The sequence below is a fragment of the Affinirhizobium capsici genome (genome assembly GCF_977018625.1).
In genome coordinates, this window is sequence record NZ_CDRNXD010000004.1 from 514,259 (window position 1) to 627,925 (window position 113,667).

General features: G+C 56.2%; 103 protein-coding genes and 1 pseudogene (2 of these 104 only partly in view). 55 read left to right on the top strand and 49 right to left on the bottom strand.

Going from position 1 to position 113,667, the window contains the following annotated elements:
• A protein-coding gene (locus tag AC0JZ1_RS05865) for a methyl-accepting chemotaxis protein (protein ID WP_471881480.1) crosses the window boundary here: on the top strand, positions 1 to 55 show its 3' portion. The gene continues 1,787 nt to the left of window position 1, outside the view; the window shows 55 of its 1,842 coding nt (coding positions 1,788-1,842); the start codon falls outside the window, past its left edge; the stop codon is at positions 53 to 55.
• 83 nt (positions 56 to 138) lie between these two features.
• Here AC0JZ1_RS05865 and AC0JZ1_RS05870 read toward each other — a convergent pair whose 3' ends face one another.
• Positions 139 to 1,824 (bottom strand): DEAD/DEAH box helicase, encoded by a 1,686-nt coding sequence (locus tag AC0JZ1_RS05870; RefSeq protein WP_471883370.1) that lies wholly within the window; start codon positions 1,822 to 1,824, stop codon positions 139 to 141.
• Positions 1,825 to 2,085: 261 nt separating this feature from the next.
• Positions 2,086 to 2,424: a hypothetical protein gene (locus AC0JZ1_RS05875; protein ID WP_471881481.1), complete on the bottom strand. Its 339-nt coding sequence runs from the start codon at positions 2,422 to 2,424 to the stop codon at positions 2,086 to 2,088.
• A 342-nt stretch (positions 2,425 to 2,766) separates the two neighbouring features.
• Here AC0JZ1_RS05875 and AC0JZ1_RS05880 point away from each other — a divergent pair, with 342 nt between their 5' ends.
• On the top strand, positions 2,767 to 6,372 hold the full coding sequence (locus AC0JZ1_RS05880) for a response regulator (protein ID WP_471881482.1): 3,606 nt from the start codon (positions 2,767 to 2,769) through the stop codon (positions 6,370 to 6,372).
• 65 nt (positions 6,373 to 6,437) lie between these two features.
• Here AC0JZ1_RS05880 and mnmC2 read toward each other — a convergent pair whose 3' ends face one another.
• Positions 6,438 to 7,154 (bottom strand): tRNA (5-methylaminomethyl-2-thiouridine)(34)-methyltransferase MnmC2, encoded by a 717-nt coding sequence (mnmC2, locus tag AC0JZ1_RS05885; protein ID WP_471881483.1) that lies wholly within the window; start codon positions 7,152 to 7,154, stop codon positions 6,438 to 6,440.
• Between mnmC2 and AC0JZ1_RS05890 the strand changes: the two genes are divergently transcribed.
• The 9 genes from AC0JZ1_RS05890 (at position 7,153) to AC0JZ1_RS05930 (ending at position 12,987) form a co-directional block, all read left to right on the top strand.
• A complete protein-coding gene (locus tag AC0JZ1_RS05890) occupies positions 7,153 to 8,355 on the top strand; it encodes an NAD(P)/FAD-dependent oxidoreductase (RefSeq protein WP_471881484.1) in 1,203 nt (400 codons plus the stop codon). The two genes, mnmC2 and AC0JZ1_RS05890, sit on opposite strands and share 2 nt — an antisense overlap.
• 84 nt (positions 8,356 to 8,439) lie before the next feature.
• Entirely contained in the window at positions 8,440 to 9,147 is a 708-nt protein-coding gene (locus AC0JZ1_RS05895) for a DUF1045 domain-containing protein (protein ID WP_471881485.1), read from the top strand.
• Positions 9,148 to 9,245: 98 nt separating this feature from the next.
• Positions 9,246 to 10,169, top strand: a complete 924-nt coding sequence (gene puuE / locus AC0JZ1_RS05900; RefSeq protein WP_471881486.1) for an allantoinase PuuE — start codon at positions 9,246 to 9,248, stop codon at positions 10,167 to 10,169.
• Between the two features lie 21 nt (positions 10,170 to 10,190).
• A complete protein-coding gene (uraD, locus tag AC0JZ1_RS05905; RefSeq protein ID WP_471881487.1) occupies positions 10,191 to 10,688 on the top strand; it encodes a 2-oxo-4-hydroxy-4-carboxy-5-ureidoimidazoline decarboxylase in 498 nt (165 codons plus the stop codon).
• A 33-nt stretch (positions 10,689 to 10,721) separates the two neighbouring features.
• Positions 10,722 to 11,012, top strand: coding sequence for a nucleotidyltransferase family protein (locus AC0JZ1_RS05910; RefSeq protein ID WP_471881488.1), 291 nt, complete (start codon positions 10,722 to 10,724; stop codon positions 11,010 to 11,012).
• Positions 11,009 to 11,416, top strand: coding sequence for a HepT-like ribonuclease domain-containing protein (locus AC0JZ1_RS05915; protein WP_471881489.1), 408 nt, complete (start codon positions 11,009 to 11,011; stop codon positions 11,414 to 11,416). The genes AC0JZ1_RS05910 and AC0JZ1_RS05915 overlap by 4 nt, the downstream gene beginning before the upstream one ends.
• On the top strand, positions 11,386 to 11,886 hold the full coding sequence (locus tag AC0JZ1_RS05920) for an ureidoglycolate lyase (RefSeq protein ID WP_471881490.1): 501 nt from the start codon (positions 11,386 to 11,388) through the stop codon (positions 11,884 to 11,886). The genes AC0JZ1_RS05915 and AC0JZ1_RS05920 overlap by 31 nt, the downstream gene beginning before the upstream one ends.
• A complete protein-coding gene (gene uraH, locus AC0JZ1_RS05925) occupies positions 11,883 to 12,239 on the top strand; it encodes a hydroxyisourate hydrolase (protein WP_471881491.1) in 357 nt (118 codons plus the stop codon). The genes AC0JZ1_RS05920 and uraH overlap by 4 nt, the downstream gene beginning before the upstream one ends.
• Before the next feature lies 1 nt (position 12,240).
• The gene (locus tag AC0JZ1_RS05930) at positions 12,241 to 12,987 is read left to right on the top strand and encodes a metallophosphoesterase family protein (protein WP_471881492.1); all 747 of its coding nucleotides are present in this window, start codon (positions 12,241 to 12,243) and stop codon (positions 12,985 to 12,987) included.
• Position 12,988: 1 nt separating this feature from the next.
• Here AC0JZ1_RS05930 and AC0JZ1_RS05935 read toward each other — a convergent pair whose 3' ends face one another.
• The 4 genes from AC0JZ1_RS05935 to AC0JZ1_RS05950 form a co-directional block, all read right to left on the bottom strand.
• Complete coding sequence (locus AC0JZ1_RS05935; RefSeq protein ID WP_471881493.1) at positions 12,989 to 14,134, bottom strand: alpha-hydroxy acid oxidase; 1,146 nt, start codon at positions 14,132 to 14,134, stop codon at positions 12,989 to 12,991.
• Between the two features lie 121 nt (positions 14,135 to 14,255).
• Positions 14,256 to 15,563 carry a guanine deaminase gene (gene guaD, locus AC0JZ1_RS05940; RefSeq protein WP_471881494.1) on the bottom strand — a complete coding sequence of 436 codons (1,308 nt, stop codon included), beginning with the start codon at positions 15,561 to 15,563 and terminating at the stop codon, positions 14,256 to 14,258.
• Positions 15,564 to 16,811, bottom strand: coding sequence for a urate hydroxylase PuuD (gene puuD, locus AC0JZ1_RS05945; RefSeq protein ID WP_471881495.1), 1,248 nt, complete (start codon positions 16,809 to 16,811; stop codon positions 15,564 to 15,566). It lies immediately after the preceding gene.
• A 110-nt stretch (positions 16,812 to 16,921) separates the two neighbouring features.
• Positions 16,922 to 17,827, bottom strand: coding sequence for a LysR substrate-binding domain-containing protein (locus AC0JZ1_RS05950; protein WP_471881496.1), 906 nt, complete (start codon positions 17,825 to 17,827; stop codon positions 16,922 to 16,924).
• 100 nt (positions 17,828 to 17,927) lie between these two features.
• Here AC0JZ1_RS05950 and AC0JZ1_RS05955 point away from each other — a divergent pair, with 100 nt between their 5' ends.
• Positions 17,928 to 18,173, top strand: a complete 246-nt coding sequence (locus AC0JZ1_RS05955; RefSeq protein WP_471881497.1) for a hypothetical protein — start codon at positions 17,928 to 17,930, stop codon at positions 18,171 to 18,173.
• Here AC0JZ1_RS05955 and xdhC read toward each other — a convergent pair.
• The 6 genes from xdhC to AC0JZ1_RS05985 all read right to left on the bottom strand — a co-directional run bounded on the left by xdhC (position 18,154) and on the right by AC0JZ1_RS05985 (position 24,500).
• Complete coding sequence (gene xdhC, locus AC0JZ1_RS05960) at positions 18,154 to 18,954, bottom strand: xanthine dehydrogenase accessory protein XdhC (RefSeq protein ID WP_471881498.1); 801 nt, start codon at positions 18,952 to 18,954, stop codon at positions 18,154 to 18,156. The two genes, AC0JZ1_RS05955 and xdhC, sit on opposite strands and share 20 nt — an antisense overlap.
• A 3-nt stretch (positions 18,955 to 18,957) precedes the next feature.
• On the bottom strand, positions 18,958 to 21,294 hold the full coding sequence (xdhB, locus tag AC0JZ1_RS05965; protein WP_471881499.1) for a xanthine dehydrogenase molybdopterin binding subunit: 2,337 nt from the start codon (positions 21,292 to 21,294) through the stop codon (positions 18,958 to 18,960).
• Positions 21,295 to 21,297: 3 nt separating this feature from the next.
• Positions 21,298 to 22,770: a xanthine dehydrogenase small subunit gene (gene xdhA / locus AC0JZ1_RS05970; RefSeq protein WP_471881500.1), complete on the bottom strand. Its 1,473-nt coding sequence runs from the start codon at positions 22,768 to 22,770 to the stop codon at positions 21,298 to 21,300.
• A gap of 21 nt (positions 22,771 to 22,791) precedes the next feature.
• Positions 22,792 to 23,568, bottom strand: coding sequence for a 3-hydroxybutyrate dehydrogenase (locus AC0JZ1_RS05975; protein ID WP_471881501.1), 777 nt, complete (start codon positions 23,566 to 23,568; stop codon positions 22,792 to 22,794).
• 94 nt (positions 23,569 to 23,662) lie between these two features.
• Positions 23,663 to 24,160 carry an invasion associated locus B family protein gene (locus AC0JZ1_RS05980; RefSeq protein ID WP_471881502.1) on the bottom strand — a complete coding sequence of 166 codons (498 nt, stop codon included), beginning with the start codon at positions 24,158 to 24,160 and terminating at the stop codon, positions 23,663 to 23,665.
• An 88-nt stretch (positions 24,161 to 24,248) separates the two neighbouring features.
• Positions 24,249 to 24,500: a hypothetical protein gene (locus AC0JZ1_RS05985; protein ID WP_471881503.1), complete on the bottom strand. Its 252-nt coding sequence runs from the start codon at positions 24,498 to 24,500 to the stop codon at positions 24,249 to 24,251.
• A gap of 40 nt (positions 24,501 to 24,540) precedes the next feature.
• On the opposite strand from AC0JZ1_RS05985, the gene AC0JZ1_RS05990 reads away from it, so the two are divergent.
• From AC0JZ1_RS05990 to sbmA, 4 genes are all read left to right on the top strand, one after another.
• Positions 24,541 to 25,605 (top strand): LLM class flavin-dependent oxidoreductase, encoded by a 1,065-nt coding sequence (locus AC0JZ1_RS05990; RefSeq protein WP_471881504.1) that lies wholly within the window; start codon positions 24,541 to 24,543, stop codon positions 25,603 to 25,605.
• Between the two features lie 19 nt (positions 25,606 to 25,624).
• The gene (gene map / locus AC0JZ1_RS05995; protein WP_471881505.1) at positions 25,625 to 26,380 is read left to right on the top strand and encodes a type I methionyl aminopeptidase; all 756 of its coding nucleotides are present in this window, start codon (positions 25,625 to 25,627) and stop codon (positions 26,378 to 26,380) included.
• Between the two features lie 142 nt (positions 26,381 to 26,522).
• Positions 26,523 to 27,635, top strand: a complete 1,113-nt coding sequence (locus AC0JZ1_RS06000) for a YbfB/YjiJ family MFS transporter (RefSeq protein ID WP_471881506.1) — start codon at positions 26,523 to 26,525, stop codon at positions 27,633 to 27,635.
• A gap of 138 nt (positions 27,636 to 27,773) precedes the next feature.
• Positions 27,774 to 29,051 (top strand): peptide antibiotic transporter SbmA, encoded by a 1,278-nt coding sequence (sbmA, locus tag AC0JZ1_RS06005; RefSeq protein ID WP_471881507.1) that lies wholly within the window; start codon positions 27,774 to 27,776, stop codon positions 29,049 to 29,051.
• A 52-nt stretch (positions 29,052 to 29,103) separates the two neighbouring features.
• Here the strand turns inward: sbmA and AC0JZ1_RS06010 are convergent, their stop codons facing one another.
• Positions 29,104 to 30,072 (bottom strand): polysaccharide deacetylase family protein, encoded by a 969-nt coding sequence (locus AC0JZ1_RS06010; RefSeq protein WP_471881508.1) that lies wholly within the window; start codon positions 30,070 to 30,072, stop codon positions 29,104 to 29,106.
• Positions 30,073 to 30,275: 203 nt separating this feature from the next.
• Between AC0JZ1_RS06010 and AC0JZ1_RS06015 the strand changes: the two genes are divergently transcribed.
• The 3 genes from AC0JZ1_RS06015 to der all read left to right on the top strand — a co-directional run bounded on the left by AC0JZ1_RS06015 (position 30,276) and on the right by der (position 33,296).
• Positions 30,276 to 30,689, top strand: a complete 414-nt coding sequence (locus AC0JZ1_RS06015; protein WP_471881509.1) for a type II toxin-antitoxin system PemK/MazF family toxin — start codon at positions 30,276 to 30,278, stop codon at positions 30,687 to 30,689.
• A gap of 461 nt (positions 30,690 to 31,150) precedes the next feature.
• Positions 31,151 to 31,831: a tetratricopeptide repeat protein gene (locus tag AC0JZ1_RS06020; protein WP_471881510.1), complete on the top strand. Its 681-nt coding sequence runs from the start codon at positions 31,151 to 31,153 to the stop codon at positions 31,829 to 31,831.
• Positions 31,832 to 31,862: 31 nt separating this feature from the next.
• Positions 31,863 to 33,296 (top strand): ribosome biogenesis GTPase Der, encoded by a 1,434-nt coding sequence (der, locus tag AC0JZ1_RS06025; RefSeq protein ID WP_471881511.1) that lies wholly within the window; start codon positions 31,863 to 31,865, stop codon positions 33,294 to 33,296.
• A gap of 56 nt (positions 33,297 to 33,352) precedes the next feature.
• Here the strand turns inward: der and AC0JZ1_RS06030 are convergent, their stop codons facing one another.
• The 3 genes from AC0JZ1_RS06030 to AC0JZ1_RS06040 form a co-directional block, all read right to left on the bottom strand.
• Positions 33,353 to 34,615 carry an APC family permease gene (locus AC0JZ1_RS06030; protein WP_471881512.1) on the bottom strand — a complete coding sequence of 421 codons (1,263 nt, stop codon included), beginning with the start codon at positions 34,613 to 34,615 and terminating at the stop codon, positions 33,353 to 33,355.
• Positions 34,616 to 34,866: 251 nt separating this feature from the next.
• Positions 34,867 to 35,913 carry a glycosyltransferase family 4 protein gene (locus AC0JZ1_RS06035; RefSeq protein ID WP_471881513.1) on the bottom strand — a complete coding sequence of 349 codons (1,047 nt, stop codon included), beginning with the start codon at positions 35,911 to 35,913 and terminating at the stop codon, positions 34,867 to 34,869.
• A 111-nt stretch (positions 35,914 to 36,024) separates the two neighbouring features.
• Positions 36,025 to 36,936, bottom strand: a complete 912-nt coding sequence (locus AC0JZ1_RS06040) for a sugar kinase (protein ID WP_471881514.1) — start codon at positions 36,934 to 36,936, stop codon at positions 36,025 to 36,027.
• 204 nt (positions 36,937 to 37,140) lie between these two features.
• Between AC0JZ1_RS06040 and bglA the strand changes: the two genes are divergently transcribed.
• Complete coding sequence (bglA, locus tag AC0JZ1_RS06045; RefSeq protein ID WP_471881515.1) at positions 37,141 to 38,790, top strand: beta-galactosidase BglA; 1,650 nt, start codon at positions 37,141 to 37,143, stop codon at positions 38,788 to 38,790.
• Positions 38,791 to 38,832: 42 nt separating this feature from the next.
• On the opposite strand, the gene AC0JZ1_RS06050 is transcribed toward bglA, so the two are convergent.
• Positions 38,833 to 39,750, bottom strand: coding sequence for an AraC family transcriptional regulator (locus tag AC0JZ1_RS06050; protein ID WP_471881516.1), 918 nt, complete (start codon positions 39,748 to 39,750; stop codon positions 38,833 to 38,835).
• Positions 39,751 to 39,966: 216 nt separating this feature from the next.
• Here AC0JZ1_RS06050 and AC0JZ1_RS06055 point away from each other — a divergent pair, with 216 nt between their 5' ends.
• From AC0JZ1_RS06055 to AC0JZ1_RS06065, 3 genes and pseudogenes are all read left to right on the top strand, one after another.
• On the top strand, positions 39,967 to 40,104 hold the full coding sequence (locus AC0JZ1_RS06055) for a hypothetical protein (protein WP_471881517.1): 138 nt from the start codon (positions 39,967 to 39,969) through the stop codon (positions 40,102 to 40,104).
• Between the two features lie 25 nt (positions 40,105 to 40,129).
• Positions 40,130 to 40,360: pseudogene (locus tag AC0JZ1_RS06060) on the top strand (Atu4866 domain-containing protein); the annotation flags it as partial.
• Between the two features lie 117 nt (positions 40,361 to 40,477).
• A complete protein-coding gene (locus AC0JZ1_RS06065; protein WP_471881518.1) occupies positions 40,478 to 42,277 on the top strand; it encodes a M23 family metallopeptidase in 1,800 nt (599 codons plus the stop codon).
• 11 nt (positions 42,278 to 42,288) lie between these two features.
• On the opposite strand, the gene ade is transcribed toward AC0JZ1_RS06065, so the two are convergent.
• The gene (gene ade / locus AC0JZ1_RS06070; RefSeq protein ID WP_471881519.1) at positions 42,289 to 43,986 is read right to left on the bottom strand and encodes an adenine deaminase; all 1,698 of its coding nucleotides are present in this window, start codon (positions 43,984 to 43,986) and stop codon (positions 42,289 to 42,291) included.
• Between the two features lie 105 nt (positions 43,987 to 44,091).
• On the bottom strand, positions 44,092 to 45,198 hold the full coding sequence (locus AC0JZ1_RS06075) for a branched-chain amino acid ABC transporter substrate-binding protein (RefSeq protein WP_471881520.1): 1,107 nt from the start codon (positions 45,196 to 45,198) through the stop codon (positions 44,092 to 44,094).
• A gap of 860 nt (positions 45,199 to 46,058) precedes the next feature.
• On the opposite strand from AC0JZ1_RS06075, the gene AC0JZ1_RS06080 reads away from it, so the two are divergent.
• Positions 46,059 to 47,051: a magnesium transporter CorA family protein gene (locus tag AC0JZ1_RS06080; RefSeq protein WP_471881521.1), complete on the top strand. Its 993-nt coding sequence runs from the start codon at positions 46,059 to 46,061 to the stop codon at positions 47,049 to 47,051.
• Positions 47,052 to 47,182: 131 nt separating this feature from the next.
• Here the strand turns inward: AC0JZ1_RS06080 and AC0JZ1_RS06085 are convergent, their stop codons facing one another.
• The 5 genes from AC0JZ1_RS06085 to AC0JZ1_RS06105 form a co-directional block, all read right to left on the bottom strand.
• Positions 47,183 to 47,494, bottom strand: coding sequence for an ArsR/SmtB family transcription factor (locus AC0JZ1_RS06085; protein ID WP_471881522.1), 312 nt, complete (start codon positions 47,492 to 47,494; stop codon positions 47,183 to 47,185).
• 368 nt (positions 47,495 to 47,862) lie between these two features.
• Positions 47,863 to 48,360 carry a HugZ family pyridoxamine 5'-phosphate oxidase gene (locus AC0JZ1_RS06090; RefSeq protein ID WP_471881523.1) on the bottom strand — a complete coding sequence of 166 codons (498 nt, stop codon included), beginning with the start codon at positions 48,358 to 48,360 and terminating at the stop codon, positions 47,863 to 47,865.
• Positions 48,353 to 49,417, bottom strand: coding sequence for a choline ABC transporter ATP-binding protein (gene choV, locus AC0JZ1_RS06095; protein ID WP_471881524.1), 1,065 nt, complete (start codon positions 49,415 to 49,417; stop codon positions 48,353 to 48,355). Before choV ends, AC0JZ1_RS06090 begins: the two co-directional genes overlap by 8 nt.
• Positions 49,417 to 50,259 (bottom strand): choline ABC transporter permease subunit, encoded by an 843-nt coding sequence (choW, locus tag AC0JZ1_RS06100; protein ID WP_471881525.1) that lies wholly within the window; start codon positions 50,257 to 50,259, stop codon positions 49,417 to 49,419. The genes choV and choW overlap by 1 nt, the downstream gene beginning before the upstream one ends.
• A gap of 222 nt (positions 50,260 to 50,481) precedes the next feature.
• Complete coding sequence (locus AC0JZ1_RS06105; RefSeq protein ID WP_471881526.1) at positions 50,482 to 51,432, bottom strand: choline ABC transporter substrate-binding protein; 951 nt, start codon at positions 51,430 to 51,432, stop codon at positions 50,482 to 50,484.
• A 214-nt stretch (positions 51,433 to 51,646) separates the two neighbouring features.
• Between AC0JZ1_RS06105 and AC0JZ1_RS06110 the strand changes: the two genes are divergently transcribed.
• The gene (locus tag AC0JZ1_RS06110; RefSeq protein ID WP_471881527.1) at positions 51,647 to 52,102 is read left to right on the top strand and encodes a pseudoazurin; all 456 of its coding nucleotides are present in this window, start codon (positions 51,647 to 51,649) and stop codon (positions 52,100 to 52,102) included.
• Positions 52,103 to 52,506: 404 nt separating this feature from the next.
• On the opposite strand, the gene AC0JZ1_RS06115 is transcribed toward AC0JZ1_RS06110, so the two are convergent.
• Complete coding sequence (locus AC0JZ1_RS06115; protein ID WP_471881528.1) at positions 52,507 to 53,523, bottom strand: helix-turn-helix domain-containing protein; 1,017 nt, start codon at positions 53,521 to 53,523, stop codon at positions 52,507 to 52,509.
• Between the two features lie 207 nt (positions 53,524 to 53,730).
• Here AC0JZ1_RS06115 and AC0JZ1_RS06120 point away from each other — a divergent pair, with 207 nt between their 5' ends.
• The 3 genes from AC0JZ1_RS06120 (at position 53,731) to AC0JZ1_RS06130 (ending at position 56,872) form a co-directional block, all read left to right on the top strand.
• The gene (locus tag AC0JZ1_RS06120) at positions 53,731 to 54,534 is read left to right on the top strand and encodes an SDR family oxidoreductase (protein WP_471881529.1); all 804 of its coding nucleotides are present in this window, start codon (positions 53,731 to 53,733) and stop codon (positions 54,532 to 54,534) included.
• 249 nt (positions 54,535 to 54,783) lie between these two features.
• Positions 54,784 to 55,623, top strand: coding sequence for a hypothetical protein (locus AC0JZ1_RS06125; protein ID WP_471881530.1), 840 nt, complete (start codon positions 54,784 to 54,786; stop codon positions 55,621 to 55,623).
• Positions 55,624 to 55,711: 88 nt separating this feature from the next.
• Complete coding sequence (locus AC0JZ1_RS06130; protein ID WP_471881531.1) at positions 55,712 to 56,872, top strand: DUF2333 family protein; 1,161 nt, start codon at positions 55,712 to 55,714, stop codon at positions 56,870 to 56,872.
• A gap of 40 nt (positions 56,873 to 56,912) precedes the next feature.
• Here AC0JZ1_RS06130 and AC0JZ1_RS06135 read toward each other — a convergent pair whose 3' ends face one another.
• Together AC0JZ1_RS06135 and AC0JZ1_RS06140 are read right to left on the bottom strand one after the other, a co-directional pair.
• On the bottom strand, positions 56,913 to 57,374 hold the full coding sequence (locus AC0JZ1_RS06135; protein WP_471881532.1) for a PAS domain-containing protein: 462 nt from the start codon (positions 57,372 to 57,374) through the stop codon (positions 56,913 to 56,915).
• A 42-nt stretch (positions 57,375 to 57,416) separates the two neighbouring features.
• Entirely contained in the window at positions 57,417 to 58,142 is a 726-nt protein-coding gene (locus tag AC0JZ1_RS06140; RefSeq protein ID WP_471881533.1) for a helix-turn-helix transcriptional regulator, read from the bottom strand.
• 510 nt (positions 58,143 to 58,652) lie between these two features.
• Between AC0JZ1_RS06140 and AC0JZ1_RS06145 the strand changes: the two genes are divergently transcribed.
• Both AC0JZ1_RS06145 and AC0JZ1_RS06150 read left to right on the top strand, forming a co-directional pair.
• The gene (locus AC0JZ1_RS06145) at positions 58,653 to 60,329 is read left to right on the top strand and encodes a formate--tetrahydrofolate ligase (protein ID WP_471881534.1); all 1,677 of its coding nucleotides are present in this window, start codon (positions 58,653 to 58,655) and stop codon (positions 60,327 to 60,329) included.
• Positions 60,330 to 60,587: 258 nt separating this feature from the next.
• Complete coding sequence (locus tag AC0JZ1_RS06150) at positions 60,588 to 61,727, top strand: GGDEF domain-containing protein (RefSeq protein ID WP_471881535.1); 1,140 nt, start codon at positions 60,588 to 60,590, stop codon at positions 61,725 to 61,727.
• Between the two features lie 74 nt (positions 61,728 to 61,801).
• On the opposite strand, the gene AC0JZ1_RS06155 is transcribed toward AC0JZ1_RS06150, so the two are convergent.
• Complete coding sequence (locus AC0JZ1_RS06155) at positions 61,802 to 62,698, bottom strand: extensin-like domain-containing protein (protein WP_471881536.1); 897 nt, start codon at positions 62,696 to 62,698, stop codon at positions 61,802 to 61,804.
• Between the two features lie 335 nt (positions 62,699 to 63,033).
• Here AC0JZ1_RS06155 and AC0JZ1_RS06160 point away from each other — a divergent pair, with 335 nt between their 5' ends.
• Positions 63,034 to 65,223: an anthranilate synthase gene (locus AC0JZ1_RS06160; protein ID WP_471881537.1), complete on the top strand. Its 2,190-nt coding sequence runs from the start codon at positions 63,034 to 63,036 to the stop codon at positions 65,221 to 65,223.
• Between the two features lie 60 nt (positions 65,224 to 65,283).
• Here the strand turns inward: AC0JZ1_RS06160 and AC0JZ1_RS06165 are convergent, their stop codons facing one another.
• Positions 65,284 to 65,937 carry a tyrosine-protein phosphatase gene (locus tag AC0JZ1_RS06165; RefSeq protein ID WP_471881538.1) on the bottom strand — a complete coding sequence of 218 codons (654 nt, stop codon included), beginning with the start codon at positions 65,935 to 65,937 and terminating at the stop codon, positions 65,284 to 65,286.
• A 140-nt stretch (positions 65,938 to 66,077) separates the two neighbouring features.
• On the opposite strand from AC0JZ1_RS06165, the gene AC0JZ1_RS06170 reads away from it, so the two are divergent.
• Both AC0JZ1_RS06170 and queF read left to right on the top strand, forming a co-directional pair.
• Positions 66,078 to 66,995 (top strand): cation diffusion facilitator family transporter, encoded by a 918-nt coding sequence (locus AC0JZ1_RS06170; protein ID WP_471881539.1) that lies wholly within the window; start codon positions 66,078 to 66,080, stop codon positions 66,993 to 66,995.
• Positions 66,992 to 67,456 carry a preQ(1) synthase gene (gene queF, locus AC0JZ1_RS06175; protein ID WP_471881540.1) on the top strand — a complete coding sequence of 155 codons (465 nt, stop codon included), beginning with the start codon at positions 66,992 to 66,994 and terminating at the stop codon, positions 67,454 to 67,456. Before AC0JZ1_RS06170 ends, queF begins: the two co-directional genes overlap by 4 nt.
• Before the next feature lie 397 nt (positions 67,457 to 67,853).
• On the opposite strand, the gene AC0JZ1_RS06180 is transcribed toward queF, so the two are convergent.
• Together AC0JZ1_RS06180 and AC0JZ1_RS06185 are read right to left on the bottom strand one after the other, a co-directional pair.
• Positions 67,854 to 68,654 (bottom strand): DUF2076 domain-containing protein, encoded by an 801-nt coding sequence (locus AC0JZ1_RS06180; RefSeq protein ID WP_471881541.1) that lies wholly within the window; start codon positions 68,652 to 68,654, stop codon positions 67,854 to 67,856.
• A 138-nt stretch (positions 68,655 to 68,792) separates the two neighbouring features.
• The gene (locus AC0JZ1_RS06185) at positions 68,793 to 69,383 is read right to left on the bottom strand and encodes a HupE/UreJ family protein (protein ID WP_471881542.1); all 591 of its coding nucleotides are present in this window, start codon (positions 69,381 to 69,383) and stop codon (positions 68,793 to 68,795) included.
• A gap of 196 nt (positions 69,384 to 69,579) precedes the next feature.
• Here AC0JZ1_RS06185 and AC0JZ1_RS06190 point away from each other — a divergent pair, with 196 nt between their 5' ends.
• From AC0JZ1_RS06190 to AC0JZ1_RS06200, 3 genes are all read left to right on the top strand, one after another.
• On the top strand, positions 69,580 to 70,167 hold the full coding sequence (locus AC0JZ1_RS06190) for an ATP-dependent Clp protease proteolytic subunit (protein ID WP_471881543.1): 588 nt from the start codon (positions 69,580 to 69,582) through the stop codon (positions 70,165 to 70,167).
• 162 nt (positions 70,168 to 70,329) lie between these two features.
• On the top strand, positions 70,330 to 71,196 hold the full coding sequence (locus AC0JZ1_RS06195) for a MerR family transcriptional regulator (protein ID WP_471881544.1): 867 nt from the start codon (positions 70,330 to 70,332) through the stop codon (positions 71,194 to 71,196).
• A gap of 184 nt (positions 71,197 to 71,380) precedes the next feature.
• A complete protein-coding gene (locus AC0JZ1_RS06200) occupies positions 71,381 to 73,075 on the top strand; it encodes a methyl-accepting chemotaxis protein (protein ID WP_471881545.1) in 1,695 nt (564 codons plus the stop codon).
• Positions 73,076 to 73,143: 68 nt separating this feature from the next.
• On the opposite strand, the gene AC0JZ1_RS06205 is transcribed toward AC0JZ1_RS06200, so the two are convergent.
• A complete protein-coding gene (locus tag AC0JZ1_RS06205; RefSeq protein WP_471881546.1) occupies positions 73,144 to 74,382 on the bottom strand; it encodes a saccharopine dehydrogenase family protein in 1,239 nt (412 codons plus the stop codon).
• 51 nt (positions 74,383 to 74,433) lie between these two features.
• Positions 74,434 to 75,531 (bottom strand): carboxynorspermidine decarboxylase, encoded by a 1,098-nt coding sequence (locus AC0JZ1_RS06210; RefSeq protein ID WP_471881547.1) that lies wholly within the window; start codon positions 75,529 to 75,531, stop codon positions 74,434 to 74,436.
• 387 nt (positions 75,532 to 75,918) lie between these two features.
• On the opposite strand from AC0JZ1_RS06210, the gene AC0JZ1_RS06215 reads away from it, so the two are divergent.
• From AC0JZ1_RS06215 to leuA, 3 genes are all read left to right on the top strand, one after another.
• Positions 75,919 to 76,989, top strand: coding sequence for a GGDEF domain-containing protein (locus AC0JZ1_RS06215; RefSeq protein WP_471881548.1), 1,071 nt, complete (start codon positions 75,919 to 75,921; stop codon positions 76,987 to 76,989).
• A 98-nt stretch (positions 76,990 to 77,087) separates the two neighbouring features.
• Positions 77,088 to 78,278 carry a benzoate/H(+) symporter BenE family transporter gene (locus tag AC0JZ1_RS06220; protein ID WP_471881549.1) on the top strand — a complete coding sequence of 397 codons (1,191 nt, stop codon included), beginning with the start codon at positions 77,088 to 77,090 and terminating at the stop codon, positions 78,276 to 78,278.
• Between the two features lie 322 nt (positions 78,279 to 78,600).
• Positions 78,601 to 80,322, top strand: a complete 1,722-nt coding sequence (gene leuA / locus AC0JZ1_RS06225; protein WP_471881550.1) for a 2-isopropylmalate synthase — start codon at positions 78,601 to 78,603, stop codon at positions 80,320 to 80,322.
• Between the two features lie 62 nt (positions 80,323 to 80,384).
• On the opposite strand, the gene AC0JZ1_RS06230 is transcribed toward leuA, so the two are convergent.
• The gene (locus AC0JZ1_RS06230) at positions 80,385 to 81,782 is read right to left on the bottom strand and encodes an aminotransferase-like domain-containing protein (protein ID WP_471881551.1); all 1,398 of its coding nucleotides are present in this window, start codon (positions 81,780 to 81,782) and stop codon (positions 80,385 to 80,387) included.
• A gap of 102 nt (positions 81,783 to 81,884) precedes the next feature.
• Here AC0JZ1_RS06230 and AC0JZ1_RS06235 point away from each other — a divergent pair, with 102 nt between their 5' ends.
• Positions 81,885 to 82,748: a DMT family transporter gene (locus AC0JZ1_RS06235; protein WP_471883371.1), complete on the top strand. Its 864-nt coding sequence runs from the start codon at positions 81,885 to 81,887 to the stop codon at positions 82,746 to 82,748.
• Between the two features lie 108 nt (positions 82,749 to 82,856).
• On the opposite strand, the gene AC0JZ1_RS06240 is transcribed toward AC0JZ1_RS06235, so the two are convergent.
• The 3 genes from AC0JZ1_RS06240 to AC0JZ1_RS06250 all read right to left on the bottom strand — a co-directional run bounded on the left by AC0JZ1_RS06240 (position 82,857) and on the right by AC0JZ1_RS06250 (position 85,209).
• Complete coding sequence (locus AC0JZ1_RS06240; RefSeq protein WP_471881552.1) at positions 82,857 to 83,693, bottom strand: anti-sigma factor family protein; 837 nt, start codon at positions 83,691 to 83,693, stop codon at positions 82,857 to 82,859.
• Positions 83,690 to 84,175 (bottom strand): sigma factor-like helix-turn-helix DNA-binding protein, encoded by a 486-nt coding sequence (locus tag AC0JZ1_RS06245; RefSeq protein ID WP_471881553.1) that lies wholly within the window; start codon positions 84,173 to 84,175, stop codon positions 83,690 to 83,692. The genes AC0JZ1_RS06240 and AC0JZ1_RS06245 overlap by 4 nt, the downstream gene beginning before the upstream one ends.
• Before the next feature lie 80 nt (positions 84,176 to 84,255).
• Positions 84,256 to 85,209, bottom strand: coding sequence for a metallophosphoesterase family protein (locus AC0JZ1_RS06250; protein WP_471883372.1), 954 nt, complete (start codon positions 85,207 to 85,209; stop codon positions 84,256 to 84,258).
• Positions 85,210 to 85,250: 41 nt separating this feature from the next.
• On the opposite strand from AC0JZ1_RS06250, the gene AC0JZ1_RS06255 reads away from it, so the two are divergent.
• The gene (locus tag AC0JZ1_RS06255; protein WP_471881554.1) at positions 85,251 to 85,739 is read left to right on the top strand and encodes an NUDIX domain-containing protein; all 489 of its coding nucleotides are present in this window, start codon (positions 85,251 to 85,253) and stop codon (positions 85,737 to 85,739) included.
• Positions 85,740 to 85,742: 3 nt separating this feature from the next.
• Here the strand turns inward: AC0JZ1_RS06255 and AC0JZ1_RS06260 are convergent, their stop codons facing one another.
• On the bottom strand, positions 85,743 to 86,720 hold the full coding sequence (locus tag AC0JZ1_RS06260) for a glutathione S-transferase family protein (protein ID WP_471881555.1): 978 nt from the start codon (positions 86,718 to 86,720) through the stop codon (positions 85,743 to 85,745).
• 249 nt (positions 86,721 to 86,969) lie between these two features.
• Here AC0JZ1_RS06260 and AC0JZ1_RS06265 point away from each other — a divergent pair, with 249 nt between their 5' ends.
• Positions 86,970 to 87,506: a GNAT family N-acetyltransferase gene (locus AC0JZ1_RS06265; RefSeq protein ID WP_471881556.1), complete on the top strand. Its 537-nt coding sequence runs from the start codon at positions 86,970 to 86,972 to the stop codon at positions 87,504 to 87,506.
• Between the two features lie 17 nt (positions 87,507 to 87,523).
• Here the strand turns inward: AC0JZ1_RS06265 and AC0JZ1_RS06270 are convergent, their stop codons facing one another.
• Genes AC0JZ1_RS06270 through AC0JZ1_RS06290 form a run of 5 tightly spaced genes read right to left on the bottom strand, consistent with a single transcriptional unit; the run spans position 87,524 to position 94,774 of the window.
• The gene (locus AC0JZ1_RS06270; protein WP_471881557.1) at positions 87,524 to 87,943 is read right to left on the bottom strand and encodes a GNAT family N-acetyltransferase; all 420 of its coding nucleotides are present in this window, start codon (positions 87,941 to 87,943) and stop codon (positions 87,524 to 87,526) included.
• Positions 87,943 to 90,015: a hypothetical protein gene (locus AC0JZ1_RS06275; RefSeq protein ID WP_471881558.1), complete on the bottom strand. Its 2,073-nt coding sequence runs from the start codon at positions 90,013 to 90,015 to the stop codon at positions 87,943 to 87,945. Before AC0JZ1_RS06275 ends, AC0JZ1_RS06270 begins: the two co-directional genes overlap by 1 nt.
• 13 nt (positions 90,016 to 90,028) lie before the next feature.
• Positions 90,029 to 92,836, bottom strand: coding sequence for a DUF4159 domain-containing protein (locus AC0JZ1_RS06280; protein ID WP_471881559.1), 2,808 nt, complete (start codon positions 92,834 to 92,836; stop codon positions 90,029 to 90,031).
• Complete coding sequence (locus tag AC0JZ1_RS06285; protein WP_471881560.1) at positions 92,833 to 93,750, bottom strand: DUF58 domain-containing protein; 918 nt, start codon at positions 93,748 to 93,750, stop codon at positions 92,833 to 92,835. Before AC0JZ1_RS06285 ends, AC0JZ1_RS06280 begins: the two co-directional genes overlap by 4 nt.
• A gap of 10 nt (positions 93,751 to 93,760) precedes the next feature.
• Positions 93,761 to 94,774: an AAA family ATPase gene (locus AC0JZ1_RS06290; protein ID WP_471883373.1), complete on the bottom strand. Its 1,014-nt coding sequence runs from the start codon at positions 94,772 to 94,774 to the stop codon at positions 93,761 to 93,763.
• A gap of 174 nt (positions 94,775 to 94,948) precedes the next feature.
• Here AC0JZ1_RS06290 and AC0JZ1_RS06295 point away from each other — a divergent pair, with 174 nt between their 5' ends.
• Genes AC0JZ1_RS06295 through AC0JZ1_RS06305 form a run of 3 tightly spaced genes read left to right on the top strand, consistent with a single transcriptional unit; the run spans position 94,949 to position 97,489 of the window.
• Complete coding sequence (locus AC0JZ1_RS06295; RefSeq protein ID WP_471881561.1) at positions 94,949 to 95,572, top strand: DUF1285 domain-containing protein; 624 nt, start codon at positions 94,949 to 94,951, stop codon at positions 95,570 to 95,572.
• 10 nt (positions 95,573 to 95,582) lie between these two features.
• Entirely contained in the window at positions 95,583 to 96,230 is a 648-nt protein-coding gene (locus AC0JZ1_RS06300) for a CoA pyrophosphatase (protein ID WP_471881562.1), read from the top strand.
• Entirely contained in the window at positions 96,227 to 97,489 is a 1,263-nt protein-coding gene (locus AC0JZ1_RS06305; protein WP_471881563.1) for a CCA tRNA nucleotidyltransferase, read from the top strand. The genes AC0JZ1_RS06300 and AC0JZ1_RS06305 overlap by 4 nt, the downstream gene beginning before the upstream one ends.
• Here the strand turns inward: AC0JZ1_RS06305 and AC0JZ1_RS06310 are convergent, their stop codons facing one another.
• From AC0JZ1_RS06310 to hemF, 3 genes are all read right to left on the bottom strand, one after another.
• Positions 97,490 to 97,690: a DUF1059 domain-containing protein gene (locus AC0JZ1_RS06310; protein ID WP_471881564.1), complete on the bottom strand. Its 201-nt coding sequence runs from the start codon at positions 97,688 to 97,690 to the stop codon at positions 97,490 to 97,492.
• 98 nt (positions 97,691 to 97,788) lie between these two features.
• Positions 97,789 to 98,040: a hypothetical protein gene (locus AC0JZ1_RS06315; protein WP_471881565.1), complete on the bottom strand. Its 252-nt coding sequence runs from the start codon at positions 98,038 to 98,040 to the stop codon at positions 97,789 to 97,791.
• Between the two features lie 106 nt (positions 98,041 to 98,146).
• Positions 98,147 to 99,061 (bottom strand): oxygen-dependent coproporphyrinogen oxidase, encoded by a 915-nt coding sequence (hemF, locus tag AC0JZ1_RS06320; RefSeq protein ID WP_471881566.1) that lies wholly within the window; start codon positions 99,059 to 99,061, stop codon positions 98,147 to 98,149.
• 139 nt (positions 99,062 to 99,200) lie between these two features.
• Here hemF and AC0JZ1_RS06325 point away from each other — a divergent pair, with 139 nt between their 5' ends.
• Positions 99,201 to 99,458 carry a hypothetical protein gene (locus AC0JZ1_RS06325; RefSeq protein ID WP_471881567.1) on the top strand — a complete coding sequence of 86 codons (258 nt, stop codon included), beginning with the start codon at positions 99,201 to 99,203 and terminating at the stop codon, positions 99,456 to 99,458.
• A 116-nt stretch (positions 99,459 to 99,574) separates the two neighbouring features.
• Complete coding sequence (locus AC0JZ1_RS06330) at positions 99,575 to 100,534, top strand: flagellin N-terminal helical domain-containing protein (RefSeq protein ID WP_471881568.1); 960 nt, start codon at positions 99,575 to 99,577, stop codon at positions 100,532 to 100,534.
• 206 nt (positions 100,535 to 100,740) lie between these two features.
• Here the strand turns inward: AC0JZ1_RS06330 and AC0JZ1_RS06335 are convergent, their stop codons facing one another.
• Both AC0JZ1_RS06335 and AC0JZ1_RS06340 read right to left on the bottom strand, forming a co-directional pair.
• On the bottom strand, positions 100,741 to 101,985 hold the full coding sequence (locus AC0JZ1_RS06335; RefSeq protein ID WP_471881569.1) for a hypothetical protein: 1,245 nt from the start codon (positions 101,983 to 101,985) through the stop codon (positions 100,741 to 100,743).
• Between the two features lie 94 nt (positions 101,986 to 102,079).
• Entirely contained in the window at positions 102,080 to 102,544 is a 465-nt protein-coding gene (locus tag AC0JZ1_RS06340; RefSeq protein WP_471881570.1) for a tRNA (cytidine(34)-2'-O)-methyltransferase, read from the bottom strand.
• Positions 102,545 to 102,919: 375 nt separating this feature from the next.
• Between AC0JZ1_RS06340 and AC0JZ1_RS06345 the strand changes: the two genes are divergently transcribed.
• The 8 genes from AC0JZ1_RS06345 to AC0JZ1_RS06380 form a co-directional block, all read left to right on the top strand.
• Entirely contained in the window at positions 102,920 to 104,773 is a 1,854-nt protein-coding gene (locus tag AC0JZ1_RS06345) for an ABC transporter ATP-binding protein (RefSeq protein ID WP_471881571.1), read from the top strand.
• Positions 104,774 to 104,962: 189 nt separating this feature from the next.
• Positions 104,963 to 105,970 carry an iron ABC transporter substrate-binding protein gene (locus AC0JZ1_RS06350; protein ID WP_471881572.1) on the top strand — a complete coding sequence of 336 codons (1,008 nt, stop codon included), beginning with the start codon at positions 104,963 to 104,965 and terminating at the stop codon, positions 105,968 to 105,970.
• A gap of 181 nt (positions 105,971 to 106,151) precedes the next feature.
• A complete protein-coding gene (locus AC0JZ1_RS06355; protein WP_471881573.1) occupies positions 106,152 to 107,735 on the top strand; it encodes an ABC transporter permease in 1,584 nt (527 codons plus the stop codon).
• Positions 107,732 to 108,769, top strand: a complete 1,038-nt coding sequence (locus AC0JZ1_RS06360) for an ABC transporter ATP-binding protein (RefSeq protein WP_471881574.1) — start codon at positions 107,732 to 107,734, stop codon at positions 108,767 to 108,769. The genes AC0JZ1_RS06355 and AC0JZ1_RS06360 overlap by 4 nt, the downstream gene beginning before the upstream one ends.
• A 71-nt stretch (positions 108,770 to 108,840) precedes the next feature.
• Complete coding sequence (locus tag AC0JZ1_RS06365; protein WP_471881575.1) at positions 108,841 to 110,700, top strand: ABC transporter ATP-binding protein; 1,860 nt, start codon at positions 108,841 to 108,843, stop codon at positions 110,698 to 110,700.
• A 455-nt stretch (positions 110,701 to 111,155) separates the two neighbouring features.
• On the top strand, positions 111,156 to 111,734 hold the full coding sequence (gene petA, locus AC0JZ1_RS06370; RefSeq protein ID WP_471881576.1) for a ubiquinol-cytochrome c reductase iron-sulfur subunit: 579 nt from the start codon (positions 111,156 to 111,158) through the stop codon (positions 111,732 to 111,734).
• An 11-nt stretch (positions 111,735 to 111,745) separates the two neighbouring features.
• Complete coding sequence (locus AC0JZ1_RS06375) at positions 111,746 to 113,020, top strand: cytochrome b (RefSeq protein ID WP_471881577.1); 1,275 nt, start codon at positions 111,746 to 111,748, stop codon at positions 113,018 to 113,020.
• A gap of 23 nt (positions 113,021 to 113,043) precedes the next feature.
• Positions 113,044 to 113,667, top strand: partial view of a cytochrome c1 gene (locus tag AC0JZ1_RS06380; RefSeq protein WP_471881578.1) — the 5' portion only. Its footprint extends 255 nt past the window's final position; the window shows 624 of its 879 coding nt (coding positions 1-624); it begins with the start codon at positions 113,044 to 113,046; its stop codon lies off the right edge, out of view.

Sequence of the window (113,667 nt, forward strand, 5' to 3'; positions counted from 1 at the left end):
GGAAAATGCAGCAGGTCGTGTCGGATCTTATGCATCAGATCGCCGAGCTGCCTGAACTTTATCCTGGCACTGCCTAAATAAAACGGCCCGCCTGAGATGTCAGGCGGGCCGTTCTGTAATTGGCTGCTCGATAATGTGTCAGGCTCGGTCGCGACGGCGGGGCTGACCACGCTCTTCGCCGCCGAATTTCACCGGACCACCGTTGCCCTTAGGCTTGCGTGCCGGCTGGCCGTTCCGTGCCTGGCGCTGTTGAGCCGGCGCATGACGGTTTTCGCCGCCATTGCCGCGCTTGCGCTGATCAGCGGAAGCTGGCTTCGCGCCAAACTGCTTCTTTTGTGGCTGACCAAAATCAGACGTCGCTACCAGATCATTATCACGTTCGAAAGCCGGGGCTTCTTCGTTGCGACGCTGGCCGCGGAAGTCTTCATTGCGGCGCTGACCACCCTGACGGCGCTCGCCACGCGGTGCACCTTCATCACCTTCCGCGAGGAAGGGACGACGTGCCGGTCTACCCTCAGGACGACCGCGTCCACCATCACGATTGCCGCCTTCACGCTTGCCGCCATCACGCTGACCGCCGCCGTTCTGGCCACGCCCACCGCCATTGCGCGCCTTGGTCGGGCGGGCAGGGCTGCGCATTTCAGCCGGACGCTCACCGGACGCAACCGAAATTTCGATGCCCATCAGGCGCTCGATATCGCGCAGCAGGCGCGTTTCATCCGGAGCGCAAAATGCAATTGCAACCCCATCGCGGCCTGCACGAGCCGTTCTGCCGATGCGGTGAACATAGGCATCCGGCACTTCCGGCAGGTCATAGTTGAAAACGTGCGTGACGCCCGGAATATCGATTCCGCGTGCTGCAACATCCGTTGCCACGAGAACGCGGATGTCACCATCGCGGAACGCCTTCAAGGCGCGCTCGCGCTGACCCTGGCTCTTGTTGCCGTGAATGGATGCAACCTTGAAGCCGATATGCTCCAGATGCTTGAACAGCTTTTCGGCGCCGTGCTTGGTGCGCAGAAACACCATGGCGCGGCCATCGGGATTCTTTTCAAGCGCATCTTTCAACAAAACGGTCTTGTCGTTCTTGCCAGCAACGAAGTGGACATGCTGCTCGATCTTGTCGGCGGCCTTGCCCGGAGGCGTGACTTCAACCTTGACCGGGTTGTTGAGATAATCGCCAGCCAGATCGGCAATAGCCTTCGGCATGGTAGCTGAGAACAGCAGTGTCTGGCGGCGGGCCGGAACCATCTTGGCGATCTTGCGCAGGTCGTGAACGAAGCCCAGGTCGAGCATCTGATCCGCTTCATCGAGCACCAGGTAGCGCACGGTGGTGAGGCCAATGGCGCGACGGCTGACCAGATCCAGCAGACGGCCCGGCGTGGCAACCAGAATGTCTGTGCCCTTTTCCAGCTGCTGCTGCTGTTTGTTGATCGATGCACCGCCAACGACGGAGTTGATCTTCAGCGGTGTATTGCGCACGTAGCTTTTGAGGTTGGTGGCGATCTGGTTCACCAGTTCGCGGGTCGGTGCGAGGATCAGCGTGCGTGTGGTGCGATTGTCCGGACGCTTCTGTTCCTTGAGCAGCATTTCAACAAGCGGCAGACCAAAGGCTGCGGTTTTGCCGGTGCCGGTCTGGGCGAGGCCGATCATATCGCGGCCTTCAAGGAGAAGAGGAATAGCCTGCGCCTGAATAGGCGTCGGGGTTTCGTAGCCAAGCTGGGTAAGGGTGGCAACGATCTGCTTGGACAGGCCAAGCTCTTGGAAATTCGTCAAGTCGAATACCTTTCGGGGCGCCAGACATGAACGCCCTGGCAGCACCATGCTGGCCCGGGTCATTCTGGCGTCAAGAACCCCGCGTGAATTGGGAACTTGTGGTTGGAAAATGCTTTCCAGCGCTGGCCGCTATGCGACCTCGTTCTTCCGCGCTTACCTTCTTCGCGATCCAATTTCGTCGCAGGGCCAACTCACGCGGCGGCCGGAAGGTGAAAGCTATGCTGCATGTGCTTCTTTGCACGTTAAAAGTCAAGGGCCCAAGGCGAGATCACCTTGGGCCCTTCGGTTTCGATGCGGCTTTCGCAGCAATCAATCGGCGCAAACACGCACGCGGTAAGCATCACCCCAATCATTTTCGCGCCATTCGAAATGGCAGCGAACAGGTGGGGGCGCGCGGTAATAGCTGCGCTCGTAATAGACGCGGCGTGGCGGCGGCGGTGGCGGCGGATCGATATAGACCGGCCCTTCGTAGACAGGGCCGCGCGGCTGGGAGGCAATCACGCCGCCAAGCAAGCCGCCGACAAGACCCCCGGCCACGCCAGCCGCAAAATCATCGCGCGCCAATGCTGCGGGTGCAGTGGCAACAAGTGCGCTTGTCAGCGAAACCGCAACAAGACCCGCAGTGATTGTTTTTCTCAGTACGGTCATCGTTCTATTCCTTTCACCCATCAGGGTACGACAAGGATGTTCGTCTTCAATGAGGGCAGATTAATGGAAAATTCCTGAGAGAAGTCTGAACAGATATTCAGCTGCCTAAAGCCGGTAGTTGCTATTTTGATGGGTTTTCCGCAGTACGGGTGACATTGTGGCGGCTTTGCGGTGAAAATACGGCAAAAAGAAGGGGCCACAGAATCGTGTATTGTGATAGATATTCGTAATAGGTTTTATCAGTCTTCAAGATACAGATTTTGGTTGAATATAGCCTTATTTAAGAAAACTAGGATAGCCATCGAATATTGAAGAGGAATTGCGGGCGGAGTATTGGCGGGGATGGATTCGACGAGCGACGGCGCACTTTTACAGAGAGCCTGCCAACGCATTGGCGATTTGGCTGTTCCTGCCTTCATAAAAGATGGTGCCCTACGCTATGTTGCTGTCAACCACGCCTATGCTCGTCTCAAGGGGCTTGACCTTGATGATTTCATTAACAGGCGTGTCGAAGAAATCGAGGGTCTCACCGAGAGCGCACTTCTAAGGGACCGTCAAAATCGCTCGATTATTTTCGGCACCGATGAGAGCGTTGAAGACCGTGACCAGCACGGACGCCTACTGCATGACATCCGCATAGAACGCTTCATTTCGCACGAGGATGAACCTTACCTGTTCGTTCTTTTCGAACCGCATTCCGTGAATATGACGGAGCCTCCAGCGCAGTCCTTCGATTTCAAGTCGCTGGGTCCCGCTCTCGATCTTCTTGAAACCGGGATCGGCGTTTTTGACGAAAACAACCGGCTCATCCACTACAATGAGCGACTGAAGGATCACTATGGTGCATTCGGAGCCACGCTTCATCCCGGAAAATCCCTCTATGACCTTGTAAAGCAGGCCTTCGGCAATGCGCCCGCCGATATGCCTATGCCAAGCACGCCAGACGGCGTCTGGGTGGATGCCGCCGAAGAGCGAATGAAAATCTTCCAAGAGCCGATTTGGCATGCAGTCGAGCCCATGCCGGACGGCCGTTGGGTGCACAGCGTCAACAAGCGTTTGGAAAACGGCTGTCTGGTGATCCTGCGCCAGGACGTGACCAACGAGAAGATTCAGGAAATGCGGATAGGCAAAGAGGTTGAGGAGGCGCAAATTTTCCGTGCTGCCTTCGATGAGCTTCCCGTCGCCATCTTCCTGCGTGACAGCCAGTTGCGCTTGAAATACGCCAATGCCGCTTATGCATCCATGCATTCGACGCCGCTTGAACAGTGTGTGGGGCGCACTGCACTGGATATGTTCCCAGATCAGGGTGAATGCTACAGCAAGCAGAGCCAGCAACTGCTCGAACACGGCGGACACATCGAGGCCAATGACGATATCAGTATGCCGGATGGCAGTACGATGTCTGGCATTGTGCGCATCAAACGGATTTCTTCTCCGGCTGGAGAGCCTTATCTGGTTGGCTCTGTTACAGATGTTTCGCTGGTGCGTGCGGCTCAGCGGGAAGCAGAACGCCTGCATGAGGAATTGAAGGAAATCCTGCAAGCTTTGCCCGTGGGCGTTGCCATTCTCGACCGCAATCTGAAGCTTGAATATGTAAATTGGACGCTGAATGAATTCTGGCGCGCGGACGGCGAAGATCATCGGGATTGGACTGGTGAGCAGTATCAAGATTTCCTGAAGTTCAATCTGAGCCGAGGCGTCTATGGAGATGTCGATCTCGATGATCTTCTGAAGGAGCGTATAGCGCTACTGCGGCAACCGGGACCGATCCCGCAATATGAGCTATCCAATCTGGGTGGCCGGCGCATTCTGGTGGACCGTTCCCATGTGGGCAACGGTAAAATCCTGTTCACCTGCGTCGATATTACCGGCATTCGCAAGCGCGAGCAGGAAGTGCAGGAGGCTCGCAAGGCATTGGAGCGGCATGCGCATTTGATGCAGACCGCCACGAGCGCGATGTCTCAAGGCTTGATGATCGTGCAGGGCGAGGAAATCGCTTTCTGCAATGATGCCGTGGCAGACCTCCTGAATGTGCCGCCGGAGCTGGCGCTGCCGGGCAGTTCATGGCGGGCTCTTCTCAACATCATGATTGAACGGGGTGACATTCTCGATCCTGAAAAGATGCTGGCAGAAAGCGAGAGCTGGCGCGTCAACCCAACACAGGAAACGGCCTATTTCACAGCCTGTATCGATGGCAAAAAGTTTATTGATATCGAGGTGAAGAAAAGCGGCAATCAGCAGCTGCTTACAGTATTTACCGACGTGACCGAGACCCGCCAGCGCGAACGGGATCTGGAGCGCCTGCTGGAGCGTGCCAAGGCTGCTGACAAGGCAAAGTCCGAATTTCTGGCCAATATGAGCCACGAAATCCGCACACCCATGAACGGTGTGCTGGGCATGGCCGAGCTTCTGTCAAAATCCAGCCTCGATACCAAGCAGAAGACTTTTACGGAGATCATCGTCAAATCGGGAAAGGCGTTGATGACGATCATCAACGACATTCTCGATTTCTCCAAGATCGATGCAGGTCAGATGACGTTGCGCAAGGTCGCCTTCGATCCGGGCGATGCCATTGAAGATGTGGCGACGCTTTTGTCATCCTCTGCCGCAGAAAAGGATATTGAGCTCATCGTTCGGGTTGCGGGGGCCAGCCCGCGCGTAGTGGGTGATGCGGGGCGATTCCGCCAGATTGTGACCAACCTTCTTGGGAATTCTATCAAGTTTACCGAAACCGGCCACATCCTTATCGAACTTTCCGCCGAGGAGCAGGCGGAGGGCAAGACTCAGGTAACCGTGCGGGTCACAGATACGGGCATCGGTATTCCAAACGATCAACTGGAAAGGATCTTCGACAAATTCTCCCAGGTGGACGGATCGTCTACCCGCCGCCATGAAGGTACAGGTCTTGGACTGGCCATTACGGCGGGCCTGGTGGACATATTCGGCGGCACCATCAATGTATCCAGCAAGGCGGGGAAGGGTTCTGTCTTCACCGTCGTTATTCCGTTCGATAAGGTTGCCGATCAGCATAAGGCTGTACCCGCGCCATCCGGCCTCCGCAACGCGAAGGTTCTGGTTATTGACGACAATTACGTCAACCGGCAGATCCTCTCTGAGCAATTGGCGCTTTGGGGCTTTGATGGCGTCGCTGCGAAGGACGGCCCGGAAGGGCTTGCTGTCTTGCGTACGGCGGCAGATCTTGGCGTGAAAGTGGATGCCGTCATTCTCGATTATCAGATGCCGAAGATGAACGGTCATGCGGTTGCCACCACCATCCGCAACGATCCGCAATTGCGAGATGTGCCCATCATCTTTCTGACGTCGATGGATACGACGGGAAGTGAAGGAAGTGCCGAACATCTGAACATCCAGGCGCATTTGATGAAGCCCGTTCGGGGCCAGTTGTTGCGGACGGCGCTGGTCGATGTCATTCGCAATGCGCGACGCGACCGGCGCGAGCTGGAGGCGGATGTTCAGGTTTCAAAAGCGCCTGCATCCGAACCAAAGGCGGCTATGAGCTCCTCGCAACCGTTCAATGACCCTCTTTCGACGCTGGATATTCTGGTTGCGGAGGATAATGAGGTGAACCAGATCGTGTTCACGCAGATCCTGCAATCGCTCAATGTCAGTTTCCGCATCGTGGAAAATGGTGCGGAAGCGGTGGCGGCCTGGCAGCAGGAGCGGCCCCGGCTGATCCTCATGGATGTGTCGATGCCGATCATGAACGGCCATAAGGCAACCCGCCGGATACGTGAGCTTGAAGGCAGCTTTGGTGGACACGTTCCTATCGTGGCCGTGACTGCCCATGCTTTGGACAGTGACCGCGATCTCTGCTTTGCAGCAGGCATGGATGATTATTTGTCAAAGCCCATAAGCCCGGAATTGCTGGCGGGCAAAATCCGGGATTGGCTGCCGACGATCAAATCCTCGGGCCAGTCGCGGCTGTAAGGGCTAGAGTCTGTCAGGGAAGAGTGGAAGGCGGTTTCCCTGACCGACAAACGGAAATAAACAATCTAAGGCGTCTGCTTCACGCCGCACAGCATTTCCCGTTTACCGGCAAAACCCGGACGGCGCTCGACTGGAAATCCTGCTGCCTGCAGGTTGCGACGCACGAAGCCCGCAGCGGCATAGGTGGCGAAACTGCCTTCGGGTTTGGTTTGGTTGTACACCGCCTGCATCAATTCCAGCGACCACATATCCGGATTACGCGATGGCGCAAAGCCATCGAGGAACCACGCGTCAAATGGCTCGGCAGCTTGCGGCACCAGTTCCTCGGCCTTGCCGCAGACCACAGTGAGCGTCACGCGGTCGGTCAGCTTGAGTGTAATTGTGCCGCTCCGCTCTGCCGGCCATTGCGTGACCAGCGCTTGACGCTGCTCGTCAATTTCCGGCCAATGGGAGAGGGCGCGGTCAATCTCTTGCGCAGTCATCGGATAGAGCTCGAAGGACGTGAAGTGGAGAGAGGCACCCTCTGGCGCGGTCTGCTGCCATTGCCGCCATGTTTCACAGAAGTTCAGGCCAGTGCCGAAACCCAACTCGCCTATGCGAAAAAGACCAGGTTTTTGCCAGCGAGGCGGCAGGCCATTGCCGTTCAGAAACACGTGCCCACATTCCAGTCGGCCATCGGTCTGACAATAAAAGTGGTCGCCAAACTGGCTGGAATAGGGCATATCGCCCTCGCGCCATTCCAAGGCGTTTTCATCACTCTGTGTCTTATCGGGGTCCGTCATGGCGCATCCTTTTTCGGAACATGCGGATAATGCCCCGGCAAGGTCTGGTCAATCCGTGGACCTTCCCGGCAGCATTGATCTTCTGGTCGTGGGTGCCGGTGTCATGGGGTTGTGGGCGGCTCTGAAGGCTGGCCGTCTGGGATTGAAGACGCTTCTCATCGACCAGTCGAAACCCGGTTCCGGCGCAAGCGGCGGCTTGTTGGGTGCGCTCATGCCGCATACGCCAGACCGCTGGAACCCGAAGAAGCAGTTTCAGTTCGATGCCCTGTGCGACCTTGAACACGAGGTGAAGCGGCTGGAGCTGGAAACGGGTTTGAGCTGCGGTTATGCCCGTTCCGGCCGTCTGATCCCGCTGCCAAAGCCGCATTTGCGGCCCATAGCGGAGCGCAACGGCGAAGACGCGACTTTGCGCTGGGTATCGGAAAAGGGCCGTTTTGCCTGGCAGGTGCTGGATACGTTTGCAGATGAACAATGGCTTTCGCCACAGGCTTGCGCATCCGGGGTTATCTACGATCAACTGGCCGCGCGGGTTTCGCCCCGGCATTTGACTGCGGCGCTGGTTGCCGCCTGCGATGGCATACCTGAAGTCCAGCGTCTGGACGGAACTTTCGTTTCAAGGCTGATGCCGGACCGGGTGAAGCTTGCTGACGGTGCCGAGATTGCCTTTGGCCAATGCATCATCGCATCGGGTGTCGGCTCGTTTCCGCTACTGGAACAATTGGGTCCAGCTTTGCCGCGTCCGCTCGGGCGTGCGGTAAAAGGGCAGGCGGCGCTACTGGCGGCAGACATCGATAGATCAAACCCCGTCTTGTTTCTCAACGGTATCTACGTGGTTCCGCATGAGGACGGTTTGGTCGCTGTTGGTAGTACCAGCGAGGAGGAATTCGAGCACCCTTTCGAGACGGATACCTTGCTGGACAGGGTGATCGATAAAGCTCGCGAGATCAGCCCGGAACTTGGCTCCAGCCCAGTGGTGGAACGGTGGGCGGGGCTGAGGCCCAAGGCTGTTGATCGTGATCCAATGATTGGGCCGCACCCGGATGCGCCGCGTGTGCTGGCTTCGACGGGCGGCTTTAAAGTATCGTTTGGGCTCGCGCATCGCCTGGCAGACGCAGTGCTCGCGCCCTTCAGTGGGGCAGAAATTACCGTGCCTGAAAACTACTGGCTTGAAAGCCATCTTAAGGTTGCAAAATCGACGTAGTAACTACATTGCCGCGTCGTTAAGCTGTCACAGGAATCGCGTAGATCGCTTGCCAAAGGGGGTCGGAACCTCTGGAGGTTACGCATGCGCTATGCCATCAATTTTACGCCTTCTGCTGCTGATCCTCTGACGATTGCGGCGTCTCAATGGCTTGGCCGTAATGCATTTTCCGGTGAGGCGATGGAGCTTCCCTTCATTCGCGAGCTTGGCTTGCATGAAATAGCGTTTAATACCGCAGTTCCCAGACGCTACGGTTTCCATGGCACGTTGAAGCCACCGTTTCGATTGGTCGAGGGTGTGTCCGAAGCCATGCTTCTGCGACAGATGATGCACTTCACCGGGCAATACCAGCCGATTTCCTTGCCACCGCTTGAAGTCGTGCGTCTGGGCAATCGTTTCGCACTCGCTCCCTCTATTCCCTGCGCTGAACTCACCCACCTGGCAGCAGCCGTTGTCATGCATTTTGACAGCTTTCGGGCGCCGATGTCGGAAGCTGAATTGGAGCGCGTGGATACTGAAAGGCTTTCAGTATCGCAATTTGCCAACCTGCACCGCTTTGGCCATCCGCACGTCATGGACGAGTTCCGATTTCACATGACACTGACGGGACCTGTTGGAGCGGCTGAAATTCCTCGTTTCGAGGCTGTCTTGAAGCGGTATTTTGAACCCATCCTCCAGCGTCGCCAGCATCTCGCCAATCTTGCGCTCTTCGTTGAGACCGAACCCGGCGCGCCCTTCCTTGTGCATTCCCTTCATCCACTGGGCAGCGTTTCTGCGCGTCGGATTGCGTGATTGCCAGTTAGAAAAATGCATTGTGCAATGCATTAGAAACACTCGACATTTGATGGCTGAATGCTACCGTCTAGTCCCTGTTTCAGAGGTGATTTTCGATGGTTGATGACGCTTATCCCCGAGATCTTGTCGGCTATGGCCGCAACATCCCAGATCCCAAATGGCCAGGCGGTGCACGCATCGCCGTGCAATTCGTCATCAACTACGAAGAAGGCGGGGAAAGTTGTATTCTGGATGGCGATCCAGCCTCTGAGAACCTGCTTTCGGAAATTGTCGGCGGACCCGCATGGCCCGGCCAGCGCAACCTCAACATGGAAAGCATCTATGAATACGGTTCTCGGGCTGGCTTCTGGCGCTTGCATCGCTTGTTCACCGAGCTTCAGGTTCCGTGTACGGTCTATGGCGTTACGCTTGCCATGATGCGCAACCCGGATGCCGTTGCCGCCATGAACGAGGCTGGCTGGGAAATCGCCAGCCACGGTTACCGCTGGCACGAATACAAGGATTACCCGGAAGAGCTGGAGCGTCAGCATATCCTTGATGCAGTTCGGCTGCATACCCAAGTTGCGGGTGAGCGTCCCTATGGGATGTACCAGGGCAAGCCTTCCATTAACACCTTGCGGCTGGTGCAGGAGGAAGGTGGTTTCCTTTATTCTTCCGATAGCTATGCCGATGATCTGCCCTATTGGGTCAAGGGTGTGAATGGCAAACCCTTCCTCATCATCCCCTATACGCTTGAAGCCAATGACATGCGTTTCGCCACGCCTCAGGGTTTCAATTCGGGAGACCAGTTCTATACTTACCTGAAGGACACGTTCGACACGCTTTACCAGGAAGGCAAGGAAGGTGCGCCGAAAATGATGTCCGTTGGCCTTCATTGCCGCCTTGTCGGGCGTCCGGGCCGTATCGCCGCGCTTCGGCGCTTCATGGAATATGTGCTTGAGCACAAGAAGGTTTGGATACCCCGGCGTATCGAGATTGCCCGCCACTGGCATGAGCATCACAAGCCGGACCCAACCTAACTTCAAGAAAACAGGCTGATCATGCAAAGACAGGAATTTATTGACCGTTTCGGCGGCGTTTTCGAGCATTCGCCGTTCGTTGCAGAGCGTGCCTATGACGACGACATGGTGCGCGGGGAGAAGCTGAATGTGCAGCGTGTGCATGCCGCTTTGGTTGCAGTCTTTCGCGTTGCCAGTGAAGAAGAGCGGTTGAGCGTGCTACGCTCGCATCCCGATCTCGCGGGCAAACTTGCCATTGCTGGCGGGTTGACGGAGGAAAGCCGCAAGGAGCAGGCAGGAGCGGGGCTCGACCGCCTGAGCCCCGAGGAGCACGCCCGCTTCACCGAACTGAATGATGCCTATACGCAAAAATTCGGCTTTCCCTTCATCATCGCCGTCAAGGGGCTGAACAAGGACGACATCCTCGGTGCCTTCGAAAAGCGCGTGAACAATAGCCGCGAAGATGAGTTCGCGACTGCCTGCGGGCAGGTGGAACGTATTGCTCTCCTGCGACTGGAAAACCTGCTGCCTTCCGCATGAGGATGGGTTAGAATTGTCCGACAGGAGTTCAACATGCGCCCATCGGAAGTGCTGGAAAAGAACAGAGAACTGATCCGTAGGCTGGTGGTTCAGCACCATGTCGCCAATCCGCGCGTGTTCGGCTCAGTTGCACGTGGCGATGACCGAGACGATAGCGACCTCGATATTTTAGTCGATACGCTGGAGGAAACGACCCTCTTTGATCTAGGCGGTCTTCAACATGATTTGGAGACGCTACTTCAGATGCGCGTCGATCTTGCAACCAGTAAAGGGTTGCGGCCCAAGGTGAAGGATCGTGTGCTTGCCGAGGCGATTGCCATATGAGCTTTGAGCGCAGCAAATTGCTGGAACTTCTCGAACAAATGCAAGAAGCGACTGGGCAGGCCATCAGTTTTCTGGACGGAATAGAAAAACCCCAATTTTTTCTGAGGGAAACCAGAACTCAGATGGCGGTTTCCATGGCTCTGGTCATCTTGGGTGAGGCGGTTACTCGCGCTATAAAATCAGACCCTCACATCACAGATGAGCATCCGAACATTCCCTGGATGAAAATCAAGGCGACGCGGAATCTCGTCGCAGATGACTACTTCGAACTAGAATTCGATGTAGTTTGGAAAACAGTGAAAGAGGATTTACCTCACCCCTCTCGCAACTTCACGCTCTGCGCCACATTCATGCCCAAGGTGAATAATCTAAAATGCCGAAAACCCTCTCTGTCCGTCCACTGACACAAGCCGCATTCGAGCCATTCGGTCAGGTTATTGAGGCAGATCGCGCCCGCATGAAGCTGATCAATGGCGGCAATACCGAGCGGTTTCATGCACTGGCCGAGGCCGAAGTTGTAGGTGAGGGCGCTCGCGTCATTCTCAATATCTTCCGCGGCCAGCCCCGCCCGTTTCCCTACGCGCTTGGCATGATGGAGCGCCACCCATTTGGCAGTCAGAGTTTTTCGCCATTGAGCGGGCGGCCTTATCTTGTCGTCGTATCCGAGGATGTGGATGGCAAACCCGCAGAGCCGCAGGTGTTTCTCGCACGCGGCGATCAGGGCGTGAATTATCGGCGCAATGTCTGGCACCATCCGCTGATGACGATAGGTGATCCAAGCGATTTTCTGATTGTCGATCGCGATGGACCAGGGAACAATCTCGAGGAATATTTCTTTTCTGAACCCTACAGCATCAGTGAGCCAACCATATGACCGGATTGACCACCCATGTTCTCGATACTGCCTCTGGCAAACCTGCCGAAGGATTGGTGATCGATCTTTACAAGTTGGATGGAGAAACACGATCTCATGTGAAAAGCGTCACAACCAATAGCGATGGCCGCGTGGATGGCGGGCCGATTCTGATTGGCGAAAGCTTTTGCAAGGGAACTTATGAGTTGGTGTTTCATGCAGGAGATTATCTGAGACAAAGCGGTGTGGCACTTGCCGATCCCGCCTTTCTCGATGTTATTCCCATTCGCTTCGGTATTGCTGATGAGAGCGGGCATTATCACGTGCCGCTCCTGATTTCGCCCTATGGCTATTCCACCTATCGCGGGAGCTGACATGCGTTTCGCCGCCATTGCCGACATTCACGGAAACTGTGCGGCATTGGAGGCCGTGCTTCTCGATATCGGGCAGCAGGGAATACCGACAAACTTCATCGTCAACCTGGGAGACTGTCTCTCCGGCCCTCTGGAGGCGGGACGCACGGCAGAGCTGCTTCTATCGCTCGACCTGCCCACCGTGCGCGGCAATCACGACCGCTATCTCGTGGAACATTCACTGGGTGAAATGCACAGCTGGGAAGCAGATGCTTATAGCCAACTGACGGATGAGCATCTGGACTGGCTCAAATCCCTTCCTCCATCCCTTGTCTGGCATGACGATGTTTTCGCCTGTCACGCCAACCCGCATGACGATCAGGCGTACTGGCTGGAAATTGTAAAGCCTGATGGTGCGGTGTGCCTGAAGCCGCGGGCGGACATTGAGCGGCTTGCGGAAGGGATCAAGCAGTCGCTGATGCTCTGCGGCCATAGCCATCTTCCAAGAGCGGTTCGGTTGCGTGATGGCCGCATCATCGTCAATCCCGGCAGTGTTGGCTGTCCGGTCTATGATGATGACATGCCTTATTATCACCAGGTGGAAACCGGAACACCTCACGCCTCCTATGCCATTTGCGAGACGAAGAACGGCATATGGGACATTACCTTCCGGCTGGTGCCATACGATCATATGAGCCAGTCACGCCTTGCTGAACAGAATGGCCGCCCCACCTGGGCAGCGGGGCTGGCAACGGGCTGGCTTGATTGATTCAGTATGGGCAGTGGGCGATAATATTCCGGTCCACGCTCTGAATATCCCGTTTGCCGCAGAGCGCCATGGTGATATCCATTTCCTTGCGAATGATGTTGAGCGCCAGCTCAACACCTTCCTTGCCCATGGCGCCAAGGCCATACAGGAAGGGGCGACCGATATAGGTGCCCTTTGCACCCAATGCGACGGCCTTCAGCACATCCTGCCCCGAACGTATGCCACTATCCAGATGTACCTCGATACGGTCGCCGACGGCCGAAACGATCTTCGGTAACATACTAATGGCAGAAGGCGCGCCATCCAGCTGACGACCGCCATGGTTGGAGACGATGATGGCGTCTGCCCCGGTATCGGCAGCGGCACGGGCATCTTCTTCATCCAGAATGCCCTTGATGATGAGCTTGCCGTTCCAGCGATCCTTGATCCATTCCACATCTTTCCAGGACAGGCGCGGATCGAACTGTTCCGCGGTCCAGGAGCTGAGCGAGGAGAGATCGGACACGTTTTTGGCATGTCCCACAATGTTGCCAAAACCGCGACGCTTCGTGCGCGCCATATCCAGGCACCATTGCGGACGCGTTGCCATTTGCCAGATGTGCTTTGGCGTGAACTTCGGCGGCGCGGATAAGCCGTTGCGCAAATCCTTGTGGCGCTGTCCAAGTATCTGAAGATCGGCAGTGATCACGAGCGCAGAGCAATTGGCGCGCTTGGCTCTCTCTATCAGGCTCTCGATAAAAGCCCTGTCCTTCATTACATACAGCTGGAACCAGAATGGTTTCGCCGTGACCGAAGCGACGTCCTCAATGGAGCAGATGCTCATTGTCGAGAGCGTAAATGGCACGCCAAATTCTTCCGCTGCCTTGGCCGCCAGCATCTCGCCATCCGCATGCTGCATTCCGGTCATGCCAGTTGGAGCAAGGGCAACGGGCATGGAAACCGGCTGGCCGATCATCTCGCTCTTGAGCGAGCGGTTGGTCATGTCCACCAGCACCCGCTGACGCAGCTTGATAGCAGCGAAATCTTCCTCGTTGGCGCGATAGGTTCCCTCAGTCCAGGAGCCGCTATCGGCATAATCGAAAAACATTTTCGGCACGCGACGGCGAGCCAGCGCCTTCAAATCAGCAATCGTCAATGGGGCAGTCATGAAACGTCTCGTCCTCCGAATAGTTGTTCAACAACTATCATAAGAGACCGCAAACGGAAGCGGAAAGTACCCGACAGGGGTTGCGTTCTTGTCGCGGCAGATGTCGTTTTCCGAATGAGGTTCAGGCCGTGGGCTTCCTAGGCTCTCCAGCCACATAGGTTTCCACCACGGAGCGATCATCGCCCAGTGTTTGCAGCAGGAAAAGCTCCTCGGCCAGTGTGTTGACCGTTCCCATGCGAAGGCGCATGGCAGGGGTTGCGCCAGCGTTCAGCACCACGATATCGGCATCCGTGCCTTCTTCAAGCGTTCCGATCCGATCTGCCAGCGAAAGCGCTTCCGCATTGCCACGCGTCATAAGGTAGAAGCTATCGAGCGGGTTGAGGCGCTCGCCCAGCAATTGCTGGATCTTGTAGGCCTCATCCAGCGTCTTGAACATGGAATAGCTGGAGCCGCCGCCGATATCGGTGGCAACGCCCACGCGGACCGGCTTTTCACGCCGGGTTATGGCTTTCAGCGGGAAGAGGCCGGAGCCGAGGAAAAGGTTGGATGTGGGGCAGTGAACTGCAACGGCACCCGTTTCGGAAAGCACATCCGCCTCGCGGTCAGACAGGTGGATGGCGTGGCCGAGCAGGGTCTTTGTGCCCAGAAGCCCATAGCGCGCATAGATATCGGTGTAATCCTTGGCTTCCGGGTAAAGCTCGCAGGTGAAGCGGATTTCCTCGTGGTTCTCCGAAAGATGCGTCTGGATATGCAGGTCTGGAAATTCCTGCGCCAGGGTTTGCGTTGCGCTCATCTGTTCCGGTGTGGAAGTGATGGCAAAGCGCGGCGTGATGGCGACGTGGTTTCGCCCCTTGCCATGCCATTGTTCGATGACCGCGCGCGTCTCATCATAGCCAAGCTGTGGCGTATCGAGCAGGCCCTGCGGGGCGTGGCGATCCATCATCACCTTGCCGCCGACCATCAGCATGTTCCGCTTCATGGCCTCGCCGAAGAATGCATCGGCAGAGGCCTTGTGAACGGAGCAGTAAGCGGCAACCGTCGTCGTGCCCTGCCGCAGGAACTCATCATAAAAGTGACCCGCGATGCGTTCCGCATGGGCCGTTTCCACAAAGCGGCATTCTTCCGGGAACGTATAGGTATTCAGCCATTCCAAGAGGTTGGCGGCGTAAGATGCAATCACCTGCATTTGCGGGAAATGCACATGGGTGTCGATAAGGCCCGGCAGGATGAGGTGCGGGCGATGATCGACTTCCGCGACGCCTTCCGGTGCAGCGGCCTTCACATCGGCGTAAGAGCCAGCCTTGGCAATGCGCCCATCCTGAACCAGAAGCCCGCCATCCTCTTCATAGAGATAGCTTGAGGTATCGGTGAGGCTTTCAGGCGCGCGATGGAAAGAGAGCAGCCGCCCGCGAAGGAGAAGAGAAGTCATTTATTGCATTGCTCCGGCGCCACGAACGGCGCTTTCATACCAGGCCGTCAGAAGCTTGCGCTCCTGCGGCGTGATCTCGGTGATGTTTCCAGGCGGCATGGCATGGCTGCGCCCGGCCTGTATGTAGATCTCATGGGCGTGACGTGCAATTTCTACATCGGTTTCAAATTTCACGCCTTTCGGCGCAAAGCTGATGCCATCCCAAACCGGTTCCGCCGCATGGCACATGGAACAGCGGCCTTGCACGATTTCCTTAGCCTGGCCGAAATGGGCATCCGCAACGAAGCGTTGTTGCGTGGGAGACAGTGCGGAAGCAGTTTCCGTCTCGCCCGTCAGCACCTTGGGCACGGTTGAAAGCCACATGATGAGAATGAAGATCAGCACCGTGACAAGCCATGTCCAGGTGGGTTTGCCTTTGCGGGCATGGGTGGTGTTGAACCAGTGACGGATGGTGACGCCCATCAGGAAAACCAGCGAAGCAATGACCCAGTTGAACTGGGTGCCGAAGGCCAGCGGATAGTGGTTCGACAGCATGAAGAAAATGACGGGCAGCGTCAGATAGTTGTTGTGTAGTGAGCGCTGCTTGGCGATGCGGCCATATTTCGGGTCCGGTGTGCGGCCTGCAATCAGATCGGCCACCACGATCTTCTGGTTTGGAATGATGATGAAGAACACGTTGGCGGACATGATCGTCGCGGTGAATGCGCCGAGATGCAGGAAGGCGGCGCGGCCGGTAAAAATCTGCGTATAGCCCCAGGCCATGGCAACCAGCACCACATAAAGCAGCGCCATCAGCCCCCAGGTGTTCTCCCCGATGGGTGATTTGCACAGCAGGTCGTAGATAATCCAGCCGATACAGAGTGAGGCGAGCGACAGGAGGATCGCCTGCCAGGCTGCCAGCGGCAGCACGCTGTGATCGATCAGGAAAAGGTCAGCCCCGCCGTAATAGACCACGCAGAGCATCAGGAAGCCGGAAAGCCATGTCATATAGCTTTCCCATTTGAACCATGTCAGGTGCTCCGGCATCTGGGCCGGTGCCACCAGATATTTCTGGATGTGGTAGAATCCGCCGCCATGAACCTGCCATTCCTCGCCATAGGCACCGACGGGCAGATGCGGGCGCTTCACGAGCCCGAGATCCAGCGCAATGAAATAAAAGGAGGAGCCGATCCAGGCAATGGCGGTAATCACGTGCAGCCAGCGCACGGCGAAGCTCAGCCATTCCCAGGCTATGGCGTATTCATACATATGCGGAATTCCCGATTCATTCCCCGACATCACAGTTTGCGAAAATTCGCGGATGAAGGAAAGCGGAAAGGGCCGGAAGAAACGGGCTTCGCTGAACTTTCCAGTGTTTCCTAAATAACCGGCTGATCGAACTCCGGCAGCGCCTCCCGCAGAAACTCGCGAAACGCTCTGATTTTAGCCGAATTTCGCCGGGCTTCGGGATAGACCAGCCAGTAATGCGAGCCATCTTCGCAGGTGAGATCGAAGGGCTGGATCAGGCGACCGAGCGCGACATCTTCCGCATAGAATTCTGGCCTCAGGATAGCAACACCTTGGCCCGCGATAGCCGCGGCAGCTTCAATGGCCTGGGCGCCCAGCCGGTTGCGGGGCTGATCCTGAAGCGAAACATCAGTATGACCCGCAGCGTTGAACCATATCATCCACCAAGGATCGCCCGCATCAATGATGCGCAGTTTCAGGAGATCGAGCGGGGAGTGAACACCGCCAATGCTTTCAGCAAGACGCGGGCTCAGCATGGGTGTGAAATGGTTGCGCATGAGGAAATGAACTTTCAATCCCGGCCAGTTGCCGCGACCGGAACGGATGGCAAGATCAGCTTCACTGCGGCTGAAATCGATCAGATCTTGCGAATGCTCCAGCCGCACTGCGAGGCCGGGATTTTTGACCTGAAAGCTGCCGAGATGCCGGGCCAGCCATTGGCTGGCAAAGGTGGAGCTGGAATTGATTGTCAACGTACCATCGGCGGCATTGCGCATGTCAGCCACGGCCTCTCGCAGCGTCTCAAATGCTTCAGAGACCTTGGGGGCGAGCCTTGATCCCGCATCGGTGAGCGCAATCTTGCGCGGGCGGCGCAGGAAGAGTTGTTCGCCAATCGTATCTTCCAGCAGTTTCACCTGATAGCTCACAGCCGTCTGGGTCAGGCCCAGTTCCTCGCCTGCTTTAGTGAAACTTCCATGCCTCGCTACTGCCTCAAACACGCGCAGCGCATTGAGCGGGAACTGTCGGGACATTTTCATGGATCAGTTCTCTTTATGCATGTAGCGTATAATTCGATTGGATTGTGCGGGCTATCAGTAGCACGATCATCCTCACAAACACAGATAAACGAGCCCAAAAATGTCCAGTTTTCAATTGAACTGGCGGATAAACCTGATCCGCCTGCCGCGCCGTCTTGCGTCTATTTTTTCTGTCAACCGTGCTAAAGCTGCGGCACCAGTCATCAACCAGCTTGATCCAGAAGGCATGAGCAAGCGCGATTTAAGCGATATCGGCATGATCGAAGGCCGTTACGAGCGCGCAAAGCCACGGCAGGAAACCGCTTTGGATGCGGCACGCAAAACCTTCATGGGGCGTGGGCTGTGAGGTTTGCGTAAGTGATCAGTAGCTCTGCGGCCACCAGAGCGGCAATCACTGCGGGGCGCTTATCTCGCACGGTGTTGCCACCAACCGGCAGCACAAGCCGTTCATCCGAAATTTGGCCGGATGTTTCCCGCGCCAGCCAGTTCTTGAACGTAGCGCGCTTCGTTTGCGAACCTATCATGCCGATATAGGCAAGATCATTGCGGGCAAGCGCTTCCTTCGCAATCAGGAAATCGAGCGCGTGATCGTGGGTGAGGATGAGAACAGCGCTCGTTCGTGGCAGGCCTTTCACCAGCGCTTCGGGCATGGCGATGTGCTTTGTCTCCACGCCGCTTGGCAGGCCTTCCAATTCCTCTCGCCGCGTTTCCACCACGGTGACGTGAAAGGGCAGGGGCAGAAGTGCTGCTGCCAAAGCTTTGCCCACATGGCCGGCACCAAACAGGGTGACTCTGGGAAGGGTGGCGGACTCAGCGGCAAGCCGTGACTCCAAGTCAGCGGCCACCTCCTGCGTCACTTGCTGGAAGGTGAGGATTGTTCGGCCACCGCAGCATTGGCCTATTTCCGGTCCGAGAGCCACATCCATTTGCGTCTGCCCGCTTCCCTTCAGCAGCGCTCGCGCATTGTCTATCGCCATGAATTCCAGCGCGCCGCCGCCGATGGTACCGAAGCATTCCGCTTCGGAAACCAACATGAACGCCCCCGCCTCACGCGGCGTCGAGCCTTTCACGCTCGCGACGGTGACGAGGATGGCGGCGGGGTTGCGGGTGAGGAAGGCGGTAATCAACCCTCACATCGCCTTCAGGCGCTCCACGGCCATCAGCACGCGTTCAGGCGTTGCGGGTGCATCAAGGCGTGGGCAGACGGTGTAATCGGCAATGGACGCAACAGCCATGGAGAGCGCTTCGAACACCGAGATGCCGAGCATGAATGGAGGCTCGCCAACAGCTTTGGAGCGGCCAATGGTTGCTTCCCGGTTCTCAGACCATTCCGCCAGTTTCACGTTGAAGATCTTTGGCCGGTCGGAGGCCAGCGGGATTTTGTAGGTGGAGGGAGCGTGCGTGCGAAGACGCCCCTTGGCATCCCACCACAATTCTTCGGTGGTGAGCCAGCCCATGCCCTGCACGAAGGCACCTTCCACCTGGCCGATATCGATGGCCGGATTCAAAGATTTGCCGACATCGTGCAGAATATCTGTGCGGTCCACCAGATATTCACCCGTCAGCGTATCGATGGAGACTTCAGAGCAAGCGGCACCATAAGCGAAATAAAAGAATGGCCTGCCTTTGCCTGCGGCACGATCCCAGTGAATCTTCGGCGTTTTGTAGAAGCCGGTGGCGGAAAGCTGCACACGGTCGTAATAGGCGGCGCGAACCAGCGTCTCAAAAGGTACAATATCCTCGCCCACCCGCACACGGTTGGGCAGGAACTCCACCTGATCTTTCTCCACCTTCCACTGGCGACAGGCAAAATCGATCAGCCGCTCCTTCAATTGGCGAGCCGCATCGAGCGCCGCCATACCGTTCAGATCGGAACCGGAAGAGGCCGCCGTGGCGGATGTATTCGGCACCTTGCCTGTGGTCGTGGCGGTAATCTTCACCCGCTCGATATCCACGTTGAAGGCATCGGCCACCACCTGCGCCACCTTGGTATAAAGGCCCTGGCCCATTTCCGTGCCGCCGTGGTTCAGATGGATCGAACCATCCTGATAGATATGCACGAGCGCGCCAGCCTGATTATAGGCAGTCATGGTGAAAGAGATGCCGAACTTCACCGGGGTCAGGGCGATGCCCTTGCGAATGACAGGGCTGTTCTCGTTAAACTCGACGATGGCCTGACGGCGCGCGCGGTAGTCACTGGAGGTTTCAAGCTCTTCCACCAGCTTGAGGATGATATTATCCTCAACCTCCTGATGATAGGGCGTCAGCGTGCGGCCGGAACCTTGCTGTCCGTAGAAATTCAGCTTGCGGACATCCAGTGGGTCCTTGCCCACGGCATAGGCGATCTCTTCTATGAAGCGTTCCGCGCCGAGCATCCCCTGTGGGCCGCCAAATCCGCGAAAGGCCGTGTTGGAGCAGGTGTGCGTTTTCAGCGGCTTCGAGGTCAAATGCACATGCGGATAGAAATAGCTGGAATCGGCATGGAAGAGGGCGCGATCCGTCACAGGGCCGGATAGATCTGCCGAGAAGCCGCAACGGGCGGCATAGGTGGCATCCACCGCATGGATGCGGCCTTCCTCGTCGAAGGCGAGGTCGTAATCGACGCGGAAGTCATGCCGCTTGCCCGTCACCATCATGTCTTCGTCGCGGTCCGGGCGGAATTTGACGGCGCGGTTCAGCTTCTTGGCGGCCACGGCAGCCAGGCAGGCGAAGTGGTTGCCCTGCGTTTCCTTGCCGCCAAAACCGCCGCCCATGCGCCGCGTGTTGATGGTCACCGCATGGTTTGCGCAGCCCAGAACATGGGCCACCATGTGCTGCACTTCGCTGGGATGCTGGGTAGAGGACCAGACGGTGATATCCTCATCCTCGCCGGGGATGGCGAGGGCAATCTGTCCTTCCAGATAGAAGTGCTCCTGCCCGCCGATATACATGTGGGCCTGGATGCGCAGCGGGGAATTTTCGATTTCCGTTTCCGGTTCCCCGCGCTTCAGCACCATGGGCTTCACCACCAGGGGTGAGCCGTTTTCCAGTGCGCCATCAATATCCGTCCAATGGGGCAGATCGCGATATTCTATCTTTGCCAGACGGGCAGCCCGCCGCGCCTGATCGCGCGTTTCGCCGATAACGACGAAAATCGGCTGGCCGTGGAACTCGACCTTCTCCGTCGCCAGCAGCGGCTCGTCGTGCTGGCCGGTGGAGCCGACATCATTAAGGCCCGGAATGTCGGCGGCTGTAATCACATCCACCACGCCCGGTGCTGCTTTCACAGCGCTCAGATCGATGGAGAGGATGTCCGCATGAGCACGATCTGCCATGCCAAGCGCTGCGTGCAGGGTGCCTGCGGGCTCCGGCATGTCATCAATATATTCGGCGGTGCCGGTGACATGCTTGTGGGCTGAATCGTGGCGAAGCGACACATGCATCGGGCCGTTGATCGTGTCCTTGGCTTCGAAGGTGGTGTTGTCCATGGCTTAAGCCTCCTCCGGCTCAAAGCGGGCAAGCTCTTGCGGCTGTCCGGCGGTTTCCAGGAAGAACCGTGTCAGCAGATTCTTGGCGGTAATTGAACGATACTCGGCTGTCGCCCGCCAGTCGGTCAGCGGTGTGTAATCTTCATCGAAGAGATCGCGAACGGAGGCGACCGTATTCCAACTCCAGGGCCGTCCGATCAGGGCTTGCTCGACCGTGCTTGCACGTTTTGGCGTAGCCGCCATGCCGCCAAAGGCGATGCGACAGGTTTCCACGCAGCCTTCTGCATCGATGGTCAGATAGAAAGCGCCACAGAGGGCTGAGATATCCTCATCCCGGCGTTTGGAGATCTTGTAGACGGCGTAGAAAGCTTCCTCATCCCCATGCGGAATCGTGATCTTCTCGACGAATTCGCCGGGTTGACGGTCCTGCTTGCCGTAGTCGATGAAATAGTGCTCCAGCGGCAGCGTCCGACTGCCGGATGCAGAGCGCAATGTCAGGTCAGCACCAAGTGCGATGAGGGCAGGCGGAGTATCGCCAATCGGTGAGCCATTGGCGATGTTGCCGCCAATCGTGCCCATATTGCGCACCTGCTGGCCTCCCAGCCGGTCGAACAGGCGACCCATGGCCGGATAACGCGCTTCCAGCACCTCAAAGCCTTGCGAATAGGTCACGCCCGCGCCAATCACGATGGCAGTTTCGTCTTCGGTGATTGTTTGCAGATCAGTTAGGTGGTTGATGAAAATCACGCCGCTGATAGGCCGCATCTGCTTGGTAACCCAAAGGCCAACGTCGGTTGAGCCAGCGACGATGATGGCGGATGGATTGGCTGCAAGCACATCCGCCAGCGCATCCAGCGTTCCGGGAATGATTGAGCGTGCTCCATCTTTTTCGATCTCGATGGTGTCGGATGAGGCGCGGATGGTCCACAGCTTTGCCATCACCTCGGCCCGGTCGCGCTCAATCGGATCGAAGAGGGCACTCGGGCGCTGTTCCGCCACCTGTTCTGCCGCTTTTACGATGGGTTCGTAGCCTGTGCAGCGACAGAGATTGCCTTGCAATGCCGTCTCGATTTCAGCGCGAGTGGGCTTTTCGCTTGCCATCCAGAGACCGTAAAGCGACATGACGAAGCCGGGTGTGCAGAAGCCGCACTGCGAACCGTGACAGTCCACCATTGCCTGCTGCACCGGATGCAGCTTGCCATCCTTGGCCGCCAAATGCTCCACTGTCACCACATGGGTGCCATGCAGGGAACCGAGGAAGCGAATGCAGGCGTTGACGCTTTCATAGCGAAGCGCCCCGCCAATCAGCCGCCCCACCAGCACGGTGCAGGCGCCGCAATCGCCCTCGGCACAGCCTTCCTTGGTGCCCGTCAGCCGCCGCCTCAACCTCAGATAATCCAGCAGGGTTTCCGTTGGAGTGAAATCCCCCAGCGAAACCTCCTCGCCGTTGAGAATGAAGCGGATGGCAGACGTCATGCGTGCATGTTCCCTATGGTCTTATTGAGCGGTCCAGCCGCCATCGATGGAAATATGGGTGCCGGTGATCTGTCGTGCTGCGTCGCTGGCGAGGAAGATCGCCGTTTGGGCGACTTCATCGATGGAGACGAAGTCCTTCGTCGCCTGCAAACGGAGCATGACGTCCGTCTTGACCGCCTCTTCCGAGATACCACGTTCGCGGGCCGTATCGGGGATTTGCTTTTCCACGAGCGGCGTCAGCACGTAGCCGGGGCAGATGGCGTTCACTGTTATGCCGAATTCGGCCAATTCCAGTGCGGCGGTTTTGGTTAAACCCAAAACGCCGTGCTTGGCTGCCACATAAGCAGATTTGAATGGGGATGCAACTAGTCCATGAGCAGAGGCTACATTGATGATGCGGCCCTTGCCCGCCTTCTTCATCAGCGGAATGGTGTGGCGCATGGTGTGGAAGGCTGAGGAAAGCAGAATGGCGATCAGCTGATCCCATTTTTCCGGCGGGAATTCCTCGATCTTCGCAACATGCTGGATGCCGGCATTGTTGACCAGAACATCCACCGTGCCGAAAGTTTTTTCTGCCGTGCGAATGAGATCTTCAATCTCATCTGGCTTGGTCATGTCAGCGGCGTGGTAAAGCGCGGTTACCCCCGACAGCTTTTCAAGCTCAGCGCGCGCCGCCTCTATCTCGTCTGCCTTGCCGAAGCCGTTGATCACCACGTTCGCGCCGTCGGCTGCGAAGGCACGGGCTATTCCAAGCCCGATGCCACTGGTAGATCCTGTTACGACGACGCTTCTGGCCATGCCTGTACTCCCTTTTCACGCCTCTATTGCAGTGCATGAAAAGGAAGGTATGCCCAAAGCAGGGTGGCTGGCAATCGCTAGTATAAATCGCCTTTTAGCGGCATTTGCCCACTGCACTCAGCGCCGCAGATATGCCTTTGAGTGAGTAGGTGTAGCTGGTGTTGGTTCCACGGGCGGAGGTTGCCTTGACGGTCATGTCGCTGCCGCCGCGCATGGCAGCCACCAGGGCGGGTTCACGCGCCGGATCACGCACCCAGGCGGCATTTTCCTTCGGAACCAGCGTGAAGCTGTCATTGCCAATGCTGACTGTGATATTTGAACCGGCCTTGACGCTATAGCCCATGATGGCCTGCGGCATCATGTTGGATTTGCCAGCTTGGGGAGCAACCAGGAAGAAGTTGTCGCCATGGCTGACCCCTGCCGGCATTTGCTTTACCGGAACCGAGAGAACATAGCAGCTTTTGCCACTACCGCTGCCATAAGAATACACCCCCCATGCATCGAACTGCTGTACCCGGCTTGGCTGGTTGGCCATGGCTGCGGTGGACAGCAAGGCGATGGAAATGGCTAGGGCGCATGTCTTTTTGGACATCGAACTCTCCTGGAAATGCAATTTGGAAAACAGCCCGAACGCGAGAAACGGTGCGGGCGCGACAGCGTGTGATTGAACGGCCCGAGAGTTAGCGAATGGTTAATGGTGGGATCAACCCTTGATCGTTCTGGCTCACAAAGGGTTGATGAGACGTGCTCATATTCCAGAGGGTGGCAGGCGAGGGAGGGGCGTGATCCGCTTCATGGAGCACTTTAACGCCTTGCCAAACTGATTCCGGAAGGCCGACTAAGGCATTGGCAAAAGATTCGATTTGCCTCAGGCCATCGAAAATCTTGGCGATGTCATTCCAGACTTTCGACTTTGCATTGTAGTTCAGCACCTCTATCTGAGGTGTAACAGAACATGACGGATGGAAGACCATGGAACTCGGGCTTTATACCTTTGCGGATGTCGATCCCGCCATTGCCAGCGGTCAACGCGGGCAGGATGCAGCAGTGCGGTTGAAGCACCTGTTGGAAGAAATCGAACTCGCCGATCAGGTCGGGCTGGATGTCTTCGGCCTTGGTGAACATCACCGGCCAGATTACGCCGTTTCCTCTCCGTCCACGGTGCTTGCCGCGGCGGCGGTGAAGACCAAGAATATTCGTCTGACGAGCGCTGTTTCGGTGTTGAGTTCTGATGATCCGATCCGGGTGTTCCAGCAGTTTTCCACGGTTGATCTTCTTTCCGGCGGGCGTGCGGAAATCATGGCGGGGCGCGGTTCGTTCATCGAATCCTACCCGCTGTTTGGCTATGACTTGAACGATTACGATCGCCTGTTTTCGGAAAAGCTCGATCTGCTTTTGACGCTTCGCGATAATGAGATCGTCAACTGGGAAGGCGAGTTGCGTGCACCCATCCAGAGCCGTGGCGTGTATCCGCGCCCGCTTCAGGAACGGCTGCCGGTATGGATCGCTGTTGGCGGCACTCCGCAAAGCGTCGCTCGCGCCGGTGCCATGGGCCTGCCACTGGCTGTTGCCATCATCGGTGGGGAATATGCCCGTTTCGCGCCCTTCTTCGAGCTTTATCGGGAGGCTGCACGCCGTTCCGGACAGGACCCGGCAAAACTGAAAACCAGCATCAATGTTCATGGCTTCATTGCCGATACGACCGATATTGCTGCCGATCAGTTCTATGGTCCGCAAGCATCCGTCATGGATCGCCTGGGCCGTGAACGCGGCTGGCCGCCAACAAACCGTGCGCAATATGATCGTGCCCGTTCGGCTGCCGGAAACCTCTTCGTTGGCGATCCGGAGTCGGTGGCGGAAAAGATCGTTGCTGCCCACAAAGTTTTCGGTAATGACCGCTTCCTGCTGCAAATGGCGATCGGTCTGATGCCACATGAGCAGATCATGCGGGGCATTGAATTGTTTGGCACAAAGGTTGCGCCTCTGGTGCGCAAAGCCTTGACGCCAGCGGCAGATGGGGCGAAACCCGCCGCTTGAGATAAGGGCGGATGAGAGAATGATCGTTTCCAGCGAAGATGAATTGGACAAGTTGAAGGCCGTGGGGCGCATTTGCGCCCGCGCGGTGGAGACCATGGCCAAGGCGCTGGAACCGGGCATCACCACGGCGGAACTCGACGCGATTGGGCGAAAAGTTCTGGAGGATGCGGATGCGCAATCCGCGCCGGAATTTTGCTACCAGTTTCCGGGCGCAACGTGCATCAGTGTTAATGAAGAGGTGGCGCACGGCATTCCGGGCCCGCGCGTCATTCAGGCCGGTGATCTGGTGAACATCGACGTTTCCGCCGTCAAGGACGGTTTTTTCGGTGATACCGGATCATCCTTCGCGGTGCCGCCGGTAAAGCGGGAAATCGAAAAACTGGTTCGCGATGGACGCCGCGCCTTGTGGACCGGCCTGCAACAGGTAAAAACCGGCAAGCCCATGGCCGATATCGGCAATTCCATCGGGGCCTTTGCCAAGAAGAACCGCTATACGCTGATTACCAATCTCGCGAGCCACGGCGTTGGCCGCTCGCTGCATGAGGAGCCGGGTGAACTGCCAACCTGGCCGGACCCGGATGAGACGCGCGTAATGGAGGAAGGGCTGGTTTTTACTGTAGAACCGTTCCTCTCCCTCGGGGCGACATGGGCGGAAGATGCAGGCAATGGCGACCCCTGGACGCTCTATGGCGATCCGCGTGCGCCGACGGTTCAGTTTGAGCACACCATTGTTGTGACACGAAATGGCCCGCTAATTTTGACCTTGTCGGAGTGACAGGCCGAAACATCACACAGATGCATGGCTTCCATACTCAATGCTGATTTGAAGCTTGATGAATTGGCTGCCATACAGGGCCATGTTTCAGCGAACGCAAATATCCAGTCCAGTAACCATCGCCTTTGCTGGTGCTCTGGCCATGGCCGCAGCCATGGGCTTTGGACGGTTTTTCTATACGCCTGTCTTGCCGGGGATGATGGCTGGTATTCCGCTTTCTGCTTCGCAAGCAGGCTTTATCGCAGCGGGTAATTTTGCGGGCTACCTGGCAGGAGCATTGCTGGCCTCGCAAGGCTGGGCGAGTGGTCGTGAGCGGATGCTGGCATTGAGTGGATTGGCATCGACTTCCCTTCTGCTGGCGGGCATGGCAGCAGTCAGCACTCTGCCTCTTTTCATCCTCATCCGTTTTCTGTCAGGGCTTGCCAGCGCCTTTGCCATGATCTTCACCTCATCTATCGTCCTGCCCTATGGGCATGGCCGACCCGCCGTGCAGGCTCTGCATTTCGGTGGTGTGGGAGCGGGCATTGCGCTCTCTTCGCTTCTGGCATTTACGATAAACCTGCTGGCCGGGGATGCTGCCCATGGTTGGCGTTGGAACTGGATCGCCGCCGCCATTCTGGTGGCATCGACCTTGCTGGTTATTGTGGTTTTGCTGCCTCGCCCATCAGCGGGACAAGCCGTAGCGCATGAGCCACCCGTGAGATGGACAAAGCCGCTCATTCTTTTAACGGCGTCCTACGGTCTTTTCGGCTTTGGTTATGTCGTCACGGCCACTTTCCTCGTTGCCATTGCACGGAATGCTGCAGCAGGAGCAGTCGTAGAGGCGAGTGCCTGGCTGGTTACCGGCATTGCGGCAGCCTTTTCCCTTTTCCTCTGGCAGCCTTTTGCGCGCAAGCTAGGCTTGGTGAAATGCTATCTGATCTGCCTCATCCTTGAAGCTGTGGGCGTTTTGGGGTCGGTTCTGCTGCCTGCTATTGCTGGCACGCTGATCGGTGGACTTCTTCTCGGTCTCACCTTCATGACGGTGACGGCCTATGGCCTGCAAATTGCCCGCAGCCTTGCGCATGAAAGCCCGCGCCGCGCGCTGGCGCTGATGACCGCTGCATTCGGAACCGGGCAGATCATCGGGCCTCTGGTGGCGGGCTGGGCAACCGAATGGTCTGGAAGCTTCAAGCTTGCCTCTCTCCTTGCCGCAATGGTTCTCTTTGTTTCTTTTTGCCTTGCTTTACCGGTGCTCAAGCACAAACAACCCTGAGGCGTAAGAGTTCAATGTCTATCTTAACTCTGCGTAAGGTGTTGCCTTCGGCATTGCCGCGACAGGAGGACTGGCATAGTTTCTGCCGAATCGCATCAACGCTGATGTCTGTGCAACATCACAAGGAAACTCGCCTCCGTGTTTCACTCATTCTTTCCTCGTCCCAAATTCTTCTTCATTTCCGCGATCGTCTGGTCTCTGATCTGCGTTCTTGGCTGGTATTTTGCGGTAGAGCGGCTGGGCATAAGCCTTGGCTTTACCGTCCCGGAAGGGACACCGGAGCCTTTTGACCTTAGCTATTTCGTCTTCCCGCCGAATGTTTGGTTTTATGCTTACTTCGCCGTCTGCCTTCTGGCTTTTGGCGGCACATGGACGGTGATTGCGAAAGATCATCCGTGGAAGCTGTGGTCGATCTGGGGCAGCTTGCTGATTATCGCCGTCACCTATTTTGGTGTTCAGGTCACGGTGGTCATCAACAACTTCCGCCGTCCCTTTGGTGATTTGCTGCAAAACGCGCTGTCACAAAAGCCCGGCATCGATGTCTGGGATTTTTACGATCTCCAGATCGTATTTGCGAAGATCGCCTTTCTCTCCATGGGCGTGTCGATCCTCACGGACTTCTTTACCAGCCACTATATCTTCCGCTGGCGCACGGCGATGAACAACTTCTACATGTCGCATTGGGAAAAGCTGCGCCACATCGAAGGCGCTTCCCAGCGTGTCCAGGAAGATACGATGCGTCTTTCAGCAACGCTGGAAGGCCTGGGCATTACGCTCATCAACTCCGTGATGACGCTGATCGTTTTCCTGCCGATCCTTTACAGCCTGTCCAGTTACGTTTCCGAACTGCCGATCATTGGTGAACTGCCGCACGCGCTAATGTGGCTTGCCATCATCTGGCCGCTGTTTGGCACGGTGCTTCTTGCCGTGGCCGGGATCAAGCTTCCAGGCCTCAACTTCCGCAACCAGCGTGTTGAAGCCGCCTATCGTAAGGAACTCGTTTACGGTGAGGATAATCCGGAACGGGCGCAGCCGCCAACCGTGAAGGAACTGTTCGGCAATGTGCGGAAAAACTATTTCCGCCTTTATTGGCATTACCTCTATTTCAACGTTTTCCGCTATTTCTACATTCAGGCGGATGGTATCTTCCTGCTGACCATGCTGGTGCCGACCATCGTGGCGGGCAAGATCACCTATGGTATCTACCAGCAGATCGCGACCGCGTTTGGCCAGGTTTCAAACTCGTTCCAGTATCTGGTCAATTCCTGGACCACGATCATCGAACTGCTTTCCATCCACAAGCGTCTGAAAGCCTTTGAGGCAGCTATCGATGGTGAACCGCTACCCGATATCGATCAGCGCTATCTGGCTCGGGAAGAGAGAGATGGGGAGATCGGGGCTGACAAGCCTTACTGATCCATCGCATTTCAGAGTTTGGAGGCCGCGCCTTGTGCGCGGCCTTTTCAGATCAGAGGGTGGAAGGGGTACCCTTGCCGCGCTCTGCTAGCTGGCGGATGGCCTCGCCGTAGGTAACGCAGGCCACATCTGGTTTGTTACAGACATCGCTTGCCAACCGATCCAAAGCCCGCCAATAGGCGCCGCCGTTCATTTCCACAAAGTGGAAACCGAGTTGCAGCGGAATACGCTCGCCGGAATATTGCCTGTCAAATGCAGCACGGAAGGCGGTGTAAGCGCGTTCTTCAAACTCTGCCGAGCGAGATGGATTTTCCACGCCCGCCGAATGCCGGATAAACAGATTATAGTCCATGGCGATGATATTGCGCCGCTCCGGTCCCTCGGGGATCAACGGCAGGCCGAACATCAGCACCTTGTTCTGTTTTTCCGGTAGCATCGGGCCTTTGCTCACGCCGCTGCCATCATAGGTGAAGCCTTCCGCATGTTCGGCTTCTTCCAAGGCGTCGCTGGTGGAAAGATAGGGCGCGCGAAAGCCTTTGATGTCGCTCTTCACAAAATCACGCCAGCCGGAGGGCTCTTTTTCCGGCGCACCAAGATCAGCCCAGGCCGAGGACAGTATGGAGCGGAAGCTGCGCATTTCCTGCTGCCAATCGGCCTTTGTCCATTCCCGCCCATCGAAATGGCCGCAGGTGTGGCTGGCAATTTCATGGCCTTCCTGTTTCGCCTGCCAGACGTGATCAAGACGGGTCAATGCCTCATCTTTCGTTTGTGCAAACCCTATATTGGATTTGCCGGGCTTCTGGCCGGGGCCTTGATAGGTTCTGGCGCGGGCGCGATCAATCACCAGCGTGCAGGACAGAAAATAAGTGAAATGCGCATTGGTTCTCTTGGCCAGAGCACGGCTCCGCTCCCACAGCGGGTTGCTGCCAGCCCCATCGAACGAAATCATCACCAATTGCTTCGGCTGTTCCTCAGCCACGCCAAGGCTGGAGGAAAGGAGGAGGGCGGCGATGGTGCTCAAGATAAAGCGCAAAAGAACTACCTGTATGTGGATTCGCGGACGCACCTTTTCTCGGGCGAATAAGGCAAAGTCGCGGTCAGTGCGGGAATGACGCTTCCTATCGTGAATTGATTGAGGAGTGGTTGCACGATTGAACTGACAAATGGTATCGCGTTAAAGGTGATTCCTGAATTTTCGTCATCCATTAGTTGAGTTTAATAATTGTGGCGCTAAAATTTCACCCTAAACTGGGTGCCGTTGTCATTTGCGATTACACAACAGGCTTCAGGGTTCCTGAGATGGTTAAGGAGCACTTGGCCGTTATCGTTTCTGACAGGCTGCCCCATCGCGATGGGCTCTGCACTGTCGTTCCGCTCAGTCAAACGCCACCTGACAACCGGATTGCATATCAATGCAAAGTCGAATTGCCGGTTGATCCGCCGCCACCTTACTCGGGGCGTTTCAAGTGGGCGAAGGCGGATATGTTGGCAACTGTGGGCCTTGCCAGGCTGAGTTTGCCCTATACGCGTCGAGACCCCGTGACTGGCAAACGGAAGTATTTGGAGATCATTCTTGCGGATGAAGAATTGAAGAAAATTGTTTTCGCTATGCGGGATGCTCTGGGTCTGGTGGATTGACGCAATTGCGTCAATCGTGCATAAAACTTTCGTCTGCGTTGCTGATTCATTCAGTGAACGCCTCAAGTCCACCTTCGGGTGGCGGATTATCCGGCGATAACAAGCAGAGATAATTGTCACCCCGTCTTCCGAGGCGGGGTTTATTTTTATGTGCGGGTATTTCCCGTGTTCCGCCGCATCCGGCTTTGCTCCCCCGTCCTTCACCTTAAGCTCGAAGCGTTCGTCGCTGCAATCGATTCACTGGATCGATTGCTCGGGTGCATTCTGCACCCGACCGCTCATGGCTTTGCCCCAGCCCTTCGCTTTTGCTCAGGGCGTTCGATGTTGGAAAAGATTCACTGGATCTATTCCTGGAGCGCATGAATGCGCTCCACCACATCTCACCCCCTTACATACTGGGAAAAATAGGTTAGAAGGCAGGCTTTCGGAAAAAGAGGCCGCATGAAAGGCCGGAGTTTGGCATGGCACAGGATAACGACAGCTTTATTCGCGAGGTGAACGAGGAACTGCGTTCGGAACAGATCTCAAGGGTCTGGCGCAACTACCGTGGCTTCATCATCGGCGGCGCTGTGTTGATCGTGCTCGGAACGGCCGGTTATCGTGGCTATGAATATTGGCACAATCACAACGCCTCGCAATATGGCGACCAGTTTCTGGCCGCGCTGAACCTTGCCAAGGAAAACAAGACAGACGAGGCCATGGCCGCGCTTCAGAAGCTTGAACAGGATGGCAGTGGTGCCTATCCGGTTCTTGCCCGCATGCGAGCGGCAACGCTGTTGACGCAGAAGGGTGACGCTGCCGGTGCCATCAAGGCATTTCGCGATGTGGCGGCAGATAATTCCGTACCCGCAATCTTGCGTGATATTGCCAAGATCCGCGCTGCTTATCTGCTGGTAGACAACGGTTCCTATGCCGATGTTTCTGCGGAGGTGGAAGCCATGGCAACCGGAAACAATGCTCTTCGTAATTCTGCCCGCGAAGCTTTGGGTTTGTCTGCAATGAAGGCTGGCGATACAACGAAGGCGCGCGAATGGTTTGAAGAAATCGTCAACGATGCGCAAACGCCGCGCAATGTTGCAAACCGCGCCCAGATCATGCTGGATACTTTGGCCTCTTCTGCGCCACAGGCTGCCAAGTCCTGATATCTGAGAGGTCCTGAAGGAGCCTGCCGCTATGAGCTTTACTGTCGCCATCGTCGGGCGTCCCAATGTTGGAAAATCCACGCTGTTCAACCGTTTGGTTGGCAAGAAGTTGGCGCTTGTCGATGACACGCCAGGCGTGACGCGTGATCGCCGTCCAGGCGATGCCAAACTTGTCGACCTGCGGTTTCGCATCATCGATACGGCGGGTCTAGAAGAGGCGGGTGCCGATACGCTTGAAGGCCGCATGCGCGCGCAAACTGAGGCTGCGATCGATGAGGCGGACCTGTCTCTCTTCGTGGTTGACGCGAAGATGGGGCTGACGCCGCTTGATAAGACGCTGGGCGAGATGCTGCGCCGTCGCGGCAAGCCGGTGGTTCTTGTTGCCAACAAATCCGAAGCGCGTGGTTCTGACAGCGGGTTCTATGATGCCTATACGCTTGGGCTGGGTGAACCCGTGCCCATTTCTGCCGAGCATGGGCAGGGCATGATCGATCTTCGTGATGCCATCGTGGAAACGCTCGGTCCTGAAAAGGCCTTTGGCGACGACGAGGATGAAGAAGCGGTTACCGATATCGACCTTGCGCCGACCTTCAATGAAGGCGGGGACGAAGACGAAGACCTTGAGCCGGTTTACGATGAGACGAAGCCACTGCGCGTCGCCATCGTTGGCCGTCCGAATGCTGGCAAGTCTACACTGATCAACCGCTTTCTGGGTGAAGATCGTCTGCTGACCGGCCCAGAAGCAGGCATCACCCGCGATTCTATTTCCGTGGAATGGGATTGGCGCGACCGCACGATCAAGATGTTCGATACGGCTGGTATGCGCCGCAAGGCCCGCGTGCAGGAAAAGCTGGAAAAGCTTTCTGTCGCCGATGCGCTGCGTGCCATCCGCTTTGCCGAAACCGTGGTGATCGTGTTTGACGCGACCATTCCGTTCGAAAAACAGGATTTGCAGATTGTCGATTTGGTGCTGCGGGAAGGCCGTGCTGCGGTTCTCGCCTTCAACAAATGGGATCTGGTCGAATACCCGCAGGAAGTTCTGGCCGATCTTCGCGAGAAGACCGAGCGGCTTTTGCCGCAGGCCCGCGGTATCCGTGCTGTTCCGATTTCCGGTCAGACAGGCTACGGCCTCGACAAGTTGATGCAGAACATCATTGAGACTGACAAGGTATGGAACAAGCGCATCTCCACCGCCAAGCTCAACAGATGGCTGGAGAGCCAGCAGATCCAGCATCCGCCACCGGCTGTTTCTGGTCGTCGTATTCGCCTGAAATATATGACGCAGGTGAAAGCTCGTCCGCCCGCCTTCATGATTTCCTGCACGCGCTCTGATGCGCTGCCTGAATCATACGTACGCTATCTGATCAATGGCTTGCGTGCCGATTTCCAGATGCCCGGTGTGCCCATTCGCATTCACTTCAAGGCAGCGGAAAATCCATACGAGAACCGGCGCAAGAAGCGCTAATTCTGACTTTCCGTTCTATTCAGGCTGGCGAGTTTCTCGCCGGCCTTTTCATCCATTTAGCCAGCCGTTGCGGGCTGGCGTGGAGTGCATCCCCTTGCGCTCATTCGCGCGAGGATTACGCCGAGAGCCGAAAGGCAAACCGGATAAAGCACAGATGTTCCCTGTAGCAGCATTAACGTGATAACGATGGCGACCGTCAGACCTGCGGCCAACCGGTCGAACAGGCGGTTCGAGAGCTTGAGCAGTGCAAGCCCGCTCAGGCCGTAAAGCAGCAGGAAGTTTTGCCCTGCAAGCTCGAGCATGTGTGAGATTTCCACAAGACCAAGGTAATCAGAGGCAAGCACAACAAGAAGCGCCAGAGTGACGAGCAGGACTGAGGTAAGTGGCGTGCCGGTGGCCGTTGTTTCCAGCCTTACAGGCAACAAGCCCTCACGGCTAAGCGCATAGACCATGCGTGAAACAGCCCAGATTGCACCCATAAGGTTGGCGTAGATAATCAATCCAGCGAGCAAACCCATCATGATGCGGCCTTTTTCTCCCACTGCCAAAGTGAGGATAGAGGAAAAGGCAGCCTTGAAGGAACCTGAAATCGGCACACTCTGCGCAACGAATGCCATGCAGAAGTAGATCAGACAGGCAGCGATGAAAGAGAGGAACATGGCGCGCGGGAAGTCACGTTCCGGGTTGCGAAACTCTTCAGAAAGACCAGCTGCCAGTTCCCAGCCGGTAAAGGCAAAAAAGATCATCATGAAAGGCGCAAAGACCACATCCAAGTGGATGTCAGCCAGCGGCGTGATCTGTGGCGTACTGCCCGTCCAATCTACCACCGATAGGCCGATAACGACCAATGCCAAAAGGCTGACAAGAACAATGGAGGCAATGGCGGTGGAAACACGCGCTGCAATTTCCGTAGACAGCAAGTGCGATCCCGCGGCAGCAATGATGAGCGCGAAGGCATAGGCTGAAGGCTTGCCACCGAAGGCTTCCGCCAGATAGTGACCACCGGTCAAGGCGATTGCGGGCAGGCCGAACACCACCGCACCCAGGAAAATCATCGAGGCGATGGCATAGGCGCTTCGCCCGAACGCTTGTTGCGCAAAATGGGAAATGCCGCCGGCGTTGGGAAAGCGCACTCCCATGAGAACGAAGACCAGCAGCAGTGGCGCCGCCACAATGGCGCAAAGCGCCCATGCCCAAAGAGCCTGATGTCCCGCAACTTCCACAACCATGCCCGGTAAAGCCAAAAGGCCTGCACCGATGACGATATTGAGCATCAATCCAGCGCCGCGCAATGTGGTGAGCGATTTCGATAGAGCCATGAAGCGCGTCCGGTGTGCTGGCAAGTCAGGATAAGCGACCGAAATGTTAGCGAATTCTGGCCATGGCTCTCGCTGCTGGCATCAGGATTGGCCTCAATATCCTCGGCGCTTCGCCAGCCTTGGCTGTTGAAACTGGCGGGACCATACGTCAAACATAAGCGGAAGAAAATCGCGTCAGCACTACCTGAGCGCGAAAATGAGGCTGCTTCAGTATTACTCGCACCAGGATCAAATTCTCTGAAGACGGTTACTCACACGCTTGGAGAAGGCAGTGAAGGTGGTCTTTTACTGCGGGCTGTCATTACATTGTCCAAAAATTGTTTTGTTGCAGACGTCCAGGAATATTGCTCTGCAAGCCGCCTTGCATTCTCCCGTGAGCAGGCAAGGGCGCTCAGGCATGCCTGTTGAAGATCGGTGTTCAGTGCTCCAGCACCACTGCCTTCCTCGATGATATCAATAGGGCCGGTTACCGGATAGGCGGCAACCGGCACGCCGCACGCCAGTGCTTCAAGAATTGTATTTCCAAAAGTATCCGTGATCGAGGGAAACACGAAGACGTCTGCCTGGGCATAGGCATGGGCCAGTTCTTCCCCCGTTCTCATGCCGAGGAAATGCACATCTGGAAACTGCCGCTGCAAATTGGCGCGTTCTGGTCCATCGCCCACAACAACTTTGGTTCCGGGTAGATCAAGACCTAGAAAGGCAGGCAGGTTTTTCTCCACCGCAAGGCGGCTGACAGTCATGAAGATGGGGCGCTTGAGGCCAAAGGGCTCAGCTTCCAACGGTTGCGGGCGGAACTGAGATTGATCTATGCCCCGGCTCCAGCGCAGCAGATTGCGCAGGCCGAGCTTCGACAATTCCCGTTCCAGGCTGGCGGTCGCGACCATGCAGCCATTGCCCGCATTGTGGAACCAGCGCACGAAGGCTCGCAGCCATCGGATGGGAATGGGGAAGCGCGCTGCCACATATTCAGGAAAGCGCGTGTGATAGCTCGTGGAAAAGGAAACCTTGTTTTTCAGGCACCAGCGGCGAGCAAGCAGCCCCAGCGGCCCTTCGGTCGCAATATGCACGGAAGACGGGCCAAACTTTTCGATTGCGCGCGCTACAGCGGTATAGCTCGCCACCGAGAGACGTATTTCCGGGTAAGTAGGGCAGGGCACGCTCGCAAAATCCTGCGGCGTGATCATGGAAACTTCCACGCCCAGGCGTTCCAGCTCTCGGTTGGTGTTTTCAATGGAGCGCACGACGCCGTTGATTTGCGGGTACCAGGCATCTGTAACGATGGTGATCTTGGTCATGACGCGAACCTTCCGATCCTGGGCTGGACGAAGTGGAGACTCACCCCGCCATGCGGTCTGGTGAGCCTTCTATCCGCGTCATTTGTTACAGCGTCATGTCAGTTCGCGGCCTCAGCGCGGCAGCAGTTCATGCTCGATCAAAGCGCCATGATGAGCAATCACCACGGAGGCAACCGCTGCCCCGTGGGCCGCTGCTTCTGCTGGCGAAGCGCCAGTCAAAAGCCTTGCGATGAATCCACCATTGAAACTGTCACCCGCGCTTGTCGTATCCACCAGCTTTTCCGGCGGGACAGATGGTACGAAAATGGTTTGAGTGCCTTCCGCCACGGTTGCTCCCTGTGCGCCATTCTTCACCACGACCTGCTCCACGCCCGCCGCGAGATAGCGTTCAATGGTTTCAGCCACATTGGCATCGGAAAAATGCGTCTGCTCATCGTCGAAGCTTGGAAGAACAATGGTGGCTGCGCGTGCACCTTCCGTAATGGTCTGCAGCATGCGCAGTTTATCAGCCCACAGGCGCGGGCGAATATTAGGGTCGAAGATCACCGGCTTGCCGGAGGCGCGCGCACGCCGCAATTCGGCAAGCAGTGTATCGGCAGCGTGAGGGGTCAAGATTGCAAGTGTAATGCCGGAAAAATAGAGAACATCCGCGGCCTCGATCGCGGCACGAAGATGATCGGCATCATCGGCAAGCTCGCGTGCCGCAGAGTTATCCCGCCAATAGCTGAAGGTGCGTTCCCCGTCTTTTAGAGAAATGAGGTAAAGCCCCGGCGTCTTGCCTGCCACACGACGAATTGACTGGGTTCCGATGTTGGCTTTCTCCAGAAAGCCAAGCATTTCCTCGGAAAGCGGATCGTCTCCAAGGGCGGTGAAGTAATCCACCTGCCAATCCTGCGGCAGGCAGGCGCGAAGATACCAGGCCGTGTTCAGCGTATCGCCGGCGAAGCCCTTGCGCAGAAGGCCTTGGCCTGCCTGTGCCAGTTCCACCATGCATTCGCCGATTGAAAGAACCCGCTTTGCCATATCCCGTCTCCGCCCTTCTTGATGAACTCAGATATCCCGCCCACGCGGAGTTAGGCCGGAAGACCATCGAATGGCAAGTCATCAGCAGTTGCTTTCATGCCAATCGAGTGATGGAAACAAAGAAGTGGCGCTTTGCCTTTGTCTTTTCATGCTGAGTGTCTAGTTTCAGATTCGGACTGAAACGATTGAAGGAGAAGAGCACGCATGACGACGCTTACTGCAGCAAAAGGCGATCCCAACTGGTGGCGCGGCGCGGTCATTTATCAGGTCTATCCCCGTTCATTTCAGGATACGACTGGCGATGGCATCGGCGATATCAAGGGTATTACCCAAAGGCTGCCCTATATAGCGTCGCTCGGCGTGGATGCGATCTGGCTTTCGCCCTTCTTCACATCGCCCATGGCAGACATGGGCTACGATGTTTCGGATTACTGCAATGTCGATCCCATGTTCGGTACGCTCTCTGATTTCGATGAAATGATGGTGGAGTGCGAACGGCTTGGTCTGAAGGTCATCATTGATCAGGTGATTTCCCATACCTCCGATCAGCATCCATGGTTTATCGAGAGCCGGGCAAGCCGCACCAACCCGCGCTCTGACTGGTATGTCTGGGCAGATCCCAAGCCGGATGGCACGGCACCCAATAATTGGCTTTCCATTTTCGGCGGCCCTGGCTGGGAATGGGATGGCGTGCGCAAGCAATATTACCAGCACAACTTCCTGACCTCGCAGCCGGATTTGAATTTCCACAATCCGCAGGTTCAGGAAGCCATGCTTGGCACCGTGAAGTTCTGGCTAGAGCGTGGCGTCCACGGTTTCCGTCTGGATACGGTCAACTACTATTTCCACGACAAGGAACTGCGCAACAACCCGCCCATGGTCTATGACGCGGATTCGACGGGGCTTGAGACAGATACCAACCCCTATTCGATGCAAAACCATCTCTACGACAAGAGCCAGCCAGAGAATATCGAGTTCCTGAAGAAGCTGCGCTCCTTGCTGGATCAGTATGATTGCCGAACGACGGTGGGCGAGGTGGGGGATGGCGATCGTTCGCTGACGACGCTTTCCATCTATACCAGCGGCAATGACAAGCTGCACATGTGCTATACCTTCGACCTCCTGAGCCCGAAGTTTACAGCCGATCATATCCGCAAGGTGGTGTCCAAGTGCCAGGAGATCGTGACGAATGGGTGGGTCTGCTGGGCTTTTTCCAACCACGATGTGCAGCGCCATGTGAGCCGCTTTATTGAAACGCCGGACGAAAGGGAGCGTGTTGCGAAACTGGCGATCAGCGTTCTTGCCAGTTTGCGCGGTTCCATTTGTCTCTATCAGGGCGAGGAACTTGGCCTGCCGGAAGCGGAGCTTGCTTTCGAGGACTTGCGTGATCCCTATGGCATCCGCTTCTGGCCAGCCTTCAAGGGACGTGACGGATGCAGAACACCAATGGTTTGGGATTCAAAGGCGGCCCATGGCGGGTTTTCGCAAGGGTCCAAGACTTGGCTGCCCGTTCCGACGGAGCATGTGACGCTGGCCGTGGATGCACAAGAGGCGGACCAGGCTTCGGTGCTTAATCATTACCGCAAGACGCTTGAGTTCCGTCGCAGTCATGCGGTGCTTTTTGATGGCGATCTGACTTTCCTCGATACACAGGCAGATATTCTGGCCTTTGTGCGGGAAAAGGGCGATGAGCGGCTTCTTTTCGTTTTCAACCTGACCCGCGAAGCGCAGGATTTCCTTCCACCTGCATCATTCGGCCAAATCACGCCGGTTTCCATGCCGGGCTTTGACGCCGATGTTCAGGACAAGGTGGTGCATTTGAAGGCCCTGGATGCTTTCTGCGCGAAGATCTGACCCTCAATCTCCCCGCTCGTTCGGGCGGGGAGATTTTACGCGTTACGCTGAAGCAGGTGCGTAGCGGGTCGGTTCTGCCTTCAGGCGCGAGATATCCTGAATGGGTGGCGCGCCGAACAGGCGGCGATACTCGCGGCTGAACTGTGATGGGCTGTCATAGCCCACGCGATGAGCAGCGCTGGCGGCATCCAAAGCTTCGGACATGATAAGCCGACGGGCCTCCTGAAGCCGAAGCTGCTTTTGGTATTGCAGCGGGCTCATGGCTGTCACTTCGCGGAAATGTTCGTGCAGGGACGAAGAGCTCATCCGGGCTTCTTGTGCCACACGGTCCACGCTGAAGGGCTTGTCGTAATTTTGGCGAATCCAGGCAATGGCTCGGTTCACCTGTTGCAGCCTGCTTTCCGGCATCAACATGCGTTGGAGCTTCTGCGCCTGATCGCCGCGCATCAAGCGGTATAGCAGTTCCTTTTCCGCCAAAGGCGCGAGGAAAGGTATGTCTTCCGGCGTATCGAGCAGCCGGACAAGGCGCACGGCTGCCTCCAGCAGATGCGGATCAGTGCGGCTCAGGCACAGCGCCTTGCCGCAGGTCTTTGCAATGCCGAAGCCCGCCGCTGGCGGCGGCATTTCAATCAACATCGAGCCCAGCGCACTCAAATCGAGATCAAGCTTCAAGCTAAGATAGGGTTCATCAGCGCTTGCCTGAATGACCTGGCCTGTAATGGGCAGATCGGCAGATGCGATCAGGTGACGGGCAGGACCGTATTCGAACATTTCGTCGGCCAGAAGCACTTGCTTTACGCCCTGAGCGATCAGGCAAAGCGAGGGCTGTTGAACGCCTTGCATCGGCTCCGTGCGTTTGGACATGCGCACAAGGCTAAGGCGTGGAATTCGGGTTGCAGAAATCCCGTCTTCTTCGGTGTGTCGTGCAATGATGTCTGTGAGTTCCTGAAGTCTATCCATTTCAATCCCTACAGAATGCCCTGTTTTGCAGCGGTTTTGGTACCGCGTTGATCATTCATATAGAATGTCTTTAAAAGCGCGGCTAGCACAAAAACCGAAAGCTCGGATTTTTGTGCAATGTCTTCGGGCGATCTTTCTACCGCTCTAGCGCCGTTGGCTGGCATATAGACCCTGCAACAACAAGCCAGCTGAATACTTCATGGAAAGGAGACGGAAATGCGCCATTTCCAGCATTATGTGAACCGCATCATCAGGCAGATCCAGTCAAGGATCGAGACCATTGCGATCCGCTACCGCAAAACCGTCGAACGTCGGCAAGATGAAGATCTGCGTCGCCGGTTCATGAACGGCTGACTATTTTCCAGGAGCAAACATTATGTCCAATCCCTTTGTCGGTCTCTGGATGACCGAGGATGGTCACATTCGCCATCAGTTGCTCGCCAATGGCCGATATGTGGAAGCACGCGGCACTCGGGAGCGCGCCTATGAAGGGCGCTATTGGCTGGAAGGCAACCGAATCACCTATCGCGATGACACTGGATTTGCGGCGGATGGCGAGTTCCGCAACGATACGCTTTACCACGCAGGGATGGTGCTGCATCGCGACTGACAACGCCTAGACTGTAAAGCCCGCGCAAAACTGTGGTCATTGCGCGGGCTGACACATTTTTGCCATGGAACGTCCGCACCTCTGCGTCCAGTTTTAGCGGGACGGAGTGAAGAACGGATGGCAGAAACGCCCAGCGTGTCGCTTGGACGCGCAGACGAGTGCCTGGAAGCTTCAAACAGCTCCCTCCGTTCCTTCCCAACACTATCTGCATCACGCTGGCGCGCTTCTATCGCTTTCCTTGCTTTGGCTTGCCTTGCTTCGCCAAGCATGGCCGACGATCAGAACCCGGCTGCAGCCACTATTCCTTCTTCTACAAAGACGAGTACTCTGACGCGGATGCGTCGTTTGAGCATTCGTACGCCCAAGAAGGCGCGGGTCTGGATGCCGCAACTGGCTTCAGCGCCAAAGCTTGATCTTCTGGAGCGCATGGGCGATGGGTCACTTGCCCAATCTTCCTATTTCGACATTTCGCTCGATCTTGGCGCTGAAGAGAAGCACTCCCCGACCACAAGCGTGGCTTATCAGGCAAGCGCTGGCGCCAATCATGAAGATCCTTTTGATCTGATCGTAAAGGACGTTATGCGGGCAAAGCGCTCCGCTTCCGGGACGTCTTTGGCCTATGCTGAGCCATCGTCGCAAACCTCCGGCATTTCCAATCTCGCAGACAATGTGAGCATAGCGACGCCGCAGCCGGTGGCATCGCGCATCCGTCGCCTTGTCAGCCTTCCCGTTCATGAGGAAGCATTGGGTGACATTGAAGGCACGGTGGATGTGCCTCGGGAAGACCTGGCCAATCTCGCAGCCGGTCTAGGCTCGGGAAGCGTCAAGAACGGCGAGGAGCTGGACATTCTGCTCGGGCCGCACCCCCAGGACCCGGACAAAACGCAGATCGTTTTTGCCCGTCATTTGGGCAAAAACCATCGGGAGCGTATTCTGGCGCGGCGCGATGACGGTCGTTTTCAGGAAATTAGCGACAGAGCGCCTTACGACCGCATGGTCAGGGAGGCTCTGGTTGCTGAACAACAGGAGATACAGGCTGAAGGCGGCGATCCGCATCCGCGTGAAGCCAATGCCCTGAAAAGTGCTGCCAAGGACTATCCAAAACTTCTGGAGCATCTCGCAAAAAGCAAGGTGCCATCACAGATCATGCTGCAGGTGGTGGAGCTTCTGCGTGCCAACGGAATTCATTGGAGTGACAAGGATGCTCTGCCGCAGATCAATCTCGTGTTGCGCAAGAGCGAGAGTGGCGAACAGCAACTGGTCTGCGTGACCTTGAAGAACGGCCGCAAGGATCGCCGTTTCTATCGCTACGTCTCAAGCAGTGGCAAAGCGGAATTCTTTGATGAAGCCGGTCGCTCGGTTTCAAAGACGCTGATGCATAAGCCAGTGGCAGCCGGACAGTTGGGTGACGGGTTCGGCTGGCGCGTGCACCCCATTCTCAGAACCCGCAAGTTCCACAATGGCGTGGATTACCGTGCGCCGATGGGTTCTCCCATCCTGGCCGCAGGTGATGGCGTTGTCGTCAAAATTTCTTCTGAGATCGGCTACGGCAAGTACGTGCGCATCCAGCACGAGGGCGGCTACACGACCACCTATGCGCATATTGAAGGAACTTCGAAAGACCTCAAAGTTGGCGACCGTGTGGCCCAGGGGCAGTTGATCGCCTATGTGGGCTCCACTGGCTATTCGACAGGTCCGCATCTCTATTATGAGCTGAAGGTTGGCGATAGCTATGAAGACCCAACCAAGGCGCAAATGCCTGCGGGCACGACCCTGAAAGGCCGTGCCCTTGAGGAGTTTCACCAGCAGGTCAGCCGCGTTGAAACCATTGCCGAGCGGATGAAGGATACGGCCTCCTCGGTGGCGCACCGCGCCAGCGATCTTCTCATTCCCGGCAGCGGTACAAAGGGTGAGTGACGCGTGGGCGATCACTCAATGAGTTGAAAGCGGTCGACATCCACCATTCCCTTATCGGAAATCTTCAAATGTGGAATGACGGGCAGGGGAAGGAACGCAACCTGTAAGAAAGGTTCCGTCAATGTCGTGCCCAGTGCGTAGGCTGCCTTGCGCAGATCGTACAGAATGTCACGTACCCGCTCATAAGGTTCCAAGCTCATCAGGCCAGCAATGGGCAGCGCGATTTCGCCCATGACTTTTCCGTCCTCCACCACGACGAAACCGCCGCGGATTTCGGAAAGCCGGTTGGCGGCAAATGCCATGTCTTCCTCGGATACGCCGACCACGCAGATATTGTGGCTATCATGGCCGACAGTGGAGGCAATGGCGCCCTTCTTCAGGCCAAAGCCCTGCACGAACCCGTTAGCGTGGTTGCCATTCTTGCCGTGCCGCTCAATCACGGCCACGCGGATGATATCATTGGCGAGATCGACCGTGCTGTTATTGCCTGAGGAGGGCAGGCGATAGCGGCGATGCTCCGTAATGATCTTGCCCGGTAGAACGCCAATCACCGGCTGCTCTTCCTGGCGTGCAGGTGTGGCGAAATCGGCAGCCTTGACGGTTCTTGCCTTAACGCTATCCAGGCCTACGGGCTCCACCGTTTTGCGGGTGGCAAACAAGGCATCGGTGACGCGACGGCCGGCCGAGAACACCATCTGCGCCTTGCAGTTTTCCAGGCTGTCAATCACGACCATATCCGCCCGCCAGCCCGGAGCAATCAGGCCGCGATCCCGCAGGCCAAAGGCACGGGCTGCTGAAATGGAGGCGGCGCGATAGACCGCAAGCGGTTCCACGCCATGGGCAATGGCTGTGCGAATGATGAAATCCAGATGGCCTTCCTCGGCAATATCCAGCGGGTTTCGATCATCCGTGCAAAGGGCGAGGTAGGGCGACAGGCGCTCGGTGATGATCGGCATCAAGGCGTGCAGATCCTTGGAAACTGAGCCTTCCCGCACCAGAATATGCATGCCTTTGCGAATTTTCTCCATCGCCTCTTCGGCAGTGGTGCATTCGTGCTCCGTGCGGATGCCAGCGGAGAGGTAGCCGTTCAGCCCATGACCGGAGAGAAGCGGTGCATGGCCATCGATATGCTGGCCTTCGAAAGCTTCCAGCTTTGCCATGCAGATCGGGTCTTTGTGAATGACCCCCGGAAAGTTCATGAATTCCGCAAGCCCAATCACCTTAGGATGGTTGCGGAACGGCAGCAGGCGTTCAATGGGCAGGTCAGCACCCGCGGTTTCCAGATGCGTTGCAGGCACGCACGAGGAAAGCTGCACGCGGACATCCATGATGGTTTCCAGCGCCGAATCCAGAAAGAACTGGATGCCCTCTGTGCCGATGACATTGGCGATTTCGTGTGGATCACAAATGACGGTGGTCACGCCATAGGGCAGTACGCAGCGGTCGAACTCGTGCGGCGTAACCAGCGAGCTTTCGATATGGAGATGGGTATCAATGAAGCCGGGAACGACAATCTGCCCGGTAATGTCAATCTCTTCGGCACCTTGATAGGCCTCGCATGTGCCAACAATCCGGTCGCCGCAGAGCGCAATATCGGAGGCAATGAGCTCGCCGGTAACAAGATCGAAGAAGTATCCGCCCTTGAGGACTATATCGGCAGGCTTTCGCCCGCACCCTTGATCGATAGCGTTTCCAAGGCGGCTGGTCATGAAAGCTCCTGATAATGTACAGAGCTTACATCAATAGACGCAATTGCCCATGCGGATCAATGCGTAGGGAAACGGGCGGCAGTCCTGCCGCCCGCATGGAGATTATTACTGAGCGGCGACGCTCTTTCCGTCCTGCCACTTGAACATTTCAAATGTCTGCGAAGTCAGGTCGCCATTTGCACCATAGGTCAGGTCGCCGATGGCGGTGGTGATTTTATCGCCGGTCTTCAGAGCCTTGGCAACGGCAGCTCCGTCATCCTTGGATTTTGCCTTTTCGATGCCAGCCTTGATCACTTCAACGGCTGCATAGGCGTTGAGCGTAAAGGCTTCAGCCGGAACATTGCGTGCAGCGAGTGCAGCAGCGGCAGCCTTTGCATTCGGGCTCTTCGTGGCGTCAGCGGCATTGGTGTACAGCGTGCCTTCAACAGCCTTGGTGCCGATGGTCCACAGTTCGGTGTTGGACAGGCCGTCACCGCCGATGATCTGTGGCTTCACGCCGAGATCAGACAATTGGCGAGCCAGAAGGCCTGCTTCCGGGTGGTAGCCTCCGAAATAGATCACATCGACTTTCTCAGCCTTCAGGCGGGTTGTGAGCGCGCTGAAGTCCTTGTCGCCAGCCGTGATGGCTTCGTTGACCACTTCCTTCACGCCGCCCTTGTTGAGCGAAGCCTTGAAGGCATCAGCAAGGCCCTTACCGTAAGCACCCTTGTCGTTGATGATGGCGACGCGCTTGTCCTTGAGGTTCTTCAGCACGTAATCGGCAGCCACTTCAGCCTGCTGGTCATCACGACCGCAGGTGCGCAAAATCGTTGCAAGCTCGCGTGCGGTCAAAGCTGGCATGGTGGCGGTTGGTGTCACCATAACGATACCGTTTTCGGCCAGTACGTCGGAAACAGGCATGGCAACGCCGGAGGTGACTGGACCCACGACGAAATGGACGCCTTCACCCACCATCTGGTTTGCAGCGGATACGCCCTGCTTCGGTTCGCCGGCATCGTCGGCCACCTTCAGCGAAACCTTCTCGCCCATGATGCCGCCAGCTTTGTTGATTTCTGCAATCGCTGTTTCCGCGCCGTTTTTCACCTGCGCGCCATAGGCAGCGAGGGGGCCGGTGACAGGAGCAATAAGGCCGATGACGACATCGGCGTGGGCAACAGGTGCCAGCAGGACGCAGGCCACGGTGGTTGCGCTCAGAAGGCTTTTGAATTTCATCTTGTTCTCTCCTTGGGCAGGGTGCTTGCCCCCTCTTATTGTTGCCGCTCTCTTCCGTCCCATTTCCAGGTTCAACGTGGGTCTACCTGTGCCAAGATGAGTTGGAAGCGCGGTCCTGCGACCTTAGCCATATTTGACTTTCAGGGCGCATCTCTCTCTAGAAAGTTGAAGCTTGCGAGGCAAGAAAATATCGCGTTTAGAGCGAAATTTGTGCAATTGCTGCAATGCAATGCAAGTTTCGACATTATTCGTAAGTTGAAGCAATGCTGATGATCAAAATTTGAGCGTTGCGCGATCAGTTCGGTGGTGCTGAAAATTCAAGGCTGAAGCCATCCCGACTGCACCGTTTCACCTCTCGTGGTCCGGAATTATTGCGGTCGTTCAAACGCTGCTCTTCTATGGATAGCCGGGTCACTGTGCTGCAATCAAAGCCGCTCCCCGGCAGATCCGGTTTTTCAAGTTGTGGTGGCGCAAGCTTGGTAACTTCCCCACTTTTACCTGCGGTACCCCAGTCTATGACGGGCGGTGGCGGGCTCTGCGCCATACCGGCAGGAGCTGTCGTCAGAACCGAAGTCAGAACGAGTGCTGTTTGCACGAATCTGAAATGGAATGAATTCATGGGCGGATCAAAGATCAGCTGTGGCTATCGGTCAAGTGTTTCGCCAGCATCATTTACGAAGCTGCGGTAAAACGACTTGACCTCAATGGCGATCAGGCGCATCTCACGCCTCGTGATGAGTTTTTCATCTCAATCAAGGAACCCTGAAATGGACCCCGACAGTCGACAATCGACTTCCCAAATCCTGCCTGCCGGATAGCCTTGCCGCTCCCGCAGGCAAAGCCTGTGAAGGAGCTAGCCCATGCTGCGTATTTACGAGCGTGATACTGACCGCCTTGTGCTTCGCGACCATCCAAGCGATGCAGCCCATCAATCGGTTGATCGCGGTGTCTGGTATGACCTGCTGAAGCCCACCGCTGCCGAGGCTTCCCACGTGGAAGCCAACCTGGCCGTTTCATTGCCGACCCGCGATGAGATGGAGGAAATCGAGCTCTCCGCCCGGCTCTACCAGGAAGATGGTGCGGAATTCATGACCATGACGGGCTTGACCAATCTCGACGGCGATGAGCCGATGAAGACGCCAATAACCTTCATCCTGAAAGGCAATGAATTGGTGACGCTTCGCTACGCTGAGGCAAAGCCATTTTTGATGTTTGCCGGGCGCGCCATGCGCAGCAATGGCCAGAATTATGCCTCAGGTGAGGAGATCATGCTCGGTGTCATCGAGGCGGTCATCGACCGGTTGGCTGATGTGCTGGAGCGCATGGGCAACGAGATCGACGGGATTTCCCGCGAGGTGTTTCGTGGCAAAAAGGTCAAGGCCAATGAAAAGGAGCGCGACCTGCAGGCGCTGATCGACCAATTAGGACAAAAGGGCGATTTTCTGAGCAGCGTTCGTGAGAGCCTTGTTAGTATTTCTCGCCTGGTTGCCTATCATGCGGCACTCGAAACGCCCAGCCGGAAGCCTACCAAGGAAATGCGGCAGTTGATTAAGCTTCTCCAAAGAGACGCTTCATCACTCGGCGATCACGCCACGTTTCTGTCGGGTAAAATCAATTTTCTACTAGACGCCACACTGGGGCTCATCAACCTTGAGCAGAACCAGATTATTAAGATCTTTACCGTGGCATCGGTTGTGTTCTTGCCGCCGACACTGGTCGCATCCGTCTATGGCATGAACTTTGACGGCATGCCGGAACTTCGCTGGCAGCTCGGTTATCCTTGGGCAGTGGTGTTGATGATACTTTCAGCCGCTTTGCCGTTTCTTTATTTCAAGCGTCGTGGCTGGCTTTAACTATTAATCCGTTTTTTCCGGTTGATCGACGCGGAATTAAAGCGTGCCGCCTGGTGGATTTGCGAATTTTCCGCACAGGCGGCACAGTTGATGGATTATGTCAGCGCTGTCATTGCGCGAAATAAAAAAAATCAGGCTGCGTTTCGAGCAGCTTCTTCTTCGCAATAAAGAGCCTCAAGCGTCTGAAGAACCTTCATGACAGATTCAGCAGAGCTGGAGTAATAAATGGTCTGCGCGTCGCGGCGGGTATTTACCAGCTTTTGTGCACGCAGCTTAGAAAGGTGCTGTGAAAGCGCCGATTGGCTGAGGCCAACCTTGTTGGCAAGCGCGCCAACGGCGACCTCACCCTTGACCAGGCAGCACAGGATCATCAGTCGCTTGGGATTGGCCATGGCCGACAGCAAATTGGCGGCCGCTGCGGAATGCTCGGTCAGTGATGTCATTGTTCTTCCCTCAAGTCTTCCCCTAAAACGCTGCTACCGGAGGTTCCGGTAACAATGTAACGATAATCTACCAAGAGCTTGTACCCATTGTATATCCCTAAATTCTACGTATAGCTTGTACAGCCAGTAGTAAGCCTGTGGCTGATGCTTATCGGTGAATCTTAGGCAATCTAATCGCTTGAAGTGTGGAAATTATCGTTACAAATGCGTCCTTTAGCATAGACGCAGACAATAAAAATCAAAGAAGTGTACTCGTTTTGGTTGTGTTTTCGTGAGGCATTTCTAAATATTCTTTTGAGCGATAATTTGTAGAAAAACATTTAGAAAATTGACCAATTGGAAAATTATCACGCCTTTGTGAGCGGTCCTTAGTGGTCAAGCTCGATCAGATCCGACGCTTCCAGGTTGAAGGCGCGTCCGAAGCCGCCGTTCAAAGCCGCGCGCTGCGGAGTGATTCGAAAGAAACTGAAATCTGGGAAGTCTATATAGAGGGCGGTCTTTGGATGTTTCGTAAGAAACAGGTCGCGAAGTTTTGGCCTCTCCGCTGAATCCTTGGCCACGCGTTCGGCCAAGCCGATGACAGTCATACGGGGATGGGCGAGGGGATCGCCTTTTCCCGGTTCGCCAACCAGAAAAGAACAGCGTGGATCTGCAAGCAGGCTGCGCGTGTGCGCCGCGAGGGTGGAGACGAGAATGAATGGAATGCCCGCTTCATCCACGCAAAGCAGAGCCCGGCTAACACTTGGCCAGCCGGTTTCGGGCTCAAGCACGGCAAGAGAGATGTCATCGGCGGATCGAAGAAGTCGGCGCGCCAGCAGGCGCGCCTCTTCATCCGTCGGGCGTATGACCGAAGGTTTTTCAACCACGCGGCTCCGCCTCCCTGCGACGATGCCGCGTCAACCCGGTGATGACATCGTCGGCACTGATGGTCCCGAGAACTTCACCATTTTCCACAACGCCGATAACACCCGGTTGTCGCGCCATGGCATCCAGAATATCCACCAGTGGCGTCACAGCCTTGGCAGTTGCCGTGACCGGTAGATGCGCGGGGGTCGATTGAGCTCCTGGCCTCATCACGTCGCCTGCGGTCAGCATGCTGATCGGGTTCATGTTCTGCACAAAATCCGCGACATATTGGTCCGCCGGTGCCTGAACGATCTCCTGCGGGGTCCCACACTGGATGATTCGACCGCTTTCCATGATGGCGATGCGATTGCCGATGCGGAAAGCCTCATCCAGATCGTGGCTGACGAAGAGGATCGTCTTTTTCAGCCGGCTCTGAAACTCTAAAAGCTCGTCCTGCAAACGTGTGCGGATCAGCGGGTCCAATGCCGAAAAGGGCTCGTCCATGAGCAGGATGGGTGCGCCTGTTGCGAAGGCGCGAGCAAGGCCCACGCGCTGCTGCATGCCGCCAGAAAGATCGCCGACTTTCCGTTCTGCCCATTTCGACAGGTTCACAAGTTCGAGCTGTTCAGCGACACGGGCTTTGCGCTCCGTTTCCGGCATCCCGGCAAGTTCCAAGCCAAAACCCACATTCTCCGCCACTGTGCGCCAGGGCAAAAGGCCGAATTGCTGGAAGACCATGGAAACGGTGTTCATGCGCAGCGCCCGAAGTGTCTTTTGAGGACACTGATAGGGATCGACAGGACCAGTATTCGTCATCACGGAAACGCCGCCGCGCACGACGGGGGCAAGGCCGTTTACGGCACGCAGCAAGGTGGATTTGCCGGAGCCAGACAAGCCCATCAGTACCAGAATTTCCCCCTCCCGTATGCTGAGCGAGGCTTTCGATACGCCTAGAACATGGCCTGTGCGAGCGGCGATTTCATCCCGTCCATGGCCGCTATCCATGAGGGCGAGCGCCTCCTTGGGGCTGTTTCCGAAGACGATGTCGACATTGCTGAAAGTGATCGCGTCGCTCATCAGCTTTCTCCTTCGCTATCGGAACGGAACATGCGGTCGAGAATGATCGCTAGAATCACGATGCAAAGTCCGGCTTCGAAGCCCCGGGCGACATTGACCGTATTCAGTGCGCGCACCACGGGCACGCCCAGCCCGTTGGCACCAACCAGAGCGGAAATCACCACCATGGAAAGAGACAGCATGATCGTTTGGGTAAGGCCCGCCAATATCTGCGGCATGGCGAAGGGAAGCTCGACCTTCCTCAGCACCTGGCCGGGCGTTGCCCCGAAAGCGACCGCCGCTTCAGTGAGGGATGAGGGGGTCGACACAATCCCAAGACGCGTAAGCCGAATAGGAGCTGCAATCGCAAAGATCACAGTGGCGATCAAGCCGGGCACCATGCCGAGTCCAAAGAGGATAAGGGCAGGGATGAGATAGACGAAGGTGGGTATGGTCTGCATCAAATCCAAAATCGGCCTCAGCACGCCATAGAGCCAAGGCCTTCTTGCGGCTGCAATGCCGACCGGGACGCCAATCGCCATGCTGACGGCCGTGGCCGCGAGAACCAGAGCCAGCGTTTCGGTTGTCTCTTTCCAGTAGCCTTGATTGATAATGAGCAGAAGGCCGAGAGCGGTGAAGGCAGCCAAAGGCAAAGAACGGCGCAAATAAAAGGAAAGACCGGTAAAACAGACAACCACTAAGAAGGGGTGCGGCCACTGAAGAACAAAGAGCAGAGCGTCGATCACATGTGACAGGATGAAAGAAAGCCAGTTGAAAAAACTGGCGCCACTCAAGGTTAGCCAATCGACGAACCACTTGGCCCACATGCCGATGGGGATCTTGGATTCGGTTATAAATTCCAATGGCGTCTTCCCGTGTTTGATGTTTCACGATGAAAGGGCCGAACGCATCGCAACGCGCAATACCCGGCGGTCAGAAATGATTGAAAAGGTATACCTCAAGCGGACAAGCGACAAGGAAGTAACGCAGCAAGTATCACGCTGCAGCAACGCTTGCTCATCCGCAGAGATGTTGGCCGCGTCGGCGTTGTGAAAGCTTCCCCTCACAACGCCGATCGATGGATATTAGAGGCCGAGCTTGGTCTTGACTGCGGGGAGCGCATCCTTGCCATCCACGGTGGTCACGCCAGCCAACCAGGGCTCCACTGCCTGCGGATTTGCCTTCAGCCAGGCCTTGGCAGCAGCCTGGGGTTCCTGGCCGTCATTGAGGATGCCGCCCATGATCTCGTTTTCCATCTTCAGCGAGAACTTCAGATTGGTCAGGAATTTGCCAACGTTGGGGCACTCTGCGGTGTAACCTGCACGCACATTGGTGAAAACGCTGGCGCCGCCGAAATTAGGCCCAAAGACGTCATCGCCGCCCGTCAAATAGGTGAGCTTGTAATTGGCGTTCATCGGATGCGGTTCCCAGCCGAGGAAAACGACAGGTTCGCCAGCCCGATCTGCGCGGGATACCTGCGCCAGCATGCCCTGCTCAGACGATTCCACCACCTCAAAAGACTTCAGGCCGAACTGATCCTTGGAGATCATGTCGAGGATCAGGCGGTTGCCGTCATTGCCCGGTTCAATGCCATAGATCTTGCCGCCGAGTTCCTTGCTGTGCTTGGCAATATCTTTGAAATCCTTGATGCCAAGCTCCGCGCCTTTGGCATTGGTGGCCAGCGTGTATTTCGCGCCGGTCAGGTTCGGGCCGAAGGATTCGACCGACTTGTCGTTCAGGAACGGGCGCACGTCGTTTTCTTGCGTCGGCATCCAGTTGCCGAGGAAGATATCGATGTCTTTGTTTTTGAGAGATTGGTAGGTCACCGGAACAGAGAGCACCTGAACCTGCGGCTTATAGCCAAGGCCCTCGAGTATAACGGAGGCCGTGGCGGTTGTGGCGGTAATATCCGTCCAACCGACATCCGAAAAGCGAACGGAGCTACAGCTGGCTGGTTCTGCTGCGAGCGCCTGGCCCGTGGCAGCCAGAACGAAACCAGCGAACAGCGAGAGTTTCAGCGAAGTTTTTGCGTGCATGTTTGATGCTCCGTTTTTGAGGTTCCCCTGTTCATTATCAATATCTGTGACGCCGCTGCAAGCTGAGCCATTTGCGCCAAGAACAAGGGGGCGTTTGCGACAATGTGGCGAGAATGTGTTTTGATCCTGATCAAGGCGGTGGCTCGAGGAAGTGCTATCAGAACTTGCTAACATACGGACGAATAATGACATTCGCCCCGCAAGGAGAAGTAGTATGACCTTTTGTAACCGTCTTCTGGTTCTGGCAGCAAGTTCCGCCGTTTTGTTTACAGCAGGTGTGACAAATGCTGCCGAATTCGAAGTGAAGATGCTCAACAAAGGCAGCAGTGGCGAAGCCATGGTGTTCGAGCCATCGTCGCTGAAAGTTTCGGTTGGCGATACAGTGCATTTTGTGCCGACCGATAAAGGGCATGACGCGGCAACCGTGAAGGATATGATTCCGGAGGGTGTGGCGGAGTCTGTTGGCAAGATGAACCAGGAACTGGTCGTCAAAATCGAAAAGGAAGGCGCCTACGTCATCAAGTGCAGCCCGCATTGGGGAATGGGCATGGTGGCACTCGTCGTAGCGGGTGATGCAAAACCCGCCAATATTGATGCAATCAAGGCCGCCAAACTGCCGAAGAAAACCCGCGACCGCTTGGATGCAGAAATCGCGGCTCTGGGTCTGTGAAAATCTGGACGAGACAGCTGTTTAGGTATTCGGAATTGATGTCGGCTGTCTTTTGGAAAGAAATCTAGCTTTCCTGACCTGGAAACCTATTTCTGCACCCAAGTCTTTCGCATCTATATCTTGGATGGCTGGCCGGGCTCTATAACACCATGGCCGGCCTCAAGTGAGCACACGTTGAGCCTTTGTTTTGTATCAACATGTCCACCGTGACGGCAAATTGCGTGGCCATAGACTCCGCGTTTTTTAGCCTGGGGTTAAGACTCAACAGGAACCGGTTCATCGTCGTTAAGCCGTCGATGCCCAAGCGCGGACGCATCTCCAAGGTTTCTGTTTCGTACCAGCGCGTTGACCATTTGCCTCGTTCTAATAAACTACCCATTTAGAACGCAGTGAGTTCAACGCTGTCATTCTGCATTCGTCAGTCGATCCTGTGCATGGTGCTTTTTCCATTTTTTGGGAGACATTCCCTCCCATTCCCGAAACGCGCGATAAAAAGATGTGGGCTCTTGATAGCCCAGACGCCGTGCGACGTCCTCCAGCCCGTATTCGGTACTCGTCAGCATTTCCCTGCAATACTCACGCCGAGCATTTGCCAGGACTTCGCGAAACGTGGTGCCTTCCAGATTGAGGCGACGCTGAAGCGACCGTTCGCTCGTTCCCAGGATTTTTGCAATTTCAGCCAGCTCAATGTTCCCGCTGCGGAACTGACGCTTAAGAACATGCTTTAGCTCGTCCACGACGCTATCGAATGCGTCAATGTCTGAGACAGATGACGCAAGGGCTGGCTCAAGGATGGTTATCATTTCAGGGCTGTAACCCGGGAAAGGAGCATCAAGGTCGGCAGCTGCAAAAATGATGGTGTCAGCCGAAGCATTGTACTGGATTGGACAGCTTAAGAAGTCCCGCACCGAGGGATCGAGAAGTTCGGATCGCGTTAACTCGACCCGGATGGGTACGATATGTTGCCCAGTGCCCCGCCTTGCCAATTCGAGTGTGAACGTAATGAACAGATCCACCGTCAGCAGAGGAACATCGAGTGTGGTGTCATGCCAGGAGTTGCTGATCGTTGCGCGACCATCCTGTTCAACGACATTCAATGTGGCGGGTGTGCAGAGCCTTTGATACTGCGCAAGCCTGCCGAGTGCATCTCGAAAGCTACGTGCGTAAAATGCTATGAGGGCCGAAGGTGGATGAATGGCGGTCTCCACGCTTCGAACGAATGTTAGGGCAAATGTCCTGGGATTTGGCGCCAGAGCCTCGAGAGAGCGGAAGATCGAGAAATACTGTTCCGTCGTGTACACACGTTCAACATCGGCAAAGGATGTGGTGGGAAGGTGCGCCGTCCTCAAAATCAAAGAAGCCTGTAAGCCGTGGGAAGATAATGCACTCCAAAAGCTCCGAGGGATCTTGCATGTATCCATGGGAACTATCGCCCTTTCTTATGTCGGTTTGAAGCGTGCGGCACGAAACGCAGGTGTAACCGGATATTGGCGTAACTTGCTAGAAATATGGCATCGTTTGAAAGCCTGGGAAATTCCAACTCGCCTTAGATCTTGTCCAGCTACTCGAGGCTTTGAGTTTTAGCTCCTCAGAGAAGACAAGAGCGAAAGCTAGAAAAGGAATGCCAAATGCAACGAATTTACGCAATAACTGGTGCTGAATCTGGAATCGGTAAGGCAACTGCGGATCTGCTTCGAGGACAGGGGCATACTGTCATCTCAATTGATATTGCAGATGGTGCAGACATAAGAGTTGACCTCACAAAAGATAACGAGCGTGCCCGAATTCATGATGCAGTGAGCGACCTCAGCGGCGGTAAGCTCGATGCATTTATTGCCTGTGCTGGGGGCGGGTCTATGGGAGAGATGCAGGTCCGTCTCAATTATTTTGGCGCGGTCAGATCAATTGAAAGCGTTCGTCCGCTGCTGGCAAAAGGCACAGAGCCCAGAGCTGTCGCGATTGCATCACTGGCATCACTGCAGCCAAACATTCCCGCTATTGTAGAAGCATGTTTGAAAAACGACGAAGAACATGCGGTCAAACTGTCTCATGATCTTCAGTTCGGACTGGCATATTCTTCGGCAAAAAGGGCGCTCGTAAGGTGGGTCCGACAGACCGCACCGAAACAGGAATGGGCCGGGGCCGGTATCGCCCTGAACGCCATTGCGCCTGGAACATTTGTAACACCTCTAGTGGAACCAATACTGAAAGATCCAGAGGCCGTTGCCTATCTGGATCGCTTAGGCCCGATGCCTTATCACGGGTTCGGTAAAGCTGAAGAAATCGCGCCGGTTATCGCGTTCTTCGCCAGCGCCGAATTCAAGGTCACGACGGGCCAAGTTCTTTATGTCGACGGTGGATCGGATGTCGTCCTAAGAGGAGACGATGTGTGGAGCTGCAATGACGGCTGGCATAAGAATCTTATGGGATAAAAGTCCGGTGGAGGGTGACGCAAAACAGTAGATTGCCAAGATGCTGTCCCAAATAGTTCATGTTCATTTGGGACAGCTGCGGCTTGTCCGTTTTGCGACGAACAAGGCGAACTCTTCGTGGTTGAGAAGAAAGCCGATCCTGTCTGCGAGACTTTCTTTGCCACAAGCTTTCAATTGCCCTTCGCATTGCTTCTCTGTAGCTAGGTGACAGGGAGACGTTGCCGGCTTCCAGAGGCAGGGGTAGGTGGAATGGGGCAGAGTAATCGGATGGAGGCCAATGCTGTCATTGGTGAGCGCTTGGTGGAGTTGCAAGTTCAACTTGTGGCGCTAGCCGATGCATTATGCGCAGCAACTCAGTCCTCCGTCACCGCATCTGAAGATGCAGCATCCATTTTCCGGGAAGAACATACCGCTGGCATTGATCAGGTGGTTTTATCAGCCCGACAGGTGGATAGCCTTCTCGCCCGGCAAATTGCGCTGCTCGATCGCGAAACCAGCAATGCAACGGAAGGACTTTTTCGTCGAGGCGCTGAGGAAAAACAACCCTCTTTCAAGTGGTCTCGCCTGTTTGGGAATGTTTCAGGTCGCCACATCGCGCTGAGCGAGGATCAGGTGGGGCTTCGCCTTTCTGAACTCATAGGCGCAAGCCATGCTCTGCTGGTTCATCTTCAGAACCATCAGGCTATCATTTCCAATCAGCTTACTCGCTTAGAGAGTGCGGTCATCGTTGAAATGGCGAAATTAAATGCCCTCGCAATCACGGCCGATCCTGAGCCTGCGAACTCCTTGCTGGCGGTTCATATTGAACTGCTGGAGGATTGCGTTGATGCATTGGTCGGCATGGCGCAGGTGACCAATGTTTTCGTCAACAAATTGCAGCTCGATGCGGAGGAGCGCATTTTGTTTCTGCACGGATTGTGCAGGCCAGACATTGCCAAGCTGGTGAACGACTGGCCTTGCTTCAGGTCGCTGTTGGAGAGAGTAGAACGCGGGCTTTTGTCAACGGCCGGCCTCAGGCAGCGTAAACTTCACTTGAATGAAGCGTTTCAACGCCATGCCGCCCACTCTCGACAAGCGGTGAGTGGATAATTATCTCTGCCAAACCGCTGATACCAGAGCATCGAACATGGGCGCAGCCAACGCTTAGCGCCTATGGGCCGGAGGAGAACCTGAACGTATGGACGCTGTTACTGCTTTTTTCCGGTCTCTGCTGAATGCGTTCAAAAACGGCTTGCGATTGCTGGTCGCTTGGCTGGTCTGGCCGCTACGCGCCGCACATGGTTGGTATGGTCAGCGAAACCTGATCCTCAAGTCATCGATCGCTGCATTGGCCGTGTTGCTCATTGCGTTGTATGGATATTTCATCTGGCAAACGCAGGTTTGGCGGGGCTTTGATCCGAATTTTGTTGATCGTTATGGCTTTGGTGAACGGAAGCTGGCCGCAGGTCAACCGATTACTGCCACCAGCGCCACGGCTACAACGACTGAAAGCGCATCCCCGCAACCGGCGGCACAAGCTGCCAACCGTTGCCAGCCTTCCGGCATTGTGGAGGTTTCGGCTGATCTCACTGATACGAACGTCAACCAGAATGCATGGATTTCGTCCATGCTGCTTTACCGCCTCGGCTTTTTCGGGCTCGATTGGGATAGAACCCCGTTTCTTGACAACAAGGCCGCCTTTCAGCGCGGCGTGAACCAGACTGTTCGCCGTACTGCGGTAGAACTGGTGGACACGCTCGGGCGCGTGCGCGGAACTTCCGGTATTAACGGCGATCTTCAGGATGCGCGTGGCAACCTGCAGTTCGATGAATTCTCCTGGTATTTCGGGCTGCAGCCTTTCGGCTTCAAAACCCCAACTCCAAGCTATTATCGCGCGGCTATCGGCAGTTTGCGTAAGTTCAATCTGGACCTCGCGAGCTGCAATGCCGTTTTCGATACGCGCGCCGATAATCTCGTGCAGTTTCTCGATCGCATTGCCAATGATCTGGGTTCAACCTCTGCGATTTTGCGCGAACGGTCGGAAAACTATAACGGCGGCTGGTTTGATACGCGGGCTGATGATCGTTTCTGGTTCGCTTATGGGCAGCTCTACGGCTATTACGCCATCATGGCCGCTGCAGGAGCAGACTTCCATCAGGTGCTGCAGGAGCGCAACTTGACATCGCTGTGGAATGATACCCTGCAGCAATTCAAATCCGCTTTGCGAATCCGTCCGCTGATTATCTCCAACGGCGCTGAGGATGGCATCATCATGCCCTCTCATCTGGCCACCATTGGGTTTTATACTTTGCGCACTCGGTCCAATCTCGTCGAGATCAGGTCCGTTCTGGATCGGTAGCAATTGGGGCACTGGTCCTTACGGCCAGCGCATCCTCAACTCAGCCGCGCACTGTGCTATCCGTTTCATAGCGGAAATCGCAGCGATGCGGATGCACTTCGAAAGCTATGCCGATAATTTCACCACTTGTGCCGGGCTTTTCGCGAAAACGGCCGATTGAACAGACGTAGCGATATGGCGGCATTGCAGATGCTGAAATTCGGTGAATTTTCTGAAATGCCATGGGGTGAAGGCTAGCAACTTCATGGCTTTCCATGACCGCGCTCAGATCGTCGGGATGGATGCGTGAGGAATATTCCATCAAATTAATGGGACCGTCCGTCGGTTTCATCCCGAAGAGACGACTGTAGACCGCGTCGCAAAATGTGTGGCCACTGTCTAGATCCTGGCGCCACAGTCCCACTGGATTGAACGTGGTTACGATATCGAAAATTTCCTCGGCCGAAATGCCGAAGTCATGGAGTCTGCTAATCCGTTCGTGTGATGAACCTGATTGCGGCACAGTGATCGAAACCTTCTTAAGGTAGAGGGCGGCACCTCACCATTAATTGATCAGACGCAGCCTAATGGCTTTGGCTACCAGTTGGGTTCGATTCACGCAATCTAGTTTCTTGATTGCCTTATTGAGATAGGCATTAACTGTATGGTCGGACAAACACAGGATTTCTGCGATTTCCGAAGAGGTTTTGCCCTGTGAAGTCCAGCGGAGAACTTCAAGCTCACGTGCAGTCAGGATGCATTTTTGCTGTGGATCATTGCGGCGAACCCGGTCGAAGACGCGAAAGCTCTGCAACATCAGCATGCCGACTTCATTGAGCTCCGGCAGGGTCAGAACGGGGCGGTCGCCATCAAGCCTGATCAGGAAGCCAGAGCCGTCCGAGGACTGCATGGGCATGGCCACGCCTGTCGACATGCCATTCGTCTTCGAGATTCGCCGCATTGGCTCTGGAAAGTCCAGTGGCCACCCATCGTCAAATTGCGGATCAAAGCTCCAGCAAAGAGGAAGCGCCATTTTCTTTAAGAGCGGGACGATCGGACAGACGTTCAGGAGGCGAAGGCGGTCAAAGTCGCGCACATATGATTTCGGAATATTGCTCTCGACGATGAGAGGGTCGAGCAAAGAATCAGTCGCTGCGGGGGCGCTCATAACAGCGTAGTAACGAAAGCCGAACTGTTTAGGCAACTTCGCAACGGCGGCAATGATCGCAGCGCGGGATTCTGCGCTGGAAATTTCTCTACTGAGTAGCGAATGCCGTTCAAGCGTTATCATTTTCTTCCGATGAAAGTATGGGTCTTACTTCACTACAACCAAGATATCGTGTGGCGTTACAGATGCCAACGTTATTTTCGTATTTGCACATCTATACTAATGAGAGGCTTACCTTTGTGAGTCATTTCGCGGTAGCCGCTGTATTGTTTTGATGCAAGTCTTGCCTTCAATAATGCGATATTTAGGCAGGTACTAGGCGAATATTCATTCCTATGCGCGCGGAAAATCTCATATGTCTTTCGTTCGCACACCTTTTTGCGTGTCGATCCGAAGAATCGGGACATTAACCAATTATAAAGGTTTGTGGGGAAGCTGCCACTCCGCCGTTGGGTAGTCTGGCTCAAATACGTCTTATTTGTTCTAATATGCGCTATTTCTAACTGTTTACTGTCTCGGAGGCCGGAATACTTCCACATATGGGCGAGAGGCGCATTGGATGGCAGACGCATTTTGCGATCATGCCGATATGCGCTATTCAGCATCATCTTCCCGGGTTTCAGGAGATTTTTGGTGAGCATTCCTTCCGACATCAGCATTGCCCGTAGCGCAAACAAACAGCCGGTTATGGAAATTGGGCGTAAGCTTGGGATACTGGGTGACGACCTTGTGCCTTATGGTCATGACAAGGCGAAGCTTTCGGCAAGGCATATCGAGAGTTTGAAGGGTGAGCGGGATGGCAGGCTCATTTTGGTCACAGCCATCAATCCCACTCCGGCGGGTGAGGGTAAGACCACGACAACGGTCGGGCTTGGCGATGGACTAAACCGCATCGGGAAACGCGCGATGATCTGTCTTCGCGAACCGTCGCTCGGCCCTTGCTTTGGCGTCAAAGGCGGTGCTGCGGGTGGCGGTTATGCGCAAGTTGTCCCAATGGAAGATATCAATCTGCATTTCACCGGCGATTTCCACGCGATCACCTCTGCCCATAACCTTCTTGCGGCAATGATCGACAATCATATCTACTGGGGCAATGAACTGGATTTTGATCTGCGACGCGTGGCGTGGCGGCGTGTTGTGGATATGAATGATCGTGCCCTTCGGCAAATCGTTGGTCCGCTTGGCGGCGTATCGAATGGCTTTGCGCGTGAAAGCGGCTTCGATATAACTGTCGCTTCCGAGGTCATGGCCATTCTCTGCCTGGCATCCGATCTGGCAGATCTTGAAGCGCGTCTTGGAGGGATCGTTGTTGGTTATCGGCGAGATCGTTCTGCGATTTTTGCCCGTGACATCAAAGCGGATGGCGCGATGGCCGTGTTGCTGAAAGATGCAATGCAACCCAATCTGGTTCAGACCTTGGAGAACAATCCAGCACTGGTTCATGGCGGTCCCTTTGCCAATATTGCGCATGGATGCAATTCTGTGGTGGCGACCAAGGCGGCGCTCAAGCTTGCCGATTATGTGGTGACCGAAGCGGGATTTGGGGCCGATCTCGGGGCCGAGAAATTTTTTGACATCAAATGCCGCAAGGCAGGGTTGAAGCCTGCTGCTGCCGTTCTGGTTGCCACAGTTCGCGCCTTGAAGATGAATGGCGGCGTGGCCAAGGCCGACCTTGGTGCCGAGAATGTCGATGCAATGTTACGCGGCAGTGTCAATCTATCCCGTCATATTGAAAATATCCGCAAGTTTGGTGTGCCTGTCATTGTGGCGATCAATCATTTTTCCAGTGACACGCCTGGGGAAATCGAGGCGTTGCAAGCCTATGCCCGGGCACTCGGCGTTGAAGCCGTTCTATGCCGTCATTGGGCGGAAGGTTCGGCCGGTATTGAGGAGTTGGCGCACAAGGTAGCAGCGTTGGCAGATAGCGACGTTGCGGATTTTCAGCCCCTTTACGCCGATGAATTGCCGCTTCTAGCCAAAATTGAAACGGTTGCGCGCGAAATTTACCGAGCCAGTAGCGTAGTGGCTGATAAATCCGTGGTGGAGCAACTGGCTAGCTTCGAGGCTCAAGGATACGGGCACCTACCGGTTTGCATTGCCAAAACACAATACTCTTTCTCAGCAGATCTGAGCCTACTCGGAGCACCAAATGACCATGTGTTGCCGATCCGGGAAGTAAGGCTCTCTGCAGGTGCGGGTTTTATCGTTGCAATCGCTGGTGAAATTCGAACCATGCCCGGGCTTCCCCGCTCTCCGTCCGCGGAAAGGATCATGCTCAATGAACAAGGTTATATCGAAGGGCTCTTCTGATAGGTGAAAAGTGCAGGCTGCTTAAGGCGGCAAGCGGCCTGCGATGCCTTCAATTATCCCGGTCGCCGAAAGCTATAGTCGAAAATACTATTCGTCTTTATTGTGATTATGTGTCGCAAATAAAATTTGTACCATCGCGATACACTGCCTCCCAAAGTTCTATACATTTATTACCTGCAGTTTATCAAATTTATGTAGCTCCATAAGGAATCTTGAAACTCTCTACGCTAGGCTGTGCGCTCTGGACGGAGAAAGTGGATGCAGCTGAGCGGTTTGACCACTCTTACGAAGCCTCGATCAAGATTTCTGTTGTGGCTGACGGACATGGGCGCTGATGTGCCTGTTGATGTGCGCATGCGCCTTTACGAAGCGCTGGCGTCATCGACGCTGCCTGTTATTCTAGCTTCGCTCAACTCTGCTTTCGTTGCCGTCCTTGCTTGTTATCGCTCTGGCCACAGCGTGTTTTTGTTGTTTGCGCTGTTGGATATGATTGGCCTTGCGGTGCGCATTGCGGCAACACGGCTGAGATTCATGAAGCCTTTTGCATCGGATGTGGTCATTATGACCAGCCTGCTCTGGGCATCCATGGTCGGCGTCAACACCCTGCTGATCGGTCTCGGCAACGATGGCGCCATGATCATTTTGTCGGTTGCCAGCGCTCTTGGTTCTTGCGCGGGCATTATCTCGCGAAATTATGTCACGCCGCGCCTGGGCTTGACGCAAGTGATTATCATCGATCTCGGATTCAAGGTTTCGTTCGGTGCGTCTCATCCTGATTTCCTGCCAATCATAATGCTGCAGGGCGTCATTTTTTGCGGTGTCGTAGATTGGATGATGCGCCAACAGCTGGCTACTTCCGTAAAGGCGATTTCATCTGAACTAGAGAGCCGGCGCCAATCACTGCTTGATCCACTGACGGGTGTATTGAACCGGCGAGGACTTTACGAGCAAGCCCAAGGGATGCTGGAAAACTACCATTCTCTTGCGCTTTTCTATCTTGATCTTGATGGCTTCAAACAGGTGAATGATCGCCTTGGTCACGGTGCAGGTGACGAACTGTTGCGGCAGGTTGCCAAACGGCTGGAACTAGCGCAGCCCGAAGCCGCAATCTGTCGCATGGGTGGTGACGAATTTCTCATTCTGGCCAACGCTCAACATCCTCAGGACGCTGTTCGAATGGCCGGGAAGATGATACGGGCAATGACCGTTCCCTATGTCACAGATGTCGGTTCAGCCCACGTCGGCGCAAGTATCGGCATCGCCTTCGTGAATTTCGAGGAAGGCCTTGAGCGCGCGATGAAAGACGCTGATGCAGCCCTCTATCGTGCAAAAAATGCCGGTCGCGGCCAGGCAGTGTTGCATGAAGAGGTTACGATCGGAAATCGCGTCTCCGCTTAAAGCGTGGCTAAACTATCCTTCGTCTTAGAGCATATTGTTGCAGCAAAGCGGCTGCAGATTGTTGCCGACATATTTCAGCGGCAAAAGCGATAGCCGCCCTTTCGTTCAAGAACGTCCAGATGCAGATGGTCCTCGTGCGTTGCATCGCTGCCCGGTGAAAGCACCGTGGTGAAGTGCAGGCAGGCACCCGTGGTTGCCGTTCTCTGGAACGCGCCGATCATGGTCGGATCTTCTGCCTTTGGCGTCATTTCCACAGGCTCTCCTTTGTCGAGTTCCAGCGCGATGACATCGATGGCATTGCCTCGGGCATGCTCGGAAATCTTGCCGGTTTCAGCATTGTTGCGCTTGCGGCAGGCATAGGTGGAAGCATTGCGCACGCCCGTGAGTTTCGCATCCGGAACTGCTACGGCCAAAGCGGGTTGGACCGTATCTTTCAACCAGTGGGAAAGCGCAAGGGCGGCCTCGCATCTTATGGGCGTTGGCTCGGACAGTCTGATGCCGGGCAGGGGCTTGCTGACAATGATGGGCTTTTCAATGCCGCACAGACCGTCCTCCTCGGATATGGGGCCTGATTCCTTGAACTCCGCGCCCAAGGATTTGAGGTCGGAAATGCAGGCTGCCAGTTTCTCAGGGTCTTCTTTCACGATTGCGGAAGGTGGAGGCTCCTCCTTCTGGGTGGAGGCGTCGGGGCTATTCTTCTCTTCCTTCTCTTCGGGCTTATTGCTCGAGGATGCTTTGCCGGGCTCATCCTGGCCGTCCTGCGGCTTGGTATCTCCATTGGGAGCAGGTGACGGAGTTTCCTTGCTTTGCGGTTTCGGAGCGTCATAGCCTTTAGGGAGGGCAGGTGCGGGCGGGGTAGCTGAATCCGTCTTTGTATCTGGCTTGGGCTCTGGCACAGGGCCTTGTTTCGGCAGGGCCGCGCCAAGCAGGAAAAGGCAGGCCGCTGCGGCCACAAAGATACGGTTATGCATGCGCGTCCTCCGCTTCAGGTGCGGCGGTTAACGCATGGAGGCGGAATTGGTCGCATTCGAACGTCAGGAACGCGATTGAACCTCTTGCAGACGCGCCTCTGCTGAGGTAACAGTTCTGCCCATGAAAACGTCGCTGATCATGGCTATCTGGTGGTGGGCTCGCTAAAAACGCGGCCTTGACCAGTCATGTTCAAAGACAAGACAAAGCCGCCCGACCATCGAGGCGGCTTTCTTGTTGAGAAGCCCCTCCAAAGCCGGGTCTTAAGCACGTGTCACCAGCCTCATTCGGCGTGTGTGCGTGCGGAGAACAGGACACTGAAGTTTAGAGGTGGAACATGGTGACAATCATTGAAGACGACGGTTCCGAGGTCTACGAGACCCGTGGCGGAATCAAGGTGAGCCGCAAGCGCAGAGCCGCACCCTATGGCGAAGCGATTTCCACCTATGTGGATAAGCTCGATGAGCGTCGCGGCGCAGTGTTTTCCTCAAACTACGAATATCCAGGTCGCTACACGCGCTGGGATACCGCAATTGTCGATCCGCCTCTTGGGATTTCCTCTTTCGGTCGCCGTGTCTGGATTGAAGCCTATAACGAGCGCGGCGAAATCCTGCTGGATTTCATTGCGGAGCGCCTTGCGAGCGAAAGTGAATTGACGCTGGGGGAGCGCAATACCCGCCGTTTGGATCTGACCGTCAACCTGCCAACCCGCGCCTTTACGGAAGAAGAACGCTCCAAGATGCCAACCGTGTTTACGGTTCTGCGTGCGGTCGTCGATCTCTTCCATTCGGATGCTGATAGCTCTATCGGACTCTTTGGTGCTTTCGGCTACGATCTGGCCTTCCAGTTCGATTCCATCGAGCTTTCCTTGAAGCGCCCAGACGATCAGCGCGATATGGTTCTGTTCCTGCCGGATGAGATTCTGGTGGTCGATCACCACGCGGCCAAGGCATGGATTGATCGCTACGATTTCAGCCGCGGGGATACGACAACTTTCGGCAAGGGGCAGGATATCCCGGCCGATCCATTCCGCACCACGGACACCATTCCGCCGAAGGGCGATCACCGTCCTGGCGAATATTCAGAGCTCGTGGTGAAGGCAAAGGAGAGCTTCCGCCGCGGTGATCTCTTCGAAGTCGTGCCAGGCCAGAAATTCATGGAGCGTTGCGATTCCAAACCATCGCAGATTTCCAACCGCCTGAAGGCCATCAATCCCTCACCCTATTCCTTCTTCATCAATCTCGGCCATCAGGAATACCTGGTCGGTGCCTCGCCTGAGATGTTCGTGCGTGTCTCTGGCCGTCGCATCGAAACCTGCCCGATCTCGGGGACCATCAAGCGCGGCGAAGACGCCATCTCCGATAGCGAGCAGATTTTGAAACTGCTCAATTCGAAGAAGGACGAATCCGAGTTGACCATGTGCTCGGATGTGGACCGAAACGACAAGAGCCGTGTGTGCGAGCCAGGTTCCGTCAAGGTTATCGGTCGCCGTCAGATCGAGATGTATTCGCGTCTTATTCACACGGTCGACCATATCGAAGGTCGTTTGCGCCCAGATATGGATGCCTTCGATGGCTTCCTCAGCCATGCCTGGGCGGTCACCGTAACTGGTGCGCCAAAGCTTTGGGCCATGCGCTTCATCGAAAAGCACGAAAAGAGCCCACGTGCCTGGTATGGCGGTGCCATCGGCATGGTTGGCTTCAATGGCGATATGAATACTGGCCTGACGCTTCGCACCATTCGCATCAAGGATGGCATTGCGGAAGTGCGCGCCGGAGCAACACTGCTGAACGATTCCGATCCGCATGAGGAAGAGGCTGAAACAGAACTGAAGGCATCTGCCATGATTTCCGCCATTCGCGACGCTCGCACAGGAAATGCGGCCAAGGCTGCTCGCGATGTGGCCAGCGTAGGGCAGGGGGTGAAAATCCTGCTGGTCGATCACGAGGATAGTTTTGTGCACACGCTGGCAAATTACTTTCGCCAGACGGGTGCGGAGGTTTCCACCGTTCGCACACCGGTGCCGGAAGAAATCTATGATCGCATCAAGCCGGATCTGGTGGTGCTGTCACCTGGGCCGGGGAATCCGAAGGATTTCGACTGCAGGAACACCATCAAGGCAGCGCGCGCGAAGGGGCTTCCAATCTTCGGCGTCTGCTTGGGCCTTCAGGCGTTGGCCGAAGCCTATGGCGGTGAACTGCGCCAGCTGGCGGTGCCGATGCACGGCAAGCCATCGCGCATACGCGTTCTCGAACCGGGTATCGTGTTCTCCGGGCTCGGCAAGGAAGTCACGGTTGGCCGTTATCACTCCATCTTCGCAGATCCGAAAACGCTGCATCCAGATTTCATCATTACTGCGGAAAGTGAGGATGGCACGATCATGGGCATCGAGCACGCTAAGGAGCCCGTGGCCGCGGTCCAGTTCCACCCCGAATCCATCATGACGCTTGGCGGTGACGCTGGCATGTGCATGATCGAGAATGTGGTGGCGCATCTTTCCCGCAAGGCAAAAGTTGAGGCGGCCTGATCGAGATAATACAATAGAAAGGCCGGCTTACCCGGCCTTTTTCATGCGCGGTTTTCCGGCTTAACTATGCAGGCCGATCACCTTCTCGAAAGCCTCCCAGGTCGTGTCCATGGCATATTCCCTGATGAAAGGGAGATTGAGATGGCCAAAGAGCGGGGATAGCTGCCATTCCGCCGTTTCTTCATCAATACCCGCGATCTGCTGGAGATAGATGACGGAGGCTAGGCCCGTTCTATCAGCGCCGCTGCGACAGTGAATGAGGATCGGGCCTTCTGCATTGCGAAGGGTATCAAGCAGAGCAAATGTGCGTTCGATGCTTAAGGGCGTGCGAGCCGACATCTCGAAATTCACTTCCCTCGCGCCATGGTCTTCTACCGTCGTAAGTTCTCTATCATACCAACGTGTGCCGGTATGTTCGCCTCGTAGGTTGATGACGGTCTTGATCTTGTATTCATCAATATAAGAGCCAAGGTTTTCTGGAGAAAGTTGCGCCGAACGATAGAGGCGACCAGGGATGACCTCGTGGAAGTTGCCCAACACTTGCAGGTAGCCAAGCCAAAGACCCAGAGCAACCAGAAGGCTGAGTAACGTAAGACCTATTTTCTTTAAAGCATTGGTTGTTTGTGCCATATGCATTTCGCTCACGAAGTATTCAGCGTCGCTTTTGCTTTTAAAACTAAGCTGATCGACCTGTGGCGGATTTATGTCCAACATTTCCGATGCGTCCTTATATGTTTTTGACAACGTCTCGAAAGTGCGTCATAGACGCCTCCACAAAACCGCCGGGTGCAAAAGCGCCGGCGGTTTTGCCGTTTCGGGGCTATTGCAAATCATTCGCATGCGCAGGGAAGATCATGAGCCAACCCAATCTCAAGCTGGTCCAACGATTTGCCTTCTGGGGCATTCCACTCTCCTTAGCTGTCATGGGCCTGAAGCTTCTGGCCTGGTGGGTGACGGGATCTGTTGCGCTTCTGTCGGATGGGCTAGAATCGCTGGTTAATGTCACTGCGGCGGTGATTGCCTATTTTGTCATTCGCTATGCACAGCAGCCTGCTGATGAGGATCATCAATTCGGGCACCACAAGGCGGAATATCTATCAGCGGTTCTGGAGGGCGTTCTGATTGTCGTGGCCGCCCTCTTGATCATCAAGGAGGCGTGGGCAGGGCTGGTGGCGCCGGCTTTGCCGGAAGCGCCAGTGCTGGGTCTTGCGATCAACGGATTTGCCGGTGTCATTAACGCAGTCTGGGCAACCATTCTCATCCGCGTTGGCACCACCCATCGTTCGCCAGCCCTGAAGGCGGATGGTCACCACATCATGTCCGATGTCGTTACGTCGGCTGGGGTTTTCGTCGGGCTCGTTCTGGCGGTCCTGACAGGCTACGCGATCCTTGACCCAGTGCTGGCCATCATTGTTGCGTTCAATATTCTTTGGCAGGGCTGGAAGCTGATTTCTCACTCCGTGGGTGCCTTGATGGATCGCGTGGTCGAGCCGGAAGAGGAAGAGGCCATCCGCAAGGCAATCGCGGCAAATTCCGCTGGTGCATTAGGTGTGCATGATTTGCGCACCCGCCGTGCAGGTTCGGCAGCTTTCATCGATTTCCACCTTGTGGTACCGGCAGCCATGACAGTGGGCGAGGCGCATGGCATTTGCGACCGTCTGGAAGAAGCAATCAAGGCTGCCGTTCACGGCGCATCTCTTGCCATCCATGTCGAGCCGGAAGGCGAGCATGAGCATGGAATAAGAGTTCAGGTAGAAAGTCAGGAAACATGAGCAAGACGGATGTCAGCGGGCTCTCGCAGCTCGGTCAGCAGGTAGAAGCGCCCACGAGTCCAGAAACGGCTGTGCTGGAAAAGGTGCCGAATGGCAATGCAGGAACGGATTTTGTGGTGCGGTTCACCGCGCCGGAATTCACTTCGCTTTGCCCCATGACCGGCCAGCCGGATTTCGCGCATATTGTGATCGATTATGTTCCGAATGGCTTTCTGGTTGAATCCAAGTCACTGAAGCTGTTCCTCACATCCTTCCGCAATCACGGCGCTTTTCATGAGGATTGCTCTGTCTATATCGCCAAGCGCCTTGTGGACTTGCTAGAGCCAAAGTGGCTGCGCATTGGTGCCTACTGGTATCCACGTGGCGGCATTCCAATCGATGTGTTCTGGCAAACAGGGCCTGCTCCAGAGGGCGTGTGGCTCCCAGACCAAGGCGTCCCCACCTACCGCGGACGTGGGTGAGAGGCGACGGCGCAGCCGGCAAAAGGCTCCAGTGGAGCGTTTTGAGCCTCGAACGCCCTGAGCCCAATGCGAAGGGCCGGGGCCGCAGGCCAGCTGGCGACGGCGCAGCCGGCAAAAGGCTCCAGTGGAGCGTTTTGAGCCTCGAAGGCCCTGAGCCCAATGCGAAGGGCCGGGGCCGCAGGCCAGCTGGCGACGGCGCAGCCGGCAAAAGGCTCCAGTGGAGCGTTTCGAGCCTCGAACGCCTTGAGCCTAAAGCGAAGGGCCGGGGCCGCAGGCCAGCTGGCGACGGCGCAGCCGGCAAAAGGCTCCAGTGGAGCGTTTCGAGCCTCGAACGCCCTGAGGCTAAAGCGAAGGGCCGGGCCAAAGCTGAGGGGGCGAGGAGCTTGCCGGTGATTGCTCAAACATAGCTGCTGTCGTCGCCACCGAAGTCGCTATCGTCGCCGGATGACCAGTCATTGCTGTCATCATAATCGGCCTGCTGAATATTATCGTCATTGGTTTGAACATCAGGCTGTGCGGCATTGTCCGATTTGTCGGCATCGTTGCTGCCGGGGGCATCACCATAATAATTGTTGATGACGGTTTCTTCGACCGGGCCGGTGGTGAAGCCTTCGGCTGCGGGAGAACCCAGGCCAATGCCCGCCATGTGATGACCGAAGATGCCGCTGAGGGAGTTGGCAAGCAACATGCCGCCTGCCACGCCAGCGGCTGTTCCCAAAGCTCCGGTCAAAAAGCTGCTGCCGCCAGCGGGAGAGCGTACGCCTTGCCAAGGACCACTTGGTTGCTGCGGTGCATAAGCCTGCTGTGGCGGTGGAGCGGCTTCCATGGATTGCCCCCACGGCCCACTTGGTGCGCCACCATAGGGCCTTTGCATCTGAGACGGTGCAGGTTGTGCTTGCGGAGCCTGGCTGGAACCAAAGATGGAGCTTAGAAAACCGCCACGCTGCTCTTGCGAGGCTGCTGGTTGAGCTGACTCCAACTGGTGAATGCGCGCTTCAAGTTCAGTGATGCGCTTTGAGGCGGCTTCCAAACCCTTCTCCTGTACGATCACAGCTTGCGCCAGATAATAGGGAGCGGAAGGTTCACGGCGTACCGCATCGGCAATCAGTTGCTCTGCTTCGCTATCGCGCGGTGTCGCGGTGGCGGTGTGAATGCGTTCAAATAGGCCTGACAACAGTTGGCGTTCTTCCGGCGACATTGTCTCTTCCTCAACTGGGACCAGTATTCCATGCGTAGGAAGTAGGGAGAAATTCGGGCGCTGTCACCGTTGGCCCGCCTTAAATCTCTGTAATGCGAAGCCAGCATGGTTCATCCGGCTTCGCAAGCCGTGAACCGATCAACCGCCGAACACAAGCGAAAGACCAGCCAGTGCAGTAACAGCGCCTGCAAGCCGGGTGATTGACGGTGCGGCACGGCTGACGCTGACGCCAAGCACTACCCCTGCCAGATGAAGCAAGGCGGTGGCGACGATGAAGCCAATGCCGAACTGAACCGCGCCAGCTGCTCCAAGCTCTGCCCCATGGGCATGGCCGTGAAACAGTGCGAAAACGGCAACGATGGCAGCGGAAGCATAAAGAGGAACGCGTACGGCAAGAGCTACAAGAAGGCCGAGACCGATGACCGAAGCTAGAATGGCTGGTTCAACAAAAGGCAGATGGACGCCCGCAAGGGCCGCGAAAAACCCGAGGGCCATGGTGCCGACGAAAGAGGCCGGAACAATCCACAGTGCTGAACGGCGGCCCGTCTGGGTCGCAATCTGCGTTGCCCAAAGGCCGACGGCCACCATGGCAAGAACATGGTCTGAGCCGAACATGGGGTGGGATAGGCCAGCGGCAAACGAACCATGTGCAAGAGGATCGAGATGGGCAAAGGCTGGTGCTGCAGCGGCGGCAAACATGGCTGCTGCGAAAGAGAAGCGTTTCAACATATTGGTTCCCCGTTTTCATGAAGGCAGCCCGCTTGATCTGCTGCACTGCATGAGGCGCGAGATTAGGCACTGCCTAAAAAGTTGTCTATGCGTAAAATGACGAAGGCACTATTCATCATATCCATGCTGCATGATTGTTTTGTGCGTGCGAACGCATTATGTCCGAGAGGACGAAATTCACTCTGGAGACTGTTCGATGAACGATGAGAATGAAGACGACAAGACGAAGGAATTGCCGCTCGGCAAAGAAACGGAGGCGAATCTTTTCAAGTCGCGTTCTATCTTCATCTATGGCGGCATCACCATGGAACTGGCCCAGAAGGTTTGCACCCAGCTTGTTGCCTTGGCCGCTGCCAGCGATGAAGACATTCGCATCTATGTGAATTCGCCGGGCGGTCATGTGGAATCGGGTGATTCCATTCACGACATGATCAAGTTCATCAAGCCGAAGGTCTGGATCATCGGAACCGGCTGGGTGGCCTCTGCTGGCGCGCTGATCTACGTATCCGTGCCGAAAGAGCGTCGCATCTGCTTGCCGAACACGCGCTTCCTGCTTCATCAACCATCTGGCGGTACGCGCGGCATGGTTTCAGATATCGAGATCCAGGCGCGCGAAATCATCAAGATGAACCAGCGCCTCATCAAGATCTTTGCAAAGGCAACCGGCCAGAGCGAAGAGAAGATCGCCAAGGATATCGATCGCGATTATTGGCTGGGTGCGGAAGATGCCGTGGCTTACGGGCTCGTATCCCGCATTATCGAGAACCAGTCCGAAATCGGCTGATTTCTCGTGTCAGGTGAAGTTTTGAGCCCGTGGTATTTCCCGCGGGCTTTTTTGTGGCTGCCAGGAATTCTGTCTCGCGACACAAAAAACCTTTTCCAACTTGATGAATCGCATACATGATGAGCCCTTGAAAACCGAAAGGAATATTAGGGAATAGCCGTCATGTCGGGATTGTTGAGTCTTGCTGACACTCTCAAACACGCTGGCCTGACAAAGCTGGTTCTGCATGCGTGGGAGCGGCGCTATGGCCTCGAGCCGGAACAGAGGACGCAGACCGGGCGGCGTTTGTATACCTTTGAGCAGGCAGAGCGGCTGCGGCTGCTCAAGCTCTGCACCGATGCCGGGCACCGAATCGGCAATATTGTTTCTCTTCCGATTGCAGATCTTCAGGGAATAAGGGCTGGGGCTCAACTCCAGCAGGCCCTGGAGCCAGCAATCGCTTCCCTGAAGGCGATGGAGCTTCAACATCTCGACCACTGGCTGCGCGACCGCGCTGACCGCCATGCAATCGAGGATTTTATCCACAAGGTCGTCTCACCGCTCCAAACGACGATTGGCGACTTGTGGTCGAATGGGGAAATTTCTATCGCCGCCGAACACTATGTCAGTGCTGCTGTGAAACGTATTTTGAGCGGCATGTTGGATGATCTTCCGCCTGCTTTGATCGATGCTCCGGTCTTGATCGCAACGACGCCAGAGGGGGAGGCGCATGAGATCGGTGCCCTTTGTGTGGCACTTGTCGCGCGTCTGACGGGCTGGAATGTCCTCTATCTTGGACCCAATCTGCCACCAACTGAAATTGTAAACATCAGTTTATCCCGCAGTGTCCGTTGCGTCTGTTTGAGTGGGCTGTGCATCAAGCAGAAGCTGGCTGAACGGCAGATCTATGAGATCCGGGCGAAGCTTCCTGCGCGCGTTGCCGTATGGGTTGGCGGACCGGCCTTTTCCAATCTCGCGCCTATCCGCGATGTTCGCGTCTTCGACGACCTGCAAAGCTTCCGTCAGGCTCTCCAGGAAGAGTGTGCTTAGCTAACATTGTAATAAAACCTCGCTTAATACTGAGACCTGATCAGTGTTTTCTACTGTTCTAAAGTCTAAAACATATACAAAACCTTCGAATTAGGGAATTTTTCATTTTTTGTATATATTTCTGGGAGTGCTCACTGACCTTCCTGGGCGGGAATGGGTGTTTTGAGTTCTGAGGGGATTTGGAATGGGTATTCGTTCTCTGTTTGATTCAGCAACCGTCGTGAAGAACCTTTCTCTGGAAGCGTTACAAGCCAATGTCATGGTAGCTGATGCGAAGTTCAACATTGTCTACATGAACCCAGCCGTCACGGCTTTGCTTAAGGATGCAGAAAATGATCTCAAAAAGGAGCTGCCGCGATTTTCTGTTGATGCGTTGATCGGCAGTAACATCGACATTTTTCACAAAAATCCGTCGCACCAGCGCAATATGCTGGCAAGCCTGCGGGATCGTCACAGTGCGATGATAACGGTGGGACAGCTCATATTTGATCTTGTCGTGACCCCGCTCAACAATGGCGGCAAGACAATCGGCTTTGTGGTGGAATGGGCTGATGCCAAGGAGCGGCTCCTTAATGTGGACTATGCGGCACAGATGGCCGCGATTAGCCGCTCACAAGCCATCATTGAATTCGATATTGACGGCAAGATTATCAAAGCTAATGATAATTTCCTGAAGGTCATGGGGTACTCACTCCAGGAAATCGTTGGTCGGCACCATAGTCTCTTCATCGAAAAGAGCTATGCAGGAAGTGAAGACTACAAGACGTTCTGGCGAAATCTCCGTGAGGGACGTTACCAAGCCGCCGAATTCAAACGCATTGGCAAGGGTGGCCGTGAGGTTGTCATTTCAGCCTCCTATAATCCTATTCTGGATCTGCGCGGCAAAGTGGTGAAGGTCGTCAAATTCGCAACTGACGTGACCGATCGTGTTAAGACTGTAAACCAGCTCGGGCAGTCGCTCAAAAATCTTTGCGCTGGTGATTTCGGTTTTCAGATCAACGAGCCGTTTTCCCCGGAATTCGAATTCCTGCGGCACGATCTCAACCAGTCGGTTGCGCAGCTTTGTGCAACCTTCCGCAACGTCGCTACAAGCGTAGATGTTATCAGCAATGGCACGCGAGAGATTAGCCAGGGTGTCGGCGATTTGTCACGCAGAACAGAATCGCAGGCGGCAAATCTGGAGGAGACCGCCGCGGCGCTGGAGGAGATTACATCGAATGTTAGTTCGTCTGCCAAGCGCGCTCAGGAGGCACGCGATGTGGCGGCCTCTGCCAAGATGAATGCCGAGAAGTCCGGGGAAGTCGTAGCGCAGGCGGTAGATGCGATGAGCCGCATTGAAGATTCCTCATCAAAAATCTCCAACATTATCGGCGTGATTGATGAGATTGCCTTCCAGACCAACTTGCTCGCCTTGAATGCAGGCGTCGAAGCGGCAAGGGCGGGTGAGGCCGGGCGCGGCTTTGCTGTTGTAGCGCAGGAAGTCAGAGAACTGGCGCAGCGTTCTGCAAAGGCGGCGAAAGAAATCAAGGATCTTATTCATAACTCCGCTGCCGAGGTTTCAAATGGCGTGAAGCTTGTGCGTGATACTGGCGGAGCGCTTCGTTCAATCAGCGACTTGATTGTCGAGATCAACGATCATGTCGTTGCCATATCCACGGCAGCGCGTGAACAGTCGACGGGGCTGACGGAGGTCAACGGTGCAGTGAACACCATGGACCAGACGACGCAGCAAAACGCGGCCATGGTTGAAGAAAGCAGCGCTGCTGCTGCAACGCTTGCGCAGGAAACGCAGAGGCTTCTCAGCATGATGAGCGGCTTTAATCTGGGTCAGTCGATGCGTGACCACAGAGGTTTTGATAGCTACGGACGTGCTGCCTGAGCTTGGCCCCCATTTGAAAAGCCCGCCGGATGTTTCCGGCGGGCTTTATCGATTCAAGGCAGATGTGATCAGAATTCCACTGGCCGATCGCCGTTCTCATCCTGAATGCGGGTGGGCAGGCCAATCTTGTTCAAAAGATTGATGAAGGGCTTTGGAGCAAGCTCCTCAACATTTGCCATCTTCTTCACATCCCACTCGCCGGTCGCAACCAGCATAGCGGCTGCCACGGGCGGAACGCCAGCGGTGTAAGAGATGCCCTGGCTGCCCACTTCGTTATAGGCTTCCTTGTGGTCGGCGACGTTGTAGATGAAGACGGTCTTTTCCTTGCCGTCTTTCAGGCCCTTTACGTAATCGCCAATGCAGGTCTTGCCTTCATAGTCCGGCGCCAGAGATGCCGGGTCTGGCAGGCACGCCTTGACCACCTTCAGCGGCACGACTTCGGAACCATCGGCCAGTTTCACGGGCTGCTCGGAAAGCAGGCCAATAGACTTCAGGACCGTGAAGACGTTGATGTAGTGATCGCCAAAGCCCATCCAGAAGCGGACGTCCGCGCCGTCCATGTTCTTGGCCAGCGAGTGCACTTCGTCATGGCCGCAGAGATAGGCCTTGCGCTTGCCCACGACGGGAAGGTCATATTCCTTGCCGATCTCGAACATCTTGTTCACCTGCCACTGGCCCTTCTGCCAGGAGTAGACGACGCCTGTGAATTCGCGGAAGTTGATTTCCGGATCGAAGTTCGTGGCGAAATACTTGCCGTGGCTGCCAGCGTTGATGTCAACGATATCGACGTCCGTGACCTTGTCCAGATATTCGTCCTTGGCAAGCTTAGCATAGGCATTCACTACGCCGGGATCGAAGCCAGCGCCGAGGATGGCGGTGATGCCTTTCTCCTCGCATTCAGCCGCGCGCTTCCACTCGTAATTGCCATACCAAGGCGGGGTTTCGCAGATCTTGTTGGGTTCTTCGTGGATTGCGGTATCGATATAGGCGGCACCCGTGTCCATGCAGGCGCGAAGTACCGACATGTTCAGGAAGGCAGTGCCGACATTGATGACGATCTCGACGCCGAGCGTCTTGATCAGCGCCTTTGTCGCTTCAATATCAAGTGCATTCAATTCATGAGCTTCCAGAACGCCTGGCTGCTTCATAGCCTTCTTTTCATGCACGCTGGCGATGATGGCATCACACTTCGACTTGGTGCGCGAAGCAATGTGAATATCGCCCAGCACGTCGTTGTTCTGCGCACATTTGTGCGCCACGACCTGCGCGACGCCCCCGGCGCCGATGATGAGCACGTTCTTTCTCATGATGGGGACCAACTCCTTAAGTCCAATCGTCAGAGACCTTCCTGAGGTATTTCAGGAAAGGCTTTGTTCGTAGTCCGCGTAAGAAAAATCACGGACCGTCCTGAGGCTGCCATCCAGTTCCCGGATGGCGATTGCCGGCATTTTCACGCCGTTAAACCAGTTTTTCTTGACCATCGTATAACCGGCGGCATCCTGAATGGAGATCCGGTCGCCAATGTTCAGTTCGTTCGGAAAATCGAACTCACCGAAAATATCGCCGGCCAGGCAGGATTTGCCGCAGACCATGTAACGATGCGGTCCCTGGTTAGGGGAGACCTTTGCGTTTTCACGATAGATCAGAAGATCCAGCATGTGCGCTTCGATGGATGAATCCACCACGACAAGGTTCTTGCCGTTGTAGAGCTTGTCGAGCACGGTGACTTCCAGTGTCGTCGACTTCGTAATCGAAGCTTCGCCTGGTTCCAGATACACCTGTACGCCATATTCGTCGGAGAAGCGCTTAAGGCGCTCCGCAAATTGCTCCAGCGGGTAGTTTTCGCCGGTGAAATGAATGCCACCGCCGAGGCTGACCCATTCCGCCTTCTTGAGAAGCGGCGCGAATTTTTCCTCGATCTGGCCAAGCATCTTGTCGAAGAGGGCAAAGTCACCGTTTTCGCAGTTGTTGTGGATCATGAAGCCGGAAATAAGATCCATCACTGGCTCGACTTCCTTCACATTCCACTCGCCGAGGCGGGAGAAGGGGCGGGCCGGATCTGCCAGATCGAAACTTGACGATGAGACGCCTGGGTTGAGCCGCAAGCCACGGATGATGCCGGAGGACTGCTTTTCGAAGCGTTGCAACTGGCCAACCGTGTTGAAGATGATCTTGTCTGCATGGCTGACCACCTCATCGATTTCATAATCGGCATAGGCGACCGAATAGGCATGCGTTTCCTTGCCAAAACGCTCATGGCCAAGGCGCACTTCATTCAGTGATGAAGATGTCGTGCCATCCATGTAATCGCGCATGAAATCGAAGACAGACCAGGTGGCAAAGCACTTCAGCGCAAGCAAGGCTTTGGCACCGGAAAGTTCGCGAAGCCTGGCGATCTTCTCCATATTCTGGAGGAGTTTCGATTTGTCGATGAGATAATAAGGTGTCTGGATCAAGGCTCTATCCTTCGTGAACCCAGCCGTTTCCGGCGGAAGTGAACGGGACGCCCCGAATGCGTCGAGGGGGGCTTATGCAAAAGGGGGGCAGAAGGCAAGAGTGTGCTGCCCTCAATCAGCGGATATTGATGGAATTGTGCATCTGAATGCATGCAGTCTTATTTATAAACCGGCATCCATACATGGGTGTGACGAAAGGTGATTTCATCCTGTTTTAGTAAATCGTAAGGAGCGGTTGCTATCAGGAAATGGTGTTAGCCTTTCGGATTGATCATGCAGCTAGATCTCGCAACGGTTCTATTTTTGCACCCTCTGTCTTTGTTGGTGGGCGCCGTCTGCTTTCTCTATACAAAGTTGCATTCGCGCAGTCACATAGGCCTGGGTAAAATGGCATTCGGTTTTGCCATCTTGGGCTCTGGCTCCATTCTGGCGGGCCTTGGTGAACGGAGCGAGCTTCCCTATGGGTTATGGACTTATGTCAGCTTTTGCTCCGGGCCTGTCGGCTGCGGATTTTTCTGGTTGGGTTTGAGAAACCTCATTTTCGAAAAGCGTAGCTTGTCTTCCTTCTGGGTCGCCTTGCTTGTGGTCACGCTGATGCTTTGCGTCTTCCTGTCGGGCGCTTATTTGATCAATTTGCAGCGCGCCGCGCTCTTCCTGTCGGTCGTCGCAGCCTTTTCACTCGCCAATATGAGTATGCTGTTATTGGACCCGGTAAGAGAGCAGCTTGTCAGCCGGTTGCCGCTTGCCGGAATGTTCGGTTTCAAAGCGTGTATCGCTGTTCTGGCTATTGTCACCATTGCCTTTCCGGAGGACATCGCAGTCGGCCCTGCCTTTGCTTTTTCCATGATGACGGTTTGCCAGTTCGGCATCGCTCTCTTCGTCCTCATCTTTGTGCAGGAGCGTGTAGAGCGGCGGCTGATTGCGCTTAGCGAAGTAGATTCGCTCACGCGCGTGCATAATCGCCACTGGTTACATGATCGACTTCCCGCTGTGGTTCAGAAAGGCGATGCCTTTGTTGCAATCGATATCGATTTCTTCAAATCCGTCAACGACCGCTACGGCCATGCGGCGGGTGATCATGTGTTGGTTGTGGTTGCCGAACGTATGCAGGCGATAGCCGGTGCAAACGCGCTCTTTGCCCGCATGGGTGGGGAAGAGTTCGGGCTTTTCGTCCCGGCTGATACGTCCAGTGTCGCCTTGGCTGTAGCGGAAATGTTGAGGCGGGGCGTGCAAACTCTAAATGTCGAATTTCAGGCTGCGCGAATTCCCCTGACCATAAGCCTTGGCGTTGCGGTGGCAGACAAGGCGTTGCCGCTTGCCGCGCTTCTACGCAGCGCTGACGAGGCGCTTTACGATGCCAAGCGACAGGGAAGAGACCGCGCAGTCATCACCTCTGTAACAAACGAAGTCTCGCACCTCGACCATCCGCACGGGGTCATTTGTCCTCAGGCGCTTTGAGAGAACAGGTCTGATGGCTGACTGATCTGGCTTGCAAGATTGGGACGAATTTGCTTCGCCTTTTTTTGTGAAGTGCATGATGCGGAGTACGATTCCCGATGATGAAAGATATCTCCTTGCAGGCCGCCATCATGGGCGTGCTGATAGCCTTCGTCGGTTTCATCAGTTCCTTCGCGGTTATCATGCAGGGTTTGACCGTTATGGGAGCAACACCGGATCAGGTGGCATCTGCGCTTCTGGTGCTTTCCGTGCTCATGGGTCTCCTCGGCATTCTGCTGCCACTCTGGAAGCGGATGCCTATTAGCTGCGCCTGGTCCACGCCGGGCGCTGCGCTTCTCACAAGTGTCGGAGCCGTCGAGGGCGGGTTTCCTGCGGCCGCCGGTGCTTTCGTTCTCTGCGCTGTACTTATCGTATTGTCGGGGCTTATTTCACCGCTTGGTCGCGCCATGCGTATGATACCTGCTTCTCTTGCCAATGCGATGCTGGCGGGCATTCTTCTCAATCTTTGCCTCGCACCGGTGAAGGCGGTGGTCTTCAATCCATGGCTTGGGCTTCCCATCGTTGGGACGTGGATGATCGTGTTGGTTTGGAAACGGCTCTGGGCCGTGCCGGCTGCACTCGGCGCGTTTGTTCTTGTTCTTGTCTTCGGTGTTGATCTGCCGCCAGATATCATGAGACGCCTAGCAGGCTCCATCCATCCGACATTGGTGCCGGTCGTGCCTTCCTTTACGTGGTACGCCTTTGTTTCGATTGCCATTCCGCTGTTCATTGTCACGATGGCATCGCAGAACATTCCAGGCATCGCGATCCTCAAGGTCTATGGCTATGAGCCACCGGCGGGACCGCTATTTGCAGCTACCGGTATCTTCTCCGGAATTGGTGCTCTGTTCGGCGCAGTACCGGTAAACCTTGCTGCGATTACGGCTGCGATGTGCGCCAGCGATGAGGCGCACCCCGATCCCAAGCGGCGGTATTGGGCGGCGATCATCGGTGGAGCAGGCTATATTTTGCTTGGTTTGCTTGCCTCTGCCATTATTGCGTTCGTGGCACTATCTCCACCCATCCTGTTGCAGGCGGTTGCAGGGCTTGCGCTGATTGGTGCGTTTTCGAATTCGGCACAGGCAGCCTTTCGGGAGATGGAATCACGTGAAGCTGCGGCAGTAACCTTTCTCGTAACCGCCTCCGGTACGGCATTTCTGGGTGTTTCCGGTGCGTTTTGGGGGCTTGTTGCCGGTGCACTGCTGCTTGCCATGAGACATACGTTGAACACGGCTAAAGAACGTTTTTGATCTTGCGCGCGGGCAAGGCTCACGCTATCAACTTACGCATGACGATCTCGGGCACACCATTTTCGATGTTTGAAGCAGCAAGCCGCAAGGCTGGTTGCGCCGCATCGCATGCCCTAAACTCGCTTCTTCTCCTCGGCCTTATCCGCGGTTGCCGGGTCCGTTGAGGAGCGCCCGGCGGCCGAAAGAGCCTGCCGGCAAGAGCTCCTCGCACAAAATCCCAGATAAGAACCGAAAGCCTCTAACGAGGACTTGATCCACCACCGTGACGCTGTAACAGGCCAAGAGCCAAAGTGCCGATGCTGGATGCGAAGGAGAGATGAAGATGGACGCCAAGACTTCCGCCGAGACGCAATCTGCTGCTGCAAAGGGCATGGCTGACGCCGCCCGCAAATATCGCGCTTATCCGCAGATCAACATTCCCGACCGCACCTGGCCATCAAAGGTAATCGACAAGGCCCCGATCTGGTGTTCGGTGGACCTGCGTGATGGCAACCAATCTCTGGTCAACCCCATGGGGCATGACCGCAAGGCGCGAATGTTCAAGCTGTTGCTGGACATGGGCTTCAAGGAAATCGAAATCGGCTTTCCGTCTGCTTCTCAGACGGATTTTGACTTTGCCCGCTGGTGCGTGGAAGAGGGTGGCGTGCCGAAGGATGTTTCCCTGCAAGTTCTGGTGCAGTGCCGCCCGGAACTGATTACCCGCACGTTCGAGGCGCTGGAAGGCGCGCATAAGCCGATCATACACTTCTACAATTCCACCTCCGAATTGCAGCGCCGCGTCGTGTTCGGCAAGGATGTCGGTGGCATCAAGCAGATTGCCGTCGATGCAGCCAAGATGATCACCGACATGGCAGCCAAGGCTGGCGGCGGTTATCGCTTCGAATATTCACCGGAAAGCTTTACCGGTACGGAGCTGGATGTGGCGCTGGAAATCTGCAATGCGGTGATTGCCGAAATCAAGCCGACAGCCGATAACAAGCTGATCTTGAACCTGCCATCGACAGTGGAAATGGCGACGCCGAACATTTATGCCGACCAGATCGAATGGATGTGCCGCAACATCGATAACCGCGAGAACGTTATCATCTCGCTGCACCCGCACAATGACCGTGGTACAGGCATTGCCGCAACGGAGCTGGGCCTGATGGCCGGCGCCGACCGCGTGGAAGGCACCCTGTTCGGCAATGGCGAGCGCACCGGCAATGTGGACGTGGTGACGCTGGCCTTGAACATGTACACGCAAGGCGTTGATCCTGAACTGGATTGCACGGATATCGAGCGGATCAAGGCTGTCTACGAATATTCAAACGAGATGGTTATCCCGGAGCGTCATCCTTACGTGGGTGAATTGGTCTATACGGCCTTCTCCGGCTCCCACCAGGATGCGATCAACAAGGGCATGAAGGCGATCAAATCCGCCAACTCCCCGCTGTGGGAAGTGCCTTACCTGCCAATCGACCCGCAGGATGTGGGGCGCACCTACGAGGCAATTATTCGCATCAATTCCCAATCGGGCAAGGGTGGCATCGCTTACATTCTGCAACAGGATTACGGCATCAACCTGCCGCGCAACCTGCAGGTGGAATTCCGTGAGGTTATTCAGCGTATCACCGATGAGGAAGGCAAGGAGCTGCCTTCCAAGGCTATCTACGAGCGCTTCATCGAGCGCTATGTCGAGCAGCCTGAAGGTCGCATCAAGTTCGTGGATCACCACACTTATCCAGCGGGAATGGATCAGAAGGGCATCCGCGTTGTTGCTGCTGAAATTACCGATAATGGTGAGACGAAGCGGATTGAAGGCAAAGGCACTGGCCCCATCGATGGCTTCATCAATGCCTTGTCGATCTATCTCGGCGTCGAGCTTTCCGTCGCGGATTACTCGGAGCATTCCTTGCAGCATGGTTCGAACGCTTCGGCCATTGCATATGTCGAGGTTGAACATGCCAAGGGCAAGCTGTTCGGCGTTGGCATCAACAAGAACATCGTGACAGCCTCGCTGGAAGCCATCGTATCTGCGGCAAACCGGGTGGTCAGCGGTAAGTAATTGCCGCTATTCTGAAAGTGATTGATAGCCTCTTCCCGAGCTGGGAAGGGGCTTTTCTTTGGTCAACGTGACCTCAAACTATCTGCCAGAACCGCATCGATCCGTTTATCCTGCATCTGCGCCACGTTAAAACGCATAAGGTTAGCGGCATTCTGCGAGAGGCTGAAGACATTGCCGGGGGCAAGCACAATGCCGCGGGCGAGAGCCGCCTGTGCCAACTCGGCGGCATCCACACCCTCCGGTAGCGCGCACCAGAGATAGAAGCCGCCGCGCGGGCGAAGAAGCGGGTGAATGCCCAAGGCTTCCAACCTCTTGCTCACATCCTGCCGCGCATGTGCCAGCTTGCGACGCAGTTCCTCCATATGCTTGCGATAGCCGCCGCCAGAGAGAACATGGGCGGTGATTTCTGCCGCCACCGGGCTTGGTCCGCCGAAATTCGTTGCAATCTGGAGATCGATCAATCCCTCCACCCAGTCACGCCGAGCCGCGATAAAGCCGCAGCGAATGGAGGCCGAAAGCGCCTTTGAGAAACTACCAATACGGATGACGTTGTTCAGCCCATCCAATGCAGCAAGGCGCGGTGACGGGTCGGGCTCGAAATCCGCAAAGATGTCGTCCTCTATGATGGTAACCTGATGCTGGTTGGCAAGCGTCAGCACCCGGTGCGCAACCGGGGGAGAAAGTGTCGCGCCAGTGGGGTTATGCAGCGCTGAATTGGTGATGTAGAGGCGAGGCCGGTGCTGTGCCAGCACCGCCTCAAGCTCCGCAAGATCCGGGCCGCTCGGTGTGTATCGGACGCTGACCAATTGGACCTGATGGGCTTTGAGCAGCGCCTGGAAATTGAAGTAACAGGGGTCGTCGATCAGCACCGTATCGCCGTTTCGAAGCAGGTAACGGCAAATGAGATCGAGCGCCTGCGTTCCGGTGTTCGTCAACATCACCTGCTCGGAACTGGCGGAAATGCCTTCCTCGGCAAAACGGGAAAGCAGCAGCCGCCTGAGCGCGGGTGAACCCGCGCTGTTGCCATAGTCTGTCAGAATGCCTGTTTCTGTCCGCGCCATGGCGCGCATGGCGCGGCTTAAAGCGGCCTGCGGCATCCAATCTGCTGGCAGCCAGCCGCATCCGGGCCGCAACACAGTCTCCGCCGCATCAAGCGATTGGCGCGATACCCAGAAGGGATCTATGGCTCGTGCTTCCGGCGTCTGCGCCTGCATGAGGGTGAGGGGCTGTAAAACCGCTTTGGAGACATAAAAGCCGGAGCCCGGACGAGCCTGAATGATGCCTTCTGCAACCAGTCGCTCATAGGCATCCACCACCGTAGCCGGGGAAAACTTCATGCTGGCCGCCAAAGTGCGGACGGAGGGGAGTCGATCACCCGGCAGCAGGGTCCGCTGCTCAATGCGTCCACGGATCGTTTTCATCACCGTGTCACGGCGGCTCTCCGTCCTTGTAAGATCCATTTGTATTGCTCTTTGTATCCATACAGTTTTTCAGAATTGTATCGCTCTGTGCCTGTCTCTGCCAAGCGACTTTTCCTATAGATGCAAAGAAAGAGAGGGATGATGAAGCTTTCGGTCGATGCCTGGATCAGCGGGTTTGTAGGCGTGGTTATATTCAGCGGGTCACTGCCTGCCACGCGTGTTGCGGTGGCGGATTTTTCGCCGCTCTTTCTCACTTCCGCCCGCGCAGTGATCGCGGCCATCTTGGCTGCCGGAATGCTCGCGATGTTCGCTGAAAAGCGACCGGCGCGAAGCGATGTCCTGCCGCTTTCTATCGTTGCCTTAGGTGTCGTAGTTGGTTTTCCGCTTCTCACAGCACTGGCGCTGCAAACCATTACGTCTGCCCGGTCCATTGTCTTTATTGGGCTATTGCCGCTTGCGACGGCCATTTTCGGTGTCTTTCGCGGTGGCGAGCGGCCAAAGCTCCTGTTTTGGGTTTTCTCTGGTTTGGGAAGCGCCGCTGTTGCAGGGTTTGCCGCGCAATCCGCCGGGTTTGCCAGTGGAACCGGGGACATGTTGATGCTGGCCGCCATCATTGTTTGCGGCTTGGGTTATGCCGAGGGTGCCAGCCTTTCTCGCCGCTTGGGCGGTTGGCAGGTCATCTGCTGGTCTCTGCTGATTGCATCACCGTTCATGCTCATCCTGGCGATGATGTATTTGCCGCAGCAATGGACAAGCATTGGTTTCCGGGCATGGGCGGGTCTCGCCTATGTATCAGTCTTTAGTATGCTGATTGGTTTCGTGTTCTGGTATCGAGGGCTTGCGCTGGGTGGCATTGCCGCTGTTGGCCAACTGCAATTGTTACAACCCTTTTTTGGTCTTTTGCTTGCCGCCCTGTTGCTGGGTGAGCCTATCAGCCCCGCAATGTTGATGGTAACCCTGGCCGTGGTGGCCTGCGTGGCCGCTGCGCGAAGATTTGCCCGATGATATGGGTTAAAGCACGTTGCGGCTTATAAGTCTCATGCAACGTGCTTTAAATTTATGTTTCTACGCATATCGTCATCGCAAAACCGCTGCACGCTTTTGCGCGAATGCTTAGATAATCCCGGCGACCTTTGTAGCCAGCGATTCCAGAAACGCATCAGAGGAGGGGCCAATCAGCACATAATTCGCCTGCATGCCCTGCCATGTCACCATGCCAATATCGTCGCGAATGATTTCGCGCATGTCCTGATCCTGCATCGGCGCGATGAATTTGGTGAAAGCGATAGAGATCACCTCCCCGTCGCGGTTCTGGTAAATCAGCTGACCAACTGGCCGTCCACCCGCAGAAAAAAGTCGCGCACCCTGGAAAGTCAGCTGTTCACTGGATAGGTCTGGGATGCGGAACGAGAGCCCGGTGGTTGCCATAAGCCATTCCACGATATGAGCGGACTCCGACGCCGGGACCTCGACCAGGTGGCGAGACTGGCGGGAAAACAGCCGGTAATGCGAGGCGACATCATCCAGCCAGGCTTTGACTGGATCACCCGCCAGTTCCGCATAGGTCACGATGCGCGATGGTGCGCCAAACATATATCCCGCTGCGGCACCCATTGCGAACATCACCAGGCACGAGGATGCTATCAGCCGGTAGGTCGGGCGCATCTTCTGCTTGACGATTTCCTGCTTGGGAAACCGCAGCGCTCGCCGTCCTTCCTGTGCTGTCTTAATAGTGCGCACCAAGCCCAAGGAAACCGGTTCCTTCAGCATGCCTTCGAAAATTAAGCGGCCCTGTTCGTTCGCCAGATTCAGCTGTTCCGCGGTTCCCCTCGCATCAGCATCTTCCGCCAGAAGCGCGGCCAGTTCAGCCTTTTCCTCTGGTGTCACCTCATTGTCCATGAGAGCGGAAAGGCGGGCGTCCAGGCTGATTTGGCGAAGTTGATCCGTCATTGGGCTTTGCGCTCCGCACCAGCAGGAATGAGAATGGCAAGTTCACGACGCGCAGCGAGAATGGTCTCGGCAATGCTATCTTCAGTCGTTGCCATTACGGCAGCCGCTTCGCGGTAGGTGAGGCCTTCGACGGCACAGAGCAGGAAGGCAGCTGCGAGTTCGGCTGAAAGGGCAATGGGCATGCCGGAAGCCGTAGAGGGCGAACCGGCTGAGTTGCTGAGGGAAGCGGTACTTTCGCCGGATGACTTCTTTTTGCGGATGTCCGTGCGCCACAGCGAGCAGATCGCTCCGAAGAGCCGAAGATCCAGTCGATCTTCCCCGTCCTGAAAGGGTGCTTTTAAGAGTGCCTGTTCACAGACCTTTGAAACCAGTTCATCCGCGCGGGTGCTGTGTTGCGCAAGTACCAGCGCGAAGCGTCGCAGCTTTGGCAGCAATGCTACCAAGTCTCGTTTAATATCGGAATTGTTCGACCTTGCGTCCATAAATCCGTCAGGCTTCAGTTTTCGATGTACTGGTTCAGTCCAATAACCATTAAATCATGCGGGCCTTTCCCCAAGCTGGCTTAAAGCTCCAACTCCAGCGGGGGTGGCTCCGGCAGTGGTTCAGGCATTCCGTAGAGAACGCGCCGCTGTTCATGCGCGATTGCATCTGCCGTTGGCGTCAGCCCAAATCTGTCACATGCCAGGTTCCATGCGCCAGGCTGCCCGGACAATGTGAAGAAATTATAGGCGGCTGGCGGTTTATGTCCGCCCGGCCCCTGAGAGGCCGAGGCAATGCCGACCACCGGCACATCGCCCCGGTGGGTCTTCAGGTGATAAAGCGTATTGAGATGCGTGTGGCCGTGGAGGATGAGTTCCGCGCCGCCGGTTGAAATCGCTGCGCCGAAACGCCGAATTCCCAACATCCTCTTGTGTGAAGCCGCAGCCCCGCGAACAGGCGGATGATGAATGAGCACCACCCGAAACAGACCTTCTTCCCCGGCCTTGCGCAGCAGGTTGACTGTTTCACGCGCCTGGCGTGCGCTGAACAGCCCGCTGGCGGAGAAGGGTAGCGTCGCGTTCGAGGTGGAACAGCCGATGATCGCAATCGGGCCTCGCCTGCGATAAGTCGGAAAGATGTGCTCTTCATCTGGCCACTCTGCAGGGTCGTTATCGGCTGCAATGAAGGGATACCATTCGCGCACGGAACGATCATGCGCACCCGGCACATAGGCATCGTGATTGCCGGGAACGACAGTGGTATCCAGCGGCTCACCAATGCTGCGCAGCCATTCACCCGCCAGCTTGATTTCGATGGAGGTCGCCAGATTGACGAGATCCCCGGTAACCATCACATGATCCGGGCCTTTGAGCCGCATATCGCTCAACAGAAGATCCAGCGTGTTGACCAGCAAGTGCTTGCGCCGGTTACGATGCCAGTTAATAAAGCCGGTGATGCGCTTGGATGCCAGTTCGCGCACGGTAAGGCGAGGAAGCGGACCAAGATGAACATCGGAAATGTGCGCGAACGTATACATTGGTTGAGACATAGAGTGACACAGCCCAAGGGGCAACCCGCATGAGTGGCAAAGGTATCCCCGAAGTGAGCGGCATCCGCACGCGGGTGGTGGTTTTCTTCCTGCACAAGCTGTTTGCGTTCACGCGTGGCATGACTTTAGGTGTTCGCGCTGCCTGCTTTGACAGTGAAGGTCGCATATTTCTTGTCCGCCATTCCTACGTGCCGGGCTGGTACATGCCAGGCGGCGGTGTAGAGCGCGGAGAAACCGTTTCTGTCGCCTTGATCAAGGAGTTGCGGGAGGAAGGGAACCTTGAAATTCAAGGAGAACCAGAACTGTTCGGCGTGTACCTGAACCGCAACGCCAGCAATCGCGACCATGTGGTTTTTTATCGCGTCACAGTCATGCAGACGGCCCCTCGGCCTCCAGATCGTGAGATTGCCGAAAGCGGGTTCTTTTCGTTGGATGCGCTGCCGCCGGATGTTACGGCAGCGACCCTCAGGCGCTTAACGGAGCTTTCCGGTAAAGCGCCCAAGGCCGAATATTGGTGAGCGTCAACCGCGACCGTGTGGTGCATCCAGATCAAGCTGCGGCCCCAGCGGCACAATACCTGTGGGGTTGATGGTTTTGTGGCTGCGATAGTAGTGCTGCTTGATGTGGCGGATGTTCACTGTCTCCGCTACGCCGGTATGCTGGTAAAGCTCTCTCAAGTAGCCGCTGAGATGAGGATAATCCGCGATACGGTGAATATTGCATTTGAAATGTCCGACATAAACGGCATCAAAGCGCACGAGTGTGGTGAAAAGCCGCCAGTCGGCCTCCGTCAGCTCATTCCCCACCAGATAGCGCGATCGGCCAAGCCGCTCGTCCAGCATGTCGAGAGTTTCAAACAGTGTCTGCACGCTTTCGCCGTAGGCTTCCTGCGTGGTGGCAAAGCCAGCCTTGTAGACGCCGTTATTCACCGTGTCGTAAATGACGGCGTTGAGGCGATCAATCTCATGCGCCAGTTCCGTCGGATAAAAATCCGCCGTCGAGCCTGTGAGTTCATTGAAGGCTGAGTTGAACATGCGGATGATATCCGCAGACTCATTGGAAACGATGGTTTTCTTTTGCTTGTCCCAAAGCACTGGCACCGTCACTCGGCCTGTATAGGTCGGGTTGGCACGAATATAGACTTGCCACAGAGCCTCTGCGCCAAACAGGTGGTCCACTGTTGCATCTGCGTCGTCCTCAGGGCGGAATTCCCATCCTTTATCCAGCATCAATGGGTGAACCACCGAGACGGATATGAGGGGTTCAAGTTTCTTCAGCTTGCGGAAAATCAGCGTGCGATGCGCCCACGGGCAGGCGAGCGATACATAGAGATGATAGCGATCGGCCTCTGCTTTGAACCCGCCTTCGCCCGATGGGCCAGCTTCGCCATTAGGCGTGATCCAATTGCGGAATCTGGATTGGTCACGCTTGAAATGGCCGCCTGTTGATTTCGTGTCGTACCAAACATCCTGCCATTTGCCGTCTACCAGCATTCCCATGGGTCGTTCTTTCGTTTTTCATCACTTTATACGTGCGCCAGCATATAAGGCCGGGCGGGATTTCCGCAATGTTGACACTGTGTTTTCGATAGACGACGCAATTTTTTACTGATATTGCAATTTCAAGTTTGAGGATTTTTGCCGATGGCCAGCACCCGGATACTGCGACGACGTTGATTGAACTGCCTCTGCACCTTTCGGTGCCGTTCACAATGCCGTTGTCTGTTTCCTTGCCTGGTTTTTCCGCACATGAACAAGCATGAACTTGTCTACCTCACAGAAGACGCTTCCCACGATGACATCATCGAACTGATCAACGCCGAAGCCTTTGGGCCTGGCCGTTTCACAAAATCCTCCGCACGTATTCGCGAACAGGGACCGCATGATCGGTCTCTCTCATTTATCTGTGCCGACGATGGAGAAACGATTGCGTCGGTTCGGATGACGCCGGTTCGGGCAGGGGGCGTTGACGGACATCTGCTCGGGCCACTGGCCGTTCGTCCCTCGCACAAGAACATGGGCATCGGCCGCGAACTGGTAAGGATCGCGGTGGAGGCTGCACGGCGCAAGGGTTCCGAAGCGGTGATCCTCGTAGGCGATCCACCCTATTATATGCCGCTCGGCTTTGAAAAAGTCGCTTATAACGCGCTGACATTCCCCGGTCCGACCGATCCGGGCAGAATTCTGGTCGTTCCCATGGCGGAGAGCGTTCACGAGCGGCTGAAAGGCGAAATTACCTGGCAGGCGTGGGTGCCGCCAATGGCCGTGGCGCTTGCTGCCGAGTAAAACCTCTACCTATCCCTTCAGAAAGTCTTGCTTAGCCAGTGCATATGGTGGCCGCCAGTAAAGGGGCCGTGCTTGCCGATGATCTTGTAGCCGTATTTCAGATAGGCTTGCAGGGCATCCGGGTTCATGGTGTCGATATAGGAACCGATGCAGTGGCGTTTCTTGGCCTCGTTTTCCGCCATGGTCAGGAGCCGTCCAGCAAGGCCATGGCCGCGATTTTCTTCCGGTATGTAGAGAAGCTGAACATAGAGCCAGCCGCGTGCTGTCCAGCCTATGAGGCCGCCGGCCATCTCGCCCTTTTCATTTTGAATGCTGATGGCCAGTTCTTTCTTATCGCTCTCGCCAAAGCGGGCATTGTTGTAGGCAACGAGAGGATTGCGAACGGCCTCTTCCATCTCTGGCGTGTAATGGTCGGTGATGACCAGTTCGTATGTCATTATCGTCCTTCTCTCCACCACATGGCAGAAACCGCCAGCAGTAGTGCCGCAAGACCTGCAAAGCCCGCGAAGAGCGGTGTTGTATCGATGCCCTTCAGGACCGTTTCATCAGTCATGCGAATGACCATTCTGCTGGGATCAGTTATACGCACATCGCCGCGCACTGGCACGATGTCAGGTACTGTCACGCCGTCTCCATTGGCAATACGACTGATGAGGCCCCTTGTTTTCTGCGCGTAAGGTGCCAGCACATCGCCAGTAGAGATCATGGCCTGGAACTCTGGTGCATCGACATTGCCAATATGCACCAGCGTCGAGAGATCGCCATTGCGCACCTCAAACAGCCCGGTTTCATCCATGCGCTTTTCGATCCGGTAAAGGCCGGGGCCTGCTGCTGTGAAAGGTACGGTTTCTGTTTTACCGGAAGGATAGCGAATGGTGGCTGGACCCGGGTCATCACCAATGGTCTGGCGCGTTGCTTCCAGCGTGCGGCCAAGCGCACGGGCGGTCAGCGCCTCTTCTTCCAGTTCAGGTTCCTTCATCAGCCAGTGCGCGATGCGGCGATAGAGAGAGACGTGCGGCCCGCCGCCTTCAAAACCGCGCGCCCACAGCCAGCCCTGATCGGAAAGCAAGGTCGCGACGCGGCCTTCACCCTTACGGTTCAGCACAAGCAGGGGGCGGTTGCCATCACCCACCATCACGGTCTGTCCCTGCGGTTGGTCCACATCAACCGTTCGGAACCAGCGCCCCCAGGATGGAGGCTCGCTGCCCGAGCCATCGAGCCCACGGGTTACAGGGTGCTTTTTTCCCTCATCGGAGAGGCGTGGGAAAAAGGGTGCATTGTGTACGCTGCCACTTGGGAGGGCGGGGAGCACCGTCGAAAGCGGCGTCCAGGCAATAGAGGATTCGCCCGCATATTCCGGCCCGGCCGCCACCAGCAGTGCACCGCCTTTTTCCACATATTGCGCGATGTAATCATAATAGAGCATCGGCAAAATGGGAGTCGCGCCAAGGTTTTGGTAGCGATCGAGGATAATCAGGTCGAAGTCGTTGATCTTCTCTATAAAGAGCTCACGCGTTGGAAAGGCGATGAGCGAAAGTTCGTTGATCGGTGTGCCATCCTGCTTGAAGCTGGGGCGCAAAATGGTGAAGTGCACGAGGTCAACGGAAGCATCCGATTTCAGCAGATTGCGCCATGCGCGTTCTCCGGCGTGAGGTTCGCCCGATACCAGGAGAACACGCAGGTTCTGGCGAATGCCATCGATGATGTGAACGGCGCGATTATTGGCGGCACTCACTTCCCCTGCCACTTCCGGCACGGAAAGTTCCATGATGTTGTTGCCACCGCGAGGCACGGTGAAGCGCAGCGGAACGGGTGTACCGGGCGTGGCCTGAACGGTTGCAATGACCTCACCATTCATTTTAACAGTGACGGGAGCCGCGCCGCCGGGAGAGGGGCCTTCATCCACTACCCTGAGCGTAATTTCCTGATCTTCGCCGACAATGCCAAAGCGCGGAGCTTTGACCACTTGGATGCGCCTGTCGAACTCGCCCTGACGACCTGTGATCAAGCCATGGATCGGCGCGTTGAAGCCTAAATCCTGATTGATTCCGGGCATGTCATGAACCTGCCCGTCGGTCAGGAAAATGGCACCGCCGACGCGACCGGGAGGAACATCGGAAATGGAAGCGCCCAGCGCTGACCAAAGCCGTGTCGATGGCGTTTCCGCATCCTGATCCTTCACCTCAACAATACGGGGCTCGATGCGGGGAAAGCGAGATAGCTTGTCCGTCAGTGCTTGCAGGGCCTGATCCGTCTGGCGCGCCCGCTCAGGAATTTCCTGGCTTTGGGAGCGATCCACCACCACGGGCACGATGGTGGAGAGCGGCTCACGATTTTCCTGTGTCAGTGTCGGGTTGGTCAGTGCCAGCAACAGCACGGCCAGGGCAAGGCCGCGCAGCAATGACCCGCGCAGGCCGCGCCACAGCGAAACCAAAATCAAAGCTGCGGCGAAGATGGCAAGACCAATCAACACAGGCCATGGCAAAAATGGAGCAAACTGCAAATTCATGGCAAGACCTTCCCTACTGGCCTAGCCGTTGCAGCAGATCCGGTACATGCACCTGATCCGCCTTGTAGTTGCCTGTCAGCATATACATCATAATGTTCACGCCGGTCCGATAGGCGTATTCGCGCTGCATTTCATCAGAAGGAACGGTTGGCAGCATAGGAACGCCATTGGCATCCACCGCCCAGGCACCAGCCAAATCATTCGCGGTAATCAGGATCGGGCTCACGCCATCGCCTGATGATGAAAGAGGTCGGTCCGGATTTCTCGCCTCCTGACGGGCTTCCACCCAAAGCGGGCTACCCGCATAGCGCCCCGGAAAGCTCGAAAGCAGATAAAAGGCGCGGGTCAAAATGTGATCCGATGGGGCCGGTTCCAAAGCCGGAATATCCACATTCGCCAAAATCTCCTGCAAGCGCTGGCCATTCGCAGTCACCGATCCGCCTTCCAGCGAAGAGATCTGGTCACGCGTATCGAAGAGAACGGTGCCGCCGTTGCGCATATAGGCATCGATGCGAGAGATTGCCGCTGCACTGGGCATCGGTGCCGTGGCGGATATGGGCCAATAGATCATGGGATAGAAGGAAAGCTCGTCCTTCGAAATATCCACGCCGACCGGCGCACCTGGTTCGAGTGCCGTTCGGAATGAGAGGAATTGCGTCAGACCATCCAGGCCCGCCTCCGAGATGCGATCCACTTCCTGCTCGCCGGTGATGACATAGGCAAGATGCGTGGTATCCAGCCTCTCCAGTGCCTGTTCATCGCCGGGTTTGTTATCGGCGGCCTGTACTGGCGGTGCTGAAACAAGCAACGGTAGGGCAAGAAGACCAAGCAGGATGCCAGCGGCTGCACCTCGGCGGGGCAGCCGTGAGAAAGCTCCGTTGAGGAAGAGAACGATCAGGCTATCCAGCAGCAGCAGGCCGAGCGCGATCATGAACAATGTGGGACGCAGGGAAACCGCTTCGCGGCCTATCAGTCCCTCGCGCGTGGCATTGATATTCGGCGCGGTTGCCGAGAACGGTTCCAGCTTGGCGTCCGATGGCAGCAGATTGACCGCACTGAATCCTTCCTCGCTGCCATAAAGGCCAGGTGGGTGATCAATCGAGGCGGTCGCGACCTGACCATTGGCCAGCGTCAGCGGCTTGGCCGCACCCACTTGGGTGGTCAGAGCCCCTTGGGCGTTCAAAAGGCGGTAAGGCGGCAATGCTGCGGCAGCTTCGGAACCCTTGCCAGCAGGTTGCGCGCCGCCAGCGCGGGCAAGTTGTGTCAAACGACGCAACATCTCCACGAAGGAGCCGGAGAGTGGTAGATCCGACCACGTAGCCTCGGCGCTCACATGGAAAAGAACGATGCGTCCTGCATTTACCTCCCGAGTCGTTACAAGCGGCGTGCCGTCGGCAAGACTTGCCCAGGTGCGCTCGGCGAGATCAGGAGAGGGTTCAGCAAGCACCTGCCGCTTGACCGTCACATCCTGTGCCTTCGGCATTCCGGCAAATGGGCCGAAATTCGGGAAGTCTGCAAGCGGCTGTGGCTCTGCCCAGGAGAGCGCCCCCCCCAAGGCACGCTCGCCCCGGCGAAGATTGACCGGAACCAGCGGATCGTCCGTTGGTGCTGCGGCAAGGCGTGGACCGGCAAAACGGATCAGAAGGCCACCACGAGAAAGCCAGCGTTGCAGCGGCTCATAGGTTTCCGCAGGCAGTCGACCTACATCGGCCATGACGATGGCGGATGGATTGCTGTTCAGAATGTCCGGCAGCGAAGTGGCAAGGTCAGCGCTTTTGGGTTCGATCACATCCGCATAGGGCTGAAGTGCGCGGCTGATGTAATAAAGCGGTTGCAGCAGCGGCTGCATTTCGCTGCCGCTATCACCGGAGATCAGGGCGACACGGCGGCGTTTGAAGCCATCGTCCAATAGGTGGATGGCACCCGCATTTGAGAGACCCTGCACGGAGAGGCGGGCAAAATCGTTGCGAAGCTCGAAGGGGGCAGAAATCTCTGCAGTTGCCGAGCTTGAGCCTGCCGCAAAGCTAAGCGGCGCGGAGGCGAGCGAACGGCCCTGCTGGTCCAGCGCATCCACGGTCAGCGATTGCGAGGCACCGCGCGACAGGCGTTGCGCCGTTACTGTCATGGCTCCGGCATTGTTTACAGCCTGGGTGAGTGCAATCGCGCCCTCGCCTTCGCCGGAGACAATGCGCAATTCGGCGGGCGACAGGCTGGAAAGGTCAGACATCATATCTGCGTCTTCCGATGTGGCGATACCATCCGTCAGGAAGATGACCGTACCGGGGCGGATGCCGTTGAAGGCTTCCACAAGGGCTTCCGCTGCGCTTTCCCGCAAGGGGGGCAATGGCTTCGGTTCTGCTGCCGCCAGCTTCTCACGTGCACTGGCAGCGCTACCCGGCACAGCATCCTGTGTTGCATCCGCCGTGAACACGATGGAAACGGGCAGATCGGCCTGATCCGCGTCGTCAATCAACATTTGCGCAGTTTCCACGCGCCGTTCCCAGTCATTGGCAGTCGTCCAGCTGTTATCGATGACAAGCGCCAGTGGCCCACCTGAGGCAAGCGAATTGGTGCGCGGATTGAGAATGGGATTGGCAATGGCAAATATCAGAGCCGCCGCCATCAAGATGCGGATCAGCGTCAACCACCACGGACTTTGCGCTGGCGTTTCCTGCCGTTTGAGAACACGGGCGAGGATTGCCAGCGGCGGAAACACTTCCGTGCGAGGTCTTGGCGGCGTTAACCGCAACAGCCACCAGATGGCAGGCAAAACGACAAGAGCCGCAAGAATGGCAGGGCTGGCAAAGGCGAAGGCGCTCATCGGTTCACTCCGGCAAGGCGGGGCGGATTGCCCGAGAGATAGCCGTGAACGGCAGCCAGCGCTTCGGAGGCGAGGCTATCGGTTCGGTGGAACATGAAGCTCCATCCCATTTGCCGCAGGGCCTGACCAAGCGCTTCGCGCCGCGCTAGATAGGCGCGCTGATAATCCTCCCGGAGCGTTTCAGCACGACCGGCGGTTAGCTTTTCCCCCGTTTCGGGGTCTGAGAACTCGGTGCGGCCGCTATAGGGAAAAGTTTCCTCGGCAGGGTCTGCAACTTCAATGACATGGCCGCGAAGGCTGCGCCGGGCAAGCGGAGAGAGCCGGGCCATGATCTTATCTGCATCATCCAGAAAGTCGCCGATCAGCACGATATCGCTGGCTCCACGGATCATGGATGTTTCGGGCAGTCCCTCTGTCGAAGGCGAGTGGATCAGCGCTGTCGCCAGCCGTTCCGCTGCGTTGCGCGCAGAGACCGGTTCCATTACGCCCGGGCAGCCGATGCGCTCACCGGAACGGGCCAGAATTTCCGCCAAGGCCAGCATCAATACCAGCGCACGGCTTTCCTTGGAGACAGATCCATAGGTCGATTTGAACATCATGGAGGGGGAAAGATCAGCCCATAGCCAGACGGTGTGCGCCGCTTCCCATTCACGGTCGCGAACATAGGTATGGTCATCGCGTGCCGAGCGCCGCCAATCGATGCGGGCAAGGTTTTCGCCTTCCGTGTAGGGCCGGAACTGCCAAAAGTTTTCGCCGATGCCGCGCTTGCGCCGTCCATGCCAGCCGGAGATGACGGTATTGGCAATGCGCTTCGCCTCCACCATGCAATCCGGCACCAGCGCCGCCCTTTGCCGGGCGCGTGCCAGTGCTTCTGTGCTGGATGTCTGCGGAACGATCTGGCCTATGGATGCCACGCCTGCTTCCTTAGCCGTTCAACTGCTTGACGAGATTGCCGATTACATCCCGCACGGACATGCCTTCAGCACGGGCGGAGAAGGTCAGCGCCATGCGGTGCTGAAGCACGGGTTCGGCGAGCGCGTGAACATCATCCACGGATGGTGCAAGCCGCCCCTCATAAAGGGCGCGAGCACGAGCGCACAGCATCAGGGCCTGACCGGCACGAGGGCCGGGACCCCAGGCCACGTGACGATCGGTTTCTGCATTGCCCTGGCCGGGACGCGCCGAGCGCACAAGCGAAAGAATGGCATCGACCACCTTATCGCTCACCGGCATCTGGCGGATCAACATCTGGATCTCCTGCAAGCGATTACCTTCCAGAACGCGATTTGGCTTGCTCTCAGCAATGCCGGTCGTGTCGAGAAGGATTTGCCGTTCAGCGGCGATATCCGGATAGAGCACATCCACTTGCAGCAGGAAGCGGTCGAGCTGCGCTTCCGGCAGTGGGTAGGTGCCTTCCTGCTCCAGCGGGTTCTGGGTGGCCAGAACGTGGAACGGCGAGGGCAGATCGTAACGCTGGCCCGCAATCGTGATGTGGTATTCCTGCATGGCTTGCAGCAGGGCGGACTGGGTGCGCGGCGAGGCGCGATTGATTTCGTCCGCCATCAAAAGCTGCGCGAAGATCGGACCTTTCACGAAGCGGAAGGATCGCTTTCCATGCTCATCCTGATCCATGACTTCCGTGCCCAGAATATCGGAGGGCATGAGGTCCGGCGTGAACTGAATGCGGCTGGCATCGAGGCCAAGCACCGTGCCGAGCGTGGTCACAAGTTTGGTTTTGGCCAGCCCCGGCACACCGACCAGAAGCGCGTGCCCACCGGAAAGCACGGCAACCAAAGTTTTCTCAACAACATCCTGCTGGCCGAAAATGACCTTGGAAACCTCATCGCGAACGGCGGCAATGTCGGTCAGCGCCTTCTCTGCGGCGGCCACCATGGCCTTCTCATCCAGAGGAGTTTCGGTGGAAGTCATGACGCCCATTTCGGTCTCCATCAGGCTGTTCATTCTGGCATTCGGCAAAAGCTTCAAGAATCGCCGTGAACAATTGTGTGCGTTGTCCCGTTCAACTTATTCCCGCGATAGCGGCTGACAAGGACGTTGTGAATGACTATCTCGTGACACATTGGCACTTAACCAGCAACCGTGACTGAAATTATGGCAGAGAGCGAAATCAAAACTGCCGGCGATGCTGCCGGATTGGCCGCCATGATTGCGAGGGCGGCAGAGCAGACGGTAGGCGGCAAGCCCTCATTGCCGCCAGTAGACCGCTGGAACCCGCCGTTTTGCGGCGATCTCGACATGGAAATTCGCAGCGATGGCACCTGGTTTTACCTTGGAACACCCATCGGCAGACCAGCCCTTGTGCGCCTGTTTTCCACTGTTCTGCGCAAGGATGAGGATGGCAAGACCTACCTCGTTACGCCTGTGGAGAAAGTGGGAATTCGTGTGCAGGATGCGCCTTTCCTGGCTGTGGAGATGTCTTTGGAAGAGGTTGGAGGCGGGCAGGTCGTCACGTTCCGTACCAATGTGGGTGATGTTGTCACCGTGGATGCCGACCATCCGTTGCGCTTTGACATTGCCGGTGACAAGAAGGAGTTGAAGCCTTACGTGCTGGTGCGCGGCAGGCTGGAAGCACTTCTATCGCGTGCTGTCATGTACGAGTTGGTGGAGAATGGGGAGGTCGTTGTGATCGACGGTGTGGAGACTTTCGCAGTTCGCTCCCGTGGTCAGGTTTTTCCCATCATGCCTGCTGCGGAACTGGATGCCCTTTCACAATGACTGATGCGCAATGACCAATCCGGTTTTGAACCCCGCTTTTTATTCCGCCGGCGAGTTTCGCCGCCGAGCGCTGAACCAGAGTGGCAGCCCGTTGGACGTGGCCTCGGTGGAACATGGTGACCATGTTCTGAACCCTGCCATGATCGAGCGCGTCTCCGGCCTCAGCCTGAAAGATGCAGCCGTGCTGGTTCCAGTTGTGGATGATCCTGACGGCGCAAAGGTTATTCTGACGCAGCGAACCGCGACGCTTCGAAAGCATTCCGGCCAGATCGCCTTCCCCGGTGGCGGGGTGGACGCGACGGATGGCTCTGTGGAGGCGGCGGCGGTGCGTGAGGCGGAGGAGGAAATCGGCCTTTCTCCTCGTTTCGTGCAGCCGGTGGCGCGGCTTCCGGATTATTTTGCCGCGACGGGTTTTCGCATCACCCCGGTTCTTTCCGTTGTGCAGAGGGGTTTCGAACTGAAGCTCAATCCCACCGAAGTGGACCGGGTATTCGAAGTGCCATTGTCATTTTTGATGGACCCGGCCAATCACGAACGCGGTACACGTCAATTCAATGGTATTGAGCACCATTTTTACCGCATGCCCTATGGGGAGTGGAACATCTGGGGCATTACGGCGGGTATTTTGCGCACGCTCTACGAAAGGCTTTACGCATGACAATGCTTGGCGACCGGGACTGGTTAAGGGACGCCTCCGCTCAGCGCGTTTTTGAACTTCTGAATGCGGATGGCGGCGAGGGCAGGGTCGTTGGTGGAGCTGTACGCAATGCCTTGATGGGGATTGCGATTTCCGACGTGGATTTTGCCACCACCAATCCACCAGAAGAGGTGATGGCTCGCGCCAAACATGCCGGGATCAAGGCAGTCCCCACTGGTTTCGACCATGGCACGGTCACGCTTGTCATCGACGGTCGCGGCTTCGAGGTAACCACGCTGCGAAAGGATGTGGAAACCGACGGACGCCGTGCAAAAGTAAGTTTTGGAACGGACTGGCAGCAGGATGCCGAGCGGCGTGACTTCACCATCAATGCGCTCTATGCCACGGCTGATGGCACCGTGATCGATCTTGTGGATGGGCTGAAAGATATTGAGAGCCGCACGTTGCGCTTCATCGGCGATGCTTCAAGTCGCATTGAAGAAGATTATCTGCGCGTTCTAAGGTTCTTTCGCTTCTTCGCCTATTACGGATCGGGCAGGCCCGATGCGGATGGTTTACGAGCCAGTGCGCGCGCCAAGGATAAGCTCGGTACGCTTTCGGCCGAGCGGGTGTGGAGCGAAATCCGTAAACTGCTGGCAGCGCCTGACCCATCTCGCGCGCTCTTGTGGATGCGTACTTCCGGTGTCCTGACGGCAGTTCTGCCGGAAACGGAGAAGTGGGGTATCGACGCCATCCATGGATTGATTGCAGCGGAACAATCGCTGGGTTGGAAGCCTGATGCGCTGTTGCGACTTTCGTCAATCATTCCGCCGCAAATAGATCGTGTTGAGGCGCTGGCCCAGCGCTTGCGGCTTTCAAAAGCTGAGAGCGAAACGCTGGTGAAGTTTGCGGTGGCACCCAGCTTGACGCCAGAGACTGCCGGGGCGGCACTGGACAGGATGCTCTATCGCAATGGCAAAGCAGGAATCGTTATGCGAATGCGATTGTCGCTTGCTTCGGCTCGTGCGCAAGCCGCAGGAAATGATGAGCAGATGCTGAAAGCGGCGAAGTGGGATGCGCTTTTGAAGCGGGCGGAGGCTTTTACGAAGCCCGCTTTTCCGTTGAGCGGCAGCGATGTAGTAGCGCTTGGAATCAAGCCTGGACCGAAGGTCGGAGAACTCCTCGGTCAGCTCGAAGAGCAATGGATCGAACGGAACTTCATCGACGACCGGGCAGTGCTGACCGCCCGGCTCGAGGAGATGGTTGCCAAAGCTCATTAATCAGGCGGTCGCCGACTGATCTTGGCGTTGCTCATCACGAATACGAGCCTTGATGTTCTCCACCATGGTCTCACGGATGATCGTTTCTCCATGGGTGTCGCGCATGTGATCAACCGCACGACGGACCACTTCTGCGTCCTCGTCGGCACGTGTATGCCATTCGCATCCGGGAACAAGCGTTCCGCATTCGAATAGTCTCATGATCTTTCTCCCTTTGGTTGGGCAGATGCGGAGTTTTAATCCGTATCTGCCGTCTCAACGGGTAGAAGCCTTGTGCGTTCCATGCATCTGGGATGCGGTTATTCCGGCATAGCCCAGGCGTGGAAGACGGAGATTTCCGGCTTTTTCTTCGCGGGTGGCTGAGGGATGCCGGTCTGGCTTCCCTGAACCATCAATTGCCTGCGAACCTGTGCCACGTAGAATGCGTGGGGCAAGTCAGCGTCACTGCGAGCCCTAAGGTCCGCAGCCATGCGATCAATCATTTGCGGTGATGCTGACAAATGAGCTTTGTCAGCTTGCTGGGGTACTGCTACGCTCCTCGATGTGACCATGACGATCCTCCTCCGGTGCAGTCCAATGTGCGCAGAATGATATGTATTGCGCGATTGTCAATGCTCCGCATTGTCACACCGCTTCACGCCAGCGTTAGTTTGCAACTCAAGGCCAGCGCACCATGGGCGGCAGCGATGAAAGAATGGATTCAACATTGCCGCCCGTCTTCAGGCCGAAAATGGTGCCGCGATCGTAGAGCAGATTGAACTCCACGTAGCGACCACGGCGAATCAGTTGCTCTTCACGGTCATCATCGGTCCAGGGCGTATTGAAGTTGGCTCTGACCAGTTGCGGATAGATGTCGCGGAAAGCGCGCCCCACATCCTGCGTGAAGGCGAAGTTCGCATCCCAGCCGCCTTTGTCTTCGCGAGGGTAGAGCCAGTCGTAGAAGATACCGCCGATGCCGCGGGCTTCATTGCGATGCTTCAGGAAGAAATACTCGTCGCACCAGTGCTTCAATGCTTCATAATCCGCGACAGTTTCGTGACGGCGGCAGGCTTGCTCAAGTGCTGCATGAAAAGCGCGGGTGTCAGGATCGTCCTGCGTGCGGCGTCGATCCAGAACGGGCGTCAGGTCGGCACCACCGCCGAACCAGAGCCCGGAAGTGACCACCATGCGCGTATTCATGTGTACGGCTGGCACATTGGGATTGACCGGATGGGCAATCAGCGAAATGCCGGAGGCCCAAAAGCGAGGGTCTTCAGAGGCGCCGGGCATTTGCTTGCGAAATTCCTCGGAAAATTCGCCATGCACGGTGGAGGTGTGGACACCAACCTTTTCGAAAACGCGGCCTTCCATCATGGACATGCGCCCGCCGCCGCCAGCCCCTTCTTCCCGAAGCCAGTCTTTCGGTCGGAAACGACCCGGTGCCCGATCACTCAAAGGGCCGGAAAGTTCATCTTCCAACTGTTCGAAGGAGGAACAGATCTCATCCCGCAAGTTCTCAAACCATGCGCGCGCGCGGGCTTTCTTGTCCTCGATGTCGCCCGGCAGGCCCACCGGGATTTGCGGTCGCTCCATGGTCGTTCCTTTTGCTTCGTCAATGAATGGAGAGGGTTCTAACCATGGGGCCGTTGCAAAGCAACGTCCTGAAAGTCGCAAGCGATTCGACTCGCGCCAGCATTATCTGCTACTATTCACTGTATTAGAGGTAGAGAGCATGGCGAAATTCACACCACCGCCGCTCGACGGCTTGAAGCGCAGGATTGACCGGCATCGGTCCAGTGCTGCTACGCGCACGAGCGGGCATTTTGTGCGGGAAACCTACTGCCTTTCTCGTGAACAGGCGCGTGAAAAAGCACGCGAATGGTTCGATGCCTTCCCCAAAGCTGCGTATTGGACAGAGGTGGAAAGCTGGCGCCAGCTCGATGGCGATCAGATCGAATTTACCATGCGGCGTTTGCCAACTGCCGATTAGCGCGCATTTGTCCGGTGCTGGCAATTTTAGCGATTATTCTAACCTCCGCGCAAATTCTCACTGCTACACGTTAACGAAACGGGACAGATGTCTCGGACGGTTCTAGCGGGGCTTTCATGTCTTCCTACACGGGTAATGCCACAGCTCTGACGACCATTTCAGCCTTGAGCGTGACGTCTCGGGCCAAGACTGAGTCGTCCAACCGCATATCGTCCGGGCTCGCTGTTGAACGCGCAAGCAACAACGCGGCTTATTGGTCTATAGCGACCACGATGAAATCCAGCAGTCTTTCGCTATCGAGCGCGGAAGATTCGCAAGCGATCTCTGCTGCAATTGCCGATACGGCATCCATTGGCATGAATTCGTCCGTCAAAATTCTTGGTGACATCCAGTCGAAGCTGATCCTGTCGAAGTCCGCTGGCGTGGATAAATCGTTTGTGAACAAGGAAATCACGCAGCTGAAGGAGCAGTTGAAGACCGTGGCTCAATCCAGCAATTTCAGCGGCCAGAACTGGCTTCAGACCGAGGCTGGCAAGGCACCGAAAGTCGAATCCATGGTTGGTTCAGTCACCAGCGATGCCAATGGTGACGTTGCCATCAACGTTATCGATTTCGATACGGCCAAGTCTAACCTCGTGGCAAAGGGTGATGCGTCCGACGGTCTGTTGACGCGCTCCTACTCCGGTATCACCAAGTCCGGCGCGGCCTATGATTATCACTTGCTGGATGTGGGCTCCCAAGTGCCAGTGTCCGGCGCATCGGCTGAGATTGCTGTTTCCAACAGTACGACGGGCGAAGAAATTGACGGAATGATTTCGGCCGTCAATAGCATGTTGCGCGGTGCCACGGATGCCGCCGCCGATATCGGCGCGACCAGCAGCAGGATCGGCAGCAACGTCACCTTCCTGCAAGATCTTCAGGACAGTTACGCGAAGGGCGTCTCTAAACTGGTAGATGCCAATATGGAAGAAGAGGCTGTGCGCAATGCCTCCCTTTCCGTCAAGCAACAACTGCAGACGATAGGTCTCAACATAACCAATGCCACGATGGCAAACAGCCTGAAGCTTTTCAGGTAAACGTCTCAGAGGAGATTGATCACCCGACCACGTCTCTTAGTCCCTTGTTGGCGTCGAAGTGTGATCAAAATGAGAGTGCCGGTAAGTCCGCTACCGGCACTCTCTGATTTTTGGGCTATGGGTAAACACAGCGCTTGGACGTTTTGGCACTTCACAGAAGTAGAAAGCTCAAACTCGCTGTCTCTAAGGACATTCCTGGAAATGCTTTAGCGGCCGCGTGGCCGGTTTCGCCGGCTCATGGTTTTTTCTTTTTTCTCAGCGATTGGCACCTGGATGGCAGGCTTCAGCATCTCGACCTCTTCGGGTTGAGGCTGAAGCGTATCCGGCAGAGCCGTGCTTGCAACGAGTGCAGATGTTGACGGTTCAGCCTGTGCCAGCTCAACGTTGGTCGGCTCAACAAGGGGGCTGATCGGCTCGGCAAGGGGCGCGCTGCCCTTATCCTCTGACTGAATGGTTTGAACTGCCTCAGTCGCCGGGGAAGACATTGCGCCTGGGATCTCGCGCTCCACAGCTTTTGTTTCTGCGAGGATCTTCCTCAGCACCTCTGTTACCGGCACGTGGTTGGGAACTTCCGTGTTGGTATGATGGAAGGCGCGGGGCACAATCTCATCGGCTGGAATGCCCTTGCGAGAATTGATATCGCCGAACCAATCCCATTCGCCCATGACATCCACCACATCCGTAAAAACGGGCGGCATGGCAATGCGGGCGCTAATGGTGATGATTTTCACTTTATCGGCCAGCTGCCGTGCACGCTCATTTTCGTTCTCGTGGAGATCGTAAAGGGCCTCGGAAATGACGAGATTGCCTTTCGAGTGACCGACGAGCAGACGGAAGGAGAGGCGGTTGTCGGCCAGGAGCGCGCGTACCGTTTGTGTGTCGAGACTGCCTTGGCTCAGCTTTTCGCTGCTCAGCCGTGTGGCAATGCCAAACTGCGGGCGACCGAAAAATTCGTCTAGCTGCTCGAATGCATGGCGAACCGAATTCATCTGTCCGAACAGGAAATATCCGCCGAGCGATTCAGTCACGGCATCGGCTAACCCGTAGCCGGAAATGACTACCGCAACAGGCCTGCCGGTCGCATCTGCGATGTTTCGGCCCAATGCGGCTGACCCAAGGGCTGAACTGCCGACACCTGCAACTGCCAGAGTATCAATCGAGGCGCCGCCGCTTTGGATGAAGTCATCCACGGTATCGAAGAGTCGAAGCTCGCCGCCGTCTGTCGGCGGAACGATGAGGATGGCGCCTTCCGCCGCCAGGCAGCCGCTGATGTAAAAAGCCTCTTCAGCAGATACAACTTTAACGTCGTAGAAGAAGGAGTCGAGAGTGGTGTTGCGGCGGCGTAGCCCTTCCAGCGCCATATTGCGGGCCGGTGAGTGATACAGTCGTTCCGGCAGGCTAAGTGTCCGCGCGAATTGAGTAATGCCATGCGTGAATGCGGTGGGGAACATTGATGTGTCTCCAAGGCTGGCCATCGTTCATGGGAAGCATTCGCGCGAACAGTTTCGCACAAACACATGCCAGCGCCAATACCACCGATGCGTGTTATTGCAGTGAAGCAATTTGCCGCAGGGCTTCACCTGTGATCATCGCTGCGGACATGGCAACATTTATGGAGCGTTGGCCTTCAACCATTGGAATGAGCAGGCGAGCATCCGCCATGTCATGCACATCATCAGGCACGCCAGCGCTTTCACGACCGAACAGCAGTATATCGTTATCCTTGAAGCTAAATTGCGTATAGGGCTGCGCCGCCTTCGTGGATGCCAGAACCAGCCGTCGTCCTTCGCTCGTCCGCCATTCATCAAATTTCTGCCAGTTGACGTGACGCGTCATGGCAACGCTGGCAAGATAATCCATTCCAGCGCGCTTCAGGTTTTTATCTGAAAGCACAAAGCCTGCCGGTTCAATGATGTCGACTTTGAGACCGAGACAGGCCGCCAATCTGAGAATAGTGCCGGTATTGCCCGGAATATCCGGCTGATAAAGCGCGATCCGCAATCTCGTCATCTCATGGCTCCGAATTGAATTGGCAGCTGTATCGCATTGCGGCATTTGTCGCGCAATCGTCACGCAGCATGTCTTAAGATGTGAAAGAGCTGATCCCGGCTTTTCATTTCAGAGCATCAGTGGTAGTGGAAATGCAGTCTTTAATGCGAGCCACAAAGGAGGGCTACATGGATATTGCCGTGAAATTGCGCCTCCTGCATCCGGCCCCCGTGGCCTTGATCTAAGCGCTCGCAGGCTTCCACTTCTTTTCTCCACACCGTTTCTCTTCGTGGCCGTATCGGCCCCGCCAATTGAATTTCACGAACCTGTCGCCATTTTTGCGCTTTAGCGCGGGAGTTGCGGCCTCGTGTTCCGTCCGATGGAGCCCTTGTTCCTATGTTTGCCTGGTTTGAAAATCGAGTTAACCCCTATCCGGCAGGTGAGCCGGAACTGCCTCCGAAGGGTTTGTTTGCCTTTTGCTGGTACTATACCAAGCCGGTCTGGCCTTGGTTGCTGCTCTTGGGCCTTTGCTCAATGGGCATCGCTATCATTGAAGTGTTTCTCTATCAGTTCCTCGGCAATATCGTGGACTGGCTGAGCAATGCCGACCGGACCACGTTTCTGGCAACCGAAGGCTGGCATCTGACTGGCATGGCGGCACTGCTGCTCCTGGGCCTGCCAGCGATCGGCATCATGCATACGGTGACCATGCATCAGGTCCTTGCCGGCAATTTCCCCATGATTGCCCGCTGGCAGATGCACCGCTTCCTGCTGCGTCACTCCATGACCTTCTTTGCCAATGAATTTGCTGGCCGCGTTTCGACAAAGGTTATGCAAACGGCACTGGCCGTGCGCGAAGCAACGATGAAGATCATCGATGTCTTTGTCTATGCGCTCAGCTTCTTCATTTCCATGCTGGCGCTGGTGGCTGCCGTTGATTGGCGTCTCGGCGTGCCGCTGGTGGCCTGGATCGTGATCTATGGCCTGATTCTGCGTTACTTCATTCCCAAATTGCGGAAAAGCTCGAGTGAGCAGGCTGATGCGCGCTCCATGATGACAGGGCGCATTGTCGATAGTTATACCAATATCGCCACTGTTAAGCTGTTCTCTCATGCCGGGCGTGAGGAAACCTATGCCCGTGAAGGCATGGATGAGTTCCTTGGCACGGTTCATCGCCAGATGCGACAGATTTCGCTGTTGAACATGGCTGTCGATATCAACAATGCCCTTGTTCAGTTCTCCGTCGCCGCGCTCGGCATATGGTTCTGGCTGCAGGGCAGCGTTTCCGTTGGAGCGATTGCTGTGGCCATTGGCCTTTCCATGCGCATCAACGGCATGTCGCAGTGGATCATGTGGGAAGTTGCAGCCCTGTTCGAAGCCGTTGGCACGATCTACGACGGCATGAACATGATGACAAAATCGCACGACATCGTCGATAAACCTTCCGCCAAGGCACTGGCCGCGCCGCAGGGTGAGATCGTCTATGAGGGCGTTCGTTTCCACTACGGCAAGCAAAAGGGCGTGATCGAAGACTTCTCCCTGAAAATCAAAGCGGGTGAAAAGGTAGGTCTCGTCGGTCGCTCCGGTGCTGGCAAGACAACCCTCATGAACTTGCTGTTGCGCTTCTATGACGTTGAGAAGGGCCGAATTGTCATCGATGGTCAGGATATCTCGCAAGTGTCGCAGGATAGCCTTCGTGCTCTCATTGGCGTCGTGACGCAGGACACTTCGTTGCTGCATCGCTCGATCCGCGACAACATTTCCTATGGCCGTCCGGATGCCACGGATGCTGAGATCATTGAGGCTGCAAAGCGCGCCAACGCCTGGGACTTCATCCAGTCACTGGCCGACCAGCAGGGGCGCACGGGTCTCGATGCACATGTAGGCGAACGCGGCGTGAAGCTTTCCGGCGGTCAGCGCCAGCGCATCGCTATTGCCCGTGTGTTCCTGAAAGATGCGCCGATTCTCATTCTGGACGAAGCGACTTCTGCGCTCGATTCGGAAGTAGAAGCAGCCATTCAGGAGAGCCTGTTCAAGTTGATTGAGGATAAGACGGTGATTGCAATCGCGCACCGCCTCTCCACTCTCACGCAGATGGATCGCCTGATCGTTCTGGATAAGGGGCACATCATCGAGCAGGGCACTCATTCGGAACTGGTGGCCCATTGCGGCATCTATGCTGATCTTTGGAATCGCCAGTCCGGTGGCTTCCTTGGTGATGACGATGCGGAAACGGAAGCGGCGGAGTAACTCGCCGCCCATCACGCCTTTGCCTATCCCGGTGGCGCTGCCAAAGCCCCGCCGGGCCCACTCACTCTGCCTCCGGTCGTGGCAACGCACTTATTTTTCACAAAGACCATGTTAAAACTTGAAAGTTCTAATCACATTAATTTATAGAGCCTCCAACCCGCCGCGAGTGGCCTGTTAAGGGAGATTTTGATGAAGTCTGTCAGCCGTTTTTCAGCGCTTTTTGCTGTGCTGCTTGCAAGCGCAGGTTTTTCGAGCGTGGTTTACGCCGCCGATGGCGAAGGCATTGTGGTCTATAACGCACAGCACGAAAGCCTGGGCCGGGAATGGATTGACGCCTTCACCAAGGCCACTGGGATCAAGGTGACCATGCGCCAGGGCGGCGACATGCAGTTCGCCAACCAGCTTATCCAGGAGGGCGATGCATCTCCGGCTGACGTATTCCTGACCGAGAATTCCCCGGCGATGGCCCTTGTCGATGGTGCAGGTCTTTTTGCGCCGGTGGAACAGGGTACGCTTGCCCAGGTTCCTGAACAGTTCCGCCCTGCGAATGGCAACTGGACTGGCATTGCAGGCCGCTCCACGGTTTTTGCCTATGACAAGACCAAGTTGACAGAAGACAAGCTTCCTAAGTCCATGCTCGATCTTGCTGACCCTGCGTGGAAGGGCCGCTGGGGTGCTTCTCCGGCAGGAGCTGATTTCCAGGCGATTGTCGGCGCGCTTTTGTCTCTGAAGGGCGAACAGGAAACCGCCAAGTGGCTAAAGGCAATGAAGGAAAACTTCGTTGCCTATAAGGGTAACAGCGTCGCCATGAAGGCGGTCAACGCCCATGAAGTCGAAGGCGCGGTCATCTATCACTATTACTGGTTCGGCGATCAGGCAAAGACTGGCGAAAACAGCAAGAACGTGGGTCTGCATTACTTCCGCAATCAGGACCCAGGGGCATTCCTCAGCGTTTCCGGCGGTGGCGTGCTCAAGTCCAGCAAGCATCAAAAGGAAGCGCAGGAATTCCTGAAGTTCGTAACCGGCAAGGGCGGCCAGGAAATCCTCAAGAACGGTACATCGTTCGAATATGCAATCAATGGCGATTCCAACGCCAAGCTGGTTCCGATCAAGGATCTGCAGGCGCCCAAGGTTGATGCATCCAAGCTCGACAGCAAGAAGGTTGTCGAGTTGATGACAGCCGCTGGTCTCCTTTAATCAGTGCCAAATCTGTTGAGTTCTGCTCAACAAGCTTTTAATCATCACGACGACCGCGGCGCATGACCGCGGTCGTTTTCCATATCGGGACCGGTGTCATGCCGGACCTGCTCCGTCATCTTGTTCAGGCGGGTCGCAAGCCTTTGCATGTGTGTTGATCCGTGAAGTGAAGGGTTCTCTGTTGCAGCGTGCCTCATTGACGAGGCGGCCAGCTGGCCGCTCTGGAGGATTTCGGCTTCTGCCCGCGCTGCGTTCGCATCCTGTCGCAACGCTGCTCGCCCTTGCCGTCGCGCTGTTCAGCCTCCTGCCGCTGGGTTTCATCGCGCTTGTCACCTTCGATGTTGGCTGGGATACAGTACGGGCGCTCGTGTTTCGCCCGCGTGTGGGTGAGCTTCTGGTCAATACCATCTATCTGGAAGTGGCAACGATCCCGATCTCCATCCTCGTGGCCGTCGGTCTTGCCTGGTTGACGGAGAGAACCGATCTGCCCTTCCGGCGCTTCTTTTCAGGGCTTGCTGTTGCGCCGCTTGCAATTCCCGCTTTCGTACACAGCTATGCCTGGATAACTGTTCTGCCCGGTATGCGCGGGCTGTGGAGCGCGGTGTTCGTCGCGGTTCTGGCCTACTATCCTTTCCTCTATTTGCCTGTCGCCGCTGCGATACGCCGTCTTGATCCCGCATTGGAAGATGCGGGCGCTTCCCTTGGCCTTTCGCCTTTCTGGATTTTCGTGCGTATTGTTCTGCCGCAATTGCGATTGGCCGTCTGTGGCGGTTCGCTGCTGATCGCGTTGCATCTCTTGTCGGAATACGGTCTGTTCGTGATGATCCGCTTTGACACCTTCGCGACGGCGATCGTTGACCAGTTCCAATCGTCCTACAACAGCCCGGCTTCGAACATGTTGGGCGGGGTGCTGGTTTTCTGCTGTCTTGTGCTTCTGCTTTTGGAAATCATTTTGCGCGGCAACGAACGTTACGCGCGTGTCGGCACCGGTACACCACGGCCCGTCAACAGACGTCGGCTGGGCTGGTTGACGCTGCCTTGCCTGCTCGCGCCTGTAGCCGTTGCAGCTTTGGCAATCGGTGTGCCGCTGTTCACGCTGGGCCAGTGGCTTTGGTTCGGCGGCATTGTCATCTGGCAGGCGGATATGCTTGGCAACGCGCTCATCCAGACAATTCTTCTGTCTCTGGCAGGAGGCGTGCTTGCAACGCTGCTGGCGGCACCGATGGCCTGGCTTTCTGTGCGCGCACCTGGTCGTGTGCAGCGCGTTCTGGAAGCGTGCCATTATTATGTCGGCTCTCTTCCCGGCGTCGTTGTGGCGCTGGCTCTGGTCACCGTCACAGTGCGGTATTTCATGCCGCTTTACCAAACATTCGCCACCCTGCTTGCGGCTTACGTCCTGTTGTTCTTGCCGCGCGCCATGGTCGGTTTGCGCACGAGTATTGCACAGGCTCCGGTGGAGCTGGAACGGGCGGCCACCGCGCTTGGCCGGACACCGCGCCAGGCTGTCGTGGAAATTACGTTCAGGCTGGCTGCCCCTGGTGCCGCCGCCAGCGTGGCGCTTGCGGCACTTGGCATTGCTAATGAGCTGACGGCAACTCTGATGCTGTCGCCGCTTGGGGTCGATACGCTCGCCACGCGCTTCTGGTCTCTCACCAGCGAAATCGATTATGTCTCCGCGGCACCCTATGCAGTGATGATGGTGGTGCTTTCCATGCCAATGACGCTTTATCTTCATATTCAATCCAAGCGGGTAGCAGGACAATGACCGTGCTTTCCATCGATAAAGTCAGCAAGTGCTATGGCAAGGTGCAGGCGCTGGATCAGGTGAGCCTCGAAGCAGGCTCGGGCATGCGCACCGCAGTGGTTGGTCCCTCCGGCTCTGGCAAGACGACGCTTCTCAGGATGATCGCAGGCTTTGAAACGCCGGATGAAGGCAGCGTCTGCGTGAACGAGGAACTCCTGGCGGATGCGACATGTTCTGTCCCCGCTCACCTGCGAGGTATCGGTATCGTTGCGCAGGATGGCGCGCTCTTTCCGCATCTGACAGTTGCCGATAACATCGGCTTTGGCATCGCCCGAGGAAATCGAGAGCGGCGGGAACGCATCCTTTCGCTGCTGGATATGGTTGAGCTGGACCGAGGCATGCTGGCGCGCCGCCCGCATCAGCTGTCTGGCGGGCAGCAACAGCGTGTAGCTCTGGCGCGTGCCTTGGCTTGCCGCCCGCGCCTGATGTTGCTGGACGAGCCCTTCTCTGCGCTTGATACCGGGTTACGGGAAAACATGCGCAAGACGGTGTCGCGTGTTCTGCAATCGGCCGGTGTCACCACCATTCTTGTAACGCATGATCAGGAGGAAGCACTTTCCTTTGCTGACCGGCTGGTGGTGATGCGCGAGGGCAGGGTGGTGCAGGCGGGTACGCCGCGGGATCTCTATTTCCATCCAACGGATCGCGCCACGGCACTGTTCATGGGCGATGCCGTTCTGCTGCCCGCTATCGCCAAAGGCCATGTTGCGAACTGCGCCCTGGGGAATGTCGCGATTGCAGGCGAACACAAGGGCAAGGTGGAGATCATGCTGCGGCCTGAACAGATCCGCATTGCCACAGACGGCAGCCAGCAGGACAATACAGGTCAGGTCGTGGATGTCGAATTTGCCGGTTCAACCTCCACAATCGCTGTTGCGCTGAACGGTGCAGCTTTGCCGCCAATCCGCATCAAGACCTCCAGCGTCGCACTCCCTGCTCCCGGCGATTATGTGCGTCTGGATGTGGCTGAAAAGGCGCATGTCCTATTGGGATAATTTTTCCGTTTCATACAAGGTGGACGGTGTTTAACTTTGCCGCTTGGCGGAATCCGCCTATATCGGCTTCCATGATCTTTTCCGCTATCGCTCGCCGCTTCGAGACCTTTTTAGATCCCTTTGGGCCAAAGCATGACCTGCGCCCACCAGCCGGGACTATCCCCTTTATCTGGTTTTACATTCGCCAGGCAAAGACACCATTTTTCGTGATGTTGGTGTTGGGTGGAATGACGGCTGCGATTGAAGCAGCATTGTTTTGGTTTGTGGGACGCCTGGTGGATATCCTTGCGACCGTCGATAAGGCAGCAGGCTGGTCCGGCCTTTTGGCGTCACATGGTTGGGAACTGGCTGGAATGCTGGTTCTGATCGCTGTTGTGCGGTTTCTTGTCGCTATGGCCAATGCGCTTGTGGATCAACAGATTATAACGCCGGGCTTTTATAATCTGGTGCGTTGGCAATCATACCAGCATGTTGCTCGACAATCTCTTTCGTTCTTTCAGAACGATTTTGCCGGGCGTATCGTTACCAAGGTTTGGTCCGGCGGGCAGGCAACTGGCGATCTCGTAACCTCTCTGATGGAAAGCGTCTGGTTTGTCGCGATCTATTCGGTCTCCATGTTGACCCTGGTCGGCGGTCTGGATTGGCGGCTGACAGTGATTGTCCTTGTCTGGGTGGCGATTTTCTCCATGCTGGCACGCTATTTCGTACCGCGCATCCGCTATCATTCGCGGGAAACCGCGGAAGCAGCTTCCATGCTCAGCGGACGCATGGTTGATTCCTACAGCAATATCCAGACGCTTCGCCTTTTTGGACGCAACGAGGCCAATGACCGCTACATGCGGGAAGGCTTTGAGGTGTTTCAGGGAACGACCCTGATGTTCACCCGCTTCATTACGGGTGTACGGGCCTCCATGGCACTCCTATCCGGCATCATGATTAGCAGCATGGCGGCGCTGTGCATCCATCTCTGGCTTGCGGGCAAGATCAGTTCTGGTGCCGTGGCTTTCACGCTCGCGCTCGTTCTCCGGTTGAACTTCCTCCTTGGCCGCCTCATGACGCAGTTTAACGGCATCATGCGCAACTATGGCACGGTCCAGAATGCGGCAGAGCTGATTTCCCAGCCTATCGATTTGCAGGATGAACCGAATGCGCCAGATTTGCAGATCGGCCAGCCGGTAATTCGCTTCGAGAATGTCAGCTTTCACTATGGCCGCGGAAAAGGCGTCATCGACCGTCTGGATCTTACCATTGAGGCGGGGGAGAAGGTTGGGATCGTGGGACGCTCCGGTGCCGGCAAATCGACACTCGTCAATCTGCTGCTGCGCTTTTATGATCTGGAATCGGGCCGTATTCTGATCGATGGACAGGATATTGCGAAGGTTTCTCAGGAGTCCCTTCGGGCGCAGATCGGAATGGTGACGCAGGATACGTCGCTGCTGCATCGCTCTATCCGCGACAATATTCTCTTTGGGCGCCCGGGCGCGACTGAAGCTCAGTTGATCGAAGCAACTCGTCAAGCAGAGGCCTATGATTTCATCCAAAAGCTGGTGGATCAAAAGGGCAGAACCGGGTTTGATGCGCATGTTGGCGAACGCGGCGTCAAGCTCTCTGGGGGCCAGCGTCAGCGCGTTGCTATTGCGCGCGTGATGCTAAAAGATGCTCCCATCCTGATTTTGGATGAAGCAACATCAGCACTCGATTCCGAGGTGGAAGCTGCCATTCAGGCGCATCTGCATGAACTGATGAAGGGCAAGACAGTTCTTGCCATCGCGCACCGCCTGTCCACGATTGCAGCATTGGATCGGTTGATCGTCATGGATGTCGGTCGCATCGTGGAGCAGGGCAGTCACGCGGAACTTGTATCCAAGCAAGGGCTCTATGCGGAACTATGGTCCCGCCAATCGGGCGGCTTTCTTGGCTCGCAGGCGTGATGAATAGCTTTCGTCTACGTAGACCTGAAGTCTGAGGACGATTTGATCTATCTCAAATACGGGTACTCACACCGTCGTTAAAAGCTGGCTTCCTTGCCTTCGCAGTATCTTTCCCCAAGCAAGTTCTCAACGCGTGCGTTTGCGGTGACGTCATGTGGATGAGAAACTGCGCGTCATTGGTGCAGATGTGTTGGCGAATCATGCTAACCACACTGGCAGAGGGAAAAGCGTGTTCGAAATGCGGGACTGACCTGCGTGAGTTGGGGCTCAAGTGTTGCGTGCATCCATCGGGGCGCGACAATGTGCCTGTGGCTTATCGCAGAAGACTGGACTTATCTTGCGTTCACGCTTAGACAATTTTCGGGGAGAATAGTGTCCAATTGTGTCTGAATTGGACCACGAGGGTGAGGGGCAATGCAAATTCAGTACATTTCTGCGCAGAGGATGGGTTGAACGTGAGCGAGCACGACACGAACAGCGGCACGATGGGTGAGCCCACGCGCCGTGATTTCCTTTATCTGGCCACTGGAATGGCCGGTGCCGTAGGTGCCGCCGCCGTTGCGTGGCCGTTCATCGACCAAATGCGGCCGGATGCTTCCACGCTTGCGCTGGCTTCCATCGAAGTTGATGTTTCAAGCGTTCAGCCGGGCATGTCCTTGACGGTGAAGTGGCGCGGCAAGCCTATCTTCATTCGTAACCGTACGGAGAAGGAAGTGGCGGAAGCCAATTCCGTCGCGCTTGGCGACCTGAAAGATCCGGTAGCGCGCAATGCAAACCTCGGCGCTGACGCCAAGGCAACGGATATCGACCGTTCCGCCGGCAAGGGCAAAGAAAACTGGATCGTCATGATCGGCTCCTGCACCCATCTGGGTTGCGTGCCGCTCGGCCAATCGGGGGATTTCGGCGGTTGGTTCTGTCCTTGCCATGGTTCGCACTACGATACGGCGGGCCGCATCCGTAAAGGTCCTGCGCCGCAGAACCTTGCGATTCCGACGTTTACATTTGCTTCCGATACTGTGATCCGGATCGGGTGAGGGGACAGGACATGAGTGCAGGGCATTCCAATTATCAACCTTCGACGGCTGTCGAAAAATGGATCGATGCGCGGCTTCCCCTGCCGCGTATGATGTATGACAGCTTCATTGCCTACCCGGTTCCGCGCAATCTGAACTATGCCTACACATTTGGCGGCATGCTTGCCGTGATGCTGTTGGTGCAGATTTTGACGGGCGTTGTGCTGGCCATGCATTACGCGGCTGAAACGACGGTTGCTTTCAATTCCGTCGAAAAAATCATGCGTGATGTGAATCACGGCTGGCTGCTGCGTTATATGCACGCCAACGGTGCCTCCTTCTTCTTCATTGCAGTCTATCTGCATATTGCACGCGGCCTTTACTACGGCTCCTACAAGGCGCCACGCGAAATCCTCTGGATCTTGGGCGTTGTTATCTTCTTGCTGATGATGGCAACAGCCTTCATGGGCTACGTTTTGCCTTGGGGCCAGATGTCCTTCTGGGGCGCGACCGTCATCACCGGCTTCTTTACGGCCTTCCCGCTGGTAGGTGAGTGGATTCAGCAGTTCCTGCTTGGCGGCTTCGCAGTTGATCAGCCAACCCTGAACCGCTTCTTCGCACTTCATTATCTGCTGCCGTTCATGATTGCAGGCGTTGTCATCCTGCACGTCTGGGCGCTGCATGTGACGGGCCAAACCAACCCGACCGGCATTGAAGTCAAGACCAAGACCGACACTGTTCCATTCACGCCTTACGCGACGCTGAAGGACGCACTTGGCCTCTCGGTCTTCCTGCTTGTCTACGCATGGTTCGTCTTCTACATGCCAAACTATCTGGGGCATCCGGATAACTACATCATGGCGGATGCATTGAAGACGCCCGCGCACATCGTGCCGGAGTGGTACTTCCTGCCATTCTACGCCATGCTTCGTGCTATCACCTTCAACATTGGCCCGATCGATTCCAAGCTCGGCGGCGTTCTGGTGATGTTTGGCTCAATCATTGTGCTGTTCTTCCTGCCCTGGCTCGACACTTCCAAGGTCCGTTCGGCTGTCTACCGTCCATGGTACAAGCTGTTTTTCTGGATCTTCGTGGTGGACTGCATCATGCTGGGCTGGCTTGGTTCGCGCCAGCCATCCGATCTCTACACGCTGATGGCGCTGTGCGGCACAATCTATTACTTCGCCTTCTTCCTCATTCTCATGCCGGTTCTGGGTCTCATCGAAACTCCGCGTCGGATACCCAATTCGATTACCGAAGCGGTGCTTGAGAAGAACGGCAAATCTGCCGCCACGGCTCAGGTCTGATGGCAGAGAGAGGAAAGCGAACAATGAAAAAGCTTGTAACAAGCCTCGCTCTCGTTGCTGCGATGGTAGGCATGGGTGCACCCTCCGCTTTTGCGGAGGAGGCACATGATCTTGGTGCCGCAACGGAACATGCCATTGCTGCAGGCCACTTCCCGGTGCTGAAGCCGAAGAACGTGGATTGGAGCTTTGGCGGTCCATTTGGCAAGTACGACAAGGGGCAGCTGCAGCGCGGCCTCAAGGTTTACAAGGAAGTCTGCTCCGCCTGTCACTCGATGTCATTGGTTTCATTCCGCACTTTGGAAAATCTTGGCTATTCGGATGCGCAGGTAAAGGCCTTCGCCTCGGAATATGAAGTGCAGGACGGTCCGAACGGTGACGGTGAGATGTTCACCCGCAAAGCTGTTCCGTCCGACCACTTCCCGTCACCATTCCCGAACCATGAAGCAGCGGCTGCCGCCAACGGTGGGGCTGCCCCGCCAGACATGTCTCTCCTGGCCAAAGCGCGTGGCGTTGAGCGTGGGTTTCCGCTCTTCATCTTCGACATCTTCACACAGTACCAGCAGGGTGGACCGGATTACATCTATTCGCTGTTGACCGGCTATCATGAGCCGCCACAGGGTGTTGAAGTGGCTGAAGGCACGCACTTC

Bases quoted from the DNA above. Each gene is read 5' to 3' on its own strand.
- AC0JZ1_RS05870 (WP_471883370.1), bottom strand. From the start codon at position 1,824: ATGGTGCTGCCAGGGCGTTCATGTCTGGCGCCCCGAAAGGTATTCGAC.
- AC0JZ1_RS05875 (WP_471881481.1), bottom strand. From the start codon at position 2,424: ATGACCGTACTGAGAAAAACAATCACTGCGGGTCTTGTTGCGGTTTCG.
- AC0JZ1_RS05880 (WP_471881482.1), top strand. From the start codon at position 2,767: ATGGATTCGACGAGCGACGGCGCACTTTTACAGAGAGCCTGCCAACGC.
- AC0JZ1_RS05890 (WP_471881484.1), top strand. From the start codon at position 7,153: ATGGCGCATCCTTTTTCGGAACATGCGGATAATGCCCCGGCAAGGTCT.
- mnmC2 (WP_471881483.1), bottom strand. From the start codon at position 7,154: ATGACGGACCCCGATAAGACACAGAGTGATGAAAACGCCTTGGAATGG.
- AC0JZ1_RS05895 (WP_471881485.1), top strand. From the start codon at position 8,440: ATGCGCTATGCCATCAATTTTACGCCTTCTGCTGCTGATCCTCTGACG.
- puuE (WP_471881486.1), top strand. From the start codon at position 9,246: ATGGTTGATGACGCTTATCCCCGAGATCTTGTCGGCTATGGCCGCAAC.
- uraD (WP_471881487.1), top strand. From the start codon at position 10,191: ATGCAAAGACAGGAATTTATTGACCGTTTCGGCGGCGTTTTCGAGCAT.
- AC0JZ1_RS05910 (WP_471881488.1), top strand. From the start codon at position 10,722: ATGCGCCCATCGGAAGTGCTGGAAAAGAACAGAGAACTGATCCGTAGG.
- AC0JZ1_RS05915 (WP_471881489.1), top strand. From the start codon at position 11,009: ATGAGCTTTGAGCGCAGCAAATTGCTGGAACTTCTCGAACAAATGCAA.
- AC0JZ1_RS05920 (WP_471881490.1), top strand. From the start codon at position 11,386: ATGCCGAAAACCCTCTCTGTCCGTCCACTGACACAAGCCGCATTCGAG.
- uraH (WP_471881491.1), top strand. From the start codon at position 11,883: ATGACCGGATTGACCACCCATGTTCTCGATACTGCCTCTGGCAAACCT.
- AC0JZ1_RS05930 (WP_471881492.1), top strand. From the start codon at position 12,241: ATGCGTTTCGCCGCCATTGCCGACATTCACGGAAACTGTGCGGCATTG.
- AC0JZ1_RS05935 (WP_471881493.1), bottom strand. From the start codon at position 14,134: ATGACTGCCCCATTGACGATTGCTGATTTGAAGGCGCTGGCTCGCCGT.
- guaD (WP_471881494.1), bottom strand. From the start codon at position 15,563: ATGACTTCTCTTCTCCTTCGCGGGCGGCTGCTCTCTTTCCATCGCGCG.
- puuD (WP_471881495.1), bottom strand. From the start codon at position 16,811: ATGTATGAATACGCCATAGCCTGGGAATGGCTGAGCTTCGCCGTGCGC.
- AC0JZ1_RS05950 (WP_471881496.1), bottom strand. From the start codon at position 17,827: ATGAAAATGTCCCGACAGTTCCCGCTCAATGCGCTGCGCGTGTTTGAG.
- AC0JZ1_RS05955 (WP_471881497.1), top strand. From the start codon at position 17,928: ATGTCCAGTTTTCAATTGAACTGGCGGATAAACCTGATCCGCCTGCCG.
- xdhB (WP_471881499.1), bottom strand. From the start codon at position 21,294: ATGGACAACACCACCTTCGAAGCCAAGGACACGATCAACGGCCCGATG.
- xdhA (WP_471881500.1), bottom strand. From the start codon at position 22,770: ATGACGTCTGCCATCCGCTTCATTCTCAACGGCGAGGAGGTTTCGCTG.
- AC0JZ1_RS05975 (WP_471881501.1), bottom strand. From the start codon at position 23,568: ATGGCCAGAAGCGTCGTCGTAACAGGATCTACCAGTGGCATCGGGCTT.
- AC0JZ1_RS05980 (WP_471881502.1), bottom strand. From the start codon at position 24,160: ATGTCCAAAAAGACATGCGCCCTAGCCATTTCCATCGCCTTGCTGTCC.
- AC0JZ1_RS05990 (WP_471881504.1), top strand. From the start codon at position 24,541: ATGGAACTCGGGCTTTATACCTTTGCGGATGTCGATCCCGCCATTGCC.
- map (WP_471881505.1), top strand. From the start codon at position 25,625: ATGATCGTTTCCAGCGAAGATGAATTGGACAAGTTGAAGGCCGTGGGG.
- AC0JZ1_RS06000 (WP_471881506.1), top strand. From the start codon at position 26,523: ATGGCCGCAGCCATGGGCTTTGGACGGTTTTTCTATACGCCTGTCTTG.
- AC0JZ1_RS06020 (WP_471881510.1), top strand. From the start codon at position 31,151: ATGGCACAGGATAACGACAGCTTTATTCGCGAGGTGAACGAGGAACTG.
- der (WP_471881511.1), top strand. From the start codon at position 31,863: ATGAGCTTTACTGTCGCCATCGTCGGGCGTCCCAATGTTGGAAAATCC.
- AC0JZ1_RS06030 (WP_471881512.1), bottom strand. From the start codon at position 34,615: ATGGCTCTATCGAAATCGCTCACCACATTGCGCGGCGCTGGATTGATG.
- AC0JZ1_RS06035 (WP_471881513.1), bottom strand. From the start codon at position 35,913: ATGACCAAGATCACCATCGTTACAGATGCCTGGTACCCGCAAATCAAC.
- AC0JZ1_RS06040 (WP_471881514.1), bottom strand. From the start codon at position 36,936: ATGGCAAAGCGGGTTCTTTCAATCGGCGAATGCATGGTGGAACTGGCA.
- bglA (WP_471881515.1), top strand. From the start codon at position 37,141: ATGACGACGCTTACTGCAGCAAAAGGCGATCCCAACTGGTGGCGCGGC.
- AC0JZ1_RS06050 (WP_471881516.1), bottom strand. From the start codon at position 39,750: ATGGATAGACTTCAGGAACTCACAGACATCATTGCACGACACACCGAA.
- AC0JZ1_RS06055 (WP_471881517.1), top strand. From the start codon at position 39,967: ATGCGCCATTTCCAGCATTATGTGAACCGCATCATCAGGCAGATCCAG.
- AC0JZ1_RS06065 (WP_471881518.1), top strand. From the start codon at position 40,478: ATGGCAGAAACGCCCAGCGTGTCGCTTGGACGCGCAGACGAGTGCCTG.
- ade (WP_471881519.1), bottom strand. From the start codon at position 43,986: ATGACCAGCCGCCTTGGAAACGCTATCGATCAAGGGTGCGGGCGAAAG.
- AC0JZ1_RS06075 (WP_471881520.1), bottom strand. From the start codon at position 45,198: ATGAAATTCAAAAGCCTTCTGAGCGCAACCACCGTGGCCTGCGTCCTG.
- AC0JZ1_RS06080 (WP_471881521.1), top strand. From the start codon at position 46,059: ATGCTGCGTATTTACGAGCGTGATACTGACCGCCTTGTGCTTCGCGAC.
- AC0JZ1_RS06085 (WP_471881522.1), bottom strand. From the start codon at position 47,494: ATGACATCACTGACCGAGCATTCCGCAGCGGCCGCCAATTTGCTGTCG.
- choV (WP_471881524.1), bottom strand. From the start codon at position 49,417: ATGAGCGACGCGATCACTTTCAGCAATGTCGACATCGTCTTCGGAAAC.
- AC0JZ1_RS06105 (WP_471881526.1), bottom strand. From the start codon at position 51,432: ATGCACGCAAAAACTTCGCTGAAACTCTCGCTGTTCGCTGGTTTCGTT.
- AC0JZ1_RS06110 (WP_471881527.1), top strand. From the start codon at position 51,647: ATGACCTTTTGTAACCGTCTTCTGGTTCTGGCAGCAAGTTCCGCCGTT.
- AC0JZ1_RS06115 (WP_471881528.1), bottom strand. From the start codon at position 53,523: ATGGATACATGCAAGATCCCTCGGAGCTTTTGGAGTGCATTATCTTCC.
- AC0JZ1_RS06120 (WP_471881529.1), top strand. From the start codon at position 53,731: ATGCAACGAATTTACGCAATAACTGGTGCTGAATCTGGAATCGGTAAG.
- AC0JZ1_RS06125 (WP_471881530.1), top strand. From the start codon at position 54,784: ATGGGGCAGAGTAATCGGATGGAGGCCAATGCTGTCATTGGTGAGCGC.
- AC0JZ1_RS06130 (WP_471881531.1), top strand. From the start codon at position 55,712: ATGGACGCTGTTACTGCTTTTTTCCGGTCTCTGCTGAATGCGTTCAAA.
- AC0JZ1_RS06140 (WP_471881533.1), bottom strand. From the start codon at position 58,142: ATGATAACGCTTGAACGGCATTCGCTACTCAGTAGAGAAATTTCCAGC.
- AC0JZ1_RS06150 (WP_471881535.1), top strand. From the start codon at position 60,588: ATGCAGCTGAGCGGTTTGACCACTCTTACGAAGCCTCGATCAAGATTT.
- AC0JZ1_RS06155 (WP_471881536.1), bottom strand. From the start codon at position 62,698: ATGCATAACCGTATCTTTGTGGCCGCAGCGGCCTGCCTTTTCCTGCTT.
- AC0JZ1_RS06160 (WP_471881537.1), top strand. From the start codon at position 63,034: ATGGTGACAATCATTGAAGACGACGGTTCCGAGGTCTACGAGACCCGT.
- AC0JZ1_RS06165 (WP_471881538.1), bottom strand. From the start codon at position 65,937: ATGTTGGACATAAATCCGCCACAGGTCGATCAGCTTAGTTTTAAAAGC.
- AC0JZ1_RS06170 (WP_471881539.1), top strand. From the start codon at position 66,078: ATGAGCCAACCCAATCTCAAGCTGGTCCAACGATTTGCCTTCTGGGGC.
- queF (WP_471881540.1), top strand. From the start codon at position 66,992: ATGAGCAAGACGGATGTCAGCGGGCTCTCGCAGCTCGGTCAGCAGGTA.
- AC0JZ1_RS06180 (WP_471881541.1), bottom strand. From the start codon at position 68,654: ATGTCGCCGGAAGAACGCCAACTGTTGTCAGGCCTATTTGAACGCATT.
- AC0JZ1_RS06185 (WP_471881542.1), bottom strand. From the start codon at position 69,383: ATGTTGAAACGCTTCTCTTTCGCAGCAGCCATGTTTGCCGCCGCTGCA.
- AC0JZ1_RS06190 (WP_471881543.1), top strand. From the start codon at position 69,580: ATGAACGATGAGAATGAAGACGACAAGACGAAGGAATTGCCGCTCGGC.
- AC0JZ1_RS06195 (WP_471881544.1), top strand. From the start codon at position 70,330: ATGTCGGGATTGTTGAGTCTTGCTGACACTCTCAAACACGCTGGCCTG.
- AC0JZ1_RS06200 (WP_471881545.1), top strand. From the start codon at position 71,381: ATGGGTATTCGTTCTCTGTTTGATTCAGCAACCGTCGTGAAGAACCTT.
- AC0JZ1_RS06205 (WP_471881546.1), bottom strand. From the start codon at position 74,382: ATGAGAAAGAACGTGCTCATCATCGGCGCCGGGGGCGTCGCGCAGGTC.
- AC0JZ1_RS06215 (WP_471881548.1), top strand. From the start codon at position 75,919: ATGGCATTCGGTTTTGCCATCTTGGGCTCTGGCTCCATTCTGGCGGGC.
- AC0JZ1_RS06220 (WP_471881549.1), top strand. From the start codon at position 77,088: ATGATGAAAGATATCTCCTTGCAGGCCGCCATCATGGGCGTGCTGATA.
- leuA (WP_471881550.1), top strand. From the start codon at position 78,601: ATGGACGCCAAGACTTCCGCCGAGACGCAATCTGCTGCTGCAAAGGGC.
- AC0JZ1_RS06230 (WP_471881551.1), bottom strand. From the start codon at position 81,782: ATGGATCTTACAAGGACGGAGAGCCGCCGTGACACGGTGATGAAAACG.
- AC0JZ1_RS06235 (WP_471883371.1), top strand. From the start codon at position 81,885: ATGAAGCTTTCGGTCGATGCCTGGATCAGCGGGTTTGTAGGCGTGGTT.
- AC0JZ1_RS06240 (WP_471881552.1), bottom strand. From the start codon at position 83,693: ATGACGGATCAACTTCGCCAAATCAGCCTGGACGCCCGCCTTTCCGCT.
- AC0JZ1_RS06245 (WP_471881553.1), bottom strand. From the start codon at position 84,175: ATGGACGCAAGGTCGAACAATTCCGATATTAAACGAGACTTGGTAGCA.
- AC0JZ1_RS06250 (WP_471883372.1), bottom strand. From the start codon at position 85,209: ATGTATACGTTCGCGCACATTTCCGATGTTCATCTTGGTCCGCTTCCT.
- AC0JZ1_RS06255 (WP_471881554.1), top strand. From the start codon at position 85,251: ATGAGTGGCAAAGGTATCCCCGAAGTGAGCGGCATCCGCACGCGGGTG.
- AC0JZ1_RS06260 (WP_471881555.1), bottom strand. From the start codon at position 86,720: ATGGGAATGCTGGTAGACGGCAAATGGCAGGATGTTTGGTACGACACG.
- AC0JZ1_RS06265 (WP_471881556.1), top strand. From the start codon at position 86,970: ATGAACAAGCATGAACTTGTCTACCTCACAGAAGACGCTTCCCACGAT.
- AC0JZ1_RS06270 (WP_471881557.1), bottom strand. From the start codon at position 87,943: ATGACATACGAACTGGTCATCACCGACCATTACACGCCAGAGATGGAA.
- AC0JZ1_RS06275 (WP_471881558.1), bottom strand. From the start codon at position 90,015: ATGAATTTGCAGTTTGCTCCATTTTTGCCATGGCCTGTGTTGATTGGT.
- AC0JZ1_RS06280 (WP_471881559.1), bottom strand. From the start codon at position 92,836: ATGAGCGCCTTCGCCTTTGCCAGCCCTGCCATTCTTGCGGCTCTTGTC.
- AC0JZ1_RS06290 (WP_471883373.1), bottom strand. From the start codon at position 94,774: ATGGGCGTCATGACTTCCACCGAAACTCCTCTGGATGAGAAGGCCATG.
- AC0JZ1_RS06295 (WP_471881561.1), top strand. From the start codon at position 94,949: ATGGCAGAGAGCGAAATCAAAACTGCCGGCGATGCTGCCGGATTGGCC.
- AC0JZ1_RS06300 (WP_471881562.1), top strand. From the start codon at position 95,583: ATGACCAATCCGGTTTTGAACCCCGCTTTTTATTCCGCCGGCGAGTTT.
- AC0JZ1_RS06305 (WP_471881563.1), top strand. From the start codon at position 96,227: ATGACAATGCTTGGCGACCGGGACTGGTTAAGGGACGCCTCCGCTCAG.
- AC0JZ1_RS06310 (WP_471881564.1), bottom strand. From the start codon at position 97,690: ATGAGACTATTCGAATGCGGAACGCTTGTTCCCGGATGCGAATGGCAT.
- AC0JZ1_RS06315 (WP_471881565.1), bottom strand. From the start codon at position 98,040: ATGGTCACATCGAGGAGCGTAGCAGTACCCCAGCAAGCTGACAAAGCT.
- hemF (WP_471881566.1), bottom strand. From the start codon at position 99,061: ATGGAGCGACCGCAAATCCCGGTGGGCCTGCCGGGCGACATCGAGGAC.
- AC0JZ1_RS06325 (WP_471881567.1), top strand. From the start codon at position 99,201: ATGGCGAAATTCACACCACCGCCGCTCGACGGCTTGAAGCGCAGGATT.
- AC0JZ1_RS06330 (WP_471881568.1), top strand. From the start codon at position 99,575: ATGTCTTCCTACACGGGTAATGCCACAGCTCTGACGACCATTTCAGCC.
- AC0JZ1_RS06335 (WP_471881569.1), bottom strand. From the start codon at position 101,985: ATGTTCCCCACCGCATTCACGCATGGCATTACTCAATTCGCGCGGACA.
- AC0JZ1_RS06340 (WP_471881570.1), bottom strand. From the start codon at position 102,544: ATGACGAGATTGCGGATCGCGCTTTATCAGCCGGATATTCCGGGCAAT.
- AC0JZ1_RS06345 (WP_471881571.1), top strand. From the start codon at position 102,920: ATGTTTGCCTGGTTTGAAAATCGAGTTAACCCCTATCCGGCAGGTGAG.
- AC0JZ1_RS06350 (WP_471881572.1), top strand. From the start codon at position 104,963: ATGAAGTCTGTCAGCCGTTTTTCAGCGCTTTTTGCTGTGCTGCTTGCA.
- AC0JZ1_RS06360 (WP_471881574.1), top strand. From the start codon at position 107,732: ATGACCGTGCTTTCCATCGATAAAGTCAGCAAGTGCTATGGCAAGGTG.
- AC0JZ1_RS06365 (WP_471881575.1), top strand. From the start codon at position 108,841: ATGATCTTTTCCGCTATCGCTCGCCGCTTCGAGACCTTTTTAGATCCC.
- AC0JZ1_RS06375 (WP_471881577.1), top strand. From the start codon at position 111,746: ATGAGTGCAGGGCATTCCAATTATCAACCTTCGACGGCTGTCGAAAAA.